The organism is Psychrobacillus sp. NPDC093200 (genome assembly GCF_050280345.1).
Taxonomy (GTDB): Bacteria; Bacillota; Bacilli; order Bacillales_A; family Planococcaceae; genus Psychrobacillus; species Psychrobacillus faecigallinarum.
Map to the genome: position 1 here is coordinate 520,833 of NZ_JBNNVC010000001.1, position 115,343 is coordinate 636,175.

Below are 115,343 nucleotides of genomic sequence, written 5' to 3' on the forward strand. Positions count from 1 at the left end.
AAAGAGACGAAAACACCTGACAAGGCAGTTGGTGGTGTCTCCAACACAGATAAAATCATGTGGGGTAAGACAGAGCTTAAAAAAGGTCAAATAGGCAAGATTACAATCCTAAAGCCTATTAATCTGTGGACGGAAAAAGACGGAAAGCTAGTGGAGGTACGTGTTCTAAATCCTGAAGAGGAATACAGAGCCTACAGTTATCGTGAAGAATATGATGGTCAATATAATGTTGGTGACAATCATTGGGTGACGAAGATGGACGGACATATTAAGTATGAAACTCCATCTAAAGCAATGATAGAAAAATTAAATGATAAATAACAGTATGCCCTGCTCACTTTATTGTGGGTAGGGCGATTTTTGTAAGAGCATGTTCAATACATAATAGTCTGACTAGATTGGTATAGATTTTTTATTAATTGTACCTCTCATAAAAAATTTCCGGTACTCTATTAAATACCGGAAATTAATAATTATATTGTTTTCGAGAGAAAATCTCTATTATAAAATCTATAAAATAAGAATGATGTATAATTTAAATAATAAATTAATTTACAAGGTTTATATTTTTTCTCTTATTTAAGAAGTGAATAATTCCTTCAATCATTATTACCAAGATTAAAGAAATCCCGAATAATGGCATAATCACTCCCAAAACTATCATAAAGATTATAAAGCTAATCGAAACACCACTTGAAGCTTTTGGTGGAGCAGAGAGTTTATCCTTTTTTTTACGAGAAAGCCACGTTTTAATTCCCCAAAATATTACAAACAAAAAGGAAATACAGACAAACAAGTTGATTAGTTTATTTGGCCATCCAAATAAATGACCTTCATGAAGAGGAATTCCCCATGTAAACCATTTTGCTAAAATACCATAATCCTGATAATTCACTTGTGAAATCAAGTTTCCACTATATTGATCGAAATAGGTTGTCATTTCATCATAAGGGCTAACGTCTAAACCGGTCACACCACTATTACTACTTTTTGATACAGTATATACACCTTCTTCTGTCGCTGGATATATAATTGAATAAGGTTTTGAAATATTATATTCCTCGATTTTCCTCAACAATTTATCTACACTTAACGTATTGCTGCTGTTTGACATAACTGGCATATCAGACATATGACCATGGTGTGAATGAGACTCGTTTGATGTTGGTGTCTCATTTTTACGAGTTGCCCAGGGGATTTCACTCATATCCGAAGTTGGCGGTTGTTCTTTTAATGTGGGAATCCCAATTGAAGGATTCTCTTGAGCTACAGAGTATATAAAATTACCCATAAATGCTGACCAAGGTAAGCCGGTAAAAATAATAACAATCATAGGAATTGTAATAATAGTTCCTAATAATGCGTGCAATTTTTTATTTTTTTGTCGCTTTGTAGGATTCTGTACTTTCTTTAATGCTCTGCCCTTAAATGTCATGTATAGACCAGTAAATAGTAAGAATATTGCCCAGCATGCAGCTAATTCTACTAAATAGTTTACAATAGTTCCACCTACAAAAAGCGAACTATGGATTTCTCTCATAATATTTGAAAACGTATGTTTAGCACTTTGGCTACCCACTATTTCATAGTTATCATCTAAAAATACATATGTTTGCTCTCCATCTTCATTTGTCATAGTTAAGCGTGTATTATATGGATCATCTAATACAATTATTTTAGATACAGAATATCCTTGGTATTTTTCTGTGACCTTCTCAATACCTTCATCAATCGATAACTGTTCTGTTTTTTCGCTTTCTCCAAAGAATAAATCATCGTAAACTTTGTTTTCAACATCCGTATAAAATAAATATCCAATGCCACTAAGTGTTAATGTGAGAAGTAGTGGAACGATAAACAATGCTGCATAAAAATGCCACTGCCATAAACGATTATAATTGCCTTTTTTCACTTCTAAACCCCCATAATTTTGTACCCATTTTTAGATACTCAGTTTCGTTTGTTATACAATATAACAATTTAGATTATAGGCAGAATGAAAATATTACATAATAACTCGAAAGAGTGATTTTAAAGTAAAAATGAAAAAAAGTATTAGTTGGTGGTAAAATATAGACACAATTAAAGTAGAAGATAGGTGGAAAATTGAAGTATAAACAAATTAAATGGCTCATTTTAATTCTTCCCACTGTTACAATCACATTATGGGAATATATTCGACATGCATTCCTTCTTCCTTATATCTCAATGGAATTAGGGAATATTCTTTCACCAGTATTAGTATTTGTTGTTACCCTCATTTTTTTACGACATTTATTTTCAATTTTAGAAAGATATCAAGAAGAGTTAAGGTGGGAAAAATCAGAAAAATCAATACTAATTGAGAGAGAAAAGTTAGCAAGAGAACTCCATGATGGAATTGCACAATCTTTATTTCTTTTATCCGTTAAAATGAACAAGTTTGAAAGAAAGAAATCTCTCGAACAAGAAGTGGATTTTCAAAAGATTAAGCAAACGTTACAGCATGTCCATGAAGATACCCGTCAAGCTATCAAAAATTTACAATACTTACCTAATGAAGACGTTTTTAGTTGGACAGATACAATTTATCAGTATGTATCAGAATTAAAGAAGAATCATTTGTTGGATGTAAAGTTTGAATGGGGAATTGACGAAGAAACGCTTTCAACGAAGGAAAAAATAGAGCTATTTGCGTGTATAAAAGAAGCAGTAGTGAATGTTATTAAGCATGCAAAAACAAATCAGATTTGGATTCTTTCAAAAGAAACAGAAGATGGATGGATTTGTAAAGTCAAAGATCAAGGAATAGGTTTCACAAATGATAATGTTCATTTTAACGAGGGCTATGGAATACGAATCATTAAGGATAGAGCCAGAGATATGGAATGGGAGTTTTCTATGAAGAGAATTGATAATGAAACTGTCATTGAATTAAAAAAGGAGAACAAGTAGATGCAACCTTTTCGAATACTAATTGTTGATGATCACTCTGATGCAAGAGAAGGAATCCGAGAAATCTTAGAAGAATATGAAGACTTTCTTATTATAGGAGAAGGGACAAATGGGGAAGAGGCCATTAAACTTACTGAAGAATTAATGCCAGACATTATTCTCATGGATATTCAAATGCCAGTAATGGATGGGTTAGAAGCTACTAAAAGAATAAAACTTAAGTTCCCTTACGTAAAGATAGTGATGACTACGGTTTCGGATGATATTACTGATTTATTTGATGCTTTAAAAAAAGGTGCTCAAGGTTATTTGTTAAAAAATATTCAATCACAAGCATGGTATGAATATTTAAAAGCCTTTGCTTTAGATGAAGTACCCTTGTCAAAGGAAATAGCTTTTCAAATTTTAAAGTACTTTCCTCAAAATACAACGACTAAACAACAAACGCCTTTGTCTGTGAGAGAATTAGAAGTGTTACAATTAGTTGCCAAAGGGTTATCAAATAAAGAAATCTCAGAAACTCTTTTTATTTCGGAGCATACTGTTAAAAGCCACCTAAAAAATATACTAAGTAAACTTCATTTAGATAATCGCGTGCAATTAACAAGTTATGCTTTTCAGCAGGGCTTGATAACTTGAGAATGACTTAAAATATAAAAGGTTTGTTTAGTAGATTTAAAATCAGTAGAACTGTTTAACTCGCAACAACATGTTACTTTAAACAATGAAACCACCCACCAGTGATGGAGGGTGGTTTTTTATTCGATTACTGTAACATTAACTAAAAGAATACCTGATTCGTCTCTGCCATCATAATTGCCATAAACAGTTACGTTCACTTCACCAGAGATAGTCAGTTTTGTTCCTCCTGCAACTTTATCTCCATTAGCTTTGATAAAATCAAAAATAATTGCACCTTTTTTAATTGAGCAACTAACTTCTCTTTAGAAGGTCATACAAATTTCCCAGTTAATAAAACTTTTCGACTAGGGAGACCCTGGTGGACTTTAATTTGTACTATCTTTCTCTTTTCTTACTAAAAAATATGATGTGATCCAAGCGGTAATCGGAATGACTAATGTGACGCCAATTGCTGCACAACAAATCGTTATTATTTCGCTACTAAAAACTTTTGAATTTACGATTCCCCCAACTGAGTAGGATAAATCTTTAAACCATATAAGCAAGGCCAAATAACTCCCGAAGAAGGCAAAAAAAAGCGTGTTGGTACTAGTTCCTAAAATATCGCGTCCGATACTTATTCCAAAGCGAAATAGCTCTTTGCGCTCAATATTTGGGTGATGATAGTGCATTTCACGCATTGGCGACGCAATAGCAATGGCTGCGTCTGTGATTGCGCCAATTGTACTCATAATGATGACCGATACCGCTATCTTTATGAAATCAAGTCCAATGTAAAATGAAAACATCCCCAACTCTTCTGTTTCTTCTTCTCCAAAACCTTGTATCATTGCATTATTTGTTATAACAGTAATGAAGATGACTAAAATGACAGTTGTAATAATCGTAGCTATAAATGCCGTTTTCGTTGTGCGGTTCACTTTATTAATATAAAAAAGGTTAATACAACTAATGAGCACACAAGCAATTAATGTTAAAAAGATGGGATTTATAGTTGGAACATTCATAAAAAATAGCGTAACAATAATGACTCCAAAATTAAAAAATAATGCAACAAAAGAACGAATACCTTTTTTTCCTCCAATGACTGTCATCAATAGGAATAACAGTCCAGCAAGTAAAACTATTACATTCATAACTTGGCCTTCCTTCTATTGACAAAGAATATAGCGGTATAAAGCCCGATTGGAATCGTTATAACAATACCGATACCGCCTGTTAACGCACGAACTAACTCAAGCGAAAGATTCATAGAAAGAGTGTAGCCGAGAGTAGACGAATTTTTAAAATAAAGTAACAGTGTAGGTATCGAACCACTAACATAAGCAAAAAATAAAATATTCGTCATAGTGCCCATAATATCCTTGCCGATTTCCATTCCGGATTTTGTAAGAGCTTTCACAGAAATAGTAGGGTCTTTTTCATACAATCCAAAAATCGAAGAAGACATTGTAATCGAGATGTCCATTACAGCACCTAAAGAACCAATAAAAATGCCAGCTAAAAATACAGTTTTATATGGACGCGTTACAAATTGTAATTCTTCATAACGTAGGCCGTTTTCACCTGTAACTACTAAAACAATATACGTAATGAGAAGGGACGAGAAAGTACCAATCAGTGTGGCTATGACCGCAGCGAATGTCTTTTCGTTAATTCCATTTACAAGTAATAAAGAAACGATTGTGAATAATATAATGCTAACTCCACAAATCCATAATAGACTTTGGTTAGCATAATCGATATAAATGTCTAGTGCGAACCAAAGTAGCATCGCATTAAACGCTAAACTAATAACGGATAACAACCCTTGTTTTTTCCCAATGAGCAAAAGTACAAAAATAAAGATCCATGCAATGATTACTAAATATTTATCACGTTTCACACCAGTAATCGTGCCGGTGTATTCTTGGCCTTCTTCACCTTGCTCATTAATAGATACGAAAATTTCACTGCCAGCTTCAAATTTCTGGTCAGATGCTTGAGATTCTGAAAACTCATTCGTTAAATGAACTAGTAACCCTTTCTCGTGACCATTCTTTACTTCGGCGATTAGTTGCTGTGTATATAATACGTCTTTATTTTGATGAATATCTTCTATTTCTACTGAGTTGTCTATAGTCGTTTCAACGACTTTTGCTATCGAATTTTTATAGAGAGAATAATTATGATGCACAAATACAATAGAGCTGATAACACAACATATGAGAATAATCGCGAATATTCGCTGTTTCCGTGTTGTCTTTTGATATAATGTGTGAAGAAACAGCTTGTACACCTCCTGTAAATAAAGCTTAATTATATAATTCAAAAGTAAATTTAGCTAATTTCAATTTTAATTTTTACATTAGCTATGACTTTTGTCTAATTATTAGTGGTACTAGATGGAGTTTGATATATGAATGGTTGTAAACATTTGTACCGAGGAGAATATGTCCCATTTTTTTAATTAAAGGGTGCTTTAACAAAACATCGCCTTCAATTAGGTGTTTTGGTGTAGAAATTAAACTACCAGGTGGATACTTCAAGAAGGAGTAGAGCATTTTTTACTAACGATGCAGGGTAATTGAATAAGATATAGATATTGTTTCACCAAAAGTATAGTAATAAAATAAAGAAAAAGTTATAAGAGAGGGTAGTGTTATGAATGAAAATTAGTAAAACAACTGCAGAACATTATGTATGGGGTGATAATTGTGACGGTTGGCATCTTATCAAAAATAACGATTTAAGTATTATCCATGAACGAATGCTTCCTAATACATATGAAGTAAGACATTATCATAATCTTTCCCGTCAATTTTTCTTTGTGTTATCAGGTACAGCTACGCTGGAAGTTGATGGTGAAATAATAGAATTAAATCCGCAAGAAGGATATGAAGTCCCCCCTTCTACTCCACATCAAATGTTTAATAAAACTAATCTTGATTTAGAATTTATAGTTACTTCTCAGCCAAATAGCAAGGGAGATAGAGTTCTAACACAAAACTAATCTTCAACTATCGTGGAAGAATGTTGTTTTCTTCCAAATTCTGTGGTGAAGCAGGGATTTATGGATGAAATGTACCCTATAAGATGACCTTTTTAAAGTGTCTAAATTATAGGGGACATTTTTGAGTTAATCTTTTTTGGTTTGAAAATTAAAAACGCTTGCTAATATTTGAAGCTATTATTGCTACACAATAGCGTCACACCTTGAAAAGTTCCAACCGTATCTTCTTTTGTGGATTATAAGGAAATACCTTATTAGAGAGTCCCTTTTCTAAGAATAATTCATTTCTTTACTGTTGTTGATTCTGTCCCTGCATCCCAGTTCCCATTCCCGTCATATTAGAGACAAGTGGCATCATATTTTTCATTTTTCCGCCATTTCCACTAAACATTTGATAAGCAGCTATACCTACTCCAACTGAAGCAACAACCGGTAAAATTTTATTCATGTTTGGCTTCATCTACATCACCTTCTTTTTAAAATTTTGTTCATTGCTTTAATATTATGGTTTAAAAAACCTTAAAAATTCAGGTACTTGTTACCACAACAATTTGTAAAAAAGATGGTTTAAAGGAAAATTAAGATATATTAAACATCTAATTAATATAACAAATCAAAAATTTTTTCTCCAAGATTTCCAGCTCATTTTTTGTGTAGTATATAACTAAAAAAGACCACGCTTTATGAGTGGTCCGGTATATTATTCATTTAACGCCTGTCTGTTTTCTTATTTATTCCCCCAAAAGCTCCCCCAACCTCCCCCATTTTAATGAGATTATCTGGGGGAATTGCAAAAGTTAAATTTGGTTAATTGTGTATAAACGTTGTTAAATCAACACTTCCCTAAAATAAATACTTTCTTTTGTTAAGCAGATACACTACAATGAGTAATGTGAGGTGAGCTTACGTGAAAATTGGAAAGTTTAAAATGAATGAAAGTGGACTGAATCGCTTTTTCGGACCACTTGAATCTAAAATAATGGATATTCTTTGGACTGGTACGGAGATGACCATTAAGGATGTACAAAAGGTATTAGACTGTGAAAAAGCAACAAATTTTAACACGGTTATGACCGTCATGAACAGATTAGTGGATAAAGGAATACTACAAAAAAGAGCAGAGGGTAGATCTTCTATGTATATGCCAGTTCTTTCGAGAGAAGAGTTTATCAATACTCAATCTAAGGAAATGACGAACGAGCTTATGGACGAGTTTGGCAATGTGGTTGTTAGTCATATGCTAGATGCCATAGAAGATGTTGATGATGATCTAGTTGCTAAGCTTGAACAAAAAATAAAAGAGTGGAAAAAGGAAATGTAGCTTATGAACAAACGTCAATCGACCCATATGTTTATAGCGTCTTTACTTATTTCTGGAATCATTTTTTTCCAGATGGCCATTTATGTTATTTCTATGCTTGCGGGATGGGATGTGAAGTTTAACCTTGTAGAAGTATGTCATAGCACATTAAAAATGATTGGTTTATCCTCACTAGAATATGCACTTGACGGTTTAGTCATCTTTACATTGGTTTATCTGTTCTGGAAGGTATGTATACAATTTGTTCAAGCGAAAAGGATGAAATTAAAGTTTCAACAATATAAAGAGAAGAACCTAACAAAGAATTTAAATGAATCGTTTAGCAACGAAAAGGAAGAGTTTATCGTAATCTCTTATCCAACTCCTCTAGCCATTACAATGGGATTCTTTACACCTAAGATTGTTATATCAACTGGTCTTGTAAATATACTTACCGAGGAAGAGCTAAATGCAGTTTTAGCACATGAGATGTACCATAAGAATAACCGTGATCCTTTAAAAATGTTCATGTTATCGTTATTTTCTACTACTATAAGGTATATTCCGATATTAAAGTGGTTCCATCAAAAATATAGAATTGTCCAAGAAGTGTTGGCAGATGAATATGCTATAGAGAGACAAGCAACATCTGCAAGCTTAAGTAGTGCACTTTTAAAGATGTTAAAGGTAGGAAAGATAAATCGAATGCCTTTTACATATGCATCATTTGCAGATACCTCTGTCAATTACCGTATAGAATATTTATTAAACCCTTTAACAGAAGTAAAGTTGCAAATCCCATGGAGAGACACTGTTTTATCCATTGCTATTTTTACGTTAATATGTAGCTTTTTTATTTACGCATTAGCGTAAATTTTTTACCCAATTACACTACGTTATGTAGTTTTAGGAGATGTTGAATTTGTCTAAGAAGATTTTTTGGTTTATAGGTGTTATTGCAATATGTATTGTTGGAATCATTGTATTAACAGATACGAAGGCAGAATCTGTTGTTTTTGAATATGATGGACAGCCTTATATAGGTGAAGCATCTGCTCCGGTGGAAATTGTAGAATTTGGTGATTATAAATGCTCACATTGTAAAGACTTTAATGACAGTCTCTTCCCACTAATTAATGAAGAATTCGTAGAAACGGGGAAGGCGAAGTTTTACTACATGAACTATTCTTTCATTGCTGCTGATTCTAATACAGCCGCACAGTTTGGAGAAACGGTATATAAGGAACTCGGAAATGAAAAATTTTGGTCCTTCCATCATTTGTTATTTGCAAATCAAACAAATGCAAGCGGTCAAGAAAACCTAATGTCAGATGAATTTTTAGTGGCGGTACTAGCTGAGATAGCGAGCGAAGAAGAAGTGGAAAAGGTTAAACAGGCATTTAGTGAAGAGGGAGGAAAGGAAGCGTGGAATCTAGATATGAGTACAGCAAAAAATCTTGGTATAGTTGCCACTCCATCCATTTATATTGGCGGTAAGGAGTTTACAGGGAAAACGATGACGGACTTTGCTAAAATGGTGGAAGAGGCTGCAAATGCTAAATAAATCTATTTTAGCTGCTTGGCTTGTAGCGCTTATCGCAACGATAGGTAGTTTATTTTTTAGTGAACGGATGGGATTTATTCCATGTACACTTTGCTGGTATCAGAGGATTTTAATGTACCCGCTGGTGTTTCTATTGGGTGTAGCTTTCTATAGAAACGACAAAAAGATTTATGTATATGCGCTACCATTATCTATAATTGGCATATGTGTTTCCAGCTACCATTATGCCCTGCAGAAAATTCCTTCCTTGCAGGAATTTAGCGCATGTACAAGCGGAGTGCCCTGTTCAGGACAATATATCAATTGGTTCGGTTTTGTAACTATTCCATTTCTAGCATTGTTAGCATTCGTTATGATTACCGTTTTCATGCTTGTTCTTTGGAAGAAAAAATAACAATTTATTATAAAAAGAGAGGAGGAAGTTTAGATGAACAAGAAAAAGAGATTTTATATTCGAGCTCTCATTTTGGCTTTAATGGTTGTTGCCATTGTATTTACGATTTACTCGAATGTAACAAAGGAGAAAAATGCAATCTTGAAGGAGGGGGACGCCGCACCTGATTTTGCATTAGTAGATATGAACGGTGAGAAGCATCAATTATCCGATTACAAAGGACAGGGAGTCTTTCTAAACTTTTGGGGGACATGGTGTAAGCCTTGTGAAAGAGAATTTCCTATCATAGATGAACAATATCAAAACTATAAAGATCAAGGGCTTGAAATCCTCGCGGTAAATGTAGGCGAGTCGGATTTAAAGGTTCAAAGATACATTGATAGAAAGGGATTAACATTCCCAGTTCTAATTGATAACAATAAAAGTGTTATCAACGCCTTCAATATTAACCCGTTGCCTACGACCCTACTCATCAACTCTGAAGGTAAAATAGAAAAGATCATAACTGGTGAAATGAGCGAGGAAAGCATCAAGAAATATATGGAGCAAATACTACCAATTTAATATCTAATTTAAGACGCTTCCTTAGTTAAACTAGGAACGTCTTTTTATATAGCGTTTTTCTATGTCTCTTCCAACTGATAATCATAAAATCGATTCATTAGGTGAAAACTATTAAAAGTTCGTAGTTAAAATAGCTTCAAAAATTTAAAAATCAAATAAGTTGCATACCCCTTTAGGGTATCATATACTGGTATTAGGAATAGGAGGTTGGTTACTTGGACAATGTAATAGAGGAAAATACAGAATTACCATCAGACTTGTCTTGTAGGAGAAGTCACCATCCTGAGCATGTAAAAAAAGATTTAACCAATAGACTGAATCGTATTGAAGGACAAATTCGTGGCATTAAAGGGATGGTTGAAAAGGATATTTACTGTGACGATATAATTACCCAACTATCTGCAACCCAGTCGGCTTTAAATAGTGTTGCTAAGGTTCTTTTGCAAGGACATTTAAAGGGGTGCGTGGCTAATAGGTTAGCTGAAGGCGATGAAGAAGTGTTAGATGAACTGCTCGTTACGATTCAAAAACTAATGAGAAAATAGGAGGAATTCAAATGTTAAATCAAGTTACTTTAGAAGTTAAAGGCATGTCATGTGGACATTGCGTTAAGTCGGTAGAAACAAGTGTAGGTAATCTAGATGGCGTTGAACAAGTAAAAGTATATCTTGAATCCGGAAAAGTAGATGTATCCTTTGAAGAAGACAAAGTTACTTTAGCCAAAATAAAAGATACAATCGATGAACAAGGCTACGATGTCCAATAATAGATGGAGTGCTCATACAGGCACTCTCTTTATTTAGGTAATATATACCCCCTATACGTATATGAGAAAGGTGAGGGTTATGGAAAATAATATAAAGCAGACTAGCTATAAAATAACTGGGATGACCTGTGCGGCATGTTCTGCGCGAATAGAAAAAGTTATTAACAAAATGGACGGTGTGGAAGAAGCTAATGTAAATTTAGCGCTCGAAAAATCAGTTATCAAATATGACCCTGAGAAAGTAACAGAAGAAGACTTTGAGAAGAAAATTGAGGCACTTGGTTACGGAGTGGTGAAAGAGAAGAAAGAGTTTGCTATTACCGGTATGACTTGTGCTGCTTGCTCTACCCGCATTGAAAAAGGTCTAAACAAATTAGAGGGAGTAAGTTCTGCCAATGTGAATCTGGCCCTCGAACGTGCAACCGTTGAGTTTAATCCCTCCGACATAACTATAAACGATATTATTCAAAAGGTAGAAAAGCTTGGTTATGGTGCAATAATTAAATCGGAGGATAAAGAGACGGTCGATTATCGAGAGGAAGCAATCCAAAAGCAAAAGGTGAAATTTATTGTTTCAGCTATTTTATCTTTGCCACTTCTCTGGACGATGGTTGGACATTTTTCTTTTACTTCTTTTATTTACATGCCAGAATTTTTGATGAATCCGTGGGTGCAAATGGTATTGGCAACACCTGTCCAATTCATCATCGGAAGACAGTTTTATGTTAGTGCATACAAAGCGTTGAGAAATGGCAGTGCCAACATGGATGTACTCGTTGTGTTAGGAACCTCAGCAGCTTATTTTTATAGCGTTTATCAAGCAATCATTACTGCCGGTGAACATCATACAGCTAACCTTTACTTTGAAACAAGCGCGGTCCTTATCACACTGATTTTGTTGGGTAAGCTGTTCGAAGCAAAGGCAAAGGGGCGCTCATCGGAGGCTATAAAAAAACTAATAGGGCTACAGGTGAAAACGGCATTGGTTATTAGAGATGGTGCTGAATTGGTAATTCCCATTGAGGAAGTATTAGTAGGAGATACTATTCTAGTGAAGCCCGGAGAAAAAATTCCTGTTGATGGAGAAGTGATTGCTGGAAATAGTGCAGTCGATGAATCTATGTTAACTGGAGAGAGTATACCAGTTGATAAAGTAACTGGAGATTCGTTGTACGGATCCACCATCAATAAAAATGGTTCCATTAAAATGAAAGCAACGAAAATTGGAAGAGACACTGCACTTGCTCAAATTATTAAGGTAGTAGAAGATGCCCAAGGCTCAAAAGCGCCTATTCAACGTTTGGCAGATAAGATTTCTGGGATATTCGTACCAATCGTTGTAGGAATAGCAATAGTTACATTCTTAGTCTGGTTCTTAGTCGTTGAACCTGGTGAAGTCACCCCAGCGCTTGAGGCGTTGATAGCTGTACTTGTCATTGCTTGTCCATGTGCTTTAGGTCTTGCAACACCAACATCTATCATGGCGGGCTCCGGTCGTGCTGCAGAGTTCGGAATCCTGTTTAAGGGTGGAGAACATTTAGAAACGACACACCATATTGATACGGTGGTGGTTGATAAAACTGGAACAGTCACTTACGGAAAGCCGAAGCTAACAGATGTGCTTATGGAAGAGGGAATGAAGGAATCCGACTTTCTCGCTTATATCGGGGCAGCTGAAAGGCAGTCGGAACACCCACTTGCAGAAGCAATTGTAGATGGGATCAAGGAGCGTGGGATAACACTACTAGAGGTAACTTCCTTTGAGGCCATACCAGGATACGGTGTAAAAGCAGTGGTAAATGAGCAAGAAGTGTTAGTTGGTACTAAAAAATTAATGAATCAAAATAATATTAATATAGCAGCTATTCTTAAACGAATGGAAGAGCTCGAGGGACAAGGGAAAACTGCTATGCTTGCAAGTATAAATGGAAAATTTGTTGGTATGATTGCAGTCGCTGATACGATTAAGGAATCCTCTTTACAGGCTATTAAACGATTGAAGGAAATGAATATTGATGTCATGATGATTACTGGTGATAACCAGTTAACAGCCACTGCCATTGGAAAACAGGCAGGAATTGACCAGGTAATTGCTGAGGTGCTTCCAGAAGGTAAGGCAGCGGAAATTAAAAAGCTACAATCCTCCGGCAATAAAGTAGCAATGGTCGGTGACGGTATCAATGATGCACCAGCTTTAGCAATTGCTGATATTGGAATGGCTATCGGCACAGGAACAGATGTTGCGATGGAGGCAGCTGATATTACATTAATTCGTGGGGACTTAAACAGCATTGCAGATGCGATTATAATGAGTCGCAAAACAATGAGAAATATAAAGCAAAATCTATTCTGGGCATTTGCCTATAATACATTAGGTATTCCAATTGCAGCAGTTGGTTTACTCGCACCATGGGTAGCCGGTGCAGCTATGGCATTCAGTTCAGTTTCGGTGGTTTTGAATGCTTTACGTTTACAACGTGTGAAATTGGATAAATAGAGTGGTAAGGAGAACGGCTGCTGAAGTAGCGGTCGTTTTCTTTAATTTAATTAAGGTTCAAGGCCAAAAAGGCTTTCAAATATTTATTGGAGATTAACATTAAAAGGAGAGTTATATATGAAAAAAATAGCTGTAACGGGATTATGCACTTTATTTTTATTGGCAGGCTGTGGTGATGAAGGTGAAGAAACTGCAAAGGACAATAATATGGAGCAGGAGCATGCTCATATGAATCATATAGATGACGGTGGAGAGATTCCCGAGGGCTTAGAAGAAGCACAGAACCCTAAGTTTGAAGTAGGAAGTAAGGCAGTGATAGAAGCTGATCACATGGGTGGTATGAAAGGTGCAGAGGCTACAATTGTAGGTGCTTTTGATACAACGGTTTATGCTGTTTCGTATACTTCTACGACAGATGGCAAAAAGGTAGAGAACCATAAATGGGTTATCCATGAAGAGTTAGAGGCAACTGATGGAAAAGGGATAGTTGGCTCTAACGTTAAGCTGAATGCTAAACACATGGAAGGTATGGAAGGAGCCGAAGCTATCATTGAATCTTCTGAGGATACAACTGTTTACATGATAGATTATGTTTCAACCACTGATGGAACAGAGGTTAAAAATCATAAATGGGTGACCGAGGACGAATTGTCCGAAGTTAAATAGCAGTGATTTTGATCAATATATAGTCTACGCTTTTCTTGTTTAAATCTCCCCTTTAAGGGAAAAATAATAGCGGATACTTAAACAAGAGGAGGAGAAATAATGAATACGAAGTATGAAGATTGTTTAAAGGCTTGCATAGAATGCTTAGAGGCTTGTAATAATTGCTTTGACGCCTGCCTAAAGGAAGAACATATTAAAATGATGGCGGGTTGTATCAGGTTAGACCGTGAGTGTGCAGATGTTTGTTCATATGCGGCTCAAGCTATAACAAGAAATAGCCCATTTGTTCAGGAAATTTGTAAGCTCTGTGCACAAATTTGTGATGCATGCGGAGAAGAGTGTGGGAAGCACGATCATGAGCACTGTCAAAAATGTGCAGAGGCTTGTCGTAAATGCGCCGATGCTTGTCGCCAAATGGTCGCATAAAAAATGCAAAAAATGGGGACTGTTAGACTATTTTCTGACAGTCTCCTTTTTAGAATTGAAATTAGGTAATTTTAACTAATTGGAGGAAAAATACATAAATATTGAATTGATTATTATGCCTCATATTAAATTATGCCTAAAGTTTATTTCATTATTTTGACAAATTAGGTAGACTGTAAAGAAGGAAATTTGTATGGAAGGGATGGTGAACATGATGAGTTTAGTGAAAGCTACAGGAAATGGGATGTCTAACTTAGTATCTAGTATGCGAGCAGTCCAAAGAAAGGACGTAGGACAGGCATATAGAAAACATCATGAGTATTTCCAACCGAAAACTCCCTCTTTAAATGAATTGGAAGAACTTTTGCTTGGGAATAAAGAAAAAGAGAAAGACACCCCAGAACTTTCTGCTGCAATTCGTGAATTTCAAGAAATGGAAAAACAAACTATATTGGATATTAAGGGACCTGGCACTCCAATACAAAGCATAGGAGGACCGACACCTGAAAAAACAATTGAGCTATTAGAAAAAGTTCGTAGTCAGGCTTTAGCAGAAATGCCTGCGACACCTCAGCATTTACTAGTGGCTGCAAATGCAACTTCGAAAATTAGACAAGAGGAAGCCCAACTAACGTTAAATGAAATGGCGAATAGACAAATTGAGTTAGAAACTCAGAGGCAAAAAGAAATGGAGGCTGAAGTTTTTAATCGTTCTATGCAGGTGGACTTTCAAACACCAAAAGTGTTGGAGGAAGACTTACAGAGCCTTCAAACTAAACGTTTAAAAGAACAGGCTATTGCTAAATATTCGTATCAAGTTCATTTAAGAAAGTATGGCTTTTCGGATCAGCAACCGAGCTTCTTCCAAATAGCATAGGAGTAATAAACATGACTAAAAAACAGAAGACCAATGCTGTTCGTATGTTAGAACAGCAGAAAATAGCTTTTGATTTAATCGAATACGAGCTGACTGGTGATCAAGTCGATGGGGTAACTGTAGCAAACAAAATAGGCTACCCCGTTTTTGTCGTGTATAAAACATTACTAGTTACCGCTGGTTCAAATAAATACTATGTCTGCATTATCCCTGTGGATCAAGAGCTAAATCTCAAAAGTGTGGCAAAGGAAGTTGGAGAGAAAAAGGTGGAGCTGTTGCATCTAAAGGACCTTTTGCCAACGACTGGTTATATCCGGGGAGGCTGCTCACCAATAGGGATGAAAAAGCTGTTTCCGACAATTGTAGATAGTAGCGCCGAAAACAACGACTATATTATCGTTAGCGGAGGAAGGATAGGGCTTCAAGTGAAGCTTTCGCTAACTGACCTACTCCGTATGACTAAAGGGAAAACGGCAGTAATTAGCAATTCCAAAAATGACTAGCAATCTTTTCTTAAGCGACTATAATAGATATAGTATTAAATGATTCCATTCCAACTTTTTAGTTGAGAATGGTTTTTTCGTTAAAGGAAAGTAGGATAGAAACATGAAGGAACTTGTTTGGCGTTGGATCTTTTTTATAGTGGGTATAACGATTATGTCCTTAGGGATTTCGATGACTATAAAAGGATATTTATTTGGTATTGGGCCTTGGGATGTTTTGCACGTTGGTCTTTTCAATCATTTAGGATTATCAATCGGCACATGGGCTATTTTAACGGGTATCATTATTGTGTTGATTACGATCATCAGTACAAAAAAAATTCCTGCATTAGGGACATGGCTTAATATTTTGTTTGTAGGATCATTTATCGATATGTTTAATTGGTTACTGCCCAATCCAACAGACTTGTTGGGACAGTCGATCATTTTTATATTAGGAGTTATGGTGATGAGCATAGGGATCGGGATTTACGTTTCACCGAATCTAGGAGCGGGACCACGTGATTCTTTAATGCTTCTCATAATAGAAAAAACAGGTTGGAGCTTAAAGAAAGTGCGGACAGGCATTGAAGTGATAGTCGCTATTGTCGGTTGGATACTAGGAGGCCCAGTAGGCATTGGTACTATACTTATCGCAATAGGGCTTGGACAATTAGTACACTATACATTACCTGCTTCGCAAAAATATTTGAATAAAATAAGTGGTTATACACTACCATTCGTGAAGAAGAGCGCTGAGAAACATATATGATTCTCAGTGCTTTTCATATTTTTGGTTGATGCAGCATACATTATCTATTGAATGAACGATAGAAAGGATGACTATTTGAACGGAACAATTACACACTTTATGGGGAAATCTTATACGGGACAAGGTGTTAAAAACTTCTATAAAGAACTCATTCAAGAAGCGAAAAAGGTATATTTTTTTAAAGGCCCAGCAAGCTCTAGACTCTCCGAAACCTTAAAAGAAATTGGATATGCAGCTATACGAAGAGGGAATGATATGGAATGGTTTTTAGATCCGCTCGACGAGGACGCTGTAGAGGCTGTTTATATTGTTGACACAAAAACACTTTATCTTCAAACGAATACGATTGATCCTTTCTTCTATGGGGCAGGGCATGAGTGGGTAACTTATTATGATGCCTATAAACTCGACAGGTTACGGGATGTGGGACTAGTTGTCCGCGACAAGCATCTAGAGGGAGAGGCTTGGCTTGCAAAGGGTTTGCAGACCCTATCGAGAGCTAAGCTAATACATGATGACTGGGAGCAATTAATTCAACCTGGAATGGACTGGAAGGGTATTGATTCATTATTAGATGATCTTCAAAAAAAATATATAGGGAATGTGAAACTACAAAAAAATCCGAAGCTAACTCACCGTTTAATGGGTTCTTTAACGCCGTTAGGGGCAAAGGATACGTTTAGTTCAATTTCCAAAAGTTTAAAGACGCGTTTGTATATAAAAGGGCTGCCTGGCAGCGGGAAATCCTCCTTTATGAAAAAATTTGGAGAAGAAGCAAAGTCTCATGGTCTAGACGTTCGCTACATTTGGTGTGGGTTAGATGCCAATAGTATTGATGGGGTAGTGATACCGGAGCTTCAATTGAGTATTGTGGATGCGACTAGTCCACATATTTATGACCCTGAAAGAGAAGGGGATGAAATTGTAGATTTCTTCCCATATATCGACCAAAACCAATGGGCTGAAGAGGAATTGACGAAAGTCAGAGAGGCATACTCAAGCGAGATGGAATTGGCTCAAGATTACATCAGTACTTATTTTGCAGAGGCAAAGCTTATTAAATCACTCTATGACTCTGCCATAGATGAGGATAAATGGAGAGAACTTCACGATAAAATGCTAGAAACAATTGAGTGAGTAGGTTTCCTACTCGCTTTTTTTTTATGGTTTTTGACTAGCGTTTGCCAGGTGAAGAAGGCATAGACATTTATTTATCAAAAGAGACATATCTTAGTCTTTCTTCTATAACAATGGTAAAATAAAATGGACTATTTGTTTGAAAGGAAGATGAACTTGTCTAATGTATTAAATAACTTTTTAACAGAAAACCTAGAGCAATTAAAGAGTCAAGGTCTATATAACGAAATCGATCCTGTTGAAGGAGCTAATGGCCCAATTATAACAGTTGGCGGAAATGAGCTAATCAACCTATCCTCCAACAATTATTTGGGACTAGCTACAAATGACGAATTAAAGCGTATTGCAAAAGAAACGATAGATAAATATGGTGTAGGAGCGGGAGCAGTACGTACGATTAACGGAACGCTAGACCTACACGTAAAGCTAGAGGAAAAGCTTGCTGAGTTCAAAGGAACAGAAGCAGCAATATCTTATCAATCGGGCTTTAACTGTAATATGGCTGCAATTTCTGCGGTAATGGACAAAAATGATGCGATTCTTTCTGACCAATTAAACCATGCATCCATCATCGATGGTTGCCGACTTTCTAAAGCTAAAATCATTCCATTTAACCACTCTGATATGGATGATCTTCGCAATAAAGCGAAAGAAGCAACGAAATCTGGCCAGTACAACAAAGTAATGGTAATTACAGATGGCGTATTCTCGATGGATGGTGACATTGCAAAGCTTCCAGAAATCGTTGAAATTGCAAAAGAATTTGACCTAATCACGTATGTGGATGATGCACATGGTTCTGGTGTTACTGGTAAAGGTAAAGGAACAGTGAAGCACTTTGGTTTAGAAAAAGAAATCGATTTCCAAATTGGAACACTTTCTAAAGCAATCGGGGTAGTCGGTGGATACGTTGCAGGGAAGAAGGACTTAATCGACTGGTTAAAGGTTCGTTCACGTCCATTCCTATTCTCTACTGCTTTACCACCTGGCGATGTAGCAGCAATAACAGCTGCAGTCCAAATGATCATCGATTCCACAGAGCTTCATGACAAGCTTTGGGAAAATGGTGACTACTTGAAGGCGGGCTTATCTAAGCTTGGATTTGATATTGGTGCATCTGAAACACCAATCACTCCATGTATCATTGGAGACGAAAAACTAACTCAGCAATTCTCTAAACGCCTATTTGAAGAGGGAGTATATGCAAAATCTATTGTCTTCCCTACGGTACCTAAAGGAACTGGACGCGTTCGCAACATGCCAACAGCTGCCCATACAAAAGAAATGCTAGATGATGCCATAGCTACTTACGAAAAAGTTGGAAAAGAACTAGGCGTTATTAAATAGAATAAGATACCGGCTACCAATTGTTTGGTAGCCTTTTTTTGTGGGGGATACAATCGCAAAGTTTCTCTAAGTGGCAGTTAAATATAGGGGAAGATAAACGGATGCGAAGCGTCTCCTAAATGCTAGAAATCGTCTCCTAAGTGGTGGTTGCGCCCCTAAATATGGAGAAATGTCTCGTAAAACAGTGAGAAGCGCTCGTAAATGATGAGAAGTGTCTCCTAAATGCTAGAAATTGTCTCCTAAGTGGTGGTTGCGCTCCTAAATATGTAGAAATGTCTCGTAAAACGGTGGAAAGCGCTAGTAAACGATGGGAAGTGTCTCCTAAATGCTAGAAAGAGTCTCCTAAAGTAAGATGGCGCCCCTAAATATGGAGAAATGTCTCCTAAAACGGTGGGAATCGCTCATAAATGGATGAGAAGTGTCTCCTAAACGCTGGAAATCGTCTCCTAAGTGGTGGTTGCGCCCCTAAATATGGAGAAATGTCTCGTAAAACAGTGAGAAGCGCTCGTAAACGATGGGAAGTGTCTCCTAAATGCTAGAAAGAGTCTCCTAAAGTAAGATGGCGCCCCTAAATATGGAGAAATGTCTCCTAAAACGGTGGAAAGCGCTCGTAAACGATGGGAAGTGTCTCCTAAATGCTAGAAATTGTCTCCTAAGTGGTGGGTACGCTCCTAAATATGGAGAAATGTCTCCTAAAAGGGTGGGAATCGCTCATAAATGGATGAGAAGTGTCTCCTAAACGCTGGAAATCGTCTCCTAAGTGGTGGTTGCGCCCCTAAAAATGGGGAAATGTCTCCTAAAACAGTGGAAAACGCTCGTAAATGGATGGAAAGAGTCCCCTAATGCCACGAATTATCGTTAAAAATATAAATGATATTAGTTAATAGTAAAAAGCCCACCGTAGTGGGCTTTTATATTGAAATCGAATGATCTTACTGCCGGGTTCCAAGAATAATTGGTCCACTCATTTCAAATTATTTATCTCTTTCTGAAAAGAATAATAAAGGCTATATTTTTGGACGCCTGTTGCAAGCTCAATGCTTTTGTTCGCTTCTTGTTCATAGAGGTCGTTGTTGCCTTGCTCTTTTGCGATGACAGCTTCGATTGCATGCTGCATCCAACCTTTTGGGAGTTGAACCTTCAGTGTATGAGCCTCATCAAAGTCTCCTTTAAGAGCTTCTACATATGCTAAATAATAGGTTCTTAATGGTTCTTTGCTTATTTGTTTAGCTAGGTGCTCGAATTTAGAGGCGTTGTTTTCAAAAAGTGCCAATATGGTTTTATATACTTCCTGCATATAGGGCTGTTTGTGCCTTATCAAAATTTCCTCTAAGGAGCGTATGATCTGTTCTCGATCGCCAGTTTTCAAAGCTAGCGGGTAAGCAAATATCGGCTTTCGCTTATTCTTTTCTAGATATTGCTCTATCTTTTTCAAATTTTTTGATTTATAAACCGTATACATTTGAGGTACAACTATTAAAAGTAAATATACGGCTACTACTACCAAATAAATTAACCAAAAAGGTAAATTGAAAAAAGTCATAACCATAGTCAATATTACCCCTAGCAAAAAAATGAGTGCATATTTTAATATTTTCATAAAAACCTCCTAATTAAACTATTATATCAAAAAATGAAATCGGATATGGTTGTATTTCACGAATGAACACGATATAATTATTACTTGATAAACGCAGTGATATCAAGGTGTTTTATTGATATAATGTACTTTCTAAAAATACAATTGTTTTTGAAAGGGAGAAATAAATATGAAGAAAATTATGGTTACCGGAGCTTTAGGACAAATTGGTTCGGAACTAGTTGCGAAACTACGAAAAGAATATGGTTCAGACAATATTTTGGCAACAGACATTAGACATATATCATCGCCAGTAACAGAAAATGGTCCATTTGACCTTTTAGATGTGACGGATGGAGAGAAAATGCATCAGCTTGCGAAGAATTTTCAAGCGGACACCATGATTCATATGGCTGCATTACTTTCTGCAACAGCAGAAGCGAAGCCGCTATTGGCGTGGAATTTAAATATGGGTGGATTAGTAAATGCATTGGAGGCTTCACGTGAATTAGGGATGCAATTCTTTACTCCCAGCTCTATTGGTGCTTTCGGACCTTCTACTCCTAAGAAAAACACACCCCAGGATACATTGCAGCGTCCAACTACTATGTATGGAGTAAACAAAGTATCAGGAGAATTGCTATGTGATTACTACTTTCAAAAATTCGGCGTGGATACAAGAGGAGTTCGTTTTCCTGGATTGATCTCCAATGAGACATTACCAGGGGGTGGAACAACTGACTATGCAGTTGACATTTACTATAAAGCATTAGAGGATGGCGCTTACACGTCCTATATAGCAAAAGGAACATATATGGATATGATGTATATGCCGGATGCGCTTCAAGCGATTGTTGATTTAATGGAGGCAGATCCGACTAAGCTAATTCATCGTAATGCATTTAATGTAACGGCAATGAGCTTTGAACCGGAACAAATTGCTGCATCTATCCGCAAGGAAATACCTTCCTTTAAGATGAATTATGAAGTAGACCCAGTTCGCCAAGCAATTGCTGATAGCTGGCCAGACAACATTGATGCGACTGCAGCAAAAGAAGAGTGGGGCTTTACGTATAAATACGATTTAGACGCAATGACGAAGGATATGTTACTAACGCTAAAGAATAAAAAAACGGCAGGCTCCTTATAAAGGACCTGCTTTTTTTTTTATAACAATTAATATAAATTTGCGTACTACTTAATTCTTAAAGTGAATGTAAACGGAGAATTTTGAGAATAATGACTTTGAGTAAAAGGGTTGTATTTTATCTAAAAAACGAATAATATATTTAATGTTATTAAAAATGTTCGTGTTTAAGGAAGAAGGTAATAAAATGTTTCGTTTGAAGGAGCATAGTACGAATGTAAAGACTGAACTTATTGCTGGAATGACCACATTTCTCACAATGGTATATATCGTTGTTGTAAATCCGATTATTTTATCGGATGCAGGTGTACCACTTGATCAAGTGTTTATGGCAACTATTATTTCTGCTGTTATCGGTACATTATGGATGTCGCTTTGCGCCAATTATCCAATCGCAATTGCTCCTGGTATGGGATTGAATGCATATTTCACTTACGCTGTCGTGTTAGCGTCAGACGGAAAAATTGATTATTTAACAGCTTTTGCTGCTGTTTTCGTAGCAGGTATAATTTTTATTCTTTTATCTTTAACACCTTTGAGAGAAAAGTTAATAACGGCAATTCCGAAAAATTTAAAACATGCAATTACTGCAGGTATTGGGTTATTTATTGCCTTTCTAGGCTTACGAATGGCTAAAGTAGTTGTGGCAAGTGATAGTAACTTAGTGATGCTAGGTGATTTAACTTCCCCTGGTGTTCTCTTAACTTTATTTGGTTTATTAATCACTGTTATTTTAATGGTACGTAATATAAATGGTGCATTATTTATTGGTATGGTTATTACTGGTATCCTAGCTGTGTTAACAAATCAACTACATATTGATAAAGTGGTAGCTCTGCCTCATTTACCAGAAGGTATTTTAATTTGGAATCCAATTGAAGCAATTAGCCAAGTTATTTCTTATGGTTTATACGGAGTAGTATTCTCATTCATTTTAGTTACACTCTTTGATACTACAGGTACTATGGTTGGTGTTGCTAAACAAGCTGGTTTGATGAAAGACGAAAAATTACCTCGTGCTCGTCAAGCATTACTGGCTGACTCAGTTGCGACGACTGTTGGGTCTATGTTTGGAACTAGTCCGACAACAGCATTTGTTGAGTCTTCATCTGGTGTTGCTGTTGGTGGCCGTACAGGTTTAACTAGTTTAACCGTTGCTGTTTTATTCATAGTTGCTTCTTTCTTTGGACCTTTAGTAGGTGCCATATCTGGTGTTGCGGCGATTACCTCTCCAACCCTAATTATTGTTGGTACATTGATGATTGGTTCTGTAAAAGAAATTGAATGGAGTAAATTTGACGAAGCATTCCCTGCTTTCTTAATCATCTTGATCATGCCTCTTACTTCAAGCATTGCAACTGGAATTGCTTTTGGGTTTATCATTTACCCTATTTTGAAAATAGTTAAAGGTGAAGCAAAAAAAGTACATCCGATGCTATATATATTTGCTATCCTATTTGCATTTCAATTATTGTTTTTACCACACTAATAAAAATAAAATGCTCCCTGCATATTTAGATGCGGAGAGCATTTTTTTAGTTCAGAATGCTAAAGAAATAAAAAGTAGTTATTTTAAGAAGGTTTAATCTTCTTTAAGTTCAATCTAATTAAAGGATAATAAGACATTGGATCAAAATAGATATCGGAACATAGTAAGTTCTTATTTCACTCTTTGGCACTTCCATCACTTCATTTAGTAAAAATCCACCAAATAGGTGAGCTTGGGATAAATTTCACTTAGTAGTTTTATTCAATAGCGAACGTAGCAAACCAACCATTTAAAGATCTTACAGCTTGGATTAAACTCATATCACCGAATTCTTCATAATAATGGGTCTCTTGTATATCGGAGAAGTTGGAATAAAATACTTCAATGGTGTTGTCCTCTGAAACAGCTATAATTTGCCCATCTTTGTAACCTATATCGTTCCTTGTTAAATATGAGTCGTCTAAAGTGTCTGAAGCAGATATAACTTGGCCATCTACGTAACTTTTATCGTTCTCGTCTGCAAAAGAATTTGTAGAAAATGAAAAGAACACAAACACTAATCCTATTAAAAACAATGATATGCTTAATAGTTTTTTCATTTACATCACCTTTCTCCATATTAATTTCCTTAATTATACCTAAAAATACAGAATATTCAATAAAGGGAGTTAAATACATTTTTTTGAGGTGGATAAGTTTCGATAGATTAGGTTTTTTTTGATGTTTTTTAACATTGGGTCTTAGTTACAGGTCTCTTAGGAAATTTTAATTTTTTTTTGAACTTATAGCAACAGGTTGGTTCAATAAGAGAAAACTAATTTGAAGTTAATGCTTGATTATATTCGTGCTTAATTTAAGGGGGAATGTTTTTGAAACACGCAAAGTTAAAAATGTACTTTTCGGATAACCGTGTGGCTAATTCGAAGGATTACAAGAAATCAATAGATTATCAATTTACGTTATATTTATAATTTTACTTTTCCTTGCGGCAGTATTTGGTAATTTTCTGATTTTGGCATGGTTGCTAACGTGTGCTCAAGTTAAACAAAAAGAGATTTGGCGATCAGTATGAATTGTTATATAAAAACTGTAAATTAATAATTTTCTGTATATAATAAATGAGAGGAGGTTGACAACATGAAAGCAATTCAAGTTACAAATTTTGGTGGACCTGAGAAGTTAGCATACACAGACGTTGAGGATGTAGTAGTAGGAAAAAAAGACGTATGTATTCGTTTATACGCTGCGGGAGTTAATTCGAGTGATACCTATACATTAACAGGTACATATGCGTTTTGTGTACCGCAATTGCCTTATACTCCTGGCTTAGACGGTGCAGGGGTTGTAGAGGCGATTGGAGAAGAAGTCACAAATATTCGAGTTGGTGACCGTGTATTTATTGCTTCTTTACTGAGAAGTAATAGTACCGGGACATTTGCACAAAAGATGGTGTGTGATGAAACGTTGGTTCATTTGTTACCAGACCATGTATCTTTTGAACAAGGTGCAGCATTAGGGGTACCTGCGTTAACTGCATATCGTGCATTATTTCAACGTGCCTGTCTGAGACCAGGTCAAACTGTTTTTATTCATGGAGCCAGTGGTGGGGTAGGATTACAGGCTGTCCAAATGGCAAAATCTCACGGTGCTAAAGTGATTGGGACAGCAAGTAAGCCTAAAGGTAAAAAAATGGTTAAGCAAGCTGGTGCAGATATCGTCATTGATCATGTGACTGAAGCAACGATTGAAGATGTGCTAGCCTTAACAGATGGCAATGGACCAGACGTAATTATTGAGTTTTTAGCAAATATTAATTTAGAAACAGATTTAAAGCTTATTGCACCATTTGGCAAGATTGTAATCATCGGAAATCGTGGTTCTATAGAAATAAATCCACGTCTTGCAATGCAAAAGGAATGTGATATTTTAGCAACGGCTCTTTGGAATGCACCGAAAGATGAATATGAACAAAGCATTCATGGTGTAATTGGAATGTTAAATAGTGGAGCATTACGTCCGATTATTGGTACTACTTTGCCACTTCAGCAAGCATCGCAGGCCTTTGATCAGCTATCAAAAGGTATAGGAAATGGTAAACTTGTTTTAATAATTGACTAATTATTTTACATAATAAAAGTTAACAAATTTTAGGAAATATTGTACTTAAACTAACGCAACAGGAACTTTAAGAGTCGCGTATTTAATTAAACAACTTTATTGTTAGCGTTTAGAATATTACGCCTTTAGGAACAGATTAAGCTAGTGTAAATCTAAAATTAAAACAATTAAAAAAGCAACGGTAAAAGTTCATTGTACACTTTTATCGTTGCTTTTTTTCAATTGATGGTTCGCTTTAATATTTGCGCAACAAAGAGTTATTCAATGAAAGTATACAGAAGAGGAGTTATGGTCAAAAAGCTATTCGAATTGCTTTTTTATTTAATATGTGAAAATATAGAGTTCGAAAAAACTATTAAAATAACAAAACAAATGAACTTTAGAGATTGAAGGGATTTACCGTAATGGATCATAACATAACCATATTAATCTGTGACGATAATGTCGCTGTTCATGAAAGTATTAATGCTTATTTACAAGCTGAAGGTATGAATAGTGTGTCTGCTTACGATGGAGAGATGTCACTCAAACTCCTAAAAGAAAACAATTTTGATCTAGTGGTACTTGATATCATGATGCCCGGTCTTTTTGGGACCGAAGTATGTAAGGAGATACGCAAAACTAGCGATATTCCTATTCTTATGCTTAGCGCTAGAAGCGAAGAAGTGGATCGGATTGTCGGACTTGAAATTGGTGCCGATGACTATATAACAAAGCCCTTTTCTCCACGAGAGATAGTAGTAAGGATCAAAACGATATTAAAAAGGGTGCAACCAAAAAAAGAAAATACCCACTATTTAAAAGCAGGAAATCTGTCCATTGATATTGATGGATATGAAGTTCTGATCAATAATCAGGAAATTGAATTTACTGCAAAAGAGGTGGAGTTTTTGACCTTTCTAGTCAAAAACACAGGGAAAGTGGTCAACCGTGAGGAATTACTGTACAAAGTTTGGGGATATGATTATATCGGAGACACGCGTGCAGTCGATACGCTAATCAAACGAATCCGTCAAAAAATCGCTAAAGCTTCTCCCGAGTTTTCCATAAAGTCCGTCTACGGTGTCGGTTATAAATTTGAGTTATTTGTATGAAGCGGTTATTTTCAAGTAAGCTGTGGATTGCATTTGTCATCCTATTGATATTTATTTCTGGTCAGCTGTTAGGGGCTTTTGCAATCAAACATTACTTTACCCAATCAAAAATTGAAGAACTCCAGCCGCCCCTCACGTTGATCGGAGAAGAGGTTGCGGATGGTGAAAATATAAGAAAAACCGATGATTATTTAATTAAGGCTTATGATGTCCATGGAATGGAAATCAATGTTTACAACGATGAACCAATCTCAAGATTTTCTTCTGATGCGAAAGTAAACAAGGAATTAACCTCGTATTTGCCAAAAATTATCAGTGGCAAAACCGTAGTTGAAATCCAGGAAGTACCGGGGTATTCTGCGCAAGCAATTATAATCGGGCAACCATTGGTTCAGGACAACAAAGTGACAGGTTGTATCTATTTATTAAAAGAGGCACGCGCTTATCAAGCAGCGCTTAATGGTTTTTACCTTGTATTCTTCGTAACTCTGGCTATTGGAACAATCATCATTCTGGTTTTTCTTGCGTTGTTTATCAAAGAGAAAAATCACCTTGAACAAATGCGCAAAGACTATGTCGCCAATATTAGCCATGAACTGAAAACACCGCTTGCATCTATCAAAGCTTTGACAGAGACACTGTCGGACCATGTTGTCAAAGATCAGGAAAAAATCGACCAATACTACAGCATCATCTTGAGAGAAAGTGTTCGCTTAGAAAAACTCATCTCGGATTTGCTTGAATTATCGAGGCTGCAATACAAAAAAACGGCATATACTAAATCAATCGTGAATACAAAAGAAATCATAGCGAAAGTTTCAGAGCCATTTGCTATTTTAGCAGACGACATGGATCTTCAATTTCAAATTACAGAACGTGCGAAAAGTTTGCCCGCAACCTATTCAAATGAAGATCGTATCACACAAGTGCTTACCATTTTGCTCGATAACGCGTTTAAGTTCACTCCGGAAAATGGCAAAGTGACTATCGACGCCAAAACGACAGCTCGTAAAGCGGAAATCATGATAATGGACAATGGCCCAGGTATTTCTAAGGAAGTTCTTCCGCACATATTCGAGCGGTTTAACAAGGAAGACTTATCGCATACAAGTACAGGCAGTGGCCTCGGGCTGTCCATTGCGCTCGAAATCATGGAACAGCTTGGGGAGAAAATCAGTGTGAAAAGTCAGGCTAATGCAGGAACCACATTTACTATCACCTTAAAAAAAGCATAAAATTTTTGGCAGAAAAACGTTCATTTTACCTCGTTTTTCTGCCATTTTTGTGCCACAATGTTTTGTTATGATCAATTTATAGAAAGAACATACAAAACAATTAGGAGTGAAGCACAAATGAAAAAATCTATATCAACAATTTTATCAATGTCCCTAGCAATGGGATTATTAGCTGGGTGTTCATCAAGCAGTTCCAAAGAAACGGCTCCAAAAAATAGTGAAGAAACGGAAACAACTCAGCAAGCAGAAACGAAACAACAGGTTGCTGAGGCAATTGATACCTCTTTCATTAAGAACAAACAATTAGATGTAAAATACGGCAGCCAATCGGAAACGCAAAAGCTGGACATTTATTTTCCAAATGAAGGCGAAGGACCGTTTCCAGTAATCATCGCAATCCACGGGGGTGGATTCATGCAGGGAGATAAAACAGGGACGGACCTGACTGCCATGATTGAAGGTGTCAATCACGGGTATGCAGTTGTAGCGGTCAACTATAGACTTTCAGGTGAAGCGATATTTCCTGCAGCGATTAGTGATATAAAAGCTGCAATTCGTTATGTTAAAGCTAATGCGGAAGAATACAACTTGGACTCTGAAAAGGTTGTGGCATGGGGAGGCAGTGCGGGCGGAAATTTAGCGGCACTAGTCGGTACGAGTGGAGATGACGACTCTTTAAATGGTCAAAATACTGAAAATATGGAATATTCATCTGAAGTACAAGCTGTCGTTGATTGGTATGGACAAATTGACTTTATGAAACTGGATGAGCAGTTTACGGAATCCGGAATCACTCCAAAAATAGGAGAACGAAGCTCAGATGATTCTCCGGAAAGCAAGTACATCGGAGGAAATATTACCGAAAATATAGAGGAAGTAGAAAAAGCGAACCCGGAAACTTACATTACAAAAAATGATCCAGCCTTTTTTATCCAACACGGAACGGCTGATCCGAACGTGCCAACGCAACAGTCCATTGATTTCTCTGAAAAACTAACAGATGTTTTAGGTGATGAGAAGGTAGAGCTTACACTGTTGGAAGGCGCAGTTCACGGAGGGGAACCTTTTAATTCAGAGGAAAACCTAAAAGAAGTATTTAGTTTTCTCAATCGTGTATTAAAATAAATTCTTGCGGGTGGCAATTTTGCCACCCTATTTTTATTTTATTCTCTTATTAAAATAGTGAATTATTTCTTTATAGCCTATGGTTATATCACTTGGAATGACGAAGGTTTGTTTAGGCTATAATTCAATGAATAGCACATATTAAATGTATATATGAAAATGGGTTAGACGGAATGGTAAGCTGCTACTGACTGTTTCTAGCTTGGAGTTCCTTATGTTATTTCGATGTATTCCCCTATAGTGCAAAATTTTTGATTATAAGATATATAATAAGGGAGATATCAATTGAAACTATTAAAAGTGCTAAAAATAGGATTAACGCTATTATTTGAGTTTAAGTAAGAACGAAAAGAGATTGAGGTGATGTATTTTGGATGAACGACAAAGGGACTTCTATCTTCGAATACAGAGAATCGGTTATGTAGCACCTTCATTGAATCGTGGAATTGAGTTTGTTCTAGTAATCGATGGGGAACTTAAGATTGAAACAAGAAATCGGATTTACCAGCTTAAAGATAAGGATTTGCTCATCATTAACCGAAATGAGCTTTTTGAAATGCAAGGAAATAAACAAAATAGCGTTCTTCGGTTTACAATTTCAGATACATATATGGATCAATTTTATGGAGAATATCGCAATCGGCGTTTTGAATGTTTTTCAGGTGATATCGATATGGGAAGAGAAGTTTTACTCGATCAGCTTAGGACATTTTTTGGTGAAATGGTGATTACCTATTATAGAAATGACGAAATCTATGCTATTGAAATGCAACGTCTTGTAAGTGAAATTCTATTAATAGTAATTCGCCGTTTTAAGGAAGAAGGAAGTGTGTTTGAAAAGATAAATACGGAAGATGAACGGCTTATACAAATCGTCGATTATTTGGGGAAGCATTTTCAAGAATCTATTACTTTAGAGGAAATGGCTCATAAAACATTTATGTCTCCAGGGTACTTATCACGCTATTTTAAGAAGGTTATGGGGATGGGATTCAGTCGTTTTCTTATGAATATTCGATTGAAACACAGTGTAAAAGACTTGCTCTACACAACAGATACAATTTCTCATATTGCAATGAAGAATGGTTTTCCAAATACAAAGTCTTTTACAAAATTTTTTAAAGAAGTATATGGAGAAACGCCTAAAGCATACCGAGAAAATCATGTAGAAGAGCAAGTGGGAACTATAGAGGTCACACAAATGGAAGATGTAGAAACATTGAATAATACCAAGGATATTTTTCTGAAGATAGGTTCATTACTATCAGAGAAAAATAATACGTATAGCAATACGGAAACCCGTTACGAAGAACTACATTTAGATGCAACTATTTCTACTAATGAAAAAATTTATAGACCAGATTATGTTTTGATTATTCGTGAGTTAAAAGAAATTTTAAGAGAAGATGTTCGAGAACAAGTCCTGTCGGTAAAAGATGAACTACATCTCAATTTCATAGGTATTCGAAACTTAGTTGGTAATACTACATTTCTTCCAACTGTCGAAACGGACGAACTTATAGCGACTTCGTCTCCATATTTTACAGCAGATCTCGCCATTAACTTTTTAAAAAAGCATGATCTGTCCATATTTAGTCGTGTAGATTATCAAGATATATCAACGGATGAAGAGGCATATTTCACAAAATTAAACGGCTTTTTACATCATTGTTTGTTAGCATATGGCGAGTCTTACGTGAGTAAGTGGCATATTCTTTACTACGAATCTTATTATTCAGGGGTGAGGGAAAAGAACTAAAACGAATTTATGAAAAGCTCTATCATACACTGAAAAAAAATGTTCCGAAGATCCAAGTGGGCATGTATATACCGTTTTCAACGGAAAAAGAAGGGACGAGTGTTCATCACGCATATTTATTACAGGATAGAGGTTATATAGACTTCATCAGCTACAGTGCAAATCAAAACGAAGCGATTGATTTTGAAGAAAGTAGAAATGATCGATTTTTATTCGCTAAAGATTATATTAAAGATAAAACAACTAAATTGAAAAGTTATTTGAAGCAGCTTCACATTGAAAAGCCACTTCATTTAATGACCTGGAATACGTTATCAGGAAATACACGATACACAAATGGAACATTTTTCAGAGGTGCATTAGTCTTGAAAAATGCTTTAGAAATTTCAAAAGATGTCCAGTCATTAGGATTCTGGATCAATACCGAATTACATGAGGTTGGTGATATACATCATCGAATTCAATTAGAAGGAATGGAATTATTTCATTTTTTTAAGGGGAAGCGTCCCGCTTTTCATGCAATGGCTTTTGCCGAGAAATTATCCGGTAGCATTATTGCACAAGGAGAAGATTATATCATGACGCAATATGATGGTGGTTATCAGTTAGTGCTTATGAACTGTACGAATATAAACCCTTATTTTTCAATTGAAGATGCTTTTCTCAAAAAGTTAAATAAAGACATTCGAATAACCATTTCTAATTTAGAACATGGGGAATATCAGGTTCGTAAATATATATTCGACAAAGATAATGGAGCTCTATATAAAAACTGGGGAAACTTAAGTAGTATACACGGTGTAGATTTAGAAGTGACTGAATATATTAATCGATTAAGTCATCCATCTATGCAAATATTCGATGAGTCAATTTTCGGAGATTGGTCATTCTATTCATACTTATCGATTAACGCCATTCATTTTTTTGATATCCGCAAAACGTACAATAAATCCTTCATTTAAATTATAAGTAGTCATCGGTGTTTAATTATACTGGTGGCATTTTTTTATGTTTGCATTTTCTCTCTTGATAAAAAATGAACCGTCTATTTTTTACCTATAAATAAGTTCTGTCAGAATATTATCCTTTGAAGTCAATGAAAAGAGCATAAATGACAAGGCGTACTAGGAGTTTCCTAGTCTAAAATATACGTAAGGAAAGCTTTCTGAGATTCAATAGATTCATTTAATAGTGTTTATGTATAGAGTTAGTAGTTCTACAAACACTAAAAAAAAGGAGTGAAAATTATGGAAAAATCCTACAAAGGTACAGATAAATTAATTACAGGGATTGTGTTTGGAGTAATTACTTTTTGGCTTTTTGCCCAATCGATGGTTAACGTCGTTCCCGCAGTTCAACAAGATTTAGGCGTTTCTTCTGGTACATTAAACGTTGCAATTAGTTTAACTGCACTATTCTCGGGTATTTTTATCGTTGCAGCTGGTGGTCTTGCTGATAAAATTGGACGGAAGAAAATGACGAATATCGGACTTATATTAAGTATTGTTGGTTCCCTTTGTTTAGTATTAGCTAATGGGTCAACACTACTCATTATTGGTAGGGTCATTCAAGGTTTATCGGCAGCATGTATTATGCCCGCAACAATTGCATTAATGAAAGATTATTTTGAAGGTGCTGAACGTCAACGTGCACTAAGCTACTGGTCAATAGGCTCATGGGGTGGTTCTGGTGTTTGTTCGTTGTTAGGAGGAGCTATTGCAACATATATGGGATGGAAATGGATTTTCATCATCTCCATTATTTTCGCAATTCTAGGGTTCTGGTTAATTAAAGATACGCCTGAAAGTAAAGCTAAACAAACTGGTAATACGAAATTTGATGTTAATGGTTTAATTGTTTTCATTATTACGATGGTGGCATTGAATGTTTTCATTACACAAGGTGCTGAAATAGGTTGGACAAACTGGGTTACAATCATCTTGTTAGTAGTTGCAATAATTGGAGCTATTATCTTTGTGAAAATTGAAAGTCGTAAATCGAATGCGTTAATCGATTTTGGGTTATTTAAAAATGCACCATATACAGGGGCAACCGTTTCGAACTTCTTGCTTAACGCTGTTGCCGGAACGCTGGTCGTTGCTAATACGTATGTACAAGAAGGAAGAGGATTTACATCTTTTCAATCTGGTATGCTTTCAATCGGTTATTTAATTGCCGTACTAGCTATGATTCGTGTCGGAGAAAAGATTCTTCAAAAGATTGGTGCTAAAAAACCTATGCTTTGGGGCTCGATTTTAACGCTGATCGGCGTTGGAATAATGGGCTTAACATTCTTACCGGATCTTACTTATACTGTGGTTGTATTTATAGGATTCGCTCTGTTTGGTTTAGGTTTAGGGCTCTATGCGACACCATCAACTGATACCGCAGTATCAAACGCACCTGACGATAAAATTGGAGCTGCTTCAGGTATTTATAAAATGGCGAGCTCCCTTGGTTCTGCTTTCGGGGTTGCGATCTCAGCAACTGTTTATGCAATGATTGCTAGCAATAACGGGGTAGATGCAGCTGCGACTGGAGGTATTATTACAAATGTAATTTTCGCAGTCATCGCATTGTTATCAATTATCTTCTTGGTTCCAAATAATGCAGGTAAAAATGAAGCCTCATAAAGGAGTTTGTCAGATATGAGAGAAAAATTAATGAAGTTGTTGGATGAACGTAAAGATGAAATGATTCGAATTCGTCGGTTTTTACATGAACATCCGGAATTATCATTTAAAGAAGAAAAAACGGCTCAGTATATTGTGGACTTTTACAAAGGGAAAAACGTCGAGGTACAAACGAATGTCGGAAATGGTTACGGAATTATTGTAACAATAGTAGGAGGAAAAGCAGGAAAAACAATTGGATTACGGGCAGATTTTGATGCGCTTCCAATTGTAGAAGAAACGCCAGTTCCTTTCAAGTCGAAAAATGAAGGTGTCATGCATGCATGCGGACATGATGGTCATACGGCTTACTTGTTAGTTCTAGCAGATTGTTTAATTCAACTGAAATCAGAACTATCCGGGACTATTAAAATAATTCATCAGCATGCTGAAGAGGTTCCACCAGGTGGAGCGAAAAGTATAGTAGAATCTGGACTATTGGATGATTTAGATGAAGTGTATGGAATTCACTTACTGCCAATTGCTCCTGCTGGAATGGTTGGTTACAATAAAGGCTATGCTTTTAATGGAAGGGCCTACATGAAATTGAAAATACAAGGCCAAGGTGGGCATGGTTCTTCTCCACATTTAGCAAATGATGCAATTGTTGCGGGTGCTCATTTTGTAACCGCTGTTCAAACCATCATAAGCCGCCGATTAAGCCCATTTGACATAGGAGTAATTACAATTGGATCATTTGATGGAGCTGGTACATTTAATGTGATAAAAGATAGCGTAGAGCTTGAAGGTGATATCCGTTACATGACTGTTGAAACGAAAGAAACGATTGAACGTGAAGTGAAACGGCTTGTCAAAGGACTCGAGGAAGAGTTTGGTGTAATTTGTACACTTACGTATACGCCAGACTATCCGCCCTTGTATAATAATCCTGAACTTACAGAAAAAGTGGCTGTAGCACTTAAAAATGCGAATATAAAAGAAATCACTGAAGTAAAAGAAGTTCCGCCAATGGCACCTTCCGAAGATTTTGCTTACTATGCAGAAAAGTTCCCTGCTTGTTTCTTTTATATCGGGTGTACACCAAAAGGCGTAGACAAGCCATATTTCAACCATAATCCTAAATTTGATATCGATGAAGATTCTCTTTTAGTTGCAGCAAAAGCCGTCGGACAAGTCGTTTGTAGTATGCAAGAATAAAAAAGTTGGGTCGTTCAAAATTTATTTTTTGAACGACTCTTTTGCGATTATACAGTCACATCTAGAAAGGAGAATTTGACGCTTTGACTTGGGATATTCTTAACATCATTGGTACCATCGCTTTTGCGATAAGTGGTGTACTTGTCGCAATAGAAGAGGATTATGATGTATTCGGTATTTACTTTTTAGGGTTTACAACAGCATTCGGAGGAGGTCTTGTTAGAAATTTATTAATTGGAATCCCAATTGAAAATATATGGTTACAAGGCAATTTATTTGAAATAGCATTTGTTACTATTACCATAGTTTATATATTACCGAATAAAAGGATTAGTAATTGGAAAAATTGGGTCGTGTTTTTTGATGCCATTGGTTTAGCGGCATTCGCCATTCAAGGTGCAAATTATGCTGTATCTATTGATGCCCCATTAATTGCAGTAGTCATAGCAGCTTCCATGACAGGAGCAGGCGGTGGAATTATAAGAGATGTGTTTGCTGGTCGAAAACCAATGATTTTTCGTTCAGAAATTTATGCCTTATGGGCAGTACTAGCAGGTCTTGCCATTGGTTTAGATTGGATAACCGGTCCCTATGCCACATATTCGCTCTTAATCATAATTGTTATATTAAGGTTATTATCCGTCTACTTTAAATGGAATCTACCACGTAATATTGATAATAAAAGAAGTGCGGATAATTAAAAAAAACAGGATATTGCTAGCCTTCCCAACGTTTATTATAGGGAGCATCATTATTTTTTATAATGAACAAATATCCATATATTCGATTGTCTTGTTAAACTAAAGGTTACTTTAATGAAAGATATTGTTGAGCTGCTTAGGCGGCTCTTTTTTCTTATAATACTTTTGAAGCAATGTAGTTTAACGAGCAGGTATTATTAGCGCGATGTCGAAGGTGTTAATTGAATGAATCATTCTATAAGAGAAAGAGCTATTGAATTTGGGAAAAATAAAGAAAAAATGAATTATTGGACTGGGTGAAAGTAATATCACTTATGAAAACGATGAACTTTTTATTAAAGGTTAAAGTTACGAAGAACCTTACTTAGCACAAAATTAAGGTGTAATTGCTCTGCCAGATGGATACCTTTTTGTACTAGGAGACCGTCTTAACAGTTCAGATCGTAGAGACTTGTTTTTTCTTTAGTAAAATGATGAAGTGGCTTGTGATATAAATGTTAAAATTTTTTAATAAAAAGTTAGGAGAGTACATGAAAGTCTTGTTGGAGTTAATACGAGTAATATTCATATTTGCTATTGTAGGTGCAATTTTAGGTTACTTTTTAAAAGGAATGTATATCGGAATTGGCACTTATGCTGAAAAATATAGCTGGCTAGGTTCTTTAGCTATTCTTATTTTGATTTTTGTACTTTATAGAAATAAATTTCAATTTAGCGGATGGTATAAAGGAAAAGGTAGAAAAAAATTACCGAAAATAGTTTCTAGAGTACTTATTTTCAGTTCAATTAGCCTCTTATTATTACCACCAGTACTGAGTTTCTTATTAAACTAACGAAACAGATTGTTGAAGAACAATTTGATAAGTTAATCTAAAGAATGGAGAGAACTATTTGAGTAGAGCAGGAGTTTACAAGGTAGATATTACACCTCCTTTGGGTATTGATTTTATCGGATACCATCGGCCGACAGGAGTTAGTAATATTGACGAACATATCTTTGTAACTGCATTTGTGTTTGAAAACAATAATACTAAATCTGTGTTTATTAGTATTGATAATATAGGAATGTTAGTTGAAGACACTTTAGTTATCCGTAAACAAATTTCAAGTAAGTTGAAAATTCCTACTGAACAAATTACAGTAGTTTATACTCATACGCATTCTGGTCCCGCTACAGTAAGCACAAAAAAAATAGTTAAGATTTATAAAGACACATTAATGAGCAACGCTGTAAAAGCAGCGATTTTGGCCGATAAAAATTTACAACTATCAGAGATTGGTTGGAATGTAACTCTTGGTGAATTAGGAATTAATCGAAGGGAAAATACTCCTGACGGTAAAGTGATAATGGGTACAAATCCAATTGGTCCAGTTGATAAAAGAGTTGGTCTTTTAGTGATAAGAAACGAGAAAACAAAGAAATTATCCGGACTAATTATATTCTGTACAGCCCATCCGAATGTATTAAAAGGAGATAGTGATATCTTATCAGCAGATTATCCAGGCTTAACAAGGGAAATCCTTGAAAATATATTAAAATGTACTGTAATCGTTGTACAAGGGGCTTCGGGGAATATTAATGCTATGTATCGTGGTTCATTGGAGAATATGGAAAAAATGGCGCAAGCTTTAAGCGGTTACGTGTTAACCATGCTTCCTAAAGTAAAATTTGAACCTATTAAAATTTTAAAGGTAGTCTCAACTACATTATTGATGAGATTGAAAGAAATACCTGAACCTTTAGAAATACATAAAATGGCCAAACTAGCTGAAAAAGAATGGGGTGTAAATACCGATAGATGGCATTCTGTCATTTTAGATAAACGCAAACGAAATGAGACATATTTAACTATCAATATAGAAATTCAGTCAACTCAAATTAACGAAGGGTCGTTTACTGGAATACCAATGGAACCTTTCTCAGAAACGGCCATTGAATTCAAAGAAAAACTTTCGGATGAGCTTGCCTTTTTTGGTGGCTACACTAACGGTTATTTAGGATATTTGCCTACAAAAGAGGCCTTTTTGGAAGGTGGTTATGAAGTTGAACTAAACCATGTGTATATGGACCAATTACAAATCTATGGATGCCACCTGATGAAAATACAGCTACACTTATTATTGAGAGGGCATTAGATTTATTTTAAAAATATAAGTTACATTGATTCGAGAAAAATTATTAGGGGAGGAACCATTCTACAGGGTTTCCTTTTACTAGACTACATAAAGATCAAGGGTTTGCTAAGACAATTTTTTTTCTTACTGAAATAAAGCAGTATAGGTGAATAGGAGAAGAGAATATTTTAAGTCGCATATTGCTCAAGTCACTTATTATCTAAAAAAAGGCATATCACTTAAGTGATACACCTCTAAGATAAATTAATCCCAAACACGTACTCTTGGAACCTCTGCCATTCTTAAGTAATCCAGCAATTGGCCGGTATGGACAGATTCATGATAGGCGACTCTTAGCAACATGTCACCCAAACTTCTTATGTAACCAGAATCAGAACGATCAATTTTAATACTTGATAAATCTTCTTCTGAAAATGACTTAATAGTTTCTAAAAAGTGATTTCTAAATGGTTCTGCAAATTTCAATTCCGCATTTACGGTAGAAAAGGGTTGCTTATCAAAAGGGGATTCAAATACTGCCAAGCTGCCTTGATTTTGGATAGCTAAATGGTAATAATGTTCACTTTCTAGAACATGTCTAATCATCTCTAAACAAGTCATTGCTTCGTCATCAGGTTTCCAGTTTAGTTTTTCTTGGGGAATAGATGTCCAAACTTTAACACTTCTTCTTCGTACTTCGTTGAAATTTAAAAGAATTAAATCAATAGAGTTCATAATTTATTCTCCTTTATTTGGTATGTATTAAATATACACGAATGAACGTTCGATTAAAAGAGAGTGATTGTTGATAACTAACAGGCGTTTTAGTTTAAAAACATTGAAATTCCTGTGCCAATAAGTGAACCGATGGTAATGCAAATAAACATAAAGAAAAACCCCATTGATTCCCAGCCATCCAATGTGAAAAAGCTTACGACAGCGATTACAAATGATACTCCTATTAAAAAAGCAGTAGGTATCCCATACTTTCTATAATTCTTTCTTCGAAGAATTGTAGATGAAATGGTAACTATGATAATAGTAGCTAAAGTTATATAAATAAAGATTTGCACAAAGCTTCTCTCCCTTTAGTGGAAAAATAATCAAATATATATTATTTTATCTGAAAATTAAATCTTTTTGTTACAGTAATTATCAAGAAATATAATGTATCTGTCGTGTTGGAAGAGCGCCCTTTTCTTTTTCCTAATCTAACGGAGCATTAGAGCTTGTTTGATAGATTTATTTTGAATAATTGGAGGTAGTATTCAGATGTTTGAAAAGTTTAATTTTGACGTAATTTATCGTGAACGAGATGACCTCACTCCTCTAGTAGTAATGATGTGTGGTGTGGCTGGTTCTGGAAAAACTACATTCTCCCAACGATTAGAAAAAGAAGGCTTTTTTCGTCTTTCTATTGATGAAGAAATATGGGCTACTAATGGTCGGTTCGGGATTGATTTTCCAATGGAAATGATTGAGGAGTACAAGAAAGAGGCAGAAAGAAAATTGCGAAATCAGTTAATAAAATTAATTCAGGACAAACAACAGGTAGTAATTGACTTCAGTTTTTGGAATCGTGTGAGAAGAGAACAATATAAAAAGCTTATTGAAAAGTACGGCGGTAAGTGGAAACTTATTTATTTAAAAGTTCATCCTGATGATTTGCGTGAACGACTTAAAATACGAAACAAACGTTTTGATGCCAATGCGTTCCCGATTACAGAAGAAGTTTTAATTTCCTACCTTAATGGTTTCGAAACACCAAAAGGAGAGGGAGAAATTGTAATTGAAAATTAGAACTATCATGTAATATTGCCCATCCATTATAAAGGAGAGAGAAGTATGGAAATATTCCAAGCTACCATTGAAGATTTAGAAGGTATGTCAAATTTATTTAATCTTTATCGCATATTTTATCAGCAGGAGTCAGATATAGAAGGTGCAAAAACCTACATAAAAAAACGTTTAGTAAATGAAGATTCGGTCATATTTGTAGTTAGAGATCGAGAAGTCTACGTTGGTTTTACACAACTATATCCTACATTTTCATCAGTATCTATGAAAAGAACTTGGATTTTAAATGACTTATATGTAGACAAAACAGCCAGAAAAAAAGGAGTAGGAGAAATGCTCTTACAAAAAGCAAAAGATTATGCTATTGAAACAGGAGCAAAAAGCATTAGTCTATCTACAGCAATAGACAATTATGCTGCACAGAGACTATATGAAAAAAGTGGATACACTAAGGATTCTCAATTTTATCAGTATGAGTTAAATCTGATATAACATAGGAAATACCGCTTAAAGTGTCCAGCAGATAATAAAAAAACGCTTGGAGTTTTCCAAGCGTTTTCCTTTTAAAACAATAGATGTGCGACTACCGCAATGATAGGGAATGAAATCAGTGTACGCAATAAGAAAATTACAATTAAGTCTTTAAAGTTAACCGGAATTTTAGAGCCAAGTAATAATCCACCAACTTCGGACATGTAAATCAACTGAGTAACTGACATAGTTGCTATAAAGAATCTCGTTAGCTCAGATTCAATTGAAGCACCTAGAATAGTAGGAAGGAACATATCCGCAAAGCCAACTACCATTGTTTGTGCAGCTGCTGCAGCCTCTGGTATTCCAAATAACAGGAGCAGTGGCTCAAATGGTTTACCTAATATCGTAAAGAATGGTGTGTACTCAGCTAGCATCAATGCAATTGTTCCAAATGCTAGTACGACTGGAGCAACACCTATATACATATCAATGACATTCTTTATACCATCTGAAAAAAATCTTTTAACAGAACGGTTTTTATTAGCTGTATTTAACGCATTTTCTAAACCATGTGTTAGAGCATTATAATTTTCTGGATATTTCTCTGCTTCTAGGTCTAATGGGCGACCGTCTATATGAACTTCTTCTTTGCCTGCTAATGGATAAATTCGTGGCATTATAAATGCAAGTACCACACCACAAAGCAGGACAGTTAAGTAATAGGGTGCGAAATACTTTTCTAACCCGACTTGTTCAAGTACGACAATACAGAAGGTGATGGAAACAACTGAAAAAGTGGAGCCAATAATAGCCGCTTCTTTTTTTGTGTAATAGCCTTCCTCATATTGTCTGCTTGTTAACAAGACACCAATGGTTCCATCTCCAACCCAAGAAGTAAGTGCATCTACAGCGGAGCGTCCTGGAAGCTTAAATAATGGACGCATAATTTTAACCATCATCGTCCCAAAAAACTCTAATAAACCAAAATTCAATAGAAGAGGCAGTAATAGACCTGCAAATAGGAAAATTGTAAACAGGAAGGAAACCAGCCCATCAGGTGCTAGTAAAAGTCCTCCCGTATTTTCGCTCCAAATAACCTCGGGACCAATTTGGAAAATGATTAATACAGAAAAAACTGCACCGACTACTCGGGTGATTGTCCAAAATATAGAAACCTTAAATAGGTTATTAATAAACGAATTGTTCTTTGGAATAAACAAAAAAACTAGAGAACCAATAGCCGCAATAAACAAAGTGATAAGGGCGACCCAATGCACGATCGGTTCAAGTACTCCTGATAATAGGCTCGCAAACCATGCGATAGGAATTTTAACTTCTCCACCAATCGGTAGCGGGATCATGAAAAGGATGACACCAGCTATAGAAGGGAGAAGAAATAAAAGCCAAGTAAATAAGCTAAATTTTTTCAAGTGAAGGCCAACTTTCTTTTTGAATAATTATGCAAGAAATAGGTGTTTTACACATGATAATTCATTCCAGAAGGTAAGTCTATAGCTGGTAAAAATGTTCCATTATTCGAAATCTTTATTGAAATCGTATGTGTAGAACCGCTCAAAGTGTAGCCAATTTTCAGCTTCTGGCTCTCCATCAGCTAAACGTTTTTCCATTTCCTCTAGCATCCAAGCTGTTTGGGAAATGTGTGCTCGCATAGAGCCCATTTTTTCCTCACTTGATCCAGAAATATCATGGATTATATCTGGCTCGCCTAACACTTCTTTTGAATCGTTTGAAAATGCTAGTGCGTATACCTTTGGACGTTGTTCTTCTGGCATTCTACGAACTGCGCGAATCATTGCTCTTCCGGTTGCATCGTGATCTGGATGCACGGCATAGTTAGGATAGAATGTAATGACCAAAGAAGGATTCGTATCAGCGATTAAATCCTCCATCATTTTGACCATCTTTTCATCATCTTCGAATTCTACTGTCTTGTCTCGAAGACCCATCATTCGTAGGTCTGTAACTCCCATAGACTTTGCTGAGGCAAGCAACTCCTGCTTACGAATTTGTGGCAATGTCTCGCGAGTTGCAAAAGGAGGGTTCCCAAGGTTTCGACCCATTTCCCCTAAAGTTAGGCAAGCGTAAGTCACAGGGACTCCTTGTTTCACATAAGTAGCTATTGTTCCAGAAACTCCGAAAGCCTCGTCATCTGGGTGAGGGAATACGACCAAGACAGATCGTTCCATTGGTAAATTCATTTTTATTCCTCCTTAATATGTAAATGGTGTTTTGCTTATTTCAAGAGCTACAGCAAGCTTTCCACTTTGGTCGTGTCCAGCCATTAGCAGTCTACCGTGCTCATCTAATTCATAATGAGTGATCCCTTGTGCATAGACCCATCCGTGAGGAAGCTTTAGTCCAACACGATGAGGAGCTTCTCCAGCTACTTTTCCAAGCTCATAGCGAATCATTACATTCCGAATAAATGCACCTGCATTAAACACATTTTCGTTGAAATGAGTAGCATATGCACCATTTGTCGTTTCCAAATGTATATACACATCCTCATTTGCAAAGCTATTTAATAATTCTTGTAGTCGTTCCATATTCACTAGTTCCATACTTTCATTGCCTCCTAGCATACTGTCTTTTAATAGTATAATGAAAAACAGTTCATCAAGCGAATGATTGAACCGTTGTTTATATTACGTAATCTTATATGATGTAAAAACTCGCAAAGCCTCGTTAGACTTTGCGAGTGGAGGAGTATCAAACTGTAGTAGTTGTTACTTCTGGGGCACCGAATTTTCCTTTGGCACCATGAAGAACTGGTCCCACGTATTGGTTCAGCTTCCATCCATGTGCAATTGCGGCAGCCACAAATTCTTTAGCTTTCAACACCGCATCTGCTACAGAAAGGCCATTTGCTAAGTTTGCTGTAATAGCAGCTGCAAATGTACAACCAGCACCATGATTATAAGTAGTTTCTGTTTTCTCTGTTTCTAACAGTGTGTGAGTTTGTCCGTCATAGAAAAGATCAACCGCTTTATCGTGAGCCAGTTGTTTTCCACCCTTGATGACTACATTTTTAGCCCCAAGTGAATGAATTTTCTCAGCGGCTGCCTTCATATCTTCAATAGATTTAAGTGTTCCTAATCCTGACAGCTGACCAGCTTCAAATAAATTAGGGGTTACTACAAGTGCACGAGGTAATAAATGAGTAATCATTGCGTCTACTGTCCCAGGATTCAAAACCTCGTCTTCTCCCTTACAAACCATAACAGGATCTATAACGATACTAGTAACTCCAGATTTCTCGATAATATTGCCGGTTTCTTCAATAATTTCTTCCGTACTTAGCATCCCAGTTTTAATGGCATCGACGTTTGTAGATAACGCTGTTTTAGCTTGACGTTTAATCTCATCTACTGGAAGGGAAAATACTCCATGACTCCAATTATTATCTGGATCCATTGTCGCTATCACTGTAAGAACATTTATCCCGTAGGTTCCGTGTTCCTGGAATGTTTTTAAGTCAGCTTGTATCCCAGCACCACCTGAAGTATCAGAACCTGCAATTGTTAATGTTTTTTTTATTGTCATGTGAAGTTCTCCTTTTTACTTAAAAGTTGATTGTTTTTTAGATAAGAAAATCAAAGTTGATCTAGCTCTGAGCGCTTAGTCCCTAGTGGAAAGAGGAACTGCCTCCTCACTTTTCCCCATTTGCTTGTCGGGGCAGAAATAGGCGCTTGCGCTTTTCTTCATTGTATCAGATAGGTATGAAAATTCAATTAAGGTAGCTTTGGGGCTGTCCATAGTTTAAACAATATGAAAGCAAATACCAGAGCGACCATAAAAGTGATAATCGAACCTATGAAAATTTCGTTATAATATAGAGAGATAGACAAAAATAATAAGAAACATATAAAAATTATTGTACCCAGTAAAAAACAACCTATCCCAATATTATTTGCCTTGGCAGGAACGTTATTGTTTACTGCAGCTTCTTCAAGTTTTTTCAATTTTTCTCGATTTTGAAAATCTGCCATATGCATTTCCCCTTTTTACCATCGTATCATTGGGCGGATTAGTTGTTAATAGAGAAACTTTTCTTTACTGTAAACGTATTAGATTAATAGGAAGAGAGGGATGGACTTGCACAAAGATGATAAGATTCGAGAAATGGAAAAGCTTCTTAAGGAATTGAAGGCCCAAAATGAGGAAAGTGCAGCTACAATTGTAGAAGAGAGACCGAAAAGAAGTTTTAAGCTTTGGAGTATTCCTCTATTTTTCTCTAGATTTAAATTTAAAACTGTTCTATTCCTCTCTGTTATTGCTTTCTTACTAATTGCTGCTTTACCATTCGCAGCATTTTGGGCAATTCAAGGGAGCACCTTTACAGAAACAAAGGGGTCATTTGTAGAAAGGGTGCAGGGGCTAAATGAATTATCCACTGCACAGGCATATACAAAGGTAATAATTGAACGACAAGATAATGCGGTTTTTGGAAAAGAAATTGGACTAGATTTACCAGGGACAAAGAGACAGCTTTTAGTTGTAGTTCCAGGGTCAGTTAAAGCTGGTGTTGATTTTTCGGAGGTGACCGAATCAGATATTAAGGTAGATGAAGAAAACAAGACTGCTGTTTTAACATTGCCTAAGCCGGAATTTTTAGGAGGTCCAGAAATACTCTTCGATCAAGTAGAGGTGTTTTCCTACGAGGGATTATTTCGAGAAAAGGCCGATATTGAAGAGGCGTATGAACTAGCTTCGACTGCCAAGGAAATGATGATTGAAGAATCTACTGGACAAGGAATTCTCGAGCTAGCAGAAGAAAATGCTATAAAAGCTGTACAGGAAATGTTCCAGCTCATCGAATATGATGTACAAGTACAATTTGAGGAGTGATGCTATGACTAGCTGGAAAGAGGTTTTAGGAGAAGAATGGGAAAAGTCTTACTTCCAAGAGCTACAATCCTTTCTGGATAAGGAATATGCCGAACATACGATTTTTCCTCCCAGAGAAGAAATAGGGAGCGCTTTCCTTTTAACTCCATATGAAGAAGTAAAGGTGGTCATTTTAGGGCAAGACCCATACCACGGTCCTGGACAGGCTCACGGTTTAAGCTTTTCTGTGAAGCCGGGAGTTAAAGTTCCACCAAGCTTGCGAAATATGTTAAAGGAGCTAGAAGAGGATTTAGGTTGTCCTATTCCATCGAATGGACATCTGGAAAAATGGGCAAAGCAAGGTGTTTTATTATTAAACACAGTTTTGACAGTAAGAGCGGGAGTTGCAAATTCTCACAAAGGAATGGGCTGGGAACGTTTCACAGATACAGTCATTCAGAAACTTTCCGATCGTGAAAAGCCTATCATTTTTGTACTATGGGGAAAGCCTGCTCAAGCTAAGATGAAAATGATAGACACACCGAGGCACCATATCATTCAATCGACTCACCCTAGTCCTTTGAGTGCTCACAGAGGCTTTTTAGGGAGCAGACCCTACTCACAAATTAATGCGAAGCTACAAGAGTGGAATGACAAGCCAATCGATTTTTGCCTCTGACTATGCTAATATAACTTAAGAAAGTAGGGAGTAAATTGGCTGTAAATTGCTTTAGATGTCGTCATTTTTTTACAACCTGGGATGCAAACCATCCACGTGGCTGTAAGGCGTACCAGTTTAAAACAAAGGAGCTCCCATCTGCATTAGTAAAAAAATCTTCAGGTGTGGAATGCTTAAAATTTGAACTAAAGCAAGTGGAGGGGCGTAAATAATGATTTCCAATAGACAGATTTTGCTGCAAATAGAAAAACAGCTTCAGGAGGCAAAGGCAGTCTCAGGAGACCAATCAATCCGAGAAAGTCTTGCTGCTATCAAAGCTTTATGTGACGTAGCACTTACTGTGCCACTCTCAGAGAGCCCAAATGTGCATGTGCCTTCTACTATGATGGTTACCAAAAGCAATGTGTTAACTGCACCTTCCACCACTCTAAAGGAAGAGGATGCAAACGGAGAATCACTATTTGACTTTTAACAATAGAAAGTAGGGAAAGACCTTGAAATTTTTCATCATCGCAGGTGCTATCAATGGATTCCTATCGGTAGCCCTAGGTGCCTTTGGCGCCCATTTATTAGAAGGTAGAGTCGCAGACAAGTATTTAGCAACATGGGAAACTGCCGTTCAATATCAAATGTTTCATGCTCTAGCGCTAGTAGCCATTGGTATCTTGATGAGCAGTAAAGTATGGGGGTCTGTGTCGCAGCTAAACACGGCGGGTTATCTTATACTTGCAGGAATTATTATTTTCTCGGGAAGTCTTTATATCCTTAGCTTAACGGGCATTAGTGTCCTAGGCGCAATCACACCAATTGGTGGCGTAGCATTCCTAGCAGGTTGGATAATGCTAATAGTTGCAGCGGCAAAATACGCAAATTAATAAATAAATTAAGGCAGGCTCTGGAGAAAGAAGAGTCTGCCTTTTTTATATGCACGTGCTTAAGAAGGGGAATAGGTGAACAGACAGTGTAAAAGCAAATGTTACCGTGGGGGATGCTTGCATTAGATATATATTTTGCTCATGAGAAAAGGCTTACTCTAAGAAAGAATAAGCCATACATTTTTAGTAGTAATTTATTTCTTCATCAAATGTCGCATAATCAAAGTAAATCATTAACATTAAGTAACGTTTGCCATTTTGATCGCTGAGAATAACGTGGTCGCGTCCAGCAGCCTCTACATACCCAGTCACTATTACATTGTTTCTTGTTGCATTGTTTTCAAAAGTAAAATAGAACGTGCCTAATTTTCCTCTGTTTGCTCTTAAGATGTTTTCAACATAGGATTCTTCTTGGCGTCCGCCAGCGGGTATTTGCACACCTGGAGTATACTGCTGTTGTTGACCAGGAATTTGCTGTGCTTGTTGTCCTTGTTGATATTGCTGATTTGGATAGCTACCAGGGTACCAATAATACTGAACCATTTATACATCCTCTCTGTTTTTAAATCTCTGGACATTCCTCTGCAGTAGGTGAAAAGAAGCAATGTGCTTTGAAACGCCCAGTATTCCATTGACCATACCATTGAGCAGGACATGGCGTATTCTCACCTGGATCAAAAAACCAGAGTGATCTAGTAGCCGGATGAAAACGCTCACCGTTGACCACTCGCTGTGCTAATCTTATGTCGGCATCTCTTGCGCGCTGGTAAAAATATGGCTTAGTAGTAGCTTCAAAACCACCCGGGCGTTGAAAAACCATTTCTTCGAGGTTTCGTATATTCTCAAAATCTAAACAAGCAGTACGAACTCGATTAACGCCAACATTACCGACCATCAACATTCCTAGCTCGCCTTCCCCCTCCGCTTCTGCCCGCATTAGCCTTGCTAGTAGGTCGATTTGTTTGGATGTAGCCTTAACTACTGCCAATGCATCACCTCCTACATTAAACTATGTAAATGCATGACCTAACATGACAAATTTTGCAGATAAAAAAAGACCACCAAACGGCGGCCTTTTCCATATATTCCAATTATAGATTGAAGAAAGTAGAACGTTTTTCCCCTTCTAAAATAGTACCAACGAAGAATGAACCGAATTCTCCATATCGGGCACTTACTTCATCAAAGCGCATTTCATAAACTAATTTCTTAAATTGAAGTACATCATCTGAGAATAATGTTACTCCCCATTCGAAATCGTCAAAGCCAACAGAACCAGAGATAATTTGTTTTACTTTTCCAGCATAGCTTCGACCGATCATTCCGTGGCTGCGCATTAATTCTTTGCGTTGTTCCATTGGAAGCATATACCAGTTATCATTACCTTCACGGCGTTTGTCCATTGGGTAGAAGCAAACGTATTGAGAACGCTGAAGTTGTGGATATAGTCGTGATCGCACATGTGGATTTTGATAAGGATCTTCATTTGATTCACCAGACAGGTAATTAGATAATTCTACTACTGATACGTAAGAATATGCAGGAAGCGTAAAGTCCGCGATTGTAAGTTTGTTGAATCGTGCCTCTAGCTCTTGTAATTCATCCATAGTTGGACGTAACGTCATTAACATAAAGTCTGCTTTTTGGCCAACAATAGTATAGAAAGCATGCGCTCCGGTTTTTGCATCATCTGCTTGTTGTAATTCATCTAAAAATGCAACAAATTCATCTGTTGCTTGTTTACGAAGTTCAGGATCTACTTGTTTCCATGATGCCCAATCCATTTGTCGGAAATCATGTAAAACGTACCAACCATCTAATGTAATAGCTGCTTCATTCATTATTATGACACTCCCTTTAATAAATATTTCGCATATTTAGTTTACCACACCCGAATTTAGAATTCCCTTATTTGCCCCATTTTAGAATGACATAATGTGACAAACTCGTGTATGCTTATTCTATAAATAATCCTTAAAGGAGGCGTAGTTGTGGCAGATTTATTTGAAGAAATAAAAGATAGGCTAAGAGGCAAAAACATATCTATAATTTTACCTGAGGGAAATGATGAGAGAATCATTGAGGCAGCGTTAAAGTTACAGAAAGAGGGAGTAATTCACCCAATCGTAATAGGCAGTGATGCAGAAATTACACCTGAAATAGAAGTATTAAATCCTAAAACTTATGAATATATGGACGAGCTCGTGAATGCATTTGTCGAAAGAAGAAAAGGTAAAGCGACACCTGAGCAAGCACAAGAGATATTAATGGATGTCAATTATTTCGGTACGATGCTTGTGTACACAAAAAAAGCTCATGGCTTAGTTAGTGGAGCTGCCCACACAACAGCTGAAACTGTTCGGCCTGCATTGCAAATTATCAAGACAAAGCCTGGTGTATCCAAGACAAGTGGAGCATTTTTAATGGTAAAGAATGACACTCGTTATATTTTTGCAGACTGCGCAATCACTATTGCTCCTACAAGTGAGGATTTAGCAGAAATAGCGATAGAGGGAGCTAAAACAGCTGAGGCCTTTGGTATAAAGCCGAAAGTAGCAATGCTATCCTTTTCAACAAAAGGGTCTGCGAAATCAGAGGAAACGGAAAAGGTCGTTCAAGCGACTATTCTGGCCAAAGAAAGAGCTCCTCATTTGTCGATAGAAGGAGAGCTGCAATTCGATGCAAGCGTTGTTCCTTCTATTGCAGATAAGAAGGCACCAGGTGCTGAGGTTAGAGGAGATGCGAGTGTCTTTGTTTTCCCATCTCTTGAAGCAGGAAATATAGGTTATAAAATTGCAGAACGTCTTGGAGAATTTGAAGCAATAGGGCCGATTCTACAAGGATTAAATGCCCCTGTGAATGATTTATCACGAGGCTGTAATGCAGAAGATGTATACAAGCTTGCTTATATTACGGCAGCTCAAGCACTAGATTAAGGAGAATAGGAATGTCAGAAATAAATGTTTTATTGGAGCAAAATGCATGGCGCTTTTGGGACCAATCACTGAGTGGGAAAAGCCGTTCAGCGTTAGAATCCTTTGCAGCGGACGATTTACTTTGTCATGTGGTGGGACAAGGACAATCACCGGCAACTGTTCGCACATGGATACATGATCAAACAGTTGTGATGGGAATCCAGGATCATCGGCTACCGTTTGTTGAAGACGCCCAAGATTTCTTGCGTACACGTGGCTACAATCCGATTGTTCGAAATTCAGGAGGACTGGCGGTTGTGTTGGATGAAGGTGTTTTAAATATATCAATCGTGCTATCCGAAAAAAATCAATCCATAGATATATCGACCGGATACGAAGTTATGTTGGCGTTTGTCCAGCTACTTTTTCCAGAGGCAGAAGGTAAAATAGAAGCTTATGAAATTGTAGGATCCTATTGTCCAGGTTCCTATGATTTAAGTATCGAGGGCAAGAAATTTGCTGGAATTTCACAACGAAGGCTAAGACAGGGAATTGCCGTTCAAGTATATCTTTGTGTGGAAGGAAGCGGAAGCGAACGAGCCCGCCTAATCCAAGAGTTTTACAGTATTGGCATCCAGGGAGAGGAAACTAAGTTTACTTACCCACAGATTAAACCAGATGTAATGGCCTCTCTCAATGAGTTATTGGAAACAAACTTTAGCGTGCAAGATATCGTAATACGCATACAGAGGTTACTACAGCATCTGTCCAAACAAGTAATCTCGCAATCACTTACCCAAGAGGAAGCGGAATTATATCACTTCTATTTAGAAAGAGTGCTAAAGCGAAACCAAAAAATGCTAGAAGGATGAAGAACGGCATAGTTTCTTAGTCTTTGGCTAGCGTTCACAAAGTATTAGTTTCTATGATCGGCTACTTGCTTGTTATACTTGTATAGACCAATAAAAGATTTTAGATAGACATAGAAAAAACCACCAATCGATTAAACGGTTGGTGGTTCTTTTGTTACTAGATTGCCGTTTTTCTCCATTTGAAATACTGGAACAGCTGGCATCTCATCATCATTTAAAGTTACTAGACGTCGAGCGCGGTTCATAATCTGAACAAATTGCTCGTAATCTTGTTTAATCGCTGCGTTTTCTTTTTCAAGTTTTGCAAGCTCGCTTTCTAACTTACGAATCTTTTCGTTCGAAATAGTTGCCATATGGCGGTATCTAGAAATATCTGAATCACTGTGCTGTAAACGTACTAGATAAGCAATAATTATATCTATGGATAATGCTGAAACAGGAATAGATTGAGTGCGTTCTCCTTCTTCCTGAGGCTTAGCTAAGTATATTCCATTTCCTCTACGACGATAATCCTTACCTAAAATACGTAGCTTTTCTTTACGTTCTTTCTTTGCATCCTTTAGCTCTGTTTCATATTGATGGCGAACTACTGCATTCCATCTAAACCCACAGGCTGCGGCAGTACGATTTAACTCGTCACCTGCTTCTTCAAATGCGTTTAGCTGAGTACTACCTTCTCGAACGTGTCTTAACACTAATTCTGCTAACAATTCATCGTTTTCTCTCATCCATGCGTCTTGTCTTATCTTTACCATGTTTGTCCTCCTACCATGTTCATAGTTTCGTTGTTCTATTAACATCATGGACAACATATCGCTCTTTTATTCACGTAATTTACACTTGATAGCAATATAAACTTTAAGATACAATGACGTGTAGACAATATCTATTTATAGAAAGGGTTGTGTACTATGGCAAACCATTTTCGAGTTTGCGATGAGTGTCAGGCCGTTAACCTAAAAACATTAATTCCAAAACTAAAAGCAATCGATCCAGAGGCAGAGGTTGAAATAAAAGAATGTCAGTCATACTGTGGCCCTGGCCGCAAGAAGACATTTGCTTTTATTAATAATCGTCCAGTAGCAGCTTTAACCGAAGACGAATTAATGGAGAAAGTACGCGCCAAGCTGGAGTCATAATAATAGACATTCTTTGCAAGAAGGTTATCCTATATGTATTGAACTATTGCCGCCTTTTCATAAGCGGCTTTTTTCTTTATACTTAATAGTTAATAGTAATTAGCTTTTTTTATATAGAGACTGGAGGGTGACAAATGAGCTATGCTACACAAAAGCTAGCAGAAGAAAAAGTATTTAAAGATCCAGTCCATCGTTATATTCATGTACGCGACCAAGTGATTTGGGATGTAATCGGCGCTAAGGAGTTCCAAAGGCTTCGACGTATTAAACAGCTGGGCACTACCTATCTAGTATTCCATGGTGCAGAGCATAGCAGATTTAATCATTCACTAGGTGTATATGAAATTGTACGACGAATCGTGGACGATAGTTTTGAAGGAAGACCTGCGTGGGACCCCTCTGAAAGACTGGTAGTTTTGTGTGCAGCACTTCTACATGATTTAGGTCATGGACCATTTTCTCATGCATTTGAAAATGTTTTTGGCTTGGACCATGAGGAATTTACGAAACAAATCTTACTTGGAGATACAGAGGTAAATGAAATTCTTTCAAGGGTGAGCGATGACTTTCCACAAAAAGTGGCGGATGTCATTGGTAAAACGTATCCGAATAAACAAGTTGTAAGCTTAATCTCCAGTCAAATAGATGCAGATCGTATGGATTACTTGCAAAGAGATGCTTATTTTACCGGGGTAAGCTATGGGCATTTCGATATGGAGCGGATTTTACGAGTTATGCGTCCGTTAGATGATCAAGTGGTTATCAAATCTACTGGGATGCACGCAGTGGAAGATTATATTATGAGTCGTTATCAAATGTATTGGCAAGTATATTTTCATCCAGTTTCCAGAAGTGCAGAAGTTATTTTAACGAAAATTTTACATCGTGCGAAAGCGTTAAGTGAAACTGGTTATGCCTTTGAACAGCAGCCTACTCACTTTTTGCGTTTTTTTGATAATAGCTTTACCCTACAGGATTACCTTGCGCTAGATGAGGGAGTTTTATTGACTTATTTCCAACTATGGATGAACGAGAAGGATTCTATCCTATCTGATTTGTGTAATCGCTTTGTGAATCGTAAGCTGTTCCAATATATAGAGTTTGATTTGGCTAAGGATTACGTAAAAATGAAGGAGTTAGAGCAGCTATTTAAACGGGCTGGAATCGATCCAGAGTATTACTTAGTATTTGATTCGTCCTCCGATTTACCTTACGATTTTTATCGTCCAGGGGAAGAGGGAGAACGTATTCCTATTCACCTTCAAATGCCAAATGGAGAAATTAGAGAGCTCTCTCGCCAGTCAGAGGTAGTAGAGGCTATTTCAGGGAAAAGACGCACAGACCATAAATTATATTTTCCCGAGGACTTCTTAACAGCAGATGGCAAGAAGAAGGCATTAAAGAAACAGATACTCGATTTACTAAAATAGAGGTGGGTTTGTATTGTTAGAGGAACATGCAAAAATTGTACAATTTATCGGAGCAGCAGACGGGATCACGGGAAGAAAGAAACTACAGAAAATGGTCTATATTGCTAAGAAGTTGCAGTTTCCATATAAAGAGAAATATGATTTTCATATTTATGGGCCATACTCAGAAGAGTTAACATTACGTGTAGAGGAGCTTTGTAATATGGGCTTCTTGCAGGAGGAACGACAAGACAAAGGCTCGTATGTCCAATACAAATATCAAATGACGGATGCAGGGGAACATTTTATGGAAATGGCTCAGGTACCAGAGGCAAGTCCAGCATTGAAGATGTGCATTGAGCAAATGAAAGAAAAAAGCTCCCGTTTTCTAGAGCTAGTTTCTACGCTATTATACTTTGAGAACTTTCCAAAGGAAGAACAAATAGAAAAAGTTCACGTTGTAAAAGGGAAATTGAATTACACAGAGGAAGAAATTGAAGAGGCTTTCTCTTTTGTGATGAATTTGATGAATGAAAAAGCTATCCACTAGGGATAGCTTTCTAAGGTAATTATTTATCGCTTAAAAGAGTACCAGCTACAGCGTAATGGTTTTTAGGCATCTCTTCGATGAACACAACTACATTCTCAACGGGTGCATTAGTTGTTTCTGCAACTACCTCAGTCACTTTTTCTACTAATGCGCGTTTTTGGTCATCGGAACGACCTTCTAACATTTTTACAGTTACATATGGCATTTCGTTACCTCCTTTGTAGAAATTATCAGTATACTTAACATCATAACAGAGTGAAAGGAGTTTACGCATGACTAATGAAGAAAAACCAAAACAAAAAGTAGGATTTACAATTATAAAAAATGACCCAACAGACGGGCATAAGGGATTTGGAATTGGCTCTCTATCTCTAGAGAACGTATCTCCAGTCATTATAGATATAGAAGAAGGCACAGCAAAAGTAGAAATAGGTGCCATGCATGCTAGAAGCGATACAGAAAGAGGCATCAAGTTTACTACAAATCGTGAGGATTCCGAAGGCGGTAAGCCCTATTGGCTAGTCTGGGTAACAATTGACCATAAAGCGGACGGACCATATTACGCGGGAGTAGCAGCATGTGAGATGGTGGTTAATCGGGAGAAGCGACGTGGCTATAAGATTTTAGCAGACCATGTAAATCGAATGGATAAATCGATGAAACGACAAATTTTAGTCGATTTTATGGACAATCGCTCAAAAGAAATCTTAAAGAGTTTCCTACAATCCCATAACCTAGAAATCTGGGAAAGAAGCGATATCAAGCTTCACCAAGACCTTGAGATATGATATTAAAATAATTTATAGTTCAATTCGATTATAATTTAGTCCGTTTAGGTGGTTGAATAAATCGAAAAAAGAAAGTACAATTTACTTAAAGCTTACTTCACAGTAATGCTAGGACACTTAGTAATATGAGTAAGTAGCGGGCTGGGAAGCATTGTGAAACCCAATCCAAAACATTCCTACCTTAAGCAGAAAGTTATACTAAGAAAAAGCTTTTCACTCTCTTAGGAGGGTGGAAGGCTTTTTATTTTGTGCTAAATTAGCATATGCTTCTTCAAAGGTGCTTATCTAGCCTCAGTGTATATGCTGATTGCTTGAAAAATAAAGAATACATTTGTTTGATTTTCGCTCTTTGCGAACCCGTTCGGCGGGGGAGAGTGCTTGCTGCATGTTATTACAATGAGTAGAAGTTAGTCACTTCATCTAAAGAAGGGACTAAGTAATCTTTTATGGAGTAGTTACAATTTCATTTATTGTACTTATTAAAACTGAACTTTCGATTATGAGTAATCTTACAAATGTAAAAGAGCTGCAAAACGCTTGCAGCTCTCATACTGTAGACAAACACCATGAATTTTGGTGTTTTGCCTACAATCTTTTTTCTTTTAAGAGATAAAGCTAGAAATGTTGATCTCCGCTGCGAGCGGACGCTTTCCGCGGGCACGGCTTCAGCCGCTTCCCTCGCTACGCTCAGTCCAGGGTCTTCAGCTCGCGCTATTCCCGCTGGAGTCGCCGCTCTCCGCTCCAATCAACAGTGCTTCCTATTAAAGGAATGAGGGGATGGATAGGATGGCCAAGAATCAAACTCAATGAACGCGAACAGTTGGAGATACTGACCATAGAGCAGTTGGTTCCTAAAGACCATCTGGGCGCAAACTGGATGCGGCAATTGATTTCTCTTTTATCTATCGATTAGTTGAAGATCTTTACTCAACCATTGGGAGACCCAGCATAGATCCTGTAGTACTGATCCAGATGACATTCATCCAATACAGCTTTGGTATCCGTTCCATGCGCCAGACAAACAAGGAAATTGAAACGAATGTGGCATACCGCCAGTATGCATTGCTCCTTCTTTTTGAGAGTCGTGTCCAGTGATTTAGCCAGTGTACGCATAGTAAGAATCACCAAAAATGATTCAACGCCACATCTGGCATGACTACCTGGATGTAGCTGAGGACTTGCGACACAATCATTAAAGAAGTATATGGAAAGAGTAAAGAAAAGCATGGTATGCGATGGACAACCCTAAAGGAATTAAAAAAATTGTCCATGCAGGGACTTTTTCTGACTTAAATCTTAAGAAACTAGCCAGTTTGACATGGAAACGCCAACCATGGCGTAATAAGAACCAAAATGAAAAGCTGCAAAATGCTTGCAGCTCATTTTTTCTAATACGTTTTAATTTCCAAAGAAGGGGAAGGGGAAGATAGACCATGGCTCATCATTGTCTCCGTTTTCATCCGCTGTAAGATCTTCAAAGGTATGCTGTTTCAAACGTGGATCCGTACAAAGCTGTTTCGGAACATCCTTCTCCTTTAAGTAAATAAGTCTCTGCTTATCGCAATCAGCTGTTGCAATTCCGCCAGTTTCAATGTCAACTATGACTCCTCGAACTCCCGCTGGAGCAATAAACGGTTCTTCTGGCAATCCGCGATGAACCAGCTCCATAAACTCAATCCAAACCTGCTTGGTCACCTGCTTTGCTTCGGCATCGCTTACTGCTTTTCCTTGATCGTAGCCGTTCCAAACCCCAGTAGTAAGCTGAGGGGAGAAGCCGATTAAATATTGGTCAGTATTGGTTGTTCCTGATTTAGCCGCGTAAGGACGAGTTTGTTTTGCACGAATGCTAATACCAGTTGCCGGGGAGTAATCATTAAAGGTAGGATCAAAGGTTCCTGTCATTAAGTGAGACAAAACAAATGCATCCTCTTCTAATAGCACCTTCTTACCCTTACGTTTTTCCTCTGTGACGTTGTACAATACTTTTCCATCATTGTCAGTAATCTTAGTAATATAGGTTGGTTGCATCTGAACCCCTTTATCCGATATTGTGTTATAAACCTTTGTCATGTCTAGTAAGGATACTTCTGGTGTTCCTAAGGCAACGGCAGGAGTATGGTCAATTTCCATATTGATATTAAAGCGCTCGACCAACTGTTCTAAAGGCTTATAGCCTATTTGTTCCAATGTTTTAACCGCATAGATATTATCAGAGATGGCAATAGCCTGAGCCATGGAAATAGGATGATTAGCAAACTCTCCATTTACATTTTTGGGCTCGTATTCTCTACGTCCGTTATCATAGGTAAATATTGTTCGTTCACTTTTTAAATAGGTCAATGGAGAAAATCCATTTTCTAGAGCAGCAGCAAATAATAAAGGTTTAATCGTTGAACCAGGCTGCCTTTTTGCCTGTGTAACCCGGTTAAAGGGACTTTCTGTAAAGCTTCGTCCCCCAACCATAGCAGTAATGTAACCTGTTTTTGGTTCCATGCTGACGAATCCAACTTGTAGCTCGCCCTCAGGCATCCATTTTTTTATAGTTTCTTCAGCTGCCTGTTGATGCTTTTGATTTAATGTGGTCGTAATCGTCCAACCGCCCTCTTCAATACGGCGCCCCTTGTTCTCTACAATATTTGTTGCTTCCTTCCATACCTCTTCTAAAAAATATGGTGCTGTCTTTTTAGTAACTACTGATTCCTCGGTTTTTAATACAAAATGCTCTTGATTTGCATGTTCTTTTTGCTCAGCAGTGATAAACTGCTGATTATTCATAAGTTGTAAAATTAGCTTTTGACGATTGACTGCTTTTTCCTCATTAACTAAAGGGGAGTAATGGGTAGGACCTTTTGGAATTCCCATAAGAAGAGCAGACTCTGCTAGAGTTAAAGACTTAGCGCTCTTCCCAAAATAAAACCTGCTTGCAGCCTCTACTCCGTACATCCCATGTCCAAAGTAAACAGTGTTCAAATAGCCCTCTAGAAGTTCATCCTTCTCGTAGAAAATTTCTAACCGATAGGCATATAATGCTTCATTCAATTTACGAGTCCATGATTTTTCGTGGGTTAAAAATACATTACGAGCATATTGCTGAGTAATTGTGCTGGCTCCCTCTACTTTTTTGCCAGCCTTTACGTCTTTTAGAAGAGCCGAGGCAATCCGAGAATAATCAAATCCATTATGCTCATAAAATTCCTGGTCCTCAACAGAAATAGTAGCCTGCGGTATGAAAGGCGACATTTCATCAAGAGATACCCAGTATCTACGTTGATCCTCAAAGCGGTCTCCAATAACATTATCCTGACTGTCTAAAAAAACAGAGGAAATAGGAACTTGTATTATAGGGGCACCAACAATTTGAGCGTAAATGCGAAGAGTGACCAGGGCACTTAAAACTGCACAGCTTGCGGCAATTCCTAACAAAAATACTCTTTTTACTCTTTTACTTCGAGTTGCCTTCTTTTTATATTGCGAGCGCTTCAAAAAATCCACCCCGTTTTCATCCATGTTTCTATCAGTATGAGAACAATAGATTCAAATTAAACGGGAAAACAAAAAACTATTGCACTTTTGCCAAAAACCTCTATACTTTCTTTGTATTTACTTTTTTGATAAAGTAAAAGAATTATGTATTGGAAGGAGATAGATAAATGGCTGGATTTTGGTTTACAGAAAAGCAAACCGAGAATTTTGGCATCACAATGAAGGTGAAACGCACACTTCATACTGAGCAAACGGATTTCCAACTGTTAGAAATGGCAGAAACAGAAGAATGGGGTAACATGCTCTTTTTAGACGGAATGGTTATGACGTCTCAAAAGGATGAGTTTGTTTACCATGAAATGGTGGCACATGTTCCTTTATTTACACATCCAAACCCAGAAAACGTATTAGTTGTTGGTGGAGGAGACGGTGGAGTAATTCGTGAAATTATGAAGCATCCAAAAGTAAAAAAAGCGACACTTGTTGATATAGATGGAAAAGTAATAGAGTACTCAAAAAAATATTTACCAGAGATTGCTTGTGAATTAGAAAACCCTCGTGTAGATGTGCAGGTTGGAGACGGCTTCATGCATATTGCTGAGTCTGAAAACGAGTATGATGTTATTATGGTAGATTCAACAGAACCAGTGGGACCTGCAGTAAATCTATTTACAAAAGGATTCTATGCTGGTATTTCTAAAGCACTAAAAGAAGATGGTCTATTTGTTGCTCAATCGGACAACCCTTGGTTTAAGGCAGACTTAATCCGTCAGGTCCAAAAGGACGTAAAGGAAATATTCCCAATTACAAATTTGTATTTAGCTAATATTCCTACGTATCCAAGTGGTCTTTGGTGCTTTACAATTGGCTCGAAGAAATATGATCCACTACAGGTTCCAGAGGAACAATTCTTCGATATTGATACAAAATATTATACAAAAGAGCTTCACAAAGCAGCATTCGTTTTACCGAAATTTGTGAAAGACCTTGCAGGAGAGTAAGCCCATGCGATTTGATGAAGCATACTCAGGCAATGTATTTATAAAAAGTAAGCAAAACTACGAAAAAGCTCAGGCAGTTATTTATGGTATGCCGATGGACTGGACAGTTAGCTACCGTCCAGGATCTCGTTTTGGGCCACAACGCATTAGAGAGGTTTCTATCGGGCTAGAGGAATATTCGCCATATCTTGATAGAGAGCTAGATGACGTAAACTATTTCGATGCAGGGGATATCCCTCTTCCATTTGGAAACGCAGCGAAAAGCCTCGAGCTAATAGGTGATTACATTCGTCAATTGTTACAAGATGGGAAAATTCCAGTTGGCATGGGCGGAGAGCATTTAGTCTCTTGGCCAGTAATGAAAGCTGTGGCAGACAAATATGATAATTTAGCAATTATCCACATGGATGCTCACACCGATTTACGTGTGGAATATGAAGGCGAGCCACTATCTCACTCAACTCCAATCCGTAAAATCGCAGAATATATTGGCCCAAAAAACGTCTACTCATTTGGAATTCGTTCTGGAATGAAGGAAGAGTTCGACTGGGCTAAAGAAAATGGCATGCAAATCGCCAAATTTGAAGTGCTAGAGCCATTGAAGGAAGTACTTCCGACACTAGAGGGTCGTCCGGTCTATGTAACAATTGATATCGATGTGCTTGACCCAGCACACGCACCAGGAACAGGAACTGTAGACTGTGGAGGAATAACAAGCCGCGAGCTGCTAGCCTCCATCCATGCTATCGCAAACTCAGGTGTTAACGTAGTAGGCTTCGACCTTGTAGAAGTAGCCCCAATCTACGACCAATCGGAGCAAACCGCAAACACTGCATCGAAGCTAATGAGAGAAATGCTACTAGGATGGGTTAAATAGAAAATAGTCTCCATTATTCTGCGTAGCTGAACAAAGTGAAGCGGAAGCAAACCGCCAACACTGCATCGAAGCTAATGAGAGAAATGCTACTAGGATGGATTAAATAGAAAGTAATATCTAAATGTATCTGCGACGATCAGTACGCAGGAGTGCAATTTAATAAAGTATAAAAGTGATGTTCTTTAATGGACATCACTTTTTTTGTATTGAGTAAAATTAAAATGATATTTATAACTATTTATTCCATTACTCTAACAAACAGCTGCTAATAGTGTATAGTGTTTAAGGTTTAGTTGTAACTTAAGCGAAATTTAAGCTATAATATGAAGGTTATATTAACAAACTTCTTTTAAAAGTTATAATTAGTAATTAGGTTTGCATACTAACAATTGTTTAGTTGATTGTAGCGGCAGTCGGCGACTCCAGTGGGATGAGTGAGGCAGATAAGACATCACAAATGACGTGCAAGCGACGGTGATGACTTATCGCCCACGAAAAGCGCCCGACTAAAGCGGAAATCTGCCATCTATTCTATTCATGCAAGCAATTTATATTTGATGGATATCGTATAATTTTTTTCACTCTAGCTAATCTCATATATACTCATCTTATGATTGTAGCGGCAGTCGGCGACTCCAGTGGGATGAGTGAGACAGATAAGACATCACAAACGACGCGCAAGCGGCGGTGGTGGCTTATCGCTCACCCCACGGAAAGCGTCCGACTAAAGCGGAAATCTACCATATATTCTATGGAAGCAAGCAATAGAAATTAAATAAATCATTAATATGCTCTAAAGGATGAAGTCCATGTCTGAACCATTAAAAAAATCAGTTGAAGTTCGTTTACGATCAACGATCCAACACCCTAAAGCAAAAAAAGAATTCTTTGACATTCGCACTACGGGCGTTCTAACCTTAAAGGGAGAGCAGCCTTATTTAGTTTATGAGGAAGTACAGAATGAAAAAGCTGTTCGAACAACAGTCAAATTACATGAGGAGTCTGCTTTGATATTGCGAAGCGGTGGCGTTAAAATGCGTCTTCCATTTCAAAAGGGAGAGCAGCAAACCGGTAGCTATGACACAGGTTACGGCACCTTCATGATTTCAACAAATACAAAGCATTTACAATTCAAGGATGGTCATTTTCTAGTACATTATGAACTAATAGTGGATGAAGAAGTGGTCGGTACATATAAATTAGAACTAATATATTCGGAGGCGGAATAAATGAACGCAGTAGAAAAAGTACAACAATCTATTAAGGAAGCAATACAACAAGCAATTCTTAAAGCAGAGCTTGTGACAGAAGAGCAGCTCCCATCTGTTCATCTGGAAACACCAAAAGACAAAGCAAATGGCGACTACGCAACAAATATTGCTATGCAATTAACAAAAATTGCGAAGAAAAACCCTCGTCAAATTGCAGAAGCAATCATTGAAAATCTTAATATGGATGGCACAATGATGGAGAAAGTTGACATTGCTGGTCCAGGGTTTATGAACATTACAGTACGTAAAGATTATTTACAAGATGTTGTGAAAGCTGTCCTTACTGAAGAAAAAAATTACGGACGTACGAAATCCGGGGCTGGAGAAAAAATTCAAGTGGAATTTGTTTCTGCCAATCCAACAGGTGACCTACACCTAGGGCATGCTCGTGGAGCTTCTGTGGGAGATTCCTTATGCAACGTATTGGACTTTGCCGGCTATGATGTTTCTCGTGAGTATTATATTAATGATGCAGGCAATCAAATCAATAACTTAGCCGTTTCTATTGAAGTGCGATATTTTGAAGCATTAGGTATGGAAAAGGAAATGCCAGAAGACGGATATAGAGGACAAGACATTATCGATATTGCTGCTGACATTGCAAAAGAGCATGGGGATAAATTTGTTCATATGTCAGATGAGGAACGTTTCCAAGCATTCCGTACACATGGTTTAAAAGTTGAATTGGCGAAGCTTCAAAAGGATTTATCAGACTTCCGTGTAAGCTTTGACAATTGGTTCTCGGAAACCTCCTTATATGAAGGCGGAAAAATTGATATTGCATTAAACAAATTACGTGAAAACGGTCATATCTTTGAAGAAGAGGGGGCAACCTGGTTACGCTCTACTACATTTGGAGATGATAAGGATCGTGTACTTATTAAAAGTGATGGCTCATTCACTTATTTACTTCCAGACATTGCATACCATGAGAATAAGCTGGCTCGTGGCTTCGATCAGCTCATTAATATTTGGGGAGCAGACCATCACGGATACATTCCGCGTATGAAGGCTGCTTTTGAGGCACTTGGATACGAACGTGAAAAGCTAGAAGTATCTGTTATCCAAATGGTTCAGCTATATAAAGACGGCGAAAAAATGAAAATGAGTAAACGTACAGGTAAAGCTGTAACGATGCGTGAGCTTGTGGAAGAAGTAGGATTAGACGCTGTGCGTTATTTCTTCGGTATGCGTTCCGGTGATTCTCATATGGACTTTGACCTTGATTTAGCCGTTTCTCAATCCAATGAAAACCCAGTGTACTATGCGCAATACGCACATGCTCGTATTTGTTCTATTTTACGTTCTGCAGAAACACAAGGAATGAAGGCGTCTACAAATTCCTTGGAGTTATTGCAAAGCGAAAAAGAACTTGATCTATTGAAAAAAATCGGTGACTTCCCACAAGTTGTAGCAGATGCTGCGAAACTTCGTGCACCTCACCGTGTAGCAACCTATATCCAGGAACTAGCAGCAACATTCCACAGTTTCTATAATGCAGACAAAGTACTAAACGCTGACAATGTGCCTCTTTCAGAAGCACGTCTTGCGCTAGTAACATCTGCACGCCAAACAATTGCAAATGCATTAAAACTAATCGGAGTATCTGCTCCAGAAAAAATGTAATTAAAACTCCTAGAGGCATTAAGAAACCAATTCTTAATGCCTCTTTTGTTTGTTTATTAGTTTAATCAAACAGATTAAAAAGGAAAATAACAAGTTTATAAAAAGCAAGAACTTGAGCCAAGATGTTCCGAATGATGTCTGCCAGTCACCACTTTTTCATTTATCAATAAAAATACTTTAAAAAACAATATTTATTTATTCTAAAACGATAAATTTTATAATATAATTATATTGAATTATATTTAAGTGAGGTGCTTTTATGAAAAAAGGAACAACATTATTTTTAAAGATGGCAATTATTGTTATGGGAATTCCCGTTCTGGCTTTGTGTATCTTTTTGGTACCTGAAATAGCAAATTTTGCAGAAGAATTATACCCTGACATTCCATATCTCAAATATCTCGTTTTTATCGATTTGTATGCAACGGCTATACCTTTTTACTTTGCTTTGTACCAAGCTTTTAAACTTTTAAGTTATATTGATATGGGTAATGCTTTCTCGGAATTATCTGTAAGAGCGTTAAAGAATATTAAATACTGTGCACTGGCAATTAGCTCTTTATATGTATTAGGCATGCCACTATTTTTTCTTGTGGCAGATAAGGATGACGCTCCAGGAGTTATAGTAATCGGGCTTATCATGATTTTTGCCTCTATGGTAATTGTCGTTTTTTCAGCCGTTCTCCAAAAACTTTTACAAGAAGCTATTCATATAAAATCTGAAAACGATTTAACGGTCTGAGGTGAAAATATGGCGATTATTATTAATATCGATGTGATGTTGGCTAAAAGAAAAATGAGCGTAACAGAACTTTCAGAGAGGGTTGGAATAACAATGGCTAACCTTTCTATATTAAAAAATGGTAAAGCTAAAGCAATTAGGCTTTCTACATTAGAATCAATTTGTAAGGCTTTAGAATGCCAGCCTGGGGATCTTTTAGAATACAAAAGAGATGAAGAAGCTCACGAATGAGTAAAGTTCCCTCAATAAGCAGGAATTATTTTTGAAAACGCGAAGTAATAAATTAGGAACTAACTCATTGGAGGGCTTTAATCAATGGATTAATGCCCTCTTTTTTATATTCAAGTTAGAATAGGCTTATAACGATGCAAGGAGGAAGCGAAGTGCCATGGTATATAGATAGTGCCTATAAAAGAAATAAGGATGCACCCTATACTTTTTATATTCCTAGCAAAGAAGTGATAGGTAATTTAAATATAGGAGATATGGTCAAACTAATCTTTGAAATCGAGACAAGAACAGACGGGTATGCGGGAGAAAAAATGTGGGTTGAAATTACTCATAGGGATATGGGGAACTTTAAGGGAATTCTTACGAATGATCCATTTAATCTAAGTGAGTTAAAAAGAGGACAAGAAGTATCATTTCGGACAGAACATATTTGTGACACGGAGTATAATGATCCGTATTCATCCAAATGGGATTACTATTTTGACACAAAAATAATTGTGAGCAAAGATGTTTTGGAGAGAGATGAATTTAATTTTATGTTAAGAGACGAGCCAAGGGATGAGCAAGACTCTGGTTGGTCTGTATTAAGTGGTTATGAAGATGATGAATTTTTAAATAATCATGAAAATCTGCAATATATATCTATAGGGGTAATTTTAAATATTGATGACTCTATTTTAGCTTTTATTGAAGATTTACCCCTCTGTGCATATGAGAGAAATGACAATGGCGCATTCTACAAAATAAATGATTATGATTGGGAGTCCTACTTAAGTGAATAAGCTTGGACATAGATTTAGGAGGTAATTGCGTTGAATATTACTCAATTAAAACAATCACTATTTAAACGAGCTACGATTTTTGAAACAGGAGGATCTCGGCCGACGGAAGAATTGGGAGAGAGCTGGATAGGAAATGTTATGTGGGGTAGCGGAGAAAATAAATCTCCTCAGTTTGAACCAATATGTACTATATTTCTAAAAAATTTACCTTATGTACCGAAGGAGCTAAAAAACATTCAGTTAATCACTGTTTATATGGATTTTAATGTATATAATCATTTAATTGAAGATAATTTAGCTTCTTTTTTTAAGATAAATTGTTTTACTAATATTAATGAAATACAAAAGATAAATGAACAATCTTCAAGAATGAAGTCTTTTCCATTAAAACCAATATTAGTTGAGAACGATACCCCAGCATGGGATTCAGAAGATATAGAACCAGAAATTCAAGATGAAATTTTACGTCTTGAATTGGAGAGTGATATAGAGTATTACGACGATATCGTCGAAAATATTTATCCCATGCACAAGGTTGGTGGGTATCCATCCTATACACAGAGCGGAGTCTCATATGGTGAAGATTATCCGTTTGTCTTTCAGATAAGCTCTGATGCCAAGGCGCAATTCAATATAGTAGATAGTGGCAGTTTTTATTTTTTCTACAATCAAGATAAACAAGATTGGATTGTGTACTGCGATTTTTATTAATAGTCCAGTGATTACTCATAGATTACAAGGTTAAGGAATTAATGTTTCGCTAAACTCGGAAAATTGCTTGATATTAATTTATTTCTCGAATTTCTCTTCTAGTCTCCATCTCGACAACATTTAATTATAAGGTATAATAAATGCAAAGCAGCAATGGAATATTTTTTGCGTAAAGGTGCTCTAGTTACGGATTGCTAGAGTTAAAAGGGAAGCTGGTTAAAGTCCAGCGCGGTCCCGCCACTGTTAGTGATGCATATGCATCATAAGCCAGAAAACCTGCCCTTACGTGCATACCCATTACCTACGCGGATAGGTCTGGTGTAGGTCAGCTATCGGTATTTTGTGGCAGATTTATACCTATCTATCTCTCATCCTAGGATGGGAGATTTTTTATTGATTTTAGGAGGAATGAAGGATGAAAAAGTTTTGGTTAATTATAGGAATGACCTTGCTTGTGTTAGTTGGATGTAATGAGCAAGAGACACTTCCATCAGAAAAAGAAGATAGTTCAGAAATTGGAAATTCAGAAACTGCATTTCCGCTTACATTGACGGATGCTGTAGGCCAAGAAATCACATTAGAGGAAGCTCCGAAGACCATTATTTCCATGATTCCAAGTAATACGGAAATTCTATTTGCATTAGGGCTTGATGAGGAAATTGTCGGCGTTAATGATTACGAGAGTTATCCAGAGGAAGCCTTAGAAAAAGAAAAAATTGGTGGCATGGAGTATAACATTGAAAAAATTATCTCTTTGAATCCGGATATTGTCTTCGCTCATGAGTCCGTAGTAGGAATGGCTGACGCTGGGTTACAACAGCTACGAGATTCTGGTGTAAAGGTTTATGTAGTACAGGATGCAAAGGATTTTAACTTAACCTATACATCCATCGAGCAGATTGGTCGTGCAACAGGCAAAAATGAGGAAGCACAGGCCATTATAAAGGATATGAAGGCAAAGGTTGACGAAATTCAAGAAAAAGTTTCAAAAGTAGAAACAAAGAAAACAGTTTTTGTAGAAACCTCAGATGTGCCTGAGATCTATACTCCTGGTAATAATACATTTATGCAAGAAATTCTAACGATGGTCAACGCAGAAAATATCATGGCTGACCAAGAGGGCTGGTTCCAAGTCAGCCCAGAAGAAATTGTAAGTCGTAATCCTGATGTTATGTTAATCACGTATGATTACGTGGATGGCATTGTTGAAAAGGTCAAGCAACGTGATGGTTTCGATACAGTGACAGCTATTAAAAATAATGCAGTAGTACAAGTGGATGAGGATACCACAAGTCGCCAAGGTCCACGTTTAGTAGAAGGTTTAGAGGAAGTGGCGAAGGCTATCTATCCGGAGGCATTTAGTGAGTAAATCAATGATCGGTTACATTCTGTCACTGGCTACGTTGGCTGTAGCCATTTGGCTAGGTGTATCGGTCGGATCTGTAAAGGTGCCGATCAGTACTTTATGGGATACAGGAACAGATGCGATTGCAACTAATATAGTATGGAAGATTCGCATGCCGCGGGTTATACTCGCAGGATTAGTCGGAGCATCCCTGGCAATAGCGGGAGCGGCCTTTCAAAGCCTGCTTAAAAACCCACTAGCCGACCCTTATACACTGGGAGTGTCGTCCGGAGCATCTGTTGGTGCAGTGGCTACACTCTTTTTTGGAATTTCGGTACCTTTCTTAGGAATGTTCACCTTGCCTGTTTTCAGTATGGTAGGGGCATTAGTTACAATGCTCATCGTTATTTCCTTCGCAAGGCTAGTAGATCGCGCGATGAAAATGGAAACGATTATTTTAACAGGTATTATATTTAGCTCATTTCTTGGCTCAGTCATTTCCTTAATGATTGCTCTGACAGGTGAAGAGCTACGGCAAATTATTGGTTGGCTGTTAGGCAGTGTATCTATGAGGGGCTGGAGCTATGTTCAGATGGCATTGCCATTCATGGTAATCGGTTCCCTATTACTATGGTTAAATCGTAGGGAGCTAAATGCCATGCTCTTCGGAGAAGAACGAGCACAGCATCTAGGTGTGGATGTAAAGAAGCGTAAAATGATGATATTAATTGGTGGGTCAATGCTTACAGGCACAGCCGTATCAGTGTCTGGAACCATTGGTTTTGTTGGATTGGTAGTGCCACATATGACTAGACTTTTATTTGGCTCCGATAACCGGCACGTGCTTCCTTTGAGCTTTATAAATGGAGCTTCTTTATTGATCATTTGTGATCTTGTATCCCGTACGATTATTTCTCCAACAGAGCTTCCAATAGGGGTAATTACTGCCTTTATAGGGGCACCTGTTTTTGCTTTTATCTTCTTTAGACAACGTAAAAAAGGAGGCGCTTAACTTGCTAGAAGTAAAAAATATTTCTGGTGGCTACGATCAAAAGCTAGTAGTGGACGACGTTTCCTTTCAAGTATCAAAAGGAGAAATGCTAGGAATATTAGGACCAAATGGGAGTGGAAAATCTACTCTCCTTAAACTAATGAGTGGCATACTCACACCATCATCTGGAGAGGTACTAATCGAAGGTAAGCTGTTAAAGTCCTTTGCCTCGAAGGAGCTAGCGAAAAAGTTGGCTGTGCTGCCACAGCTGCACAATCAGGCTTTCTCACATACCGTTCGAGAAACAGTTGCACTTGGTCGTTATCCTCATCAATCAGGGTGGTTTTCTACATGGTCTTCAGAAGATGAATTCGCTATAAAGGAAGCAATGAGACTGACTGCCGTCGATAAGTACGATAAGCATTTACTAGAGCTTTTGTCTGGTGGAGAGCAACAGAGAGTATTTGTAGCCCAGGCATTAGCTCAGCAGGCTCCCATACTGTTGTTAGATGAACCGACGAATCACTTGGATATCGCTCATCAAAAGCAGCTGTTAGATACAATCAAAACACAAGCAATTGAGAATGACATTACAATTATTAGTATTTTTCATGATATTAATCTTGCATCGCTATACTGTGACAGACTTTTACTAATGGACCAGGGGCGCATTAAAGTAATCGGGGAGCCCCAAGAGGTAGTGAAAAAAAGTTTAGTGGAAAATGTTTATGAGGCTAGGGTTAGTACTAGTCCCCATCCAGAGCGACCTAAACCGCAAATAACTATTTTACCAGACGTAAATGAAAAACAAGACAATCAACTAATTACTTCATTCAACTTTAAAGTAACTGGTGACTACGTCCTTTTTCAGGCAGAAAATCAATTAAAAACTTGGTCTTCTGCAGTCATTAACGCGGGAAGTGGCTGGTATAGAAATTTCGTGAATAGAAGAGTAGATGCACAGTATCACTGTGATAATGTGCAGGAGGAAATGTTAAATTATCTTGCTGCTCGAGGTTTATCGGAGGCGGATACTGTAGGCATGATGACTGCAGTCAGGACTACAGACGCTGTGATAAAAGAGTATGTAACACCTTTAGGGAGTCTTGTGGTAATGGTTACCGCGGGAGTTGGAAATGCAGTCGATGTTTCGCGAGCTCACGAGGTAGAAATGTTCCCCGCCATAGGTACCATCAATACATGGGTTATTATTAATGGAGAGCTTGCGGAGGAGGCTTTTATCCAGTCTGTCATCACTGCTACGGAAGCTAAAACGAAGGCAATGGCACATGAACAAGTCATGGATCCTCGGACGGGTACTCTTGCCACTGGTACATCGACAGATAGTGTATTAATAGCTGCGACACAAAAAGGGACCTATATAGAGTATGCAGGTCCTATAACTGAGATTGGTAAAAAGATTGGGCAAGGAGTCTTTGAATGTACTGTTGAAGCTATTCAGATATACAAAAAGGCAAAGGGATGGGTGTAAGATGGCATCTCATATGTTAGCGGTAACAATTGGTCTTCTGCTAGATCGATTAATTGGAGATCCACCAAATTGGCCACATCCAGTTCGGTGGATTGGAACGCTTATCTCAAAATTAACTAAGCGATTAAACAAAGGAAGTTATAGGAAAGTAAAGGGATTACTTTTAGTCCTAATAATAGTAGGGTTATCATTCAGTATTGCTCTAGTATTAGTGTTCACTGCGTACTCAGTTCATATTGTCCTTGGTATTGCTGTGGAGAGTATTTTGATAGCCTCTGGGCTAGCTCAAAAAAGCTTGAAGGTTGCAGCGATGGAGGTCCACAAGCCTTTGATAGAGGGAGATTTAGACACTGCTCGTTTAAAGCTTTCCTGGATTGTTGGAAGAGACACTGAAGATCTAGGAGAGGAGGAAATAACAAGAGGGGTGGTAGAAACAGTCTCCGAGAATATAAGTGATGGAGTAACCGCCCCATTGTTTTTTGCCTTTTTATTTGGGGCTCCTGGGTTATGGGCTTATAAAGCAATTAATACATTAGATTCTATGGTAGGCTATAAAAACGAAATATTTAAAGATTTTGGCTATGTTGCTGCCAAGCTAGACGACATTGCAAACTATATTCCAAGTCGTTTAACTGGGTTGGCAATTATGCTTGGTGGAAGGAAAGAAACTAGTCTTCCCTTTAAGCATCGAATGACTCGCTGGTTGATAGATGCAAAGAAACATCCAAGCCCCAATAGCGGCTATTTAGAAGCTGCCACTGCTTATCAGCTAGGTATACAGCTTGGCGGAAGAAATACATATAAAGGGATAGTTTCTAATCGTGCATTAATGGGAAGCAAAGAGGTCTCACTAAGTGCCAGACATATATTAGGAGCCATTTCACATTTACACACAGCTGTCCTTCTTTTTTGGTTTGGGATGACAGTGATAGGAGGTTTAATACTTGTTGTTACCTAGTCACGGAGCAAATGCTCAACAATTATATCAGCGCTTGAACATGTCTATGCCTGAGACAGTGATAGATTATAGTGAAAATGTGAACCCTCTAGGTCCTCCAGATTTTGTTAAGGAACAGTGGGTATCATATAGAGACCTAATAACTAAGTATCCTCATCCGCAGGGCGAGCCCTTCCTGACTGCAGCTGCAAATTATCACGGTGTAAGCTCTGAACAAATACTTATTGGAAATGGTGCAGCAGAAATTTTTGCAAGCATAGCTATCCGGTATCAGCACAAAAAAGCAGTGGTTATCCATCCAACATTCTCTGAATATGAGGCTACGCTAGTACCATATCAAACATCCATTAAGGAGATTATAGCTATCGGTAAGCTTCCGATAGAGGAGGTTCTTAGTGAGCTTGAGAAGGCTGATGTTATTTATATATGCCGACCGAATAATCCGACTGGCTACCTGATTCCATTAGAAGAGATTATACAGATAGCGAATCATGCTAAAATGTATAACTGTGATTTAGTTTTGGATGAGGCTTTTTTAGATTTTATAGACGAAAAGGAATCCTTTATCCCATATTTAAACAACCTTACTAATGTAATTGTCGTCCGTTCGATGACTAAAATGTATGCAATTCCTGGACTTCGGCTAGGATATGCAATTGCTAATAAGGAAATTATAAATAGTCTTCGCTCAATGCTGCCTCACTGGAATAGCAATGCATTAGCGACTACAATTGGAGCCCAGTGCTTCATGGAGACAAAGTATAGACAGAGAACAGTTGACTTCGCAATAAAGGCGAGAGAGGATTTTCAACAATTTTTAGGTGGGCTAGATTGTAGAGTTCTACCATCTAATACAAACTTTCTATGCTTCCAGCTACCTAATCCATTGCAGTCGAAGATATTCTTTGAACATTTACTAGCTCGAGGCTATGTGCTCCGCCATACCGAAAACTTTGAGGGTCTAAACGGTGAGTGGTTTCGAGTGGGTATGAAGAAAGAAGAACAAATGGAGCAATTAAAAAAGGAGATGACCTCATGGTTCGAGGAAAACTCGTCTTCATAACAGGTGGAGTGCGGAGCGGAAAAAGCAGCTTTGCGGAGCAATATCTGATGAATGAGCAGGCACTACGTAACGTCTACGTTGCTTCCGGTGTAGCAACAGACAAAGAAATGGAGCAAAGAATTGAGTATCACCAAAGAGACCGAGCTAGTTATCCGGTGGAATGGGTTACAATCGAGCAATCGAGACATTTTGAGCAACTAACGGTAGTTATAAAGCAGGATGACGGAATTCTTTGGGACTGTGTCACGACTTGGTTAGCGAACGAACTGTATGTGAGTAATATGGAACAGGTCGAGAAGCGGCTATTTGAAACAATTGACCGTTTGCTAGAAAAGGTTAAGGTGATGGTGATTGTTTCAAATGAAGTACTAGATGAGCATCTTTCTATCTATGAAAGCGTGGTTCGATATCAGCAATGGATTGGTCGGATTCACCAAAGGTTAGTTATAAATGCTGATGAAGCATATGAAATGGAATATGGGTTAGGTCATCAATGGAAATGAGGTGGAGTAATGAATAGCTTGCTACTAGCATTTCAATTTTTTACCGTAGTCCCAATTCAAAAAAGTCTTCCGATGGAAAAGAGACATATAACGGGAATGTATAGTTTCTTTCCTTGGATAGGAGCAGTCATTGGATCAATTGCTTGTTTGCCCATCTACTTTGATTGGAGCTCGTTAATGACCGCATTTGCTGTTGTAAGTCTAGGAATCCTGTTGTCAGGTGGACTCCATATGGATGGGTTCATCGATACTTCAGATGCTTACTTTTCCTATAGAGAACAAGCAAAGCGAATGGAAATTTTAGACGACCCTCGGGTTGGGGCTTTCGGTGTAATGGCAACTGTTTTATTGATTGTAGGCAAAATAATCATTATATCTGAGGTATTGTCTGCTGAAAGCTTTCACTTCCTATTTATTATCATTATTCCTTTTTTATCAAGAGTGGTTCTTGTGATTCTATTTGGAATTACGGAAAATGCTAAAGAGAGCGGCCTTGCCCATTTTTTTAAACAAAAGCTACACGTTCAAACAATTATACCTCTGACAGCGAGTTTTTTGTTTATAGCCATTTGTCTGATTGGGCTAATGACATATTGGCTGATTGCGATGACTCTTTTAAGTGTGTTAATTCTATTCATTTGCATATATCGCAGTTGGTCATTAAAAAATTTCGGGGGAATCACAGGTGATTTACTCGGAGCCAGCTTAGAGCTTACGGAGGTCATACTATGGATAACGCTTTTACTGTTACTCTCGTAAGGCATTTTCCGACACAGGGAAATGTCCACAAAAAATATATTGGCTGGACAGACGAACCCATTATGTCTGGTCTTAAGGCAGTTAATAGGTTAGGGGAAGCTAAGCAAGTGCTTGGCAGCGATTTACTTCGATGCCGACAGACCGCTGAAATACTATTTAATGATGTTTCTTATATAGGAAGTGCAAAGCTTAGAGAATGTTCCTTTGGTATTTGGGAGAAAAAGACGTACAAGGAATTAAAGGACAATGAAAAGTACCAGACCTGGCTAGAGGATTTTTATCGTAATGCACCTCCTGAAGGGGAATCGCTACAGCAACTAGAATCTCGGGTGATAGAAGGATTTTATGAAGGAATTTCTCAATCTAATCCTGTAATCATTATTACACATGGTGGGCCAATTCGAGCTTTGCTGAGTAAATTTGTTAATAGCTCCAAAAGCTTTTGGGAATGGGAAGTGCCACACGGAAGCGCTTATACATTGCATTGGAAGGATAAACAAGAAGTAATGGAGGGAAAACATTGCATATCATTTTCGGTGGAGCATTTAATGGAAAAAGAGCTTTTGTAGAGAAGCAGCTAGCTGGTCAAAATGTTCAATGGATAAATGCAGAAGAGGGGATCCCAACAATTTTGCCTAATATAGAAGTGTTGGCAGTAACAGGATTTGAAAATATTCAAGAAAATCAGTTAAACAAGTGGTTTTCCCAGTTGAAGCAATGGGACGATGAAAAAGAGATTTATGTTGTTGCTACTGAAATAGGAAGAGGCATTGTTCCGATGGAAGCCAGTATGCGAAAGCTAAGGGATGATGTAGGGAGATTCTATCAGCAGCTTTTTGCAGTCGCAGAAAGTGTCACACGTATTTGGTATGGTATACCACAAACTATAAAAGGGAGATGATCATATTGAAAATTTATACAAAAACAGGTGACAAGGGGCAAACAGGTTTAATAGGTGGCAGAACAGATAAAGACGATATTCGTGTAGAGGCGTATGGAACGATAGACGAGTTAAACTCCTTCATCGGAAAAGCGGTGACAGAGCTAGATTCAGTTAAATTCAAGGACATTTTAGAGGATTTGGAAACGATTCAGCATGAGCTATTTGACTGTGGAGGAGATTTAGCAAATGTATCCAATCGTCGTATTTATAAAATGACTGATGAGGCAATAGAGGCAATGGAAAAACGAATTGATGTACTTGTAGAGGAAGGACCAGTATTAGAGAGATTCATCCTTCCAGGAGGAACTCCTGCTGCAGCAACACTCCATATTGCTCGCACCATCACTCGTCGTGCGGAACGATTAACAGTCACTTTGTCTAAGACAGAAGTGGATGTGCCTTCTGTTGTTCAACGCTACTTAAATCGTCTATCTGACTATTTATTTGCAGCAGCACGAGTAGCAAATGTTCGAGAAAATGTAAGTGATGTGGAATACGTAAGAAGTGCAAAAGTGTTTAAAAACGTAGGTAGTGAGAAAAAAGAAGGGGAATAATTTAGATGAAACTTCGATTATTAACACTTGCTGCAATGTTTGCAGCTCTGTCAGCTATAGGGGCTTTAATAAAAATTCCTGTAGGAATTGGGAGTGCGGCACTAGACACAGTGCCTGCACTTATTTCATCTCTATTCTTACCTCCCGTATACGCTGGTGCTGCCTCTCTAGTAGGTCATCTTGCCTCTTCCTTGTCAGCAGGTTTCCCATTCGGGCCACTACATATCATCATAGCTCTAGAGATGTTTATTATCCTATTTGTCTTTACAAAACTCCATCAAAAGGGATATCACTTTTGGAAATGGGTTTTCTTTATCGTTGCAAATAGTGTACTGGCCACTTTACCATTCTATTGGATTATTTCACCTGCATTCTTCATTGGCGCATTACCAGGCATCACATTGGCGACCATATTAAATGCTTCCATTGCCATGATCGTTTCACCTGTTGTTGAAAAAGTAATGGAACGAGTAAAGACACATGCGTAACGCAATTTTATTGCCTAATGGGCTGGTGCTTACAACTGATAACTCGGCAGCAATAGGAGAAAAGGAAAAAGATGTAGTGCATATAGCGGATGAAGTAGTTGCTTACTTTGCAGCTAGAGTAACCATTTTGGAGCAATGGGCAGCTAAAGCATTTCCACAAACTATTATCGTACATAACTTTTCTGGAAACGAAAGCTGGAGCAAATATATAAAAGGGATTAAACGATTATTTGATGAGATTGCTGAGGAATGCCCCATAATAACGGGGAGCAGCGAAACGAATATGGAAACTTTGCAATCTGCCATGGCCCTATCCATGATTGGTGAAAAACAACTAGAAAAATTTCATGACTTTCAGTGGTATGCCTACGGAAAACCATGTGTTGGAGAAGAAGTAATAAAAGAACTACAAGCTATCGCAGACTTAAAGAAAATCTGGGAAGCAATGAAGTCAGGAATGGTTCATGCAGTTTGGCCAGTTGGCTCTACAGGTATCGCAGGAGAATGTAACCGGTTAGGAATCGAGGGCTATCTAGATGGATGGAATTTAAATATTTCAGCTGGTCCAGCAACGACTGTTCTTTTAGGTATTAGTCCGACGAGAGAACAGGAAGCTAAATTACATTTTGGAAAATACTTTCAAGCCATTAAATAGAAGACTTGCAATCTATTGAAAAACAAATTCCGTTTTCATGAATAAAATTTCTTTTGCAGTCTATTTCATAATTGAAATGGACTGCTTCTTTTTTATTTGATGTCTCAGTTACTAAAGACATCAAATAAAAAAGCTTAAATTCTCGTTTTGAAAAGAGAAATTAAGCTATAAATATTATAGTATCACTCCTGAAAAATTGCCTCTAAGCACTAGAATGTCATTTTGATTGTAGCATATAAAGGATGCAGCAATGGACGTTCTATTTTCCTGCTTTTCGAATTTTTCAATAGTTACCTCACAAATTATTGTGTCGCCAGTATATACAGTTTTTAAAAACTCAAAATTCATGTTCCGAGCTAGCACATTGTTATCACCACCTACTTTTGTTGGTAATGTAGCAGTCATTAACCCTTGAACCACTACTCTTCCTTGTTCATCTGGTTTCATATGATGAATCCCCTCATCACCTGAAACCTTTGTAAATAATTCCACATCTTCTAATGTAAAAGTTCTTTCAAATCTAATTATTTCTCCAACTCTTAATGACATATTATCCTCCTTTAAAAAGAATTTTTCCTTATCAATTAATTCCAATATAAACCAATTTAAATTCTACCATTATAGCTATTAAAAATATAATTCTTAACTATTATTTTACTTCACCGACTATCTAAACTATGAAATTCAAACAATGATGTAATTGAGACCCGTCCAATACGACTTCTTCGCTAGTAATCGGATTTTTCTCTTTTTCCTCATGTGTAATAAAAATGCTAAATTTAATTTTTTAAAAAGGGGGAAAAAACATTCTAATGCTAAACACCGCGAAAAAAATATAGGGGAGCGTTGAAAAAAGTTAATCTATAAGACTCTCTGCCGATAAAAGGAGGGTGATTAGGTACACTTTTTGTTCATATTCAAGAAAGTAAATTCTAGCTCCAGTGCCTTGCCCCTCGAGGTCAAATGGATAAAAGCTCCGGTGGCTGAGGGACTGCCTCCTCGCTTTTTCTCATTTGCTTGTCGGGGCAGATATAGGCGCTTGCGCTTTTCTATCTGTCTAGCTCCAGCGCCTTGCCCCTCGAGGTCAAATGAGTTAAAGCTCCGGTGGCTGAAGAACTGCCTCCTCGCTTTTTCTCATTTGCTTGTCAGGGCAGATATAGGCGCTTGCGCTTTTCTATCTGTCTAGCTCCAGCGCCTTGCCCCTCGAGGTCAAATGAGTTAAAGCTCCGGTGGCTGAAGGACTGCCTCCTCGCTTTTTCTCATTATCTTGTCGGGGCAGATATAGGCGCTTGCGCTTTTCTATTAAGAAGTATAAAGGAGATAAACTAATGTTTCGTAATTATGTGGAAGGTGATATGGTCGTCATTCAAGGTGACTATGCAGCTTCTATTGTTTTATTATCCGTTTTAATCGCTGTTATTGCTTCTTATTCGGCTTTGGCGATGAATGGAAGAGCTCAAAGGAATGGTTTCTTTCATCGATATATTTGGTTGTTATTTGCATCAATTGCTATGGGATTTGGAATTTGGTCTATGCATTTTGTCGGAATGAGTGCATTTTCCTTACCAGTGCATATGAAATACAATGTACCGCTAACGGTTTTATCTATAGTACCAGCTATGATAGCTTCCTTTTTAGCTTTTTATCTTTCGAGCCTTTCTAAAAGAGGATTTTGGATGTACGTCTTAGCTGGAATCTCAATGGGTACAGGGATTTCCACCATGCACTATATGGGAATGTATGCAATGGAAATGGACATCTTTTATACTTATGATCGTTTACTGTTTGCAGTTTCTATAGGGATCGCAGTAGCAGTCTCAATGATAGCAGTCTATATATTTTCGAGTCTGCAGCTCTATATGAAAAATCGTTGGATTCAATTGTGTACTGCAGTGATTATGGGATTGGCTGTTTCTAGCATGCACTATACAGGGATGTCAGCTATCACTTTTTATATGCCAAAGGATTTCCCAATACATACACTTGCACACGAGATGGAGAATATTGGAGGCTTAGTTATTATAGTCACTGTTGGGATGGCATTTTTGCTCGGTATGCTTTTTTTATCGGGGCAAATTGACCGTTATGTGGAATACCGCACGAATTTTTTTGATTCCTATACGAAGCTGCCAAACCGACGTTCATTTGAACAGGATCTTCAGAAACATCTGTTTCCAGAGTATTTGAGCATCTGGCATTTGAATGGCTTGGAGGAGCTAAATAAAGAATATAGCTATCAAATTGTAGATGAAGTTATCAAGCGATTAGCAGAAAAGTTTAAATCACTGGCTCCAGCTTCATCTGAACTATATAGAATGGAGGAGAACCGCTTTGCTTTTTTGATGAAGGACGTTAAAGACAATTCGCAAGTAAAAGAAGCAATGCAGAGAATTGCCGATTATTTGCAAAAGCCTCTTTTGATTGATGGTGAAAAGATTTATCTTTCTTCAGTTTGTGCCGTTGCAGAGGCCAACAATAAAACGGAGGCAGTTGCTTTATACGCTAACGTTCTAGCAGTTATCGACCATTCCTCTACAAATTTCGTAAACGAGGTAATTTTCTATGATCCATCCATTCACACCCGCACTTTTGAACGGGAGTTAGTAGATGATATTAGTCGTGCCATTAAAGATGGTGAATTATTTTTGGTCTATCAGCCGAAGGTTTCTCTCAGGGGGAATCAGGTAGAAGGTCTTGAAACGTTGCTCAGATGGAACCACCCAACACATGGGCTTCTATCTCCTGCAGTATTTATCCCTATACTTGAAACGCATAATCGAATGGTGGGAGTTACGGACTGGATTATTGAGCAAGTCTGTAGGCAGATTGCAAACTGGAGGGAGGATGGCATCTCTTTTGAGCAAATCTCTATTAATATTCCTGGAGAATATGTAACATCACCGAAGCTTCTCCATGTGGTGAAAGACAATATGCAGCATTATAAGGTGTCAGCCTCCCAGTTAGAGTTAGAAATAACCGAAACAAGCTTTGTCAGAAATATAGACAAAGCAATACAAGCGGTCATAGCTTTTCGAAAGGAAGGGTTATCAGTAGCCTTAGATGATTTTGGTACAGGAGTTTCATCTTTGTCCTATTTAAAAAAGATGCCTATTTCTACATTAAAGATAGACAAATCCTTTATTGATGAAATTCCAGCATCTGAAAAGGACTCTTCCATCATGGAAGCAATGATTGGGCTTGGTCAATCCCTAAAATTGACCATTGTATTTGAAGGAGTAGAAACGAAGGAACAAATAGAGTTCTTAAAAAATACCTGCATCATGCCAGTCGTGCAGGGATATTATTTTTCTAAGCCACAAACGAGCGAGGAAATAGTTTTGTGGAATCAAGTTCATTTAGCGACAACTAAAGCATTAGCCTAGAAAGCATCGATTCTTACTCGATGCTTTTTCCAAATGAAAAAAATAGTGACTAAGCAATGTCTCAAATCCTATAACTAGAATGCCTTCTAATTGATCAGAATTGAATTAATTTAAATTATACAAAGGATAATTTTCATTCATACATGAATATTGGAACAAAAGTTGATTGCAGCGGCAGTCGGCGACTCCAGTGGGAGGAGGGAGAAAGATAAGCCATCACAAACGACGCGCAAGCGACGGTGATGGCTAATCGCTCCCCCCACGGAAAGCGTCCGACTAAAGAGAAAATCAATCATACTTTGCCCCAAGCACATTCTAGAAATTATACACTGGTAAATACCTCTGAAAGAATCTACCTAACCTTTCTTACTCCAGCCTAAACTTTAACTAATAAACCAATTAATCTAATCCTTATATTAAAATATTTTTCATTTTAGCAATTATTCTTTAATTTGCTATTGACTGAATGCTCATTCAGTTTTAATATTGTATTAATTCATATAATTCTATTATAATGTTATTCTATTATTAATTAGGCACATCTTAGAGGGGGAAAAGGGATGAATCCGTTGTTAATCGCAAACTGGGTGTTATTCATCGGAGTAGTACTGTATGCGGCCTATCTATTTGTATATCTACTACGAACAAGGTATGCATACATTAAATTGGGGAAAAAAGTTGAGTTTGAAGACAATGTGAAGGAAAGACTTAGAAAAATTTGGGTGTATGTTTTTGGGCAAAAGAAGCTACTGAAAGACAAGAAAAGTGGAGCAATCCATGTCATGTTCTTCTATGGCTTCATCCTTGTACAATTTGGAGCAATCGATTTTATATGGAAGGGACTAGCACCAGATTCGCATTTACCGCTAGGACCACTATATCCAGCATTTACATTCTTCCAGGAGATTGTAACACTAACAATCTTAGTTGCAGTAATTTGGGCGTTCTATCGTCGTTATGTTGAAAAGCTAGTCCGTTTAAAACGTGGATGGAAAAATGGTTTAGTACTTATTTTCATCGGTGGACTAATGGTTTCAGTATTAATCGGTAATGGTATGGGAATGATTTGGCACGGTCATGAGGCAACATGGAGTGAGCCTGTAGCATCTGCTATTGCAAACGTTTTCCAAGCAATTCCGGAGGCTGCGGCAATCACTGTGTTCTTTGTAATGTGGTGGGTACATTTATTGTTCCTATTAACGTTCTTAGTTTATATTCCACAATCTAAGCATTTCCACTTAATCACTGGTCCTGCTAACGTTTACTTCCATCGTTTAGACAAAGTAGGCAGACTCCGTCCGATTAACTTTGAAGAGGAAGAGGACGAAGAAGCAGATGAGGAAGAAATGCCAGTCTTTGGTGTTGGACGTGTTCAAGACTTTACACAAGCGCAAATGATTGATTTCTATGCATGTGTAGAATGTGGTCGTTGTACGAATATGTGTCCGGCAACAGGAACAGGTAAAATGCTATCTCCAATGGATTTAATTGTTAAGCTACGTGATCATTTAACATTTACTGGAGCTGTAGAAACAAAACAAAAGCCATGGGTTCCAGCTCTTGCGTTCAAAGGTACAAAAGGAAACCAGTTGGCAATGGCAGCTGGCGCAGAAGGTGCTGTAATTGAAGATATTTATAGCCCATCATTAATCGGGGATGTAATTACTGAGGAAGAAATTTGGGCTTGTACGACTTGCCGTAACTGTGAAGATCAATGCCCAGTTATGAACGAGCATGTAGATAAAATAATAGACCTTCGTCGTTATTTAGTAATGACAGAAGGTAAAGTAAACCCGGATGCACAACGTGCGATGACAAACATTGAACGTCAGGGTAATCCATGGGGTCTTAACCGTAAAGAAAAAGAAAATTGGAGAGATGCTCGTCCAGATCTTCACATTCCAACAGTAAAAGAAGTATCCAAAGCTGGGGAAGAGTTTGAATATCTATTCTGGGTTGGATCTATGGGATCATTTGACAACCGCTCTCAAAAAATTGCTTTATCATTCGCTCACTTGATGAACGAGGCAGGAGTGAAGTTCGCGATTCTTGGTAATAAAGAAAAGAACTCGGGAGACACACCGCGCCGACTAGGGAACGAATTTATGTTCCAAGAGCTTGCGGCAGCGAATATTAAAGAATTTGAAAAGGCAGAGGTAACGAAAATAGTCACAATCGATCCTCATGCATATAATATTTTCAAAAATGAATACGGTGATTTTGGCTGGAGTGGAGAAGTTCTACACCATACTGAGTTGCTTTACGATTTAGTAATGTCTGGTCGCTTAAAACCAAAATATGAAGTAAATGAAACAATCACCTTCCATGACTCTTGTTATTTGGGACGTTATAACGATGTGTACGATGCACCTCGTGAAATTCTGAAATCTATCCCTGGTGTGAAGCTAGTGGAAATGGCACGTAACCGTGAAAGCGGAATGTGCTGTGGAGCTGGTGGAGGTTTAATGTGGATGGAGGAGCATGTGGGTAACCGCGTAAACGTTGCTCGTACAGAACAAGCGTTAGATGTAAACCCAACAGTTATCTCTTCGGGATGTCCTTATTGCTTGACGATGCTATCAGATGGTACAAAAGCTAAGGAAGTAGAAGACACAGTTGGAACATATGATATTGCAGAGCTTCTAGAAAAATCAATCTTTGGTGAGTCAATGACCGAAATAGAAGAAGTAAACGAAGAACAAAATGTTCAATAATAATTGCCAACCTCAATTACTTTAAGTAAACTAAAAGTAATTGAGGCAGGGAGTGGAAACACTCCCTTTTCTTAACAATATAAGTCGAGCGAGCGTTCAGTCAGTAATTTTTATTTTTTATAGATGTTGAAAGCGCATACAAATCAAAGGGGTGGCTGTATTGACGAAAACAGTAATTTTGGATGGAGCACGAACAGCTTTTGGAAAGTTTGGAGGAGCGCTAAGCACTTTAAATGCTTCTGATTTAGGTGGAGTCGTTATAAAAGAAGCACTTGCAAAAGCAGGCGTGAGCCCAGAGCAAGTGGATGAAGTAATCATGGGAACAGTTTTACAGGCTGGTCAAGGACAAATTCCTTCCCGACAGGCAGCCAACAAGGCAGGAATCCCATGGGCAGTTCAAACAGAAACGATTAACAAGGTTTGTGCCTCTGGAATGCGTAGTGTAACACTGGCAGACCAAATCATTCGTTTAGGGGACGAAGAAGTGATCGTTGCTGGGGGAATGGAATCTATGTCTAACGCTCCTTACTATTTACCAAAGGGCAGATTCGGATTAAGAATGGGTGATGGGCAAATGGTAGATGGGATGATTTATGACGGTCTATCCTGTTCATTTCATCCAAAGCGCGTCCATATGGGGACTTACGGAAATTCTACTGCAGAAGCATTTGAATTATCTCGTGAAAAGCAAGATGAGTGGTCTTTTAGAAGCCATAGCTTAGCCTTGAAAGCAATTGAAGAAGGTTTATTTGCGGAAGAAATCGTACCTGTTGAAATTCCACAGAGAAAAGGTGAACCAATAGTCGTAGACCAAGACGAGGCACCTCGGGCAGATACCTCTGTTGAATCACTTGCCAAACTAAAACCAGCGTTTGGTAAGGATGGGTCTATCACGGCAGGTAACGCACCTGGGGTAAATGATGGAGCTTGTGCACTTGTTTTAACAAATGAGGATAAAGCAAAAGAGCTTGGAAAAGAGCCGTTAGCATATGTAGTTGGACACACTGCAATTGCAATTGAACCGGAAAACTTTCCACAAACGCCTGGTATTGTTATTAATAGTCTACTAGAGAAGACTGGAAAAACAATTGAAGAGATTGATTTATTTGAGATAAATGAAGCTTTTGCTGCAGTCGCTTTAGTAAGCAGTCAAATTGCCGGACTTGATGAGAGCAAGGTTAATGTCAATGGTGGAGCAGTAGCCTTAGGACACCCGATTGGAGCGTCAGGAGCTCGTATCATTTTGACGTTAGCATACGAGTTGAAACGCAGAGGAGGAGGAATTGGAATTGCAGCCATTTGTTCTGGCGGCGGCCAAGGAGATGCCATCATGATTGAAGTTCCAAAAACAGGAGGGAATCTAGCATGAACATTCAAAAGGTAATGGTAATCGGAGCAGGACAAATGGGGTCTGGAATAGCGCAGGTCTGTGCACAGGCAGGATATGAAGTGAAGCTTAATGAACGTGAAGAGAAACTCTTTGATCGTGGACTTCAAACAATTACAAAGAACCTCTCTCGAAATGTGGAAAAGGGAAGAATGACAGAGGACGAAAAACAAGTCATTTTAAATAAAATCACGAAATCACTTTCCCTAGAGGATGCAAATGACGTAGACATAGTTATTGAAGCAGCAGTCGAAAATATGGAAATCAAGCAATCTATTTTTAAACAGCTAGATGAGATAACACCAGCACATACAATTTTAGCGACAAACACTTCCTCTCTGCCAATTACAGAAATTGCAGCAGCAACAAATCGTCCCGAGCAAGTAATTGGAATGCATTTTATGAATCCAGTTCCAGTAATGAAGCTAGTAGAAATTATTCGAGGCCTTGCAACTAATGATGATGTATATATGGCCATTGAAGAAATGACGAAAAAGCTAAATAAGGTTCCTGTAGAGGTAAATGACTTCCCAGGTTTTGTTGCTAATCGTGTATTGATGCCAATGATTAACGAGGCAATTTATACGTTATATGAAGGCGTAGCAACGAAGGAGGCAATTGATGACGTGATGAAGATGGGGATGAATCATCCGATGGGTCCTCTTCAGCTAGCTGACTTTATTGGTCTAGACACTTGCCTGTACATTATGGAAGTTCTTCACGACGGCTTTGGAGACAGCAAGTATCGACCATGCCCGTTATTACGTAAATATGTGAAGGCTGGATGGTTAGGTAAGAAAACTGGTAGAGGCTTCTACATATACGAATAACAAACAAAGGGGATTAATCGATGGATTTACATTTCACAGAAGAACAACTAATGATGCGCAACATGGTCCGTGATTTTGCAAAAACCGAAATTGAGCCATTTATAGAACATATGGAGCAAGGGGAGTTCCCGCGCGAGATTATTAAAAAAATGGGAGAGCTTGGATTGATGGGAATCACAATCCCAGAAAAATATGGTGGCTCGGAGATGGATTTTACTAGTTACGTCATCGCCATCAATGAATTATCAAAGGTGAGTGCAGTTGTAGGGGTTATCCTTTCTGTCCACACGTCAGTAGGCACAAATCCAATTCTTTATTTTGGAAATGAGGAGCAAAAACAAAAATATATTCCAAAGCTTGCTGCCGGAGAATATTTAGGTGCATTTTGTTTAACAGAACCATCTGCTGGCTCAGATGCAGGAGCTCTTAAAACGAAGGCAGTCAAAAAAGGTGATGAATATGTGATTAATGGCTCAAAGGTATTCATCACGAATGGCGGAGAGGCAGACGTTTATATTGTGTTCGCTTCCACAGATGCTACACAAGGTTCCCGAGGAATCTCTGCATTTATCGTGGAGAAAGATACACCTGGTTTTATCATCGGAAAAGATGAGCAAAAAATGGGCTTACATGGCTCTAGAACGGTTCAAATCACCTTTGAAGATATGAAAATCCCAGTTGAAAACCTACTAGGGGAAGAGGGAGAAGGCTTCAAAATAGCTATGGCCAACTTAAACACTGGCCGTATTGGTATTGCTACCCAAGCACTAGGTATTGCAGAAGCTGCCTTTGAAGCAGCAGTAGGCTACGCTAAGGAGCGTATTCAATTCGGCAAGCCAATTGCAGCCAACCAAGGAGTAGGCTTCAAACTAGCTGACATGGGGACAGCAGTAGAAGCGTCTAGATTACTAGTTTACCGTGCTGCAAGTATGCGAGATAAGGGACTCCCTTGTGGAAAAGAGGCATCTATGGCCAAACTATTCGCATCCAAAACAGCAGTAGATGTAGCAATCGAAGCGGTTCAAGTATTCGGAGGCTACGGCTACACGGAGGATTATCCAGTAGAGCGTTACTTCCGTGATGCAAAGATTACCGAAATATATGAGGGCACAAGTGAAATTCAGCGAATCGTAATTAGCAAGCACTTGATGAATTAATAATAGATGGTTGCTATAAATTAGGGTTTGAACATCACAAAAAACAAATTGTCACCAAACCCAAACTGAAAGTCTCAAATAGTAAATGGAATATCACAAAACCTAAACTAACCTATGAATCACAAAAACTAAATCAAATCAAAAGGCGGAATGTTCAAATGAATTTTCAACTAACAGAAGAGCATGAAATGATTCGTAAAATGGTACGCGATTTTGCAGTGAAAGAAGTGGCTCCAACAGCTGCAGAACGTGATGAAGAAGAGCGCTTTGACCGTGAAATTTTTGACAAAATGGCTGAGCTTGGCTTAACAGGGATTCCGTGGCCAGAGGAGTACGGTGGAATCGGTTCAGATTATCTGGCGTACTGTATCGCAGTGGAGGAATTATCTCGAGTATGTGCATCGACAGGTGTAACTCTTTCAGCTCACACATCTTTAGCTGGATGGCCAATTTTCAAGTACGGTAACGAAGAGCAAAAGCAAAAATACCTTCGTCCGATGGCAGAAGGAACGAAAATCGGTGGCTATGGTTTAACAGAAGCAGGTTCAGGGTCTGATGCTGGTGGTATGAGAACAACCGCTAAATTAGATGGCGATCATTATGTGTTAAATGGATCTAAAATCTTCATTACAAATGGTGGAATTGCCGATATCTATGTTGTATTTGCAGTGACTGATCCAGAATCTAAGCATAAGGGAACTAGTGCATTTATTGTGGAAGCTGACTTTGAAGGGTTCTCAGTAGGGAAGAAAGAGAAGAAGCTAGGGATTCGTTCATCACCTACAACAGAAATAATCTTTGATAACTGCCGAGTGCCTAAAGAAAACTTACTAGGCCAAGAAGGAGAAGGTTTTATCATTGCGATGAAAACGTTAGACGGTGGTCGCAACGGGATTGCTGCTCAAGCAGTTGGTATTGCACAGGGTGCTTTAGATGCTTCTGTTAGCTACGCAAAGGAACGTGTACAGTTTGGTAAACCGATTGCTGCTAACCAAGGAGTATCATTCAAATTAGCAGACATGGCAACTTCCATTGAAGCCTCTCGTTTACTGACCTATCAAGCAGCATGGTTAGAATCTAATGGTCTTTCCTATGGGAAGGAGTCTGCTATGGCGAAGCTGATGGCAGGAGACACAGCGATGAAGGTAACAACTGAAGCTGTTCAAGTGTATGGTGGATACGGATATACAAAGGATTACCCAGTAGAGCGTTTTATGCGTGATGCAAAAATAACTCAAATTTATGAGGGTACTCAAGAAATTCAGCGTCTTGTCATCTCTCGTATGTTGACTAAGTAGCATGGATAAAAAACACGAAGTACTGACCTCTGTAAAGGACGGTAATCTTATTGAAAAAAGACGCCAGCAAATGATTCGAGCTGCGGTGACTTTATTCAAACAGAAAGGTTTTCATCGTACTACTACTAGAGAAATTGCGAAGGAAGCCGGTTTCAGTATTGGGACGCTGTATGAATATATCCGTACTAAGGAGGATGTCCTCTATTTAGTATGCGATAGCATTTATCATGAGGTACACGAGAGGCTATCCAAATTCCAACCTGAGAACGGTACAATCGAGGACTTACGAAATGCGATTCATCATTATTATGGGGTGATAGATGATATGTCGGATGAGTTCGTTGTCATGTACCAGGAATCTAAATCCTTACCAAAGCAAGCGCTCGAATATGTATTACTCAAGGAACTGGAAATGGTGGAAATCTTCCACAAGATTATTGTTGGCTGTATTCAAGGTGGGGAGCTTAAGTTGACCGGAGAACAGGCTAAGCTTTACGCTCATACATTGGTCGTTCAAGGGCAAATGTGGGCTTTTAGAAGATGGGCTCTCCGCAAGGAATTTTCAATTGAACAATTTACAGATTTACAAGTGCAATTATTACTCAGTGGGATGGGTAATGCGAAGGACATCATTTAAGTGTCAGTCCTAAGTTCATAAGAAATGTTCATACAAACAAGGAGGAACAACATGTCTAAGGTAGAAGTATATCGTCCAAAAAATCATGTTCGTTTTGTAACGGCGTCGAGCCTTTTTGACGGGCATGATGCATCCATCAATATTATGCGTCGCATTTTACAGGCGAGCGGAGCAGAGGTTATCCACTTAGGGCATAATCGCTCGGTTGAAGAGGTAGTTAATGCCGCTATTCAAGAGGATGTTCAAGGGATTGCCATCTCTTCCTATCAGGGAGGACATGTCGAGTATTTTAAATATATGAAGGATTTACTTGCTGAAAGGGGCGCACCACATATTCGTATATTTGGTGGCGGCGGCGGAGTAATCATCCCAAAGGAAATAAAAGAGTTACAGGATTACGGGATTTCCGGCATATTCTCACCTGAGGATGGCCGTAAGCTAGGGTTACAGGGAATGATCAATCAAATGCTGATGGAATGTGACGTACCTACGAAAGCTTCAGGCGCAAAGGAAGCAATAGAAAACGTGACAACGGAAAATCCAGAAGTACTTGCACATCTAATTACGCTAGCAGAAGAAGCCTATCAAACTGGAGACCAAGACACTGCTAGTATGCTAGAACAGGCAAAAGGTTTGTCAAAAGGAACACCGGTTTTGGGGATTACCGGCACTGGTGGTGCAGGGAAAAGTTCTTTGACAGATGAGCTGATCCGTCGTTTTCTACAAGAATTACCAGACAAGAAAATAGCGGTTCTATCTATTGATCCAACAAAGCAAAAAACCGGAGGGGCACTTCTGGGAGACCGTATCCGTATGAATGCCATCTTCAATAAGAGAGTATTCATGAGAAGCTTGGCGACTCGTGGATCGCGAACGGAGCTGTCTGGTGCAATTGCAGATGTACTCGATGTAGTGAAGGTCGCAGGCTATGATTTAATAATTGTTGAAACAAGTGGAATAGGGCAAGGTGACGCAGAAATTACAAACGTTTCGGATCTTTCCATGTACGTCATGACAAGTGAGTTCGGGGCACCTTCTCAATTAGAAAAAATCGATATGATAGATTATGCCGATTTAATCGTTATCAATAAATTCGAACGCAAGGGCTCAGAGGATGCATTAAGACAGGTCCAAAAGCAGTATCAACGCAGCCACGAGCTTTGGGATGAAGAACTGGATAAAATGCCTGTTTACGGTACAATTGCTAGCCAGTTCAATGATAAGGGGACTAACTCATTATTTGCAGCATTGATTGAAACCGTAAATAAAAAAGTGGGAACTGATTGGGAAACCTCGTATGAGCAATTTATAAAAACACAAAAGCAAAATGTCATCATTCCTAACGATCGTCGCTATTATTTGCGTGAGATCACAGATACGGTTAGAGGCTATCATAAGAAATCAGAAGAGCAGGTTGAGTTTGCGAGAAGGCTATTCCAATTAGAAGGCGCTATTGATGAGGTAAAGAAAAAAGGAACGGAGGATGCATTGATTCAATCTTTAGAGTCTTTAGCAGCGGGCATTAAAGATGAATTATCAGCAGAATCTAAACGTATTCTAGAAAATTGGCATGCTTTGAAGGATGCATATGCAGGAGACGAATTCGTTACGAAGATTCGAGATAAAGAGATTCGTACGATTCTTCGTACGGAAAGCCTATCAGGCTTGAAGATTCCTAAAGTAGCTCTACCGAAATTTGTCGATTACGGGGAGATTTTAAAATGGGTATATAAAGAGAATGTGCCTGGCTCATTTCCATATACCGCTGGAGTTTTTCCTTTCCGAAGAGAAGGAGAGGATCCAAAGCGTCAATTTGCAGGAGAAGGAACACCAGAGCGTACAAACCGTCGCTTCCATTACTTATCAAAGGATGACGATGCGAAACGACTATCTACAGCCTTTGATTCTGTAACATTATACGGGGAAGACCCAGACTACAGACCTGACATTTACGGAAAAGTTGGAGAGTCAGGGGTCAGCATCTGTACGTTAGAGGATATGAAGAAGCTATATGCTGGCTTCGATTTATGTGCGCCATCTACATCCGTATCGATGACCATCAATGGTCCGGCTCCAATCATTTTGGCAATGTTTATGAACACTGCAATCGATCAGCAAGTTCGCCTAAAGGAAGAGGAGCTAGGTAGAACCTTGACTGTAGAGGAATTTACTCAGGTTAAAGAAGCGACACTGCAAGTAGTTCGTGGGACTGTACAGGCGGACATTCTAAAAGAAGACCAAGGTCAAAATACTTGTATATTCTCTACGGAATTTGCACTTCGCATGATGGGTGATATTCAACAATATTTTATTGACCAAAAGGTTCGTAATTATTACTCTGTTTCAATCTCTGGGTATCATATTGCTGAAGCCGGAGCAAATCCTATTTCACAGCTAGCCTTCACGCTCGCGAATGGATTTACGTATGTGGAATATTATTTGAGCCGTGGTATGAATATTGACGACTTTGCACCGAATCTATCATTCTTCTTCTCAAATGGGCTTGATCCAGAATATACAGTAATTGGTCGAGTGGCACGTCGTATTTGGGCAGTCGTCATGCGTGAGAAGTATGGTGCCAACGAACGCAGCCAAAAGTTAAAATACCATGTTCAAACATCGGGCAGAAGTCTTCATGCGCAGGAAATAGATTTCAACGATATCCGCACGACTCTTCAAGCTTTGATGGCATTGCAAGATAACTGTAACTCTTTACACACCAATGCGTACGATGAAGCAATTACGACTCCAACAGAGGAATCTGTACGTCGTGCGATGGCTATACAGATGATTATTACGAAAGAGCATGGTTTGTCGAAAAACGAAAACTCTTTACAAGGATCATTTGTTGTAGATGAGCTGACGGATATAGTAGAAGAGGCAGTACTTGCTGAGTTCGATCGCATTAATGACCGTGGAGGAGTACTTGGTGCCATGGAGACTCAGTATCAACGTGGAAAAATTCAAGAAGAGTCTATGTACTATGAAATGAAGAAGCACACAGGTGAACTGCCAATTATCGGAGTGAACACTTATTTAAACCCAAATCCGGCATCTGAGGATGACATTAACAATATGGAGCTAGCCCGTGCTTCAAAAGAGGAAAAAGAAACCCAGATTAAGAATCTTCAAGATTTCCAACTCAAGCATGAAGCAGACGTTCAAAACTCGTTGAACCGTTTGAAGCAGGTAGCGATGAGCGGTGGAAATATTTTTGAAGAGCTAATGAGCACTGTTCAAAAGGCGAGTCTAGGTCAAATTACTAATGCTCTTTACGAGGTTGGAGGGCAATACCGTCGAAATATGTAAAAAAAGTGTCTCTAAGTATATTAGAGACACTTTTTTATTATATTCTTTAGTATAATGTATTTATTAAGTCGTAGAGGAGAAGTGTTATGAAAAAACCGGTACAAATGATGGTTATAATTGTTCTCCTCTTAACAACAATTTGGCTGTATAATAAAAGACTCGCCTCTATACCTTTACTCTTGCTTTCTTTTTATTTGTTTTCTATAGTTGGTAGGAAAATATCTCTTTTCAAAAAGAATAAATGAATGTAGCATATAACATAATTGTTTGTATATAATGGAAAGTATGCAAGCGGAAACAGAAAGGACGTGCACGATTTGAATTTTCGTGAAATGACAACAGCACAACTACAAGAAGAATCATTAATAGATATTGGTTTTGCCATACTAGAAGATAAGAAAAACTCGATGACATTAACGGAGCTTTTCGATGAAATTCAAAATTTGAACGGCTTTACAGATGAGGAAATGGCAGCTCGTAAGCCACAATTCTACACAGATATGAATATTGACGGACGCTTCCTTGCGATTGCTGAAAATCAATGGGGCCTAAGAGAATGGTACCCAGTGGAACAAATTGAGGAAGAAACTGCTCCTACAGTCAAAGTACGTAAGAAGAAAGCAAAAGCAGTGGATGATTTAGACGATCTTGATGACTTGGATGAAGATGAAATCATCTTTGAAGAGGAATTCGATGAATTTACTGAAGACGACGACGATGATGATGACGATGAAGAGGATGACGTTGCAATCGATTTTGTAGAAGAGGAAATCGATGAAGTAGACGTTATCGAGGAAGACCTGATTGATGAGGATGATGATGAATTCGAAATCATAGATGATGAGGAACTAGACGAAGAGGATGAAGACGAAGAATAATCCTTGACTTCTTAATCTAAACGCTATAAGATTTTATTGGGCTCTTTTTGAAGAGACGTACTCATGTGCATACGCGCTCCCCTGCTAAAACCAGCAGGAGGAGCGCTTTTATTATTTGGTACACCATATATAGGAGGAACGACAATGACTAAATTTATTTTTGTTACTGGTGGGGTTGTATCTTCACTTGGTAAAGGTATTACAGCCGCGTCTCTTGGGCGTTTGTTAAAAAATAGAGGATTGAAAATTACTATTCAAAAATTTGATCCTTATATCAATCTAGATCCTGGAACAATGAGTCCTTATCAGCATGGAGAAGTATTCGTAACTGATGATGGAGCGGAAACTGACTTAGACTTAGGTCACTACGAACGTTTTATCGACATTAATCTCAATAAATATTCTAATATTACAACAGGAAAAGTGTATTCCTCTGTTCTTAGAAAAGAGCGTCGTGGCGATTACAATGGTGGAACTGTACAAGTTATTCCACATATTACAAACGAAATTAAAGAACGTTTATTCCTTGCTGCTAGAGAAACTCAAGCTGACATCGTTATCACAGAGATCGGTGGAACAGTAGGAGATATTGAATCACTTCCTTTCCTTGAGACAATCCGCCAAATGAAACGTGACGTAGGAAGCAATAATGTTATGTACATTCACTGTACGCTAGTTCCATTTATCAAGGCTGCTGGTGAAATGAAAACTAAACCAACTCAGCACAGTGTAAAAGAACTTCGTAGCTTAGGTATTCAACCAAATGTCATTGTTGTTCGTTCAGAAATGCCTGTACCACAAGACATGAAGGATAAAATTGCATTGTTCTGTGATATTAAACCAGAAGAAGTAATCGAATGTATCGATGCTGACTCTCTATATGAAATTCCGTTAAACCTACAAGCACAGCATTTAGATCAAATTGTTGTGGATCACTTCCAACTAAAAACACCAGAAGCTGATATGACAGATTGGCTTGGTTTGGTCGATCAAGTTAAGTCTTTATCCAAAAAAGTACGCATCGGTCTAGTAGGTAAATACGTAGAGCTTCAAGATGCTTATATTTCTGTTGTAGAAGCAATGAAGCATGCTGGATATGCTTTTGATGCTGATGTAGAAATCAACTGGGTAAATGCAGAGCATGTGAATGATGAAAATGTCGCTGAAATTCTTTCTGATGTTGATGGTATTCTTGTTCCTGGTGGATTTGGTGATCGAGGAGTAGAAGGGAAAATCTCTGCGATTAAATTTGCTCGTGAGAACAAAGTACCTTTCTTAGGAATTTGTTTAGGTATGCAATTAGCTACAGTTGAATACGCTCGTAACGTGTTAAACCTAGAGGGGGCACACTCAACAGAGCTAGACCCAAGTACACCGCATTCTATAATTGACCTATTACCAGAACAAAAAGATGTAGAGGACCTAGGTGGTACGCTTCGTCTTGGATTGTATCCATGTAAACTGACGCCGGGCTCTAAGGCACAACAAGCATATGGAGAAGAACTTGTATATGAACGTCATCGTCATCGTTATGAGTTCAATAACGAGTTCCGTGAGCAATTCGAAGCTGCTGGATTTATATTCTCAGGGACAAGTCCAAATGGTCGCTTAATCGAAATTATCGAGCTTTCTGAACATCCTTTCTTCGTAGCATCACAGTTCCATCCGGAATTTGTGTCACGCCCTCAGCGTCCACAACCACTATTCCGTGAATTTATTAAAGCTTCTGTCGGAGAATAATAATTTGAAAAATGCAGTTCGACTAGTAATCGAACTGCATTTTTTTATTTTTAATTCATTTTAATAGGATAAAAAGTCCGGTATATAGGTCCTATTGAGAATTGCTAAGTAATAGGATAATATTGGTTTATATGTAATGTTATATAAAAATAGTGATAATTTATAATTTGAAATTTCAATAATTTAATGTAAAAATTATGTATTTTAAGTTATGATATAAATATGAAAAAAACTAAATAAAGTGAGGAATTAAGAAAGAAACAAGGCATATAAAGTAGATGATGAACACTTATACATACTAAGATTCTCGCTTAATTTTGTGTAATTATTATCCAAAATTAGTTGTGAGACTTCGGTGAAAAGAACATAAAATTGGAAATAGACTTTGAGATAACTTAATAAATGGCATTAAAAGAAGGCTAGCTTTCTCAACTAGCCTCCATGAAATAATACTTTATTCTTCTCCCTTAATCATTTCATCCAGCTGTAACTTAACAGCCTCGTAAATGAATAATCCAGCTAAAGCATGGGGTTGAACGAGTCGAGAACCATCATCTGCGGGTAGTAATCCTTTTGTAATTTTCAAGGAAATATATGTATAAGATAGGTCAAAGAGCATATTTCCTTCTTCCGCCGGTTCACTAGCTAGAGCGCTAAAAGGGATAAAATTTTCATTTAACTTCTTAGCAAGAGCTAGCGCTTCCTCATTTGTAGAGGAACGAGTGAGAATCCATACTCTATCTGCACTTGTCAAAGTGATATCAGGCTTCCATTGCTCCATACGTGGAAATGGTTCGGCTGCATACTTTGCATTGATAGAAATACTTTCCATCTCTTCAAATGAAGCAAAATAGATTTTTCCTTCACCAGCTGCAGCTTGTGCAAGTAGACGAGCTGTGTCGTCTATATTTTCTTCCTCGGAACTTGCAATTCTTTGAAATAGTCCAGAAAGCTGTGTCGTGAGCATTTTCATTTAATTTCACCTCTCAACTATTATATAAGAATTTTTGGTTTCATTATAGCTACTTGTCCAAGAAAAGCGCAAACGCCTATGTTTGCCCCGACAAGCAAATGAGAGAAAGCGAGGAGGCAGCTCTTTAGCCACCGGAGCTTTAACTCATTTGACCTCGAGGGGCAAGGCTGCTTGCGCTGGACAACCAAGAAAAGCGCAAGCGCCTATGTTTGCCCCGACAAGCAAATGGGGGAAAGCGAGGAGGCAGCTCTTCAGCCACCGGAGCTTTAACTCATTTGACCTCGAGGGGCAAGGCTGCTTGCGCTAGACAAACAAGAAAAGCGCAAACGCTTACATTTGCATCGACAAGTAAATGGGATTGTGTTGTTACGTGAGGAGCAAACTGGTGGCAAATGCTTACTCAGCTTAACTTAATTGATAAAAATTCCATGCTATATTCGTTCATTACGTAAATTTTTATCTTTTCTTGTCTTTAATAAGGTACTCTTTAAACGGGATTTTTATCCTTTTTACAATAAATTTGTAAGAAAGAAAGAGGAAAGTCGACGTTTAATAGCGAATATTATAATACGCGAAAATACGGTAAAAAAAGGGGTCTTCCTTCATGAAACACTTATTGATTGTAGATGATCAACTTGGGATACGAATGCTTTTAAAAGAGGTGTTTGCCCAAGAAGGATATGAAATTAGCTTAGCGTCCAATGGTTATGAGGCATTAAAGCTTGTAGAAGAAAAACCAATTAATGGTGTATTACTAGATATGAAAATACCAGGAATGGACGGAATTCAAATTCTAAAAAAGATGAAAAAAGACTTTCCAGATCTACCGATTATGATGATGACGGCATATGGAGAGTTAAACCTCATTCAAGAAGCGATGGATTTAGGTGCCTCACTTTATTTTACCAAGCCTTTTGATATCTTTGAAGTAAGGGACGCTGTGAATAATTTACTAAAATAACAAGCACATGAGCAGGCAGTGGAAAACATCGCCTGTTTTTGTTATGATAATGTTGGAAATAAGCAGGTTACCTCTAAACGGTTTTTTCGGATAACAAATAGGGCATAATAGATTATGAACTATCGTTTAGTAGGGCGTCCTACTTAGCATTTTGATAATATTTACGATGCACAATTAAAATATAGGAGGTCCTTTTCAATGGCTTTAGTTTCAATGAAAGAGATGCTTGAAAAAGGTAAAAAAGAAGGCTATGCAGTTGGACAATTCAACATTAATAACTTGGAATTCACGCAAGCTATTTTACAGGCAGCTGAAGAAGAAAAATCACCTGTTATTTTAGGTGTTTCCGAAGGTGCAGCTAAGTACATGGGTGGATTTACTACAGTTGTACATATGGTTAAAGGATTAATGGTGGACTATAATATTACGGTTCCAGTTGCAATCCACTTAGACCATGGTTCAAGCTTTGAAAAATGTAAAGCTGCAATCGATGCTGGATTCACTTCTGTCATGATTGACGCATCACACCATCCTTTCGAGGAAAACGTTGAGATTACTTCAAAAGTAGTTGAATACGCTCATGCTCACAATGTGTCAGTTGAAGCAGAGCTAGGGACTGTTGGTGGGCAAGAAGACGATGTAATTGCTGACGGAGTTATTTATGCTGACCCTACTGAATGTGCGGATCTAGTTAAACGTACTGCTATTGACTGTCTGGCTCCTGCTCTTGGTTCTGTACACGGTCCATATAAAGGAGAGCCGAATTTAGGGTTTAAAGAAATGGAGGAAATATCTAAGTTAGCTGATTTACCATTAGTGCTACATGGTGGTACAGGGATCCCAACGAAAGATATTACTCGTGCTATTTCTTTAGGTACTGCTAAAATTAATGTTAATACTGAAAACCAAATTTCAGCTACAAAAGCAATTCGTGAGTATTTGGCTGCAAATGAACACCAATACGATCCACGAAAATATTTAATTCCAGCGCGTGATGCGATTAAAGCAACCGTTATTGGAAAAATGCGTGAGTTCGGAAGCTCTAACAAAGCATAAGAAATATAAATAGATATAAAGGAGAAGTGCTCGACTTATAGGCTCTATCTTAGGCTTTGAATCTGAGAAACAGAGTTAAAAAAGAGAGCCTTCTCCTGTTTTTCCATCATGAGGAGGATATTATTAATATGAAATTTTTTATCGATACAGCAAACTTTGACGAAATTAAAGAAGCACATTCATGGGGAGTTATTTCTGGAGTTACAACAAACCCATCATTAGTTGCAAAAGAAAACATTTCTTTTCATGATCGTTTACGTGAAATCACAGCTTTAGTAGATGGCTCTGTAAGTGCAGAGGTTATTGCACTAGATGCAGAAGGTATGATTAAGGAAGGTAGAGAATTAGCTGCCATTGCACCAAATATTACGGTAAAGCTTCCAATGACACCAGAAGGATTAAAGGCCTGCTCTGTATTTCGTTCAGAAGGCATCAAAACGAATGTAACGCTTATCTTTAGTGCAAACCAAGCTTTAATGGCGGCACGCGCAGGCGCAACATATGTATCCCCATTCTTGGGTCGTTTAGACGACATTGGCCATGACGGTATGGAATTAATAGCAAAAATCTCAACTATTTTCTCCATTCATAACATCGATACTGAAATTATTGCTGCATCGATTAGACATCCACAACATATTACTGATGCAGCATTAAATGGTGCACATATTTCCACTACTCCATTTAAAGTTTTAAAACAGCTTTTCAATCACCCTTTAACTGACAAGGGGATAGAAGGTTTCTTAGCAGATTGGAATAACCGTAAAAGCGAGTAACAACACGAAGGAGAACATTATGGAAGTTTATAAAATAAAAGGAGGAAAGAGCCTCCGAGGCACGATTAAAGTAAGTGGTGCAAAAAACAGTGCAGTAGCCCTTATACCAGCTTCGTTAATGGCGAATTCTCCTGTTACGATAGAAGGCTTACCTGAAATATTAGATGTTTTCACATTAAAGGAAATTCTAGAAGAGGTTGGAGCCAAAGTGACCTTCTCTAATGGGACAATGGTAATAGACCCTACTAATGTGGTAGATATGCCAATGCCTAACGGAAATATAAAGAAATTACGCGCTTCCTATTACTTAATGGGTGTGATGTTAGGTAAATTTAAGAAAGCGGCAATTGGCCTTCCTGGAGGGTGTCATTTAGGCCCAAGACCTATAGATCAGCATATTAAAGGCTTTGAGGCATTAGGTGCAGAAGTTAGCAACGAGCATGGCGCAATCTATTTAAGAGCAGACGAGCTAGTAGGCTCTAAGATATATCTAGATGTTGTCAGCGTTGGTGCTACTATTAATATTATGCTTGCTGCAGTTCTTGCAAAAGGCAGAACTATTATTGAAAATGCCGCAAAAGAGCCTGAGATTATTGATGTTGCTACTTTATTATCAAATATGGGTGCTAACATAAAGGGAGCAGGGACGAACGTCATCCGCATTGACGGGGTAGAAGAACTACATGGTACAAAACACACCATCATCCCTGATCGAATTGAGGCAGGGACATTCATGATTATGGCGGCCATTGCAGGAGATGGTGTAACCATTGATAATGTTATTCCTTTCCATGTTGAGGCATTAACTGCCAAACTGCGAGAAATAGGTATTACGGTAGAAGAGCAGGAAGAGAAAATTTTTATACCAAAAGCAGAAAACTTACAATCGGTAGATGTTAAGACGCTCGTGTATCCAGGCTTTCCTACAGACTTGCAACAACCATTCTCAGTATTGTTAACTCAGGCTGCGGGTACTTCTGTTATTACAGATTCCATATACTCAGCACGTTTTAAACAAATCGATGAGCTTCGTCGAATGAATGCAAATGGTCGAGTGGATGGTAGAACTGCAGTCTTAACAGGTCCTGTTAAGCTTGAAGCCGCAACTGTCCGAGCTAGTGACCTTCGAGCAGGTGCTGCTCTCGTATTAGCAGGGCTGATAGCTGAAGGTGAAACTGAAATCCAAGATATCTATCATATTGATAGAGGATATAGTTCACTTATTGAGAAATTGCAAGGTCTTGGAGCAGATATAAGACGAGTGGAAGTTCAAGAAATTGAAGTAAATAAAGGATAAATTTGAAGGATGGAGGTACCCTTACCTCCTCTTTTCTTATTTGACAAATATGCTACAATGATATCGGAAGAAACAAAGTTGTATATTTATACACAAACCGTAAAACGGGAGGCACAAACTAAATGGAACGTAGTTTATCAATGGAATTAGTCCGAGTAACAGAAGCAGCCGCAATTGCATCTGCCCGATGGATGGGACGCGGATTAAAGAATGAAGCAGATGATGCAGCAACTACTGCAATGCGAACAGTATTTGACACAATTCCAATGGAGGGTGTCGTAGTAATTGGGGAAGGTGAGATGGACGAAGCACCAATGTTATACATTGGAGAAAAGCTTGGACATGGCACAGGAGGTCCTCAAGTCGATGTAGCAGTAGATCCTTTAGAGGGTACTAATATCGTAGCTTCTGGAGGCTGGAATGCTTTAGCAGTTCTAGCAATTGCAGATCGCGGAAATTTACTTCATGCACCAGATATGTATATGGAAAAATTGGCAGTAGGACCTGAATCGGTTGGCCAAGTAGACATAAACGCATCTGTACTTGATAATTTACGTGCTGTAGCACGTGCAAAAAACAAAGATATTGAAGATGTTGTAGCTACAATCTTAGGCCGCAACCGTCATCAAAAAATAATTGATGAAATTAGAGCTGCAGGGGCTCGTATCAAGTTAATCACTGATGGAGATGTCGCTGGAGCTATTAACACTGCTTTTGACGATACAGGCGTAGATATCTTATTCGGCATGGGTGGAGCTCCAGAAGGAGTTATCTCAGCTGTTGGATTAAAATGCTTAGGCGGAGAAATTCAAGGTAAGCTTGTCCCACAAGATGAAGCAGAGCTTGAAAGATGTAAGAAAATGGGGCTAGATGTCAATAAGGTTTTACGTATGAATGACCTTGTTAAAGGCGATGATGCAATCTTCGCTGCAACTGGAGTTACTGATGGAGAGCTTCTTCGAGGAGTACAATTTAAGGGTGCCTTTGGTTCAACCCATTCCATTGTAATGCGTGCGAAATCCGGAACTATTCGTTTCGTAGAAGGCCGTCACAGTTTAAACAAAAAACCGAATTTAGTACTATAAAACTAAACTTCTTTGTATACCCGATAGTCCGCTATCGGGTATCCTCTAAATAAACTTCTTTCCTTTTAATCCAGTAAAGTAAACAATAAAATATAGTAAAGAGTGGTGCGTGCTAATGACACAAACAACAATTAATGAATTAGAGAATATGACGCTAAAAGAGCTCTATACTCTCGCGCGCAAGTACAAAATAGCTGCTTATAGCAAATTATCAAAAAAAGAACTTATTTTTGCAATCTTAAAGTCTCGCGCAGAGCAAGAAGGCTTTTTCTTCATGGAAGGTGTCTTAGAAATTATTCAGCAGGAGGGCTTTGGTTTCCTACGACCTATTAACTATTCTCCTAGCTCTGAAGATATTTATATTTCAGCTTCACAAATCAGAAGATTTGATTTGCGTAATGGCGACAAAGTAACTGGAAAAGTACGTCCTCCAAAAGAAAGTGAACGATATTATGGACTTCTTCATGTAGAGCTTGTAAATGGAGAAGACCCAGAAATCGCAAAAGAGCGAGTACATTTTCCGGGGCTTACACCTTTGTATCCCGATCGTCATATCAAATTGGAAACGACACCAGAGAAACTATCTACCAGAATTATGGATTTAGTAGCACCAGTTGGATATGGTCAACGTGGACTGATCGTGGCACCACCAAAAGCCGGGAAAACATTGTTGATTAAAGAGATTGCTAATGCAATTACTACGAACCATCCAAATGCTGAGCTAATTGTATTGTTGATAGACGAGCGTCCAGAGGAAGTAACGGACATTGAGCGTTCTGTTAAAGCTGATGTAGTAAGCTCAACCTTTGATGAAGTACCGGAAAACCATGTCAAGGTTGCTGAGCTTGTATTAGAAAGAGCTATGCGTCTCGTAGAACACAAACGCGATGTTATCATCCTAATGGATTCTATTACTCGTTTAGCGCGTGCCTATAACCTTGTCATTCCGCCAAGCGGACGTACTTTATCAGGTGGTATTGACCCAGCGGCATTCCACCGTCCAAAACGCTTTTTCGGAGCTGCCCGTAATATTGAAGAGGGTGGAAGCTTAACAATTCTAGCCACTGCTTTAGTAGACACTGGATCGCGTATGGATGAAGTTATTTATGAGGAATTTAAAGGAACAGGTAATCTAGAGCTTCACTTAGACCGTAGTCTTGCCGAGCGCCGAATCTTCCCTGCGATTGACATCCGTCGCTCCGGAACGAGAAAAGAAGAATTACTTATACCTAAAGACCAGTTGGATAAACTATGGGCTATTCGTAAAACATTTTCAGATTCTTCCGATTTTGCAGAGCGCTTCTTAAAAAAGCTTCGTCAATCTAAAACGAACGAAGGCTTCTTCGAGCAATTAACCGAAGAAATGAAAGCACATCGTAGCGGGAAAGTAACACTTTAAAGTTAAAATATCTGTAAGAATAAAAGAGGGTTCTGACATTAGTCAGGACCCTCTTTTAAATGTTTTTATTTGATTGGCTTAAAAGATTTTAATAAATCCTTGGTCTCTTGATAAGTAACTGATCCGCTCACTTGGCTCACTACCTCATAAATATATTCATCTTTGCTTCCAATGAAATGAGTACCTGTAAGATTACTTAGCTCATATGATCTCCATTCTATTCCGTTTACAGTAAAAGTTTCTTTCATTTCTCCCTTATCTTTTTCAAAATCACTGGTAGTACGAATAAGAGAATTTTTATGATATGTTCGTAGGTAAAATACACCTAGGTCATTCTTATACGTATACGTAAGATACCCATGGTTAAAGTTTTGATATTTCTCATACATTGCTGAGAAGATTTCAAGATCAGGATGATTGAATTCATATAAAAAAGGTAAATCCTTACGTAGTAGTTCCATAACAGCGTCCCTATCTTCTTTAATAGTATCAGCTTGGGCTACCATTTCAATTTCTTCTTCTTTTGGATCAGGATGTAAAAATTCCTTTTTGACGAAAGGTTTAAAGCCATCTAGTTTTGGTACAAATTCTTGTAGATTAATTTCACTATTCACGACTAAATATTCAGGATGAAGATAACTAGCTAGTTCACCATTTATATCATACGTTTCGTATTTAATTAAGATTCCAGTATCTTTATCTACCCAAAAACGGAATGTGTCAATAGTTCCTATCATGTTAAATCGACTTTTCACTTGGTCATCGATTTTTCCGTTTAGAACAATAGTGTTATGATCTAACAATGCTTCATTTTGTTTTTCAATTTCCCATAAACTCATATTTCTTAAATAAATAGAGGCTTCTTCATAGGGGAATAAGGATATGCCTGATCCGCCGATTGGTGGCCGTTCCCTAAAATCGTTATCAGATTTATATATATCTTTTAAGCTAATACTAAGCGCTTCCTCAAGAGTTAACGTATCTTGAGTTGGTGCCTGTTGATAGTCATTGACAAAATAAGTCTTGGTATCATGATATTTTATCCAAATTTTTTCGTTATTATAATTGATTTCTTGAATCAATTTTTGGTCAAATAAATTTGTACTTTTTTCGTAGCCGCCGATTTCATTTTTTATACTTACTTTAAACTCAGTGATATCCTTACTATCTGAATCATCAGCATAAATGTTATAATTTACAAATTTACCGGCTGCTGTATCAAAATTATCTACTGAATTTAACATCTTTAAAAAAACATCCTCTTTTGTCATATCTTCAAAAGATTCTTCCTTGGCAGGTGGTTTAATAAAAGACATTTCGTTTTCTGGGACATTTAAAACATTCTCACTGGTATTATTAAAAATAACAGTTTGGTTTTCTGTAGATAAGATCCCTAATTCACTCAAAATAAAATAACTTATTCCTAAAAAAAACAGACATGTTGCACCTAAAGGTAATAGAAAGTGAACAGTTGGCTTTAGTTTAAACCGTTTCTTTTTTCTATTTTCTATCGCTTGTCTTACTTTTTCTTTATTTTTTTCATTAAAATCAATGTCCTTTAAAACAGTTTGGTTCATATTATCTGTAATATTTTTAAATATCTTATCCATTTATTTTGCTCCCTTCTAGTGAATTTTTTAACAAAAGGCGAGCCCTATGTAGTCTGGACTTAATTGTTTGTAAGCTGAGATTTAATAAGTCAGAGATTTGGTTATAAGACATCTCTTCGTAATAATATAAAATAACAATTTCTCGATACTTCACTGGTAAGCAAAGAATTTTTTCAGAAATCAATTGTTTATCTTCTAAACTGATGATTTCCATTTCAGGCGATTTATTTGTACTCTTTGTTTTTGAAAAAAATTCTGTCAGGACGATATTTCTAAAAGACCAACTTCTTAACTTATCCTTACACAAGTTCACCGTGATTCTGTATAACCATGTCTTATAAGAAGACTCATAACGAAAGTTGTCTAGGTTTTCGTAACATTTTATAAATACTTCTTGTGCAATATCTTCAGCGAGTTGCTTCTGCTTCATATAAGTGAATGCTAAACGAGCTACATTTTCACCAAATTCATTCATTAACCATTCAAGTTTTTCCTCACTACTTATGTCCCTTCTGTCTTCCACTTTTATATCTTCTTTTTGAACCATCCTCTACACCCTTTCAATTGTTAGACGAAGCAAGTTCTATTTGGTTGTAAGAAATTTACCACAGAGTTTTGTTTTTTTAGCTGGTTATTATTTAATATTAAATGATTATTTTTATTCAACTAAAGTAATGAAGGATTATCTAGTGTTTTATTGAACTTAATAACAGAGGCGGAGGCAAGTCTAAAAACTGTTGCCAGAAAGGAAACTAATAATGAAAAAGGTTGAAATTGATAATATCATTGGTAAATTTAAAAATGAAAATATAAAGATGGAAGGTATTACAGAACTAGGTGAGGGAGCTTGGCATAAGGTCTACAGGGTAGAGAGGAAAAACGAGGATGACCTTGTACTAAGGGTTAGGAAAAAGATAGCTTATGGGGAAATTCAAGCTTTTAAGGATATTGACTTGATTACTGAATATGAATCTGCAAAGGCTTATTACTTACAAGCAAATCAGTGTATGGATTCAATAAGTCCTTCTTTCTATGAATATTACATGGATGATTCCTTAGTTTTTAACATTGAAAGTTATATGGGTGGTGAAAAAACATTTAAGAGCCTTGAACTTTCTGAAGCATTTGAAGTAGGAGAGAAAATCGGAAACTTTCTTAAAATAATGCACGGAAAAAATCCTGATTTAAATGGGTACGGCAATCTTGAATGGAATGGTGAGCGTCTTGAAGGAGAGTTACAACAAGAAGTAAGTCAAATTTGGCAAATGGATAATGACTTTTATATAAGAATATTAAACAAGTTGAAAGATACCAGTTTATCATATAATCGCGATAAAGTTGGAAATATGATATTAAAATTAATAGAAGATAGAAGGAAAAGCCCACAAAAGATATCTCTGGTCAACCAAGATGTAACACCAGAGAATATTATATTTAATATAGATAACCTTTCTATTATTGATCCATATCCAAGATTAGATTTTGATATGAAATATGCTGGTTTTTTCGTTTTTTGTTATAACTTCCTTCTTCCAGCCTATTCAAATACGGATAGATATAAAAAACACTCTTATAATCAGTATTCAAATATATTGAGACGTATTTCAGAAGGTTTTATTGAAGGCTATATAGAGGGCAATGATTATTTTTATAAGAATTTATTGGATGAATACATCTTGTGGATATTATTAGAGGCTTATGAGCACTATGAGATATTAAATGAAGATGTCTTAAATTCTAAGGTGAGGCAACAAATGGGCGATGAAGAGATGATTAAGAATAGATTAGCACTATGCTTAAAGGAATTAGAAAATGCAGCATCTGATAATGCTTTTCCTTATTTAAATTACAAGATGGAATAGTTATGTTATCGCTAACAAATGAAGAATAAGAATAAATAATGCAAACTTTTTCGCCTCCACACTCGTCTAATGTGCGAAAAGGGGGGAAGAAGGTGGAAGAATTATTTGTAGCAGATGCTAAATCAACGAATTATGAGCAGCTTATCGATGAATTGATGAACACATATGGTCAAGATATATTGCAGCTAGTATATGCTTATGTACATAATGAAGCTCTGGCAGAGGATTTAACGCAAGAAATTTTTGTGAAGTGCTTCAAGGGGCTACCAACCTATACTGGGCGGTCATCCATTAAAACATGGCTGTGGCGTATTGCCATCAATCATGCCAAGGACTATTTAAAAAGCTGGTACTACCAGAACGTAAAGGTAACAGAAGATGCTATTTTAAGTAGAGCAACTATATCTTCAAGTGTTGAACAAGTCATTGTACAACAGGACGAGGATACAGAACTTACAGCAGCTGTTATGAACTTACCTATTAAATATCGTGAAGTGATCTTTTTATTTTATTTTGAAGAATTATCTATTAAGGAAATTGCAGCCGTCTTACAATGTAACGAAAATACAATTAAAACAAGGCTACGCAAAGGTAAATTATTATTAAAGGGTATATTGGAGGGATCCGAATGGAAGAGAGATTAAAAGGATTAAAAAAAGCCATGAAAAATACTACGTTTGAGAGCCTACAATTTTCGGAGGAACTTCAGCAAAAAGTGAACGATCAAATCAGACAAATCTCTCCAGTTGCTTTAACAGAAGTAATATTACCTTTTTTAATAGAGTCAAAGACTGGTAGAGAGCTAGCAGAGATTCTACATATAACGGGGGAAAAATCTATCCTTTCTAATGAGGGCTGCATATATACCCATCTTCATCAGGCAGAACAAAACGGAATAATAGATTCCTTTTGGGCAGAAGACGGTGAAAAATATTATAGATTATCGAAAAAAGGTAAGAAACTATTGCAAAAAGAGTGTCCTTCACCATCTAATCGTTTCTCTCTTAAGCAGTTATTTCTAGAGGTGACCACCGATGAACATTAAGCAATATTTACAGTCGGTTGTAGCCCATATTCGCTCCAAAGAGGCAAAGGTCTATGTGGAAGCTGAGCTAGCTAAACATATGGAACACTCGAAAATGGCTTGGATGACAAAAGGATATACGGAAACAGACGCAGAAGATAAAGCAGCATCAGAAATGGGCAGTCCTATCGAGCTTGGTAAATCATTGAACAAGGTCCACAAGCCTAAAATAGATTGGCTACTCCTGTCTTTATTCATCGGAATACTATTTCTTAGCTTTTTGCCGATTTTGGCTTTACATCAACCACAGTATGATTACAGATTTGGTCATATGATTCCTTTATTTTTGTCTAATCATATACTTCATATAATTCTTGGATTTGTCGTAGCTATTGGATTGATGTATTTTGATTATCGAAAGTTTGCGCAATGGGGTTATATTTTTTACGGTATAGCTTCTTTATTTATTATATTCTTATATGTTTTTCACAACACTCAAATAAACGGTGAAGTAATGTTTGAGATAGGTTCATTAAAATTGCAGGTTTGGATGGCTATTCCGCTATACTTCATTGCCTGGTCAGCATTGTTTACTAAAGAAACCTTTGCACTATGGCAAGGGATTGTGTTAGTGTCGCTATCATTCCTTTTGTTTAGCTATATAGCAAATTTGTCGGCATTATTTATTTACAGTGTACTTGTTGGCGTGTTATTTATGTATAGTAAATTTTCTAGAAAGCAAAAAGTTATAGTAGTCGGAGCTGTGGCGACTTTAATCATTAGCTACATAATATTTATGTGGCTCAGCTATCAAAATGGCATTATAGAGAACTATCAGATTGCTCGTTTATTAGGTTATTTAAATCCACTTGCTTATGCTGAAAATGCGGGTTATATGTATGTACTGCTCTCTGATCTTCTACAAGGAGCAAAATGGTTTGGCTCTGGAACTTCCCATACCATTCCAACCGCTCATACAGATTTGGTGTTTGGACATTTAATACAATCTTATGGATTAGCTTTAGGCCTCGGGTTAGTTTTACTATTAAGCTTATTCGTTATTCGCTTTATACGAATCTCTTTAATGACCAAGCATTCCTTTGGTAGACTACTGATTATAGGATGTATTACAATTTTCTCTACACAATTCATATATACTGTTGCGATGACGCTCGGAGTGGTTCCTATAGTATCTTTGTCACTGCCGTTTCTAAGCTACGGATTTATGCCGACCGTTCTCAATTCCTTCTTGTTAGGGTTGGTTCTCAGTGTCTACAGACGCAAAAACTTTATACAGGATGTATCGTTTTCAAAATTAAATGCAAACTAATGACTTGTATAGAACAAGATGACGTGTTATTATATGATACGTAAGATTATACATTTCTGCTACATATGCGATTGACATCAATCGGATCGTGTAAGGTATCAGTTTCATAACCAACTCTGTTCCAGATGGTTCAGGGCGAGAGGAGAGATAGAGATGAAAGCAGGAATTCATCCCGATTACAAAGAAGCAACAGTATCATGTTCATGTGGTAACACATTCACAACTGGTTCTGTAAAATCAGACATTAAAGTCGAGTTCTGTAACGAATGTCACCCATTCTATACTGGACGTCAAAAATTCGCAGCTGCGGATGGCCGTGTTGATCGCTTCAACAAAAAATACGGAATTAAAGAAGAAACACAAAACTAATAACAAAATACCTGCAGAGCACCTAGTGCTTTGCAGGTATTTTTGTTTGTGACAATTCGTCTAAAAGAGTTTCAGGTATTCCCCTCGTATGATATAAATAGATAGAAGAAAAATACATAGTCGATAAGTAAGGAGATATATCATGGCTCAACTATTTTTTAAGCATGGCGCAATGAACAGTGGAAAATCAATTGAAATTTTAAAGGTGGCCCATAACTACGAGGAACAAAATAAACCAGTCGTTATTTTCACACCTGGTATCGACACACGTGATGAGGTCGGACACGTCTCTAGTAGAATCGGATTGAAACGAAAAGCCAATGCTATTTTTGATGACACGGACCTATTTGAATTAGTAAAAGAAATTGATCCAAAACCGTATTGTGTGCTAATCGATGAAGTGCAATTCTTAAAAAAAGAGCATGTTCTTCAGCTTACGCAAATAGTAGATGAGCTTGATATTCCGGTCATGGGCTTTGGTTTAAAAAATGACTTCCAAAACGAAATGTTTGAAGGAAGCAAATATATGCTGATTTATGCCGATAAAATTGAAGAAATGAAAACAATATGCTGGTTCTGCCATCGTAAAGCAATTATGAATCTGAGAGTAGACGAGAAGGGTCACCCAGTATACACAGGTGAACAAATTCAAATCGGAGGCAATGACTCCTATTATCCGGTTTGCCGTAAATGCCATGCTAATCCTCCGCTAACTCATTGAAGTGCGTGATTAAGTAAGTTAAGTAGGTATTTCATTTGAAAGCCGGGGAACCTTGCGGAGATGGCGACGAACCTTGCGGAGTTCAGCCAGATCCTTGCAGAGACGGAGACAAACCTTGCGGAAATGGTCCAGAACCTTGCAGAGAAGGTTCATTTAAACCTGCATTTTGGTAAATGAGTGGGAAGCGAGCGAAATTGCATCTTCGCGAGCCTTTTAATAAATAGCGCAGTCATCTATTCACTCGTTAGCTTAAAAGCTCTTAGTATGCAGTTGAAGCAAAACAGAAAAAGTAGCAAGGACTGTACTTTTTCTTTATAATAGTACTATTAGACACATAAATGAACGAGGTGAGCTCGATGTTTGATCGATTACAATCGGTAGAAGACCGTTATAATAATTTAAATGAATTGCTTAGTGATCCAGATGTTGTCAATGACACAAATAAGCTAAGAGACTATTCAAGAGAGCAGTCGAATTTGCAGCCAACAGTGGATGCTTATCGAGAGTATAAGGAAGTAAAAAGCCAATACCAAGATGCAAAGCAAATGCTTGACGAAAAGCTTGATGCTGACATGCGTGAGATGGTAAAGGAAGAGGTAAGTGAGCTGGAAGGCCAAATTGCTGAGCTAGAAGAGCGCTTGCGTATTTTATTGATCCCAAAAGATCCGAATGATGACAAAAACGTTATTATGGAAATTCGTGGAGCAGCTGGTGGTGACGAAGCTGCACTATTTGCAGGTAACTTGTTCCGAATGTACAGCCGTTTTGCGGAGACGCAAGGCTGGAAGATCGATATTATGGAATCCTCGCCTACAGGTCTAGGTGGATTTAAAGAGATTATCTTCATGATTAATGGTAACAATGCCTTTTCTAAGATGAAATATGAAAATGGTGCACATCGTGTGCAACGTGTTCCGGAAACGGAGTCAGGTGGACGCATTCATACTTCAACTGCAACGGTTGCAGTACTTCCGGAAGCTGAGGAAGTAGACGTGGATATTCATGAAAAGGATGTTCGAGTGGATACTTTTGCATCTTCAGGTGCCGGTGGACAATCGGTTAACACAACGATGTCGGCCGTTCGTATGACTCATTTACCTACAGGTATTACTGTTTCAATGCAGGATGAAAAATCTCAAATTAAAAACAGAGAAAAAGCAATGAAAATTCTTCGTGCTCGTGTTGCGGACAAGTTCCGTCAAGAGGCACAAGCGGAGTATGATGCAGTTCGTAAGTCTGCAGTAGGTACCGGAGACCGCTCAGAGCGAATTCGTACTTACAATTATCCACAAAATCGAGTGACTGATCATCGTATCGGTTTGACTATTCAAAAGCTGGACCAAATTTTAGAGGGCAAGCTGAACGAAGTCATTGATGCGCTAATTTTAGAAGATCAAGCAGAAAAACTAGAAAGAATGAATGATACGAATGTCTAAGACAATCTATGAGGCCCTAAATCGGGCTTCTTCTTTTTTAGGGGAAAATAATCGTGAAAAAGAAGTAGCCCGCTATCTATTACAATTTGTCCTTGGAAAAAATTATTCGCAGCTTATAATGGCTATGTATGAGGAGATATCCACAGAAGATTTTAATACTTTCTGGAGCTATGTAGAGGAGCATACGACGGGAAGACCCTTTCAATATATTATTGGTCAGGAAACTTTTTACGACCGAGAGTTTTTAGTAAATGAGTCTGTTTTGATTCCTCGCCCAGAAACGGAAGAATTAATAGAAGAAGTAAAAAAACGCGCATCCGTAATATTTAGAGATGGGGATCCCCTGCATATAGCAGATATAGGAACAGGGAGCGGAGCAATAGCTGTAACTATTCAAAAAGAAATACCTCATTCTCTAGTAACAGCAACCGATATTTCTGAAAAGGCGCTAGAGGTTGCAAGTCATAACGCTAGGCGACTTGAGGCAACTATTAATTTCAAACACGGAGATTTATTGCAGCCGATTATGGATGAAAAGTGGGACATAGTGTTATCTAATCCTCCTTATATTGGGCATGATGAAGCTCCATCCTTATCAGATACAGTCATCGATTTCGAGCCACATTTAGCTTTGTTTGCTGAGGAGGATGGATTACAGCTTTATCGAAAAATGGCTGTAAATCTCCCAAGTTTGATGAAAATACCAAGTTTAATAGGTTTTGAGATTGGCTATGAACAAGGAGAGGCAGTAGCAAATATGCTTCAAAAGGCTTTTCCTAATGGGAAGGTAGAGATTGTTAAGGATATCAATGGAAAAAATCGTTTTGTTTTTTGTACAAATGCTGAATAAGATATGAATCTATTGGTAACAATGTTCCTAAGGGAGGAATGTTATATGTTACCAGATTACGAGATAAAAAGAGCAACCTCAGTAGGACAAAAAATTGACGCAACAATTCTATTTGTATGGATGCTATTAGTCATTCAAACATTTTTGTTTTTGTTTATCCACGATACAGAACAAACTGAAGCGATGCGCTTTCGCTTAGTTGCAAATAGTAATACTGTCTACGATCAACAGGTAAAGAAAGAAGTACAGGAAATAATAGCTCCAATGCTTATCAATTACGAGATGAACCCAGAACAAACATATACAGAACTTGAGAAAGTTGTGGAAAGCTTATCATCAAGCTTCCAAGAAAAGATGACAATTACTAAGGGGCAAACTATGTTCCCTCCTAAGGAATGGGAGAGTGGAATTGCTGCTCAAACCAATGTCGAGGCGATTGTCATTTCAATTGGAAGTGGTAGAGGAGACAATTGGTGGTGTGGCCTATTTCCAAAGGCTTGTTATAAAGAAGAAGTAAAAGAGGAAAAGCCTAAGTTTTTTGTATGGGAATGGTTAAAGAAGAAATTTTCCACATAGTTTTCCACAATAATCTGAAAGTTATCAACATTTTGTGGATAAGAATGGAAGAAGGGAGAGATTATGTATGAATACAAAAATTTTAGCTGTGGGTAACTTGTCCACAGAAGAAGCAACTTATGCACAAGCTGTTCATTTATTAGAAACTGGCGAAGTTGTTGCTTTCCCAACTGAAACGGTTTACGGCTTAGGAGCAGTTGCTACTAATGAACAAGCAGTAGCAAAAATATTTGAAGCAAAGGGAAGACCACAGGATAATCCCCTTATTGTTCATATTGGCTCTAATGAAGAAATTCATGAGTTTATTTCGGATATACCGAAAATAGCGCAGGAGTGCATGGATGCATTTTGGCCAGGACCATTGACGCTGATATTACCATTAAAGCCAGGCATATTAGCGAACAATGTTAGTGCAGGATTGAATACGGTTGGAGTAAGAATGCCTAATCATCCAGTAGCTTTAAAACTACTAAGACAACTAAAGCAACCGGTTGCCGCTCCAAGTGCCAATAGAAGTGGAAAACCAAGTCCGACGAAAGCAAATCATGTATTACACGATTTAAACGGAAGAATTCCTTCCATAATTGATGGTGGAGTAACAGGAATGGGATTAGAATCAACAGTGTTAGATTGTACTATTGAAATACCAACTATCCTGCGCCCAGGTGGGATTACGAAGGAAATGCTTGAGCAAGTCATTGGCCCTGTTAATGAAGCTAAGCTGACAGATCGAGCGGAAGCACCAAGAGCGCCAGGGATGAAGTATGCTCACTATGCACCAAATGCTCCTGTTTTTTTAATAGATGCGTCGTTAAATTCTATTCGTAAAGCTATTGAAAGCATACATAGAGAACAAAAAAAAGCGGCTCTAATTGCAACAGAGCAGTTCCAGTTGCCAGAGGCTGACTATTATTTCACATTAGGAAACGACGGCCAAATAGATGAAGCTGCTCATTTGTTGTATCAGGCGCTTAGAAGTTGTGACGATACGGATGCGGATATAGTACTCGTTCCAGTATTTCCGAAAACAGGAGTTGGAGCGGCGATTATGAATCGTTTAGAAAAAGCCGCAAATGGCAAATGGTATTTGGGAAATGACTAAGAAAAGCAAAAAAGACTTTTAAGTGCCATTTCTTATTACAGATACTAGAGAAAATTTAAGAGGACGATCTTGGCGTAAGTCAGGATCAGGCTTCTTCCTTAATTTTTGGTATCCTAAATTATTACCTTATAGATATTCTGGATTAATCGTATATTACATTTTTTCCTTGTTCACTTAACTTTTTTAATGATGTAAGCATATGATTTACTTCTTCGTCGGAATGTCTTTCCCATGAACTTAATTCAGCGATTATTTTCAAAGGAGATTTAGAACGATAAGAACGTGTTGGGTTTCCAGGAAATCTTTTGTCAGTTAAGTTCGGATCATTTTCAAAAAAACCTAATGGTTCTACAATATAAATTCTTTCTTTTGATTTAGATCTTGCTAATTCGGCACCCCATTTAGCAGCATCTAAGGTTGCAGTAAAATAAATATAGTTAGATTTTTTATCTTGGTAATTTGATAAGTGTTGGGCTTCTAATAAATCTCCAATTTTTAGTTCTGCTTTAGTACCATGAAAAAAAGGACCGTTATCTAGGATATCTGTTTTGTCATTCATATACTTATACACTCCTTATATTTTTAGATTTGGAATACTAGTATAGTATGGGGATTAAAAAAAGAGTAGCCTATATTTAACCTGTAAGTAATGGTATAATGTAAGTAGAAAGAATGATATTGAACGACAATTACCTTTTTACCTTTTAATTAGCAATCATTTTTTTTGTGAAAAATAATACTTAAGCTTACAGTGCTGTAGCTATACAAGACCATCAACTTGATGGTCTATTTTTACGTCCAAAAACATCAATTAGATATCGGTGGTCCATTGTGTGAAATGTTACACTTAAATTAACGAAGCAGCTTAGAAGGAACTATTCGATGGAACAGAGAACATTACTTAAGATAAAAAGTCTTGCGGAGGAGACAATGAAAAAAACTCTGATTTTTATACTCTTATGTGTATCAATGGTACTTACATCTTGTGTTGGACCATATACATCGACAACGTCTTATTTGAAAATAATGGAGAAAGGTCACTCGGACAATTAGTGGATAAAAGCTTATGACCCGAATAATGACACGGAAGAAAATACTTTTAAAATCGTTGTAAATGAAGAGATGGCTTGGAATCTAATGGAGGAAATAAAGAATATTTTACAACTTATTCGAAAGAGGGAAATCATCCTTGGATTTTAGACCAAATAGAAGACATAAAAATTGAACCCAAAAAATGAGAAGAGAATGGTAGTTTTTATTTCGCATTAGACTCATTATGTGTACTAGAAAGAAAGGCGCAAAAAAATTACGCCAGTAACTCAAATAGAAAAAAAGATTTTTTACTGTTCTGGGTGAAGAATATTGCAGGCACTTAACCAATTTCCAGAAGGATCTTTAAATCCAAAACCTCCAAATTCGCCTTGTAAATTTAAAGGACCAACTTCAACTTGTTTTCCTTCAAGCCACTCATATAATTCTTTTAAGGAAGGAGTATAAAAGTCAATTACGCTATGAACGATATTAGTATTTGTATTTCTGAATGATAATCCATTAATTTCTTCCGTTTCAACCAAAAAAATCGTTGGAACTCCTTTTGATTTCATAGTAAGCATAGCATTTTTATCTCCTTGAAAGTGGACTTCGGCACCAAGGATATCGATATAAAACGCTATAGATTCTTCTAAATTAGTAACAGGTATTTCCATTGTAGCAATATGTGATATTAAATTAGTCATAGTAGCCTCCTGTGTTTTGTTTACACATATATTTTTCTACACTCAATTAAGAAATCCCTCTTAAGTTTCAAGCCTTTTATTGAACAAACGTTGCAGGATAATTGAATAAAGAAGATTGAAAGGAAAGTAATTCACACACAAAAAAATGGAGGTAAAAAAGGTGGACATATTACTCTGGATATCTATTGGTTTCATAATAATCGGATTTGTTGTTCTCACTTCTATGAAAAAAGGTATGGAAAGTAAGCTCGATTTTATAACAGCAAATATGGATGAAGAGGAAAGTTCAACAAAATCTAAATCCATCATTTGGTGGATAGTGAGTACCACAGTTTGGGGAATAGTGAGTATGGTTCTTATTGTTTGGTGGTTTCATAATCACTTTGGATAACTGTTGGTTCAATTGTACTTGCAAGCGGGTAGCTTTACTTCAAGAAGGAGTAAAGCCTTTTTGCTGCCTTTTGAGGTGACTTTTTCATATTGAACTAACGACGTAGGTTAGTTGAAGAAGAGAGCTCTATACTATAATTGAAAAATGAATGAAAAGCCAAAGGGGGATGACAGCTTGAATATGCAATTTTTAAGTTTTTCTGAAAGACCATTTAAAGGCACTGAACTTATGATGCTCTATAAAAATGCAGGTTGGTGGGAAGAAAGAAATGAGCAAGATATTGAAGAAATGCTAAAACAAAATATATCAATTGGTGCGTGGATTGACGATAATCTTATTGGGTTTGCAAGAGCGATTTCAGACAATAAATTTAGGGCATACATTGAAGATGTAGTTATACATAATGAATTTCAACATACAGGTATAGGAACGAAACTTGTATCAAAATTGTTGGACGAACTCACTCATATTGATGTTATTAGCCTATTTTGTGGAGAAGATTTAATTTCGTTTTACGAGAAAAATAACTTTAAGTTCAGTAAGTCTCAATATGTATTGCATAGAAAATGAAAAATTTCTTCTTGAACAAACAGGTGCATTAGTGAAAGCATAATGAAGCTTATAGTAATCTTATTTTTTTTGAATAATTTCCAGATATTTAGAGGGTTGTTAGATATATCATACAGTTATTCCATTAATATTATTTTTAAATTATTTATAGATATATATGACAGCAGAGTTTTAAATACGTTATTTAGAGTTTGCTTTGGATTTTTTTCCTATTCGTAATTTGGCTTGTTCAACCTAATAGAAATAATGTGGACGATAAGATTAAAAGAGATTAATGAGGATTAATATTGTTTTATTACGTTAACATGGAACTTTGTTATTAAAGTAATGGGTGATCTACCTCAAGAAGGAGTAAAACTTTTTTCTTATTGAACCAATGCGGCAGAATAGTGAAATATTGAATAATTATAAACCATAAGCCTGTATCTATGATTGCTTGGTAATCTAAGATACAGGTTTTGTATTTCAGTTATAATTGTAGGCATGCATTTCTATGAATATTAGAAAGAAAAATTAAATATTAAACGTCGATTAGAATAGAATCTGTCTTCAATATTAAATATTTTTAAGAAATTGAACCTATTATGAATTGATAATCGTCTAATAGCAGAATTTGAAGTAGGTTGAAAGGGGGGAGTAAATTGGACAGAGAAGAAAAAGATTACATATTAGAAAAAATGATGATTGAATATGGTAATGAGTTGGTACGATTGGCATTTTCTTATGTGAAAGATACAGAGACAGCTAAGGATATGGTTCAAAATACGTTCATCAAATGCTACAAAAACCTTGATTCGTTTCGATTTGACGCACAAATAAAAACATGGCTATTTCGTATAACAATTAACGAATGTAAGGATCACTTAAAAAGTTGGAATTACAAAATGGTACAGGTAAAAAGTTTTATTAATGTAACAGCAAAGTCGATATTACCATCAACAGAAAAAACAGTTATTGATAAATACAATAATGAAGAAATAAAAGATACTATTTTTTCTCTACCAAAAGTGTATCTAGAAGTCGTTTATCTATACTATTATGATTCATTTACGACGGAGGAAATTGCCGAAGTTTTAGATATTCCAGTGAATACAGTGAAAACTCGATTGAGAAGAGCAAAACAAAGGCTAGAGTCGATGATAAAGGAGGCGGAACTAAATGGCAGATAAACGATTAAGAGATAGATTTTATAACGCGTCAGATCAAGAACTAAGGTTTACGAAAGAAGATCGTAATGAAGTATTTGAACAAATTCATAAACGGGAGAAGAATCATCATGAACAAAAGAAGTTTCATGTTTCTTCTAAAAAAATTGTTCCATTTACAGTTTCCTTATTATTGTTAGGCTTGAGTATGTTCTTGTTTCTTCCATCGATTCTATCTGGAAACTTCAATAAAGAATCTAACAGCAGTAATGCAAGTGAATCAGTATTCCAGGAAGATGAGTTATTAACCACTCTATTTACGGTGAAAGATGACAATCTTAGAATTCCTCTTAACCTTTTACTTACTTATAGTAAAGATAAAAAGACGATGAAAGTTCTATCTATCCCTCGTGATACTTATGCTCCGATAGTGGATAAGAATGATGGGACTACTTCATATGATAAATTGACACTTGCTTATGCCTACGGTTCGGGAGGGGCTGAAAATGTAAGAACAACAGTTTCTAAGTTATTTGATTTACCCATCGATTATTATGCTGTTATGGATCTAGAAACTCTTTCAACGTTGATTGACTCAGTGAATGGTATAGAATACTATTTGGAAGAAGATATTCAAGTAAGAGCTATATCTAGAGTGTCATTTGAATTCGAAAAGGGGACGAATCGTTTGAATGGAGAAGAGGTTGTGGCATTAATGATGGCTGCTACAGTAGGAAAATTGGGTGAAGAAAACCAGTTAAACCTAATGAATGCGGTTATAAATCAAACATTAAACGTATTACCACAAACACAATTAAAACAATTTGCTACTAAAATAGAAGGCAATATTCCAATTGAACAATTGTTAGAGAATAAAATGGAATCTGACTTGATACAATCGGTATCATTAATCGATGGAATGAAAGATGTAATGATAGATGAGGCTTACTATATTAAATTTGAAAAAGATTTTTTAAATTCTATTTCAAAAGAGTTAACCACATTTAACTAAAAAATTTTGGTGTATTTAGTAATTACTTACAGATGTAATTTTGTACTAAGAGAATTTAAAGGTGTATTAATTATATGTAGATTAACGCACTTTTTAAGAGTGATGTTCAACTAAAGGGTGCTTTACTTCAAGAAGGAATTGAATAGAGGTAGAAAAGTTGAGGAGAAAGCAAATACTCTATTACCTGTTTTGGAACAGTTTTGTGATTGGGGAGAAAAAAACCGCAATAATTAACATGAAGTTAAACAAGTAGCTGTCTGTAAGGATAGCTTTTTCTTAGAACCAATGCCGCAGGTTAGTTTAATAAGTTATGTAATGGAAACTTTATTGGTTGGTTTAACGTATTTATTACAAGG

119 protein-coding genes, 2 pseudogenes and 1 riboswitch (1 of these 122 only partly in view) are annotated in these 115,343 nt (G+C 37.4%); of the genes and pseudogenes, 96 read left to right on the forward strand and 25 right to left on the reverse strand.

Features of this window, described 5'->3' with window-relative positions; genetic code table 11:
* Window positions 1-321, forward strand: the end of a protein-coding gene (locus ACQKNZ_RS02635) for a peptidoglycan recognition protein family protein (protein WP_427657985.1). Its footprint begins 444 nt before the window's first position; the window shows 321 of its 765 coding nt (coding positions 445-765); its start codon lies beyond the left edge, outside the window; the stop codon is at window positions 319-321.
* 226 nt (window positions 322-547) lie between these two features.
* Here ACQKNZ_RS02635 and ACQKNZ_RS02640 read toward each other — a convergent pair whose 3' ends face one another.
* A complete protein-coding gene (locus tag ACQKNZ_RS02640) occupies window positions 548-1,912 on the reverse strand; it encodes a PepSY-associated TM helix domain-containing protein (RefSeq protein ID WP_427657987.1) in 1,365 nt (454 codons plus the stop codon).
* A gap of 194 nt (window positions 1,913-2,106) precedes the next feature.
* On the opposite strand from ACQKNZ_RS02640, the gene ACQKNZ_RS02645 reads away from it, so the two are divergent.
* The gene (locus tag ACQKNZ_RS02645; protein WP_427657989.1) at window positions 2,107-2,934 is read left to right on the forward strand and encodes a sensor histidine kinase; all 828 of its coding nucleotides are present in this window, start codon (window positions 2,107-2,109) and stop codon (window positions 2,932-2,934) included.
* Window positions 2,935-3,573: a response regulator gene (locus ACQKNZ_RS02650; RefSeq protein ID WP_427657991.1), complete on the forward strand. Its 639-nt coding sequence runs from the start codon at window positions 2,935-2,937 to the stop codon at window positions 3,571-3,573.
* Window positions 3,574-3,941: 368 nt separating this feature from the next.
* On the opposite strand, the gene ACQKNZ_RS02655 is transcribed toward ACQKNZ_RS02650, so the two are convergent.
* On the reverse strand, window positions 3,942-4,712 hold the full coding sequence (locus ACQKNZ_RS02655) for a YibE/F family protein (protein ID WP_427657993.1): 771 nt from the start codon (window positions 4,710-4,712) through the stop codon (window positions 3,942-3,944).
* Window positions 4,709-5,845: a YibE/F family protein gene (locus ACQKNZ_RS02660; protein WP_427658895.1), complete on the reverse strand. Its 1,137-nt coding sequence runs from the start codon at window positions 5,843-5,845 to the stop codon at window positions 4,709-4,711. The genes ACQKNZ_RS02655 and ACQKNZ_RS02660 overlap by 4 nt, the downstream gene beginning before the upstream one ends.
* Window positions 5,846-6,223: 378 nt before the next feature.
* Between ACQKNZ_RS02660 and ACQKNZ_RS02665 the strand changes: the two genes are divergently transcribed.
* Complete coding sequence (locus ACQKNZ_RS02665; protein ID WP_427657995.1) at window positions 6,224-6,568, forward strand: cupin domain-containing protein; 345 nt, start codon at window positions 6,224-6,226, stop codon at window positions 6,566-6,568.
* A 289-nt stretch (window positions 6,569-6,857) separates the two neighbouring features.
* Here the strand turns inward: ACQKNZ_RS02665 and ACQKNZ_RS02670 are convergent, their stop codons facing one another.
* Window positions 6,858-7,028, reverse strand: coding sequence for a hypothetical protein (locus ACQKNZ_RS02670; RefSeq protein WP_427657997.1), 171 nt, complete (start codon window positions 7,026-7,028; stop codon window positions 6,858-6,860).
* Between the two features lie 447 nt (window positions 7,029-7,475).
* Here ACQKNZ_RS02670 and ACQKNZ_RS02675 point away from each other — a divergent pair, with 447 nt between their 5' ends.
* From ACQKNZ_RS02675 to ACQKNZ_RS02745, 15 genes are all read left to right on the forward strand, one after another.
* Window positions 7,476-7,889 (forward strand): BlaI/MecI/CopY family transcriptional regulator, encoded by a 414-nt coding sequence (locus ACQKNZ_RS02675; RefSeq protein ID WP_151111429.1) that lies wholly within the window; start codon window positions 7,476-7,478, stop codon window positions 7,887-7,889.
* A 3-nt stretch (window positions 7,890-7,892) separates the two neighbouring features.
* Window positions 7,893-8,741 carry a M56 family metallopeptidase gene (locus tag ACQKNZ_RS02680; protein ID WP_427657999.1) on the forward strand — a complete coding sequence of 283 codons (849 nt, stop codon included), beginning with the start codon at window positions 7,893-7,895 and terminating at the stop codon, window positions 8,739-8,741.
* 40 nt (window positions 8,742-8,781) lie between these two features.
* Window positions 8,782-9,432: a DsbA family protein gene (locus ACQKNZ_RS02685; protein WP_340844103.1), complete on the forward strand. Its 651-nt coding sequence runs from the start codon at window positions 8,782-8,784 to the stop codon at window positions 9,430-9,432.
* A complete protein-coding gene (locus tag ACQKNZ_RS02690; protein WP_340862580.1) occupies window positions 9,422-9,826 on the forward strand; it encodes a disulfide oxidoreductase in 405 nt (134 codons plus the stop codon). The genes ACQKNZ_RS02685 and ACQKNZ_RS02690 overlap by 11 nt, the downstream gene beginning before the upstream one ends.
* Before the next feature lie 33 nt (window positions 9,827-9,859).
* Window positions 9,860-10,390, forward strand: coding sequence for a thiol-disulfide oxidoreductase ResA (gene resA / locus ACQKNZ_RS02695; RefSeq protein ID WP_427658002.1), 531 nt, complete (start codon window positions 9,860-9,862; stop codon window positions 10,388-10,390).
* 215 nt (window positions 10,391-10,605) lie between these two features.
* Window positions 10,606-10,935: a metal-sensitive transcriptional regulator gene (locus ACQKNZ_RS02700; protein WP_186318219.1), complete on the forward strand. Its 330-nt coding sequence runs from the start codon at window positions 10,606-10,608 to the stop codon at window positions 10,933-10,935.
* Window positions 10,936-10,946: 11 nt separating this feature from the next.
* Entirely contained in the window at window positions 10,947-11,156 is a 210-nt protein-coding gene (gene copZ, locus ACQKNZ_RS02705) for a copper chaperone CopZ (protein WP_340862582.1), read from the forward strand.
* Window positions 11,157-11,235: 79 nt separating this feature from the next.
* A complete protein-coding gene (locus ACQKNZ_RS02710; RefSeq protein WP_427658005.1) occupies window positions 11,236-13,653 on the forward strand; it encodes a heavy metal translocating P-type ATPase in 2,418 nt (805 codons plus the stop codon).
* Window positions 13,654-13,770: 117 nt separating this feature from the next.
* Entirely contained in the window at window positions 13,771-14,319 is a 549-nt protein-coding gene (locus ACQKNZ_RS02715) for a DUF1541 domain-containing protein (RefSeq protein ID WP_427658007.1), read from the forward strand.
* A 99-nt stretch (window positions 14,320-14,418) separates the two neighbouring features.
* Window positions 14,419-14,745 (forward strand): four-helix bundle copper-binding protein, encoded by a 327-nt coding sequence (locus ACQKNZ_RS02720; RefSeq protein WP_427658009.1) that lies wholly within the window; start codon window positions 14,419-14,421, stop codon window positions 14,743-14,745.
* Window positions 14,746-14,938: 193 nt separating this feature from the next.
* Entirely contained in the window at window positions 14,939-15,622 is a 684-nt protein-coding gene (locus ACQKNZ_RS02725) for a hypothetical protein (protein WP_427658011.1), read from the forward strand.
* A gap of 11 nt (window positions 15,623-15,633) precedes the next feature.
* The gene (gene ybaK / locus ACQKNZ_RS02730) at window positions 15,634-16,125 is read left to right on the forward strand and encodes a Cys-tRNA(Pro) deacylase (RefSeq protein ID WP_144539846.1); all 492 of its coding nucleotides are present in this window, start codon (window positions 15,634-15,636) and stop codon (window positions 16,123-16,125) included.
* Between the two features lie 103 nt (window positions 16,126-16,228).
* Entirely contained in the window at window positions 16,229-16,876 is a 648-nt protein-coding gene (locus tag ACQKNZ_RS02735) for a YitT family protein (RefSeq protein ID WP_144539844.1), read from the forward strand.
* Window positions 16,877-16,927: 51 nt separating this feature from the next.
* The gene (locus ACQKNZ_RS02740; RefSeq protein ID WP_427658013.1) at window positions 16,928-18,013 is read left to right on the forward strand and encodes a hypothetical protein; all 1,086 of its coding nucleotides are present in this window, start codon (window positions 16,928-16,930) and stop codon (window positions 18,011-18,013) included.
* Between the two features lie 150 nt (window positions 18,014-18,163).
* Window positions 18,164-19,360: a glycine C-acetyltransferase gene (locus ACQKNZ_RS02745; RefSeq protein ID WP_427658897.1), complete on the forward strand. Its 1,197-nt coding sequence runs from the start codon at window positions 18,164-18,166 to the stop codon at window positions 19,358-19,360.
* 964 nt (window positions 19,361-20,324) lie between these two features.
* On the opposite strand, the gene ACQKNZ_RS02750 is transcribed toward ACQKNZ_RS02745, so the two are convergent.
* Window positions 20,325-20,960: a hypothetical protein gene (locus ACQKNZ_RS02750; RefSeq protein ID WP_427658015.1), complete on the reverse strand. Its 636-nt coding sequence runs from the start codon at window positions 20,958-20,960 to the stop codon at window positions 20,325-20,327.
* 169 nt (window positions 20,961-21,129) lie between these two features.
* Between ACQKNZ_RS02750 and ACQKNZ_RS02755 the strand changes: the two genes are divergently transcribed.
* Both ACQKNZ_RS02755 and ACQKNZ_RS02760 read left to right on the forward strand, forming a co-directional pair.
* Window positions 21,130-22,089: an L-threonine 3-dehydrogenase gene (locus tag ACQKNZ_RS02755; RefSeq protein WP_427658017.1), complete on the forward strand. Its 960-nt coding sequence runs from the start codon at window positions 21,130-21,132 to the stop codon at window positions 22,087-22,089.
* A gap of 184 nt (window positions 22,090-22,273) precedes the next feature.
* Window positions 22,274-23,575 (forward strand): NCS2 family permease, encoded by a 1,302-nt coding sequence (locus ACQKNZ_RS02760; RefSeq protein WP_427658019.1) that lies wholly within the window; start codon window positions 22,274-22,276, stop codon window positions 23,573-23,575.
* A 257-nt stretch (window positions 23,576-23,832) separates the two neighbouring features.
* Here ACQKNZ_RS02760 and ACQKNZ_RS02765 read toward each other — a convergent pair whose 3' ends face one another.
* On the reverse strand, window positions 23,833-24,174 hold the full coding sequence (locus ACQKNZ_RS02765; protein ID WP_427658021.1) for a hypothetical protein: 342 nt from the start codon (window positions 24,172-24,174) through the stop codon (window positions 23,833-23,835).
* A 538-nt stretch (window positions 24,175-24,712) separates the two neighbouring features.
* On the opposite strand from ACQKNZ_RS02765, the gene ACQKNZ_RS02770 reads away from it, so the two are divergent.
* The 11 genes and pseudogenes from ACQKNZ_RS02770 to ACQKNZ_RS02820 all read left to right on the forward strand — a co-directional run bounded on the left by ACQKNZ_RS02770 (window position 24,713) and on the right by ACQKNZ_RS02820 (window position 37,584).
* A complete protein-coding gene (locus tag ACQKNZ_RS02770; RefSeq protein ID WP_340844110.1) occupies window positions 24,713-25,693 on the forward strand; it encodes an NADPH:quinone reductase in 981 nt (326 codons plus the stop codon).
* Window positions 25,694-26,097: 404 nt separating this feature from the next.
* Window positions 26,098-26,787: a response regulator transcription factor gene (locus ACQKNZ_RS02775; RefSeq protein WP_427658023.1), complete on the forward strand. Its 690-nt coding sequence runs from the start codon at window positions 26,098-26,100 to the stop codon at window positions 26,785-26,787.
* Complete coding sequence (locus tag ACQKNZ_RS02780; RefSeq protein WP_427658025.1) at window positions 26,784-28,022, forward strand: sensor histidine kinase; 1,239 nt, start codon at window positions 26,784-26,786, stop codon at window positions 28,020-28,022. Before ACQKNZ_RS02775 ends, ACQKNZ_RS02780 begins: the two co-directional genes overlap by 4 nt.
* Window positions 28,023-28,139: 117 nt before the next feature.
* A complete protein-coding gene (locus ACQKNZ_RS02785; protein WP_427658027.1) occupies window positions 28,140-29,147 on the forward strand; it encodes an alpha/beta hydrolase fold domain-containing protein in 1,008 nt (335 codons plus the stop codon).
* A 370-nt stretch (window positions 29,148-29,517) separates the two neighbouring features.
* Complete coding sequence (locus tag ACQKNZ_RS02790) at window positions 29,518-30,906, forward strand: helix-turn-helix transcriptional regulator (RefSeq protein ID WP_427658029.1); 1,389 nt, start codon at window positions 29,518-29,520, stop codon at window positions 30,904-30,906.
* A 62-nt stretch (window positions 30,907-30,968) separates the two neighbouring features.
* A complete protein-coding gene (locus tag ACQKNZ_RS02795; protein WP_427658031.1) occupies window positions 30,969-31,868 on the forward strand; it encodes a hypothetical protein in 900 nt (299 codons plus the stop codon).
* 282 nt (window positions 31,869-32,150) lie between these two features.
* Window positions 32,151-33,539 (forward strand): MFS transporter, encoded by a 1,389-nt coding sequence (locus ACQKNZ_RS02800; protein WP_427658899.1) that lies wholly within the window; start codon window positions 32,151-32,153, stop codon window positions 33,537-33,539.
* Between the two features lie 15 nt (window positions 33,540-33,554).
* Complete coding sequence (locus tag ACQKNZ_RS02805; protein ID WP_427658033.1) at window positions 33,555-34,736, forward strand: amidohydrolase; 1,182 nt, start codon at window positions 33,555-33,557, stop codon at window positions 34,734-34,736.
* Window positions 34,737-34,819: 83 nt separating this feature from the next.
* Window positions 34,820-35,437 (forward strand): trimeric intracellular cation channel family protein, encoded by a 618-nt coding sequence (locus ACQKNZ_RS02810; protein ID WP_427658035.1) that lies wholly within the window; start codon window positions 34,820-34,822, stop codon window positions 35,435-35,437.
* A gap of 530 nt (window positions 35,438-35,967) precedes the next feature.
* Complete coding sequence (locus ACQKNZ_RS02815) at window positions 35,968-36,270, forward strand: hypothetical protein (RefSeq protein WP_154311544.1); 303 nt, start codon at window positions 35,968-35,970, stop codon at window positions 36,268-36,270.
* 58 nt (window positions 36,271-36,328) lie between these two features.
* Window positions 36,329-37,584: pseudogene (locus ACQKNZ_RS02820) on the forward strand (neutral/alkaline non-lysosomal ceramidase N-terminal domain-containing protein).
* A 232-nt stretch (window positions 37,585-37,816) separates the two neighbouring features.
* Here the strand turns inward: ACQKNZ_RS02820 and ACQKNZ_RS02825 are convergent.
* Complete coding sequence (locus ACQKNZ_RS02825) at window positions 37,817-38,287, reverse strand: DinB family protein (RefSeq protein WP_154311542.1); 471 nt, start codon at window positions 38,285-38,287, stop codon at window positions 37,817-37,819.
* Between the two features lie 89 nt (window positions 38,288-38,376).
* Entirely contained in the window at window positions 38,377-38,625 is a 249-nt protein-coding gene (locus ACQKNZ_RS02830; protein ID WP_427658038.1) for a YesK family protein, read from the reverse strand.
* A 199-nt stretch (window positions 38,626-38,824) separates the two neighbouring features.
* On the opposite strand from ACQKNZ_RS02830, the gene ACQKNZ_RS02835 reads away from it, so the two are divergent.
* Together ACQKNZ_RS02835 and ACQKNZ_RS02840 are read left to right on the forward strand one after the other, a co-directional pair.
* Window positions 38,825-39,352 (forward strand): AAA family ATPase, encoded by a 528-nt coding sequence (locus tag ACQKNZ_RS02835; protein WP_427658040.1) that lies wholly within the window; start codon window positions 38,825-38,827, stop codon window positions 39,350-39,352.
* A 45-nt stretch (window positions 39,353-39,397) separates the two neighbouring features.
* Window positions 39,398-39,841: a GNAT family N-acetyltransferase gene (locus ACQKNZ_RS02840; protein ID WP_144539817.1), complete on the forward strand. Its 444-nt coding sequence runs from the start codon at window positions 39,398-39,400 to the stop codon at window positions 39,839-39,841.
* 71 nt (window positions 39,842-39,912) lie between these two features.
* Here ACQKNZ_RS02840 and ACQKNZ_RS02845 read toward each other — a convergent pair whose 3' ends face one another.
* The 5 genes from ACQKNZ_RS02845 to ACQKNZ_RS02865 all read right to left on the reverse strand — a co-directional run bounded on the left by ACQKNZ_RS02845 (window position 39,913) and on the right by ACQKNZ_RS02865 (window position 43,833).
* Window positions 39,913-41,253: a YjiH family protein gene (locus tag ACQKNZ_RS02845; RefSeq protein WP_144539815.1), complete on the reverse strand. Its 1,341-nt coding sequence runs from the start codon at window positions 41,251-41,253 to the stop codon at window positions 39,913-39,915.
* A 102-nt stretch (window positions 41,254-41,355) separates the two neighbouring features.
* On the reverse strand, window positions 41,356-42,042 hold the full coding sequence (bshB2, locus tag ACQKNZ_RS02850; protein WP_340862592.1) for a bacillithiol biosynthesis deacetylase BshB2: 687 nt from the start codon (window positions 42,040-42,042) through the stop codon (window positions 41,356-41,358).
* Between the two features lie 12 nt (window positions 42,043-42,054).
* Window positions 42,055-42,405, reverse strand: coding sequence for a YojF family protein (locus ACQKNZ_RS02855; protein ID WP_144539811.1), 351 nt, complete (start codon window positions 42,403-42,405; stop codon window positions 42,055-42,057).
* A 148-nt stretch (window positions 42,406-42,553) separates the two neighbouring features.
* Window positions 42,554-43,387, reverse strand: coding sequence for a bifunctional hydroxymethylpyrimidine kinase/phosphomethylpyrimidine kinase (thiD, locus tag ACQKNZ_RS02860; RefSeq protein WP_144539809.1), 834 nt, complete (start codon window positions 43,385-43,387; stop codon window positions 42,554-42,556).
* A gap of 188 nt (window positions 43,388-43,575) precedes the next feature.
* Entirely contained in the window at window positions 43,576-43,833 is a 258-nt protein-coding gene (locus ACQKNZ_RS02865) for a hypothetical protein (RefSeq protein WP_154311537.1), read from the reverse strand.
* Between the two features lie 100 nt (window positions 43,834-43,933).
* Here ACQKNZ_RS02865 and ACQKNZ_RS02870 point away from each other — a divergent pair, with 100 nt between their 5' ends.
* The 5 genes from ACQKNZ_RS02870 to ACQKNZ_RS02890 are packed head-to-tail and all read left to right on the forward strand — an operon-like array spanning window position 43,934 to window position 46,225.
* Window positions 43,934-44,692, forward strand: coding sequence for a DUF4230 domain-containing protein (locus ACQKNZ_RS02870; protein WP_313955906.1), 759 nt, complete (start codon window positions 43,934-43,936; stop codon window positions 44,690-44,692).
* A 4-nt stretch (window positions 44,693-44,696) separates the two neighbouring features.
* The gene (locus ACQKNZ_RS02875) at window positions 44,697-45,350 is read left to right on the forward strand and encodes a uracil-DNA glycosylase (RefSeq protein WP_144539804.1); all 654 of its coding nucleotides are present in this window, start codon (window positions 44,697-44,699) and stop codon (window positions 45,348-45,350) included.
* Between the two features lie 35 nt (window positions 45,351-45,385).
* Window positions 45,386-45,562: a uracil-DNA glycosylase gene (locus ACQKNZ_RS02880; protein ID WP_154311535.1), complete on the forward strand. Its 177-nt coding sequence runs from the start codon at window positions 45,386-45,388 to the stop codon at window positions 45,560-45,562.
* Entirely contained in the window at window positions 45,562-45,822 is a 261-nt protein-coding gene (locus ACQKNZ_RS02885) for a YwdI family protein (RefSeq protein ID WP_144539801.1), read from the forward strand. Before ACQKNZ_RS02880 ends, ACQKNZ_RS02885 begins: the two co-directional genes overlap by 1 nt.
* Before the next feature lie 22 nt (window positions 45,823-45,844).
* Complete coding sequence (locus ACQKNZ_RS02890) at window positions 45,845-46,225, forward strand: DUF423 domain-containing protein (RefSeq protein WP_144539799.1); 381 nt, start codon at window positions 45,845-45,847, stop codon at window positions 46,223-46,225.
* 183 nt (window positions 46,226-46,408) lie between these two features.
* Here the strand turns inward: ACQKNZ_RS02890 and gerQ are convergent, their stop codons facing one another.
* The 3 genes from gerQ to hemQ form a co-directional block, all read right to left on the reverse strand.
* Window positions 46,409-46,768: a spore coat protein GerQ gene (gene gerQ / locus ACQKNZ_RS02895; protein ID WP_144539797.1), complete on the reverse strand. Its 360-nt coding sequence runs from the start codon at window positions 46,766-46,768 to the stop codon at window positions 46,409-46,411.
* Between the two features lie 19 nt (window positions 46,769-46,787).
* A complete protein-coding gene (locus tag ACQKNZ_RS02900; protein WP_222123076.1) occupies window positions 46,788-47,213 on the reverse strand; it encodes a cell wall hydrolase in 426 nt (141 codons plus the stop codon).
* A 103-nt stretch (window positions 47,214-47,316) separates the two neighbouring features.
* Window positions 47,317-48,066, reverse strand: a complete 750-nt coding sequence (hemQ, locus tag ACQKNZ_RS02905) for a hydrogen peroxide-dependent heme synthase (protein WP_144539795.1) — start codon at window positions 48,064-48,066, stop codon at window positions 47,317-47,319.
* A 150-nt stretch (window positions 48,067-48,216) separates the two neighbouring features.
* Here hemQ and pta point away from each other — a divergent pair, with 150 nt between their 5' ends.
* Window positions 48,217-49,161 carry a phosphate acetyltransferase gene (gene pta / locus ACQKNZ_RS02910; protein WP_427658047.1) on the forward strand — a complete coding sequence of 315 codons (945 nt, stop codon included), beginning with the start codon at window positions 48,217-48,219 and terminating at the stop codon, window positions 49,159-49,161.
* 20 nt (window positions 49,162-49,181) lie between these two features.
* Entirely contained in the window at window positions 49,182-50,012 is an 831-nt protein-coding gene (locus ACQKNZ_RS02915) for a lipoate--protein ligase family protein (RefSeq protein ID WP_427658901.1), read from the forward strand.
* A gap of 131 nt (window positions 50,013-50,143) precedes the next feature.
* Here the strand turns inward: ACQKNZ_RS02915 and ACQKNZ_RS02920 are convergent, their stop codons facing one another.
* The gene (locus tag ACQKNZ_RS02920; RefSeq protein WP_427658049.1) at window positions 50,144-50,767 is read right to left on the reverse strand and encodes an RsfA family transcriptional regulator; all 624 of its coding nucleotides are present in this window, start codon (window positions 50,765-50,767) and stop codon (window positions 50,144-50,146) included.
* A gap of 156 nt (window positions 50,768-50,923) precedes the next feature.
* Between ACQKNZ_RS02920 and ACQKNZ_RS02925 the strand changes: the two genes are divergently transcribed.
* The 3 genes from ACQKNZ_RS02925 (at window position 50,924) to ACQKNZ_RS02935 (ending at window position 53,110) form a co-directional block, all read left to right on the forward strand.
* Window positions 50,924-51,151, forward strand: coding sequence for a DUF1450 domain-containing protein (locus tag ACQKNZ_RS02925; protein ID WP_144539789.1), 228 nt, complete (start codon window positions 50,924-50,926; stop codon window positions 51,149-51,151).
* 134 nt (window positions 51,152-51,285) lie between these two features.
* Complete coding sequence (locus ACQKNZ_RS02930) at window positions 51,286-52,581, forward strand: HD domain-containing protein (RefSeq protein WP_144539787.1); 1,296 nt, start codon at window positions 51,286-51,288, stop codon at window positions 52,579-52,581.
* Between the two features lie 13 nt (window positions 52,582-52,594).
* Complete coding sequence (locus tag ACQKNZ_RS02935) at window positions 52,595-53,110, forward strand: YwgA family protein (RefSeq protein WP_340862597.1); 516 nt, start codon at window positions 52,595-52,597, stop codon at window positions 53,108-53,110.
* 19 nt (window positions 53,111-53,129) lie between these two features.
* Here ACQKNZ_RS02935 and ACQKNZ_RS02940 read toward each other — a convergent pair whose 3' ends face one another.
* Window positions 53,130-53,315: a 2-hydroxymuconate tautomerase gene (locus ACQKNZ_RS02940; protein ID WP_144539783.1), complete on the reverse strand. Its 186-nt coding sequence runs from the start codon at window positions 53,313-53,315 to the stop codon at window positions 53,130-53,132.
* A 67-nt stretch (window positions 53,316-53,382) separates the two neighbouring features.
* Here ACQKNZ_RS02940 and ACQKNZ_RS02945 point away from each other — a divergent pair, with 67 nt between their 5' ends.
* On the forward strand, window positions 53,383-53,898 hold the full coding sequence (locus ACQKNZ_RS02945; protein ID WP_144539781.1) for a YwhD family protein: 516 nt from the start codon (window positions 53,383-53,385) through the stop codon (window positions 53,896-53,898).
* A 786-nt stretch (window positions 53,899-54,684) separates the two neighbouring features.
* A pseudogene (locus ACQKNZ_RS02950) lies at window positions 54,685-54,957 on the forward strand (transposase); the annotation flags it as partial.
* A 339-nt stretch (window positions 54,958-55,296) separates the two neighbouring features.
* On the opposite strand, the gene ACQKNZ_RS02955 reads toward ACQKNZ_RS02950, so the two are convergent.
* Complete coding sequence (locus ACQKNZ_RS02955) at window positions 55,297-57,381, reverse strand: transglycosylase domain-containing protein (protein WP_427658052.1); 2,085 nt, start codon at window positions 57,379-57,381, stop codon at window positions 55,297-55,299.
* Window positions 57,382-57,548: 167 nt separating this feature from the next.
* Between ACQKNZ_RS02955 and speE the strand changes: the two genes are divergently transcribed.
* From speE to ACQKNZ_RS03055, 20 genes are all read left to right on the forward strand, one after another.
* Window positions 57,549-58,382, forward strand: a complete 834-nt coding sequence (speE, locus tag ACQKNZ_RS02960) for a spermidine synthase (RefSeq protein ID WP_427658054.1) — start codon at window positions 57,549-57,551, stop codon at window positions 58,380-58,382.
* Between the two features lie 4 nt (window positions 58,383-58,386).
* The gene (speB, locus tag ACQKNZ_RS02965) at window positions 58,387-59,259 is read left to right on the forward strand and encodes an agmatinase (protein ID WP_144539775.1); all 873 of its coding nucleotides are present in this window, start codon (window positions 58,387-58,389) and stop codon (window positions 59,257-59,259) included.
* A gap of 809 nt (window positions 59,260-60,068) precedes the next feature.
* Entirely contained in the window at window positions 60,069-60,488 is a 420-nt protein-coding gene (locus ACQKNZ_RS02970; RefSeq protein ID WP_340862599.1) for a DUF1934 domain-containing protein, read from the forward strand.
* Window positions 60,489-62,156: an arginine--tRNA ligase gene (gene argS / locus ACQKNZ_RS02975; protein WP_340862600.1), complete on the forward strand. Its 1,668-nt coding sequence runs from the start codon at window positions 60,489-60,491 to the stop codon at window positions 62,154-62,156.
* A gap of 259 nt (window positions 62,157-62,415) precedes the next feature.
* A complete protein-coding gene (locus ACQKNZ_RS02980; protein ID WP_427658057.1) occupies window positions 62,416-62,898 on the forward strand; it encodes a DUF2975 domain-containing protein in 483 nt (160 codons plus the stop codon).
* Window positions 62,899-62,907: 9 nt separating this feature from the next.
* Entirely contained in the window at window positions 62,908-63,129 is a 222-nt protein-coding gene (locus ACQKNZ_RS02985; RefSeq protein ID WP_144539767.1) for a helix-turn-helix domain-containing protein, read from the forward strand.
* Window positions 63,130-63,281: 152 nt separating this feature from the next.
* A complete protein-coding gene (locus ACQKNZ_RS02990; RefSeq protein ID WP_427658060.1) occupies window positions 63,282-63,911 on the forward strand; it encodes an immunity protein Imm33 domain-containing protein in 630 nt (209 codons plus the stop codon).
* 30 nt (window positions 63,912-63,941) lie between these two features.
* Window positions 63,942-64,622, forward strand: a complete 681-nt coding sequence (locus ACQKNZ_RS02995; RefSeq protein WP_427658062.1) for a DUF1963 domain-containing protein — start codon at window positions 63,942-63,944, stop codon at window positions 64,620-64,622.
* 156 nt (window positions 64,623-64,778) lie between these two features.
* Window positions 64,779-64,920, forward strand: a riboswitch (cobalamin riboswitch).
* Window positions 64,921-65,037: 117 nt separating this feature from the next.
* Window positions 65,038-65,991 carry an ABC transporter substrate-binding protein gene (locus ACQKNZ_RS03000; RefSeq protein WP_340862604.1) on the forward strand — a complete coding sequence of 318 codons (954 nt, stop codon included), beginning with the start codon at window positions 65,038-65,040 and terminating at the stop codon, window positions 65,989-65,991.
* Between the two features lie 4 nt (window positions 65,992-65,995).
* On the forward strand, window positions 65,996-66,979 hold the full coding sequence (locus tag ACQKNZ_RS03005; RefSeq protein WP_186318228.1) for a FecCD family ABC transporter permease: 984 nt from the start codon (window positions 65,996-65,998) through the stop codon (window positions 66,977-66,979).
* Between the two features lies 1 nt (window position 66,980).
* Complete coding sequence (locus ACQKNZ_RS03010) at window positions 66,981-68,450, forward strand: adenosylcobinamide amidohydrolase (RefSeq protein ID WP_144539757.1); 1,470 nt, start codon at window positions 66,981-66,983, stop codon at window positions 68,448-68,450.
* A gap of 1 nt (window position 68,451) precedes the next feature.
* Entirely contained in the window at window positions 68,452-69,408 is a 957-nt protein-coding gene (cbiB, locus tag ACQKNZ_RS03015; protein WP_427658064.1) for an adenosylcobinamide-phosphate synthase CbiB, read from the forward strand.
* Entirely contained in the window at window positions 69,395-70,471 is a 1,077-nt protein-coding gene (locus tag ACQKNZ_RS03020) for a pyridoxal phosphate-dependent aminotransferase (RefSeq protein WP_427658066.1), read from the forward strand. Before cbiB ends, ACQKNZ_RS03020 begins: the two co-directional genes overlap by 14 nt.
* Window positions 70,444-70,974 (forward strand): bifunctional adenosylcobinamide kinase/adenosylcobinamide-phosphate guanylyltransferase, encoded by a 531-nt coding sequence (locus ACQKNZ_RS03025; RefSeq protein WP_427658068.1) that lies wholly within the window; start codon window positions 70,444-70,446, stop codon window positions 70,972-70,974. The genes ACQKNZ_RS03020 and ACQKNZ_RS03025 overlap by 28 nt, the downstream gene beginning before the upstream one ends.
* A gap of 9 nt (window positions 70,975-70,983) precedes the next feature.
* Window positions 70,984-71,733 (forward strand): adenosylcobinamide-GDP ribazoletransferase, encoded by a 750-nt coding sequence (cobS, locus tag ACQKNZ_RS03030; RefSeq protein ID WP_427658070.1) that lies wholly within the window; start codon window positions 70,984-70,986, stop codon window positions 71,731-71,733.
* Window positions 71,703-72,302 carry a histidine phosphatase family protein gene (locus ACQKNZ_RS03035; RefSeq protein ID WP_427658072.1) on the forward strand — a complete coding sequence of 200 codons (600 nt, stop codon included), beginning with the start codon at window positions 71,703-71,705 and terminating at the stop codon, window positions 72,300-72,302. Before cobS ends, ACQKNZ_RS03035 begins: the two co-directional genes overlap by 31 nt.
* Window positions 72,254-72,634: a bifunctional adenosylcobinamide kinase/adenosylcobinamide-phosphate guanylyltransferase gene (locus ACQKNZ_RS03040; RefSeq protein ID WP_427658074.1), complete on the forward strand. Its 381-nt coding sequence runs from the start codon at window positions 72,254-72,256 to the stop codon at window positions 72,632-72,634. Before ACQKNZ_RS03035 ends, ACQKNZ_RS03040 begins: the two co-directional genes overlap by 49 nt.
* Window positions 72,635-72,639: 5 nt before the next feature.
* Window positions 72,640-73,230: a cob(I)yrinic acid a,c-diamide adenosyltransferase gene (locus ACQKNZ_RS03045; RefSeq protein WP_144539743.1), complete on the forward strand. Its 591-nt coding sequence runs from the start codon at window positions 72,640-72,642 to the stop codon at window positions 73,228-73,230.
* Between the two features lie 5 nt (window positions 73,231-73,235).
* On the forward strand, window positions 73,236-73,718 hold the full coding sequence (locus ACQKNZ_RS03050) for an ECF transporter S component (protein WP_186318215.1): 483 nt from the start codon (window positions 73,236-73,238) through the stop codon (window positions 73,716-73,718).
* Window positions 73,711-74,373 (forward strand): hypothetical protein, encoded by a 663-nt coding sequence (locus ACQKNZ_RS03055; RefSeq protein ID WP_427658076.1) that lies wholly within the window; start codon window positions 73,711-73,713, stop codon window positions 74,371-74,373. Before ACQKNZ_RS03050 ends, ACQKNZ_RS03055 begins: the two co-directional genes overlap by 8 nt.
* A gap of 174 nt (window positions 74,374-74,547) precedes the next feature.
* Here the strand turns inward: ACQKNZ_RS03055 and ACQKNZ_RS03060 are convergent, their stop codons facing one another.
* Window positions 74,548-74,922, reverse strand: a complete 375-nt coding sequence (locus ACQKNZ_RS03060) for an enoyl-CoA hydratase (protein WP_427658078.1) — start codon at window positions 74,920-74,922, stop codon at window positions 74,548-74,550.
* A gap of 779 nt (window positions 74,923-75,701) precedes the next feature.
* Here ACQKNZ_RS03060 and ACQKNZ_RS03065 point away from each other — a divergent pair.
* The 10 genes from ACQKNZ_RS03065 (at window position 75,702) to ACQKNZ_RS03110 (ending at window position 91,706) form a co-directional block, all read left to right on the forward strand.
* Window positions 75,702-77,756, forward strand: coding sequence for a bifunctional diguanylate cyclase/phosphodiesterase (locus ACQKNZ_RS03065; protein ID WP_427658080.1), 2,055 nt, complete (start codon window positions 75,702-75,704; stop codon window positions 77,754-77,756).
* Between the two features lie 560 nt (window positions 77,757-78,316).
* Window positions 78,317-80,470: a (Fe-S)-binding protein gene (locus ACQKNZ_RS03070; RefSeq protein WP_427658082.1), complete on the forward strand. Its 2,154-nt coding sequence runs from the start codon at window positions 78,317-78,319 to the stop codon at window positions 80,468-80,470.
* 160 nt (window positions 80,471-80,630) lie between these two features.
* Window positions 80,631-81,839, forward strand: coding sequence for an acetyl-CoA C-acetyltransferase (locus ACQKNZ_RS03075; RefSeq protein ID WP_342577975.1), 1,209 nt, complete (start codon window positions 80,631-80,633; stop codon window positions 81,837-81,839).
* On the forward strand, window positions 81,836-82,687 hold the full coding sequence (locus ACQKNZ_RS03080) for a 3-hydroxybutyryl-CoA dehydrogenase (protein WP_427658085.1): 852 nt from the start codon (window positions 81,836-81,838) through the stop codon (window positions 82,685-82,687). The genes ACQKNZ_RS03075 and ACQKNZ_RS03080 overlap by 4 nt, the downstream gene beginning before the upstream one ends.
* 20 nt (window positions 82,688-82,707) lie before the next feature.
* Window positions 82,708-83,844, forward strand: a complete 1,137-nt coding sequence (locus tag ACQKNZ_RS03085) for an acyl-CoA dehydrogenase (protein ID WP_427658087.1) — start codon at window positions 82,708-82,710, stop codon at window positions 83,842-83,844.
* Window positions 83,845-84,002: 158 nt separating this feature from the next.
* Window positions 84,003-85,142, forward strand: a complete 1,140-nt coding sequence (locus ACQKNZ_RS03090) for an acyl-CoA dehydrogenase (protein WP_151111380.1) — start codon at window positions 84,003-84,005, stop codon at window positions 85,140-85,142.
* A 1-nt stretch (window position 85,143) separates the two neighbouring features.
* The gene (locus tag ACQKNZ_RS03095; RefSeq protein WP_191696667.1) at window positions 85,144-85,779 is read left to right on the forward strand and encodes a TetR/AcrR family transcriptional regulator; all 636 of its coding nucleotides are present in this window, start codon (window positions 85,144-85,146) and stop codon (window positions 85,777-85,779) included.
* A gap of 51 nt (window positions 85,780-85,830) precedes the next feature.
* Window positions 85,831-89,088: a fused isobutyryl-CoA mutase/GTPase IcmF gene (gene icmF, locus ACQKNZ_RS03100; protein WP_427658090.1), complete on the forward strand. Its 3,258-nt coding sequence runs from the start codon at window positions 85,831-85,833 to the stop codon at window positions 89,086-89,088.
* A gap of 317 nt (window positions 89,089-89,405) precedes the next feature.
* The gene (rpoE, locus tag ACQKNZ_RS03105) at window positions 89,406-89,966 is read left to right on the forward strand and encodes a DNA-directed RNA polymerase subunit delta (RefSeq protein WP_191696666.1); all 561 of its coding nucleotides are present in this window, start codon (window positions 89,406-89,408) and stop codon (window positions 89,964-89,966) included.
* A gap of 144 nt (window positions 89,967-90,110) precedes the next feature.
* Window positions 90,111-91,706: a CTP synthase gene (locus ACQKNZ_RS03110; protein ID WP_144539722.1), complete on the forward strand. Its 1,596-nt coding sequence runs from the start codon at window positions 90,111-90,113 to the stop codon at window positions 91,704-91,706.
* Window positions 91,707-92,160: 454 nt separating this feature from the next.
* Here ACQKNZ_RS03110 and ACQKNZ_RS03115 read toward each other — a convergent pair whose 3' ends face one another.
* The gene (locus ACQKNZ_RS03115) at window positions 92,161-92,679 is read right to left on the reverse strand and encodes a DUF2529 family protein (RefSeq protein WP_144539720.1); all 519 of its coding nucleotides are present in this window, start codon (window positions 92,677-92,679) and stop codon (window positions 92,161-92,163) included.
* A 604-nt stretch (window positions 92,680-93,283) separates the two neighbouring features.
* Here ACQKNZ_RS03115 and ACQKNZ_RS03120 point away from each other — a divergent pair.
* From ACQKNZ_RS03120 to rho, 6 genes are all read left to right on the forward strand, one after another.
* Window positions 93,284-93,640, forward strand: a complete 357-nt coding sequence (locus tag ACQKNZ_RS03120; RefSeq protein ID WP_151111370.1) for a response regulator — start codon at window positions 93,284-93,286, stop codon at window positions 93,638-93,640.
* A 198-nt stretch (window positions 93,641-93,838) separates the two neighbouring features.
* A complete protein-coding gene (locus tag ACQKNZ_RS03125) occupies window positions 93,839-94,696 on the forward strand; it encodes a class II fructose-bisphosphate aldolase (protein ID WP_144539716.1) in 858 nt (285 codons plus the stop codon).
* 128 nt (window positions 94,697-94,824) lie between these two features.
* Window positions 94,825-95,472, forward strand: coding sequence for a fructose-6-phosphate aldolase (gene fsa / locus ACQKNZ_RS03130; RefSeq protein ID WP_144539714.1), 648 nt, complete (start codon window positions 94,825-94,827; stop codon window positions 95,470-95,472).
* Between the two features lie 19 nt (window positions 95,473-95,491).
* A complete protein-coding gene (locus ACQKNZ_RS03135) occupies window positions 95,492-96,769 on the forward strand; it encodes a UDP-N-acetylglucosamine 1-carboxyvinyltransferase (RefSeq protein ID WP_144539712.1) in 1,278 nt (425 codons plus the stop codon).
* Window positions 96,770-96,891: 122 nt separating this feature from the next.
* Window positions 96,892-97,854, forward strand: coding sequence for a class II fructose-bisphosphatase (gene glpX / locus ACQKNZ_RS03140; RefSeq protein WP_144539710.1), 963 nt, complete (start codon window positions 96,892-96,894; stop codon window positions 97,852-97,854).
* Window positions 97,855-97,969: 115 nt separating this feature from the next.
* Window positions 97,970-99,253, forward strand: coding sequence for a transcription termination factor Rho (gene rho, locus ACQKNZ_RS03145; protein ID WP_144539708.1), 1,284 nt, complete (start codon window positions 97,970-97,972; stop codon window positions 99,251-99,253).
* Between the two features lie 65 nt (window positions 99,254-99,318).
* Here rho and ACQKNZ_RS03150 read toward each other — a convergent pair whose 3' ends face one another.
* Window positions 99,319-100,863: a hypothetical protein gene (locus tag ACQKNZ_RS03150; RefSeq protein ID WP_427658095.1), complete on the reverse strand. Its 1,545-nt coding sequence runs from the start codon at window positions 100,861-100,863 to the stop codon at window positions 99,319-99,321.
* Entirely contained in the window at window positions 100,856-101,410 is a 555-nt protein-coding gene (locus ACQKNZ_RS03155; RefSeq protein WP_144539704.1) for a sigma-70 family RNA polymerase sigma factor, read from the reverse strand. The genes ACQKNZ_RS03150 and ACQKNZ_RS03155 overlap by 8 nt, the downstream gene beginning before the upstream one ends.
* Before the next feature lie 211 nt (window positions 101,411-101,621).
* On the opposite strand from ACQKNZ_RS03155, the gene ACQKNZ_RS03160 reads away from it, so the two are divergent.
* From ACQKNZ_RS03160 to ACQKNZ_RS03205, 10 genes are all read left to right on the forward strand, one after another.
* Window positions 101,622-102,725, forward strand: coding sequence for a hypothetical protein (locus ACQKNZ_RS03160; protein WP_427658097.1), 1,104 nt, complete (start codon window positions 101,622-101,624; stop codon window positions 102,723-102,725).
* Between the two features lie 92 nt (window positions 102,726-102,817).
* On the forward strand, window positions 102,818-103,369 hold the full coding sequence (locus ACQKNZ_RS03165) for a sigma-70 family RNA polymerase sigma factor (RefSeq protein ID WP_427658099.1): 552 nt from the start codon (window positions 102,818-102,820) through the stop codon (window positions 103,367-103,369).
* Complete coding sequence (locus tag ACQKNZ_RS03170) at window positions 103,354-103,770, forward strand: helix-turn-helix transcriptional regulator (RefSeq protein ID WP_427658101.1); 417 nt, start codon at window positions 103,354-103,356, stop codon at window positions 103,768-103,770. Before ACQKNZ_RS03165 ends, ACQKNZ_RS03170 begins: the two co-directional genes overlap by 16 nt.
* Entirely contained in the window at window positions 103,760-105,079 is a 1,320-nt protein-coding gene (locus ACQKNZ_RS03175; RefSeq protein ID WP_427658102.1) for an FtsW/RodA/SpoVE family cell cycle protein, read from the forward strand. Before ACQKNZ_RS03170 ends, ACQKNZ_RS03175 begins: the two co-directional genes overlap by 11 nt.
* Window positions 105,080-105,232: 153 nt before the next feature.
* Complete coding sequence (gene rpmE, locus ACQKNZ_RS03180; RefSeq protein WP_144539694.1) at window positions 105,233-105,448, forward strand: 50S ribosomal protein L31; 216 nt, start codon at window positions 105,233-105,235, stop codon at window positions 105,446-105,448.
* A 142-nt stretch (window positions 105,449-105,590) separates the two neighbouring features.
* Entirely contained in the window at window positions 105,591-106,169 is a 579-nt protein-coding gene (locus tag ACQKNZ_RS03185) for a thymidine kinase (protein WP_144539692.1), read from the forward strand.
* Window positions 106,170-106,525: 356 nt separating this feature from the next.
* Window positions 106,526-107,605 carry a peptide chain release factor 1 gene (prfA, locus tag ACQKNZ_RS03190; RefSeq protein WP_144539690.1) on the forward strand — a complete coding sequence of 360 codons (1,080 nt, stop codon included), beginning with the start codon at window positions 106,526-106,528 and terminating at the stop codon, window positions 107,603-107,605.
* Window positions 107,598-108,455, forward strand: a complete 858-nt coding sequence (gene prmC, locus ACQKNZ_RS03195) for a peptide chain release factor N(5)-glutamine methyltransferase (protein ID WP_318245385.1) — start codon at window positions 107,598-107,600, stop codon at window positions 108,453-108,455. The genes prfA and prmC overlap by 8 nt, the downstream gene beginning before the upstream one ends.
* Window positions 108,456-108,500: 45 nt before the next feature.
* On the forward strand, window positions 108,501-109,031 hold the full coding sequence (locus ACQKNZ_RS03200) for a stage II sporulation protein R (protein ID WP_340862620.1): 531 nt from the start codon (window positions 108,501-108,503) through the stop codon (window positions 109,029-109,031).
* A 67-nt stretch (window positions 109,032-109,098) separates the two neighbouring features.
* On the forward strand, window positions 109,099-110,133 hold the full coding sequence (locus ACQKNZ_RS03205; RefSeq protein ID WP_427658106.1) for an L-threonylcarbamoyladenylate synthase: 1,035 nt from the start codon (window positions 109,099-109,101) through the stop codon (window positions 110,131-110,133).
* A gap of 142 nt (window positions 110,134-110,275) precedes the next feature.
* Here ACQKNZ_RS03205 and arr read toward each other — a convergent pair whose 3' ends face one another.
* Together arr and ACQKNZ_RS03215 are read right to left on the reverse strand one after the other, a co-directional pair.
* Window positions 110,276-110,692, reverse strand: a complete 417-nt coding sequence (gene arr / locus ACQKNZ_RS03210) for an NAD(+)--rifampin ADP-ribosyltransferase (protein WP_191696660.1) — start codon at window positions 110,690-110,692, stop codon at window positions 110,276-110,278.
* Between the two features lie 781 nt (window positions 110,693-111,473).
* Window positions 111,474-111,869 carry a VOC family protein gene (locus ACQKNZ_RS03215; RefSeq protein ID WP_427658108.1) on the reverse strand — a complete coding sequence of 132 codons (396 nt, stop codon included), beginning with the start codon at window positions 111,867-111,869 and terminating at the stop codon, window positions 111,474-111,476.
* A gap of 160 nt (window positions 111,870-112,029) precedes the next feature.
* On the opposite strand from ACQKNZ_RS03215, the gene ACQKNZ_RS03220 reads away from it, so the two are divergent.
* From ACQKNZ_RS03220 to ACQKNZ_RS03235, 4 genes are all read left to right on the forward strand, one after another.
* Window positions 112,030-112,260: a hypothetical protein gene (locus tag ACQKNZ_RS03220; RefSeq protein ID WP_427658110.1), complete on the forward strand. Its 231-nt coding sequence runs from the start codon at window positions 112,030-112,032 to the stop codon at window positions 112,258-112,260.
* A 144-nt stretch (window positions 112,261-112,404) separates the two neighbouring features.
* On the forward strand, window positions 112,405-112,830 hold the full coding sequence (locus ACQKNZ_RS03225; protein ID WP_427658112.1) for a GNAT family N-acetyltransferase: 426 nt from the start codon (window positions 112,405-112,407) through the stop codon (window positions 112,828-112,830).
* Between the two features lie 641 nt (window positions 112,831-113,471).
* The gene (locus tag ACQKNZ_RS03230; RefSeq protein ID WP_191696657.1) at window positions 113,472-113,999 is read left to right on the forward strand and encodes a sigma-70 family RNA polymerase sigma factor; all 528 of its coding nucleotides are present in this window, start codon (window positions 113,472-113,474) and stop codon (window positions 113,997-113,999) included.
* The gene (locus tag ACQKNZ_RS03235) at window positions 113,989-114,987 is read left to right on the forward strand and encodes an LCP family protein (protein WP_427658114.1); all 999 of its coding nucleotides are present in this window, start codon (window positions 113,989-113,991) and stop codon (window positions 114,985-114,987) included. The genes ACQKNZ_RS03230 and ACQKNZ_RS03235 overlap by 11 nt, the downstream gene beginning before the upstream one ends.
* Window positions 114,988-115,343: the final 356 nt, after the last annotated feature.

Coding starts and splice junctions, on each gene's coding strand:
- ACQKNZ_RS02650 (WP_427657991.1), top strand. CDS start 2,935: ATGCAACCTTTTCGAATACTAATTGTTGATGATCACTCTGATGCAAGA.
- ACQKNZ_RS02655 (WP_427657993.1), bottom strand. CDS start 4,712: ATGAATGTAATAGTTTTACTTGCTGGACTGTTATTCCTATTGATGACA.
- ACQKNZ_RS02665 (WP_427657995.1), top strand. CDS start 6,224: ATGAAAATTAGTAAAACAACTGCAGAACATTATGTATGGGGTGATAAT.
- ACQKNZ_RS02670 (WP_427657997.1), bottom strand. CDS start 7,028: ATGAAGCCAAACATGAATAAAATTTTACCGGTTGTTGCTTCAGTTGGA.
- ACQKNZ_RS02680 (WP_427657999.1), top strand. CDS start 7,893: ATGAACAAACGTCAATCGACCCATATGTTTATAGCGTCTTTACTTATT.
- ACQKNZ_RS02685 (WP_340844103.1), top strand. CDS start 8,782: ATGTTGAATTTGTCTAAGAAGATTTTTTGGTTTATAGGTGTTATTGCA.
- ACQKNZ_RS02690 (WP_340862580.1), top strand. CDS start 9,422: ATGCTAAATAAATCTATTTTAGCTGCTTGGCTTGTAGCGCTTATCGCA.
- resA (WP_427658002.1), top strand. CDS start 9,860: ATGAACAAGAAAAAGAGATTTTATATTCGAGCTCTCATTTTGGCTTTA.
- copZ (WP_340862582.1), top strand. CDS start 10,947: ATGTTAAATCAAGTTACTTTAGAAGTTAAAGGCATGTCATGTGGACAT.
- ACQKNZ_RS02710 (WP_427658005.1), top strand. CDS start 11,236: ATGGAAAATAATATAAAGCAGACTAGCTATAAAATAACTGGGATGACC.
- ACQKNZ_RS02715 (WP_427658007.1), top strand. CDS start 13,771: ATGAAAAAAATAGCTGTAACGGGATTATGCACTTTATTTTTATTGGCA.
- ACQKNZ_RS02720 (WP_427658009.1), top strand. CDS start 14,419: ATGAATACGAAGTATGAAGATTGTTTAAAGGCTTGCATAGAATGCTTA.
- ACQKNZ_RS02725 (WP_427658011.1), top strand. CDS start 14,939: ATGGAAGGGATGGTGAACATGATGAGTTTAGTGAAAGCTACAGGAAAT.
- ybaK (WP_144539846.1), top strand. CDS start 15,634: ATGACTAAAAAACAGAAGACCAATGCTGTTCGTATGTTAGAACAGCAG.
- ACQKNZ_RS02735 (WP_144539844.1), top strand. CDS start 16,229: ATGAAGGAACTTGTTTGGCGTTGGATCTTTTTTATAGTGGGTATAACG.
- ACQKNZ_RS02740 (WP_427658013.1), top strand. CDS start 16,928: ATGAACGATAGAAAGGATGACTATTTGAACGGAACAATTACACACTTT.
- ACQKNZ_RS02745 (WP_427658897.1), top strand. CDS start 18,164: ATGAACTTGTCTAATGTATTAAATAACTTTTTAACAGAAAACCTAGAG.
- ACQKNZ_RS02750 (WP_427658015.1), bottom strand. CDS start 20,960: ATGAAAATATTAAAATATGCACTCATTTTTTTGCTAGGGGTAATATTG.
- ACQKNZ_RS02755 (WP_427658017.1), top strand. CDS start 21,130: ATGAAGAAAATTATGGTTACCGGAGCTTTAGGACAAATTGGTTCGGAA.
- ACQKNZ_RS02760 (WP_427658019.1), top strand. CDS start 22,274: ATGTTTCGTTTGAAGGAGCATAGTACGAATGTAAAGACTGAACTTATT.
- ACQKNZ_RS02765 (WP_427658021.1), bottom strand. CDS start 24,174: ATGAAAAAACTATTAAGCATATCATTGTTTTTAATAGGATTAGTGTTT.
- ACQKNZ_RS02770 (WP_340844110.1), top strand. CDS start 24,713: ATGAAAGCAATTCAAGTTACAAATTTTGGTGGACCTGAGAAGTTAGCA.
- ACQKNZ_RS02775 (WP_427658023.1), top strand. CDS start 26,098: ATGGATCATAACATAACCATATTAATCTGTGACGATAATGTCGCTGTT.
- ACQKNZ_RS02780 (WP_427658025.1), top strand. CDS start 26,784: ATGAAGCGGTTATTTTCAAGTAAGCTGTGGATTGCATTTGTCATCCTA.
- ACQKNZ_RS02785 (WP_427658027.1), top strand. CDS start 28,140: ATGAAAAAATCTATATCAACAATTTTATCAATGTCCCTAGCAATGGGA.
- ACQKNZ_RS02795 (WP_427658031.1), top strand. CDS start 30,969: ATGTATATACCGTTTTCAACGGAAAAAGAAGGGACGAGTGTTCATCAC.
- ACQKNZ_RS02805 (WP_427658033.1), top strand. CDS start 33,555: ATGAGAGAAAAATTAATGAAGTTGTTGGATGAACGTAAAGATGAAATG.
- ACQKNZ_RS02815 (WP_154311544.1), top strand. CDS start 35,968: ATGAAAGTCTTGTTGGAGTTAATACGAGTAATATTCATATTTGCTATT.
- ACQKNZ_RS02825 (WP_154311542.1), bottom strand. CDS start 38,287: ATGAACTCTATTGATTTAATTCTTTTAAATTTCAACGAAGTACGAAGA.
- ACQKNZ_RS02835 (WP_427658040.1), top strand. CDS start 38,825: ATGTTTGAAAAGTTTAATTTTGACGTAATTTATCGTGAACGAGATGAC.
- ACQKNZ_RS02840 (WP_144539817.1), top strand. CDS start 39,398: ATGGAAATATTCCAAGCTACCATTGAAGATTTAGAAGGTATGTCAAAT.
- bshB2 (WP_340862592.1), bottom strand. CDS start 42,042: ATGAATTTACCAATGGAACGATCTGTCTTGGTCGTATTCCCTCACCCA.
- ACQKNZ_RS02855 (WP_144539811.1), bottom strand. CDS start 42,405: ATGGAACTAGTGAATATGGAACGACTACAAGAATTATTAAATAGCTTT.
- thiD (WP_144539809.1), bottom strand. CDS start 43,387: ATGACAATAAAAAAAACATTAACAATTGCAGGTTCTGATACTTCAGGT.
- ACQKNZ_RS02865 (WP_154311537.1), bottom strand. CDS start 43,833: ATGGCAGATTTTCAAAATCGAGAAAAATTGAAAAAACTTGAAGAAGCT.
- ACQKNZ_RS02870 (WP_313955906.1), top strand. CDS start 43,934: ATGGACTTGCACAAAGATGATAAGATTCGAGAAATGGAAAAGCTTCTT.
- ACQKNZ_RS02875 (WP_144539804.1), top strand. CDS start 44,697: ATGACTAGCTGGAAAGAGGTTTTAGGAGAAGAATGGGAAAAGTCTTAC.
- ACQKNZ_RS02885 (WP_144539801.1), top strand. CDS start 45,562: ATGATTTCCAATAGACAGATTTTGCTGCAAATAGAAAAACAGCTTCAG.
- gerQ (WP_144539797.1), bottom strand. CDS start 46,768: ATGGTTCAGTATTATTGGTACCCTGGTAGCTATCCAAATCAGCAATAT.
- hemQ (WP_144539795.1), bottom strand. CDS start 48,066: ATGAATGAAGCAGCTATTACATTAGATGGTTGGTACGTTTTACATGAT.
- ACQKNZ_RS02920 (WP_427658049.1), bottom strand. CDS start 50,767: ATGGTAAAGATAAGACAAGACGCATGGATGAGAGAAAACGATGAATTG.
- ACQKNZ_RS02925 (WP_144539789.1), top strand. CDS start 50,924: ATGGCAAACCATTTTCGAGTTTGCGATGAGTGTCAGGCCGTTAACCTA.
- ACQKNZ_RS02930 (WP_144539787.1), top strand. CDS start 51,286: ATGAGCTATGCTACACAAAAGCTAGCAGAAGAAAAAGTATTTAAAGAT.
- ACQKNZ_RS02940 (WP_144539783.1), bottom strand. CDS start 53,315: ATGCCATATGTAACTGTAAAAATGTTAGAAGGTCGTTCCGATGACCAA.
- ACQKNZ_RS02945 (WP_144539781.1), top strand. CDS start 53,383: ATGACTAATGAAGAAAAACCAAAACAAAAAGTAGGATTTACAATTATA.
- speE (WP_427658054.1), top strand. CDS start 57,549: ATGGCTGGATTTTGGTTTACAGAAAAGCAAACCGAGAATTTTGGCATC.
- speB (WP_144539775.1), top strand. CDS start 58,387: ATGCGATTTGATGAAGCATACTCAGGCAATGTATTTATAAAAAGTAAG.
- ACQKNZ_RS02970 (WP_340862599.1), top strand. CDS start 60,069: ATGTCTGAACCATTAAAAAAATCAGTTGAAGTTCGTTTACGATCAACG.
- argS (WP_340862600.1), top strand. CDS start 60,489: ATGAACGCAGTAGAAAAAGTACAACAATCTATTAAGGAAGCAATACAA.
- ACQKNZ_RS02980 (WP_427658057.1), top strand. CDS start 62,416: ATGAAAAAAGGAACAACATTATTTTTAAAGATGGCAATTATTGTTATG.
- ACQKNZ_RS02985 (WP_144539767.1), top strand. CDS start 62,908: ATGGCGATTATTATTAATATCGATGTGATGTTGGCTAAAAGAAAAATG.
- ACQKNZ_RS03000 (WP_340862604.1), top strand. CDS start 65,038: ATGAAAAAGTTTTGGTTAATTATAGGAATGACCTTGCTTGTGTTAGTT.
- ACQKNZ_RS03005 (WP_186318228.1), top strand. CDS start 65,996: ATGATCGGTTACATTCTGTCACTGGCTACGTTGGCTGTAGCCATTTGG.
- cbiB (WP_427658064.1), top strand. CDS start 68,452: ATGGCATCTCATATGTTAGCGGTAACAATTGGTCTTCTGCTAGATCGA.
- ACQKNZ_RS03025 (WP_427658068.1), top strand. CDS start 70,444: ATGGTTCGAGGAAAACTCGTCTTCATAACAGGTGGAGTGCGGAGCGGA.
- cobS (WP_427658070.1), top strand. CDS start 70,984: ATGAATAGCTTGCTACTAGCATTTCAATTTTTTACCGTAGTCCCAATT.
- ACQKNZ_RS03035 (WP_427658072.1), top strand. CDS start 71,703: ATGGATAACGCTTTTACTGTTACTCTCGTAAGGCATTTTCCGACACAG.
- ACQKNZ_RS03050 (WP_186318215.1), top strand. CDS start 73,236: ATGAAACTTCGATTATTAACACTTGCTGCAATGTTTGCAGCTCTGTCA.
- ACQKNZ_RS03055 (WP_427658076.1), top strand. CDS start 73,711: ATGCGTAACGCAATTTTATTGCCTAATGGGCTGGTGCTTACAACTGAT.
- ACQKNZ_RS03060 (WP_427658078.1), bottom strand. CDS start 74,922: ATGTCATTAAGAGTTGGAGAAATAATTAGATTTGAAAGAACTTTTACA.
- ACQKNZ_RS03065 (WP_427658080.1), top strand. CDS start 75,702: ATGTTTCGTAATTATGTGGAAGGTGATATGGTCGTCATTCAAGGTGAC.
- ACQKNZ_RS03070 (WP_427658082.1), top strand. CDS start 78,317: ATGAATCCGTTGTTAATCGCAAACTGGGTGTTATTCATCGGAGTAGTA.
- ACQKNZ_RS03080 (WP_427658085.1), top strand. CDS start 81,836: ATGAACATTCAAAAGGTAATGGTAATCGGAGCAGGACAAATGGGGTCT.
- ACQKNZ_RS03085 (WP_427658087.1), top strand. CDS start 82,708: ATGGATTTACATTTCACAGAAGAACAACTAATGATGCGCAACATGGTC.
- ACQKNZ_RS03090 (WP_151111380.1), top strand. CDS start 84,003: ATGAATTTTCAACTAACAGAAGAGCATGAAATGATTCGTAAAATGGTA.
- ACQKNZ_RS03095 (WP_191696667.1), top strand. CDS start 85,144: ATGGATAAAAAACACGAAGTACTGACCTCTGTAAAGGACGGTAATCTT.
- icmF (WP_427658090.1), top strand. CDS start 85,831: ATGTCTAAGGTAGAAGTATATCGTCCAAAAAATCATGTTCGTTTTGTA.
- ACQKNZ_RS03110 (WP_144539722.1), top strand. CDS start 90,111: ATGACTAAATTTATTTTTGTTACTGGTGGGGTTGTATCTTCACTTGGT.
- ACQKNZ_RS03115 (WP_144539720.1), bottom strand. CDS start 92,679: ATGAAAATGCTCACGACACAGCTTTCTGGACTATTTCAAAGAATTGCA.
- ACQKNZ_RS03120 (WP_151111370.1), top strand. CDS start 93,284: ATGAAACACTTATTGATTGTAGATGATCAACTTGGGATACGAATGCTT.
- ACQKNZ_RS03125 (WP_144539716.1), top strand. CDS start 93,839: ATGGCTTTAGTTTCAATGAAAGAGATGCTTGAAAAAGGTAAAAAAGAA.
- fsa (WP_144539714.1), top strand. CDS start 94,825: ATGAAATTTTTTATCGATACAGCAAACTTTGACGAAATTAAAGAAGCA.
- ACQKNZ_RS03135 (WP_144539712.1), top strand. CDS start 95,492: ATGGAAGTTTATAAAATAAAAGGAGGAAAGAGCCTCCGAGGCACGATT.
- glpX (WP_144539710.1), top strand. CDS start 96,892: ATGGAACGTAGTTTATCAATGGAATTAGTCCGAGTAACAGAAGCAGCC.
- rho (WP_144539708.1), top strand. CDS start 97,970: ATGACACAAACAACAATTAATGAATTAGAGAATATGACGCTAAAAGAG.
- ACQKNZ_RS03150 (WP_427658095.1), bottom strand. CDS start 100,863: ATGGATAAGATATTTAAAAATATTACAGATAATATGAACCAAACTGTT.
- ACQKNZ_RS03155 (WP_144539704.1), bottom strand. CDS start 101,410: ATGGTTCAAAAAGAAGATATAAAAGTGGAAGACAGAAGGGACATAAGT.
- ACQKNZ_RS03160 (WP_427658097.1), top strand. CDS start 101,622: ATGAAAAAGGTTGAAATTGATAATATCATTGGTAAATTTAAAAATGAA.
- ACQKNZ_RS03170 (WP_427658101.1), top strand. CDS start 103,354: ATGGAAGAGAGATTAAAAGGATTAAAAAAAGCCATGAAAAATACTACG.
- ACQKNZ_RS03175 (WP_427658102.1), top strand. CDS start 103,760: ATGAACATTAAGCAATATTTACAGTCGGTTGTAGCCCATATTCGCTCC.
- rpmE (WP_144539694.1), top strand. CDS start 105,233: ATGAAAGCAGGAATTCATCCCGATTACAAAGAAGCAACAGTATCATGT.
- ACQKNZ_RS03185 (WP_144539692.1), top strand. CDS start 105,591: ATGGCTCAACTATTTTTTAAGCATGGCGCAATGAACAGTGGAAAATCA.
- prfA (WP_144539690.1), top strand. CDS start 106,526: ATGTTTGATCGATTACAATCGGTAGAAGACCGTTATAATAATTTAAAT.
- prmC (WP_318245385.1), top strand. CDS start 107,598: ATGTCTAAGACAATCTATGAGGCCCTAAATCGGGCTTCTTCTTTTTTA.
- ACQKNZ_RS03200 (WP_340862620.1), top strand. CDS start 108,501: ATGTTACCAGATTACGAGATAAAAAGAGCAACCTCAGTAGGACAAAAA.
- ACQKNZ_RS03205 (WP_427658106.1), top strand. CDS start 109,099: ATGAATACAAAAATTTTAGCTGTGGGTAACTTGTCCACAGAAGAAGCA.
- arr (WP_191696660.1), bottom strand. CDS start 110,692: ATGAATGACAAAACAGATATCCTAGATAACGGTCCTTTTTTTCATGGT.
- ACQKNZ_RS03215 (WP_427658108.1), bottom strand. CDS start 111,869: ATGACTAATTTAATATCACATATTGCTACAATGGAAATACCTGTTACT.
- ACQKNZ_RS03225 (WP_427658112.1), top strand. CDS start 112,405: ATGAATGAAAAGCCAAAGGGGGATGACAGCTTGAATATGCAATTTTTA.
- ACQKNZ_RS03235 (WP_427658114.1), top strand. CDS start 113,989: ATGGCAGATAAACGATTAAGAGATAGATTTTATAACGCGTCAGATCAA.